The sequence below is a fragment of the Winogradskyella algicola genome (genome assembly GCF_005869935.1).
GTDB classification, from domain to species: domain Bacteria; phylum Bacteroidota; class Bacteroidia; order Flavobacteriales; family Flavobacteriaceae; genus Winogradskyella; species Winogradskyella algicola.
Genome location: NZ_SZQF01000003.1, coordinates 57,672 through 173,014, shown reverse-complemented (window position 1 = coordinate 173,014; position 115,343 = coordinate 57,672). Strand labels below are relative to the sequence as shown.

At 33.7% G+C, this 115,343-nt stretch carries 113 protein-coding genes and 3 tRNA genes (2 of these 116 cut by a window edge); 78 read left to right on the top strand and 38 right to left on the bottom strand.

Going from position 1 to position 115,343, the window contains the following annotated elements:
• The 3 genes from FC091_RS06890 to FC091_RS06880 form a co-directional block, all read left to right on the top strand.
• Window positions 1–715 carry the 3' portion of an LVIVD repeat-containing protein gene (locus FC091_RS06890; protein WP_138433547.1) on the top strand. It extends 566 nt beyond the left edge of the window, so the window shows 715 of its 1,281 coding nt (coding positions 567–1,281); its start codon lies beyond the left edge, outside the window; the stop codon is at window positions 713–715.
• A 228-nt stretch (window positions 716–943) separates the two neighbouring features.
• The gene (locus tag FC091_RS06885; protein WP_246035812.1) at window positions 944–1,387 is read left to right on the top strand and encodes an RNA polymerase sigma factor; all 444 of its coding nucleotides are present in this window, start codon (window positions 944–946) and stop codon (window positions 1,385–1,387) included.
• Window positions 1,384–2,796 (top strand): hypothetical protein, encoded by a 1,413-nt coding sequence (locus tag FC091_RS06880; RefSeq protein WP_138433545.1) that lies wholly within the window; start codon window positions 1,384–1,386, stop codon window positions 2,794–2,796. The genes FC091_RS06885 and FC091_RS06880 overlap by 4 nt, the downstream gene beginning before the upstream one ends.
• Before the next feature lie 16 nt (window positions 2,797–2,812).
• Here FC091_RS06880 and FC091_RS06875 read toward each other — a convergent pair whose 3' ends face one another.
• A complete protein-coding gene (locus tag FC091_RS06875) occupies window positions 2,813–4,984 on the bottom strand; it encodes a tetratricopeptide repeat protein (protein WP_138433544.1) in 2,172 nt (723 codons plus the stop codon).
• Window positions 4,985–5,154: 170 nt separating this feature from the next.
• Here FC091_RS06875 and FC091_RS06870 point away from each other — a divergent pair, with 170 nt between their 5' ends.
• The 8 genes from FC091_RS06870 (at window position 5,155) to FC091_RS06835 (ending at window position 11,985) form a co-directional block, all read left to right on the top strand.
• A complete protein-coding gene (locus FC091_RS06870; RefSeq protein ID WP_138433543.1) occupies window positions 5,155–6,267 on the top strand; it encodes a DUF2891 domain-containing protein in 1,113 nt (370 codons plus the stop codon).
• Window positions 6,267–7,490, top strand: coding sequence for an Nramp family divalent metal transporter (locus tag FC091_RS06865; RefSeq protein ID WP_138433542.1), 1,224 nt, complete (start codon window positions 6,267–6,269; stop codon window positions 7,488–7,490). Before FC091_RS06870 ends, FC091_RS06865 begins: the two co-directional genes overlap by 1 nt.
• Complete coding sequence (gene pxpA, locus FC091_RS06860) at window positions 7,487–8,227, top strand: 5-oxoprolinase subunit PxpA (RefSeq protein ID WP_138433541.1); 741 nt, start codon at window positions 7,487–7,489, stop codon at window positions 8,225–8,227. The genes FC091_RS06865 and pxpA overlap by 4 nt, the downstream gene beginning before the upstream one ends.
• A gap of 6 nt (window positions 8,228–8,233) precedes the next feature.
• Window positions 8,234–8,962 carry a 5-oxoprolinase subunit PxpB gene (gene pxpB / locus FC091_RS06855; protein WP_138433540.1) on the top strand — a complete coding sequence of 243 codons (729 nt, stop codon included), beginning with the start codon at window positions 8,234–8,236 and terminating at the stop codon, window positions 8,960–8,962.
• Window positions 8,955–9,800, top strand: a complete 846-nt coding sequence (locus FC091_RS06850) for a 5-oxoprolinase subunit C family protein (protein ID WP_138433539.1) — start codon at window positions 8,955–8,957, stop codon at window positions 9,798–9,800. Before pxpB ends, FC091_RS06850 begins: the two co-directional genes overlap by 8 nt.
• Window positions 9,801–9,887: 87 nt before the next feature.
• Window positions 9,888–10,385: a hypothetical protein gene (locus FC091_RS06845; protein WP_138433538.1), complete on the top strand. Its 498-nt coding sequence runs from the start codon at window positions 9,888–9,890 to the stop codon at window positions 10,383–10,385.
• Window positions 10,386–10,390: 5 nt separating this feature from the next.
• On the top strand, window positions 10,391–11,107 hold the full coding sequence (locus tag FC091_RS06840; protein ID WP_138433537.1) for a hypothetical protein: 717 nt from the start codon (window positions 10,391–10,393) through the stop codon (window positions 11,105–11,107).
• 26 nt (window positions 11,108–11,133) lie between these two features.
• The gene (locus FC091_RS06835; RefSeq protein ID WP_246035811.1) at window positions 11,134–11,985 is read left to right on the top strand and encodes a sensor histidine kinase; all 852 of its coding nucleotides are present in this window, start codon (window positions 11,134–11,136) and stop codon (window positions 11,983–11,985) included.
• Here the strand turns inward: FC091_RS06835 and FC091_RS06830 are convergent.
• From FC091_RS06830 to panB, 3 genes are read right to left on the bottom strand one after another with little or no spacing between them, the layout of a single operon-like run.
• Window positions 11,982–12,686 carry an RluA family pseudouridine synthase gene (locus FC091_RS06830; protein WP_138433536.1) on the bottom strand — a complete coding sequence of 235 codons (705 nt, stop codon included), beginning with the start codon at window positions 12,684–12,686 and terminating at the stop codon, window positions 11,982–11,984. The two genes, FC091_RS06835 and FC091_RS06830, sit on opposite strands and share 4 nt — an antisense overlap.
• Window position 12,687: 1 nt before the next feature.
• Window positions 12,688–13,044 (bottom strand): four helix bundle protein, encoded by a 357-nt coding sequence (locus FC091_RS06825; protein WP_138433535.1) that lies wholly within the window; start codon window positions 13,042–13,044, stop codon window positions 12,688–12,690.
• A gap of 60 nt (window positions 13,045–13,104) precedes the next feature.
• Entirely contained in the window at window positions 13,105–13,923 is an 819-nt protein-coding gene (panB, locus tag FC091_RS06820; RefSeq protein WP_138433534.1) for a 3-methyl-2-oxobutanoate hydroxymethyltransferase, read from the bottom strand.
• Window positions 13,924–14,030: 107 nt separating this feature from the next.
• Between panB and FC091_RS06815 the strand changes: the two genes are divergently transcribed.
• A complete protein-coding gene (locus FC091_RS06815; RefSeq protein WP_138433533.1) occupies window positions 14,031–14,486 on the top strand; it encodes a nuclear transport factor 2 family protein in 456 nt (151 codons plus the stop codon).
• Between the two features lie 167 nt (window positions 14,487–14,653).
• Here FC091_RS06815 and FC091_RS06810 read toward each other — a convergent pair whose 3' ends face one another.
• A complete protein-coding gene (locus FC091_RS06810; protein WP_138433532.1) occupies window positions 14,654–16,078 on the bottom strand; it encodes an L-serine ammonia-lyase in 1,425 nt (474 codons plus the stop codon).
• A 113-nt stretch (window positions 16,079–16,191) separates the two neighbouring features.
• Window positions 16,192–16,695 carry a hypothetical protein gene (locus tag FC091_RS06805; RefSeq protein ID WP_138433531.1) on the bottom strand — a complete coding sequence of 168 codons (504 nt, stop codon included), beginning with the start codon at window positions 16,693–16,695 and terminating at the stop codon, window positions 16,192–16,194.
• Between the two features lie 176 nt (window positions 16,696–16,871).
• On the opposite strand from FC091_RS06805, the gene dnaK reads away from it, so the two are divergent.
• The 8 genes from dnaK (at window position 16,872) to FC091_RS06765 (ending at window position 26,908) form a co-directional block, all read left to right on the top strand.
• Entirely contained in the window at window positions 16,872–18,779 is a 1,908-nt protein-coding gene (gene dnaK, locus FC091_RS06800) for a molecular chaperone DnaK (protein WP_138433530.1), read from the top strand.
• A gap of 194 nt (window positions 18,780–18,973) precedes the next feature.
• A complete protein-coding gene (locus FC091_RS06795; RefSeq protein WP_171032482.1) occupies window positions 18,974–20,158 on the top strand; it encodes a T9SS type A sorting domain-containing protein in 1,185 nt (394 codons plus the stop codon).
• Between the two features lie 199 nt (window positions 20,159–20,357).
• A complete protein-coding gene (locus FC091_RS06790; protein WP_246035810.1) occupies window positions 20,358–20,906 on the top strand; it encodes an RNA polymerase sigma factor in 549 nt (182 codons plus the stop codon).
• Window positions 20,893–21,648, top strand: a complete 756-nt coding sequence (locus tag FC091_RS06785) for a hypothetical protein (RefSeq protein ID WP_138433527.1) — start codon at window positions 20,893–20,895, stop codon at window positions 21,646–21,648. Before FC091_RS06790 ends, FC091_RS06785 begins: the two co-directional genes overlap by 14 nt.
• A gap of 2 nt (window positions 21,649–21,650) precedes the next feature.
• Window positions 21,651–22,706 carry a hypothetical protein gene (locus tag FC091_RS06780; protein ID WP_138433526.1) on the top strand — a complete coding sequence of 352 codons (1,056 nt, stop codon included), beginning with the start codon at window positions 21,651–21,653 and terminating at the stop codon, window positions 22,704–22,706.
• A 210-nt stretch (window positions 22,707–22,916) separates the two neighbouring features.
• Window positions 22,917–24,221, top strand: a complete 1,305-nt coding sequence (locus FC091_RS06775; RefSeq protein WP_138433525.1) for a phenylacetate--CoA ligase family protein — start codon at window positions 22,917–22,919, stop codon at window positions 24,219–24,221.
• Complete coding sequence (locus FC091_RS06770) at window positions 24,221–25,597, top strand: hypothetical protein (RefSeq protein WP_138433524.1); 1,377 nt, start codon at window positions 24,221–24,223, stop codon at window positions 25,595–25,597. The genes FC091_RS06775 and FC091_RS06770 overlap by 1 nt, the downstream gene beginning before the upstream one ends.
• 27 nt (window positions 25,598–25,624) lie before the next feature.
• The gene (locus FC091_RS06765) at window positions 25,625–26,908 is read left to right on the top strand and encodes a phenylacetate--CoA ligase family protein (RefSeq protein ID WP_138433523.1); all 1,284 of its coding nucleotides are present in this window, start codon (window positions 25,625–25,627) and stop codon (window positions 26,906–26,908) included.
• On the opposite strand, the gene FC091_RS06760 is transcribed toward FC091_RS06765, so the two are convergent.
• Window positions 26,909–27,574 (bottom strand): NeuD/PglB/VioB family sugar acetyltransferase, encoded by a 666-nt coding sequence (locus tag FC091_RS06760; RefSeq protein WP_171032481.1) that lies wholly within the window; start codon window positions 27,572–27,574, stop codon window positions 26,909–26,911. It abuts the gene before it with no gap.
• A gap of 215 nt (window positions 27,575–27,789) precedes the next feature.
• On the opposite strand from FC091_RS06760, the gene FC091_RS06755 reads away from it, so the two are divergent.
• On the top strand, window positions 27,790–29,019 hold the full coding sequence (locus FC091_RS06755) for a class I SAM-dependent rRNA methyltransferase (RefSeq protein WP_138433521.1): 1,230 nt from the start codon (window positions 27,790–27,792) through the stop codon (window positions 29,017–29,019).
• 50 nt (window positions 29,020–29,069) lie between these two features.
• On the top strand, window positions 29,070–30,017 hold the full coding sequence (locus FC091_RS06750) for an NAD(P)H-dependent flavin oxidoreductase (protein WP_138433520.1): 948 nt from the start codon (window positions 29,070–29,072) through the stop codon (window positions 30,015–30,017).
• A gap of 90 nt (window positions 30,018–30,107) precedes the next feature.
• Here the strand turns inward: FC091_RS06750 and FC091_RS06745 are convergent, their stop codons facing one another.
• Window positions 30,108–30,476: a hypothetical protein gene (locus FC091_RS06745; protein WP_138433519.1), complete on the bottom strand. Its 369-nt coding sequence runs from the start codon at window positions 30,474–30,476 to the stop codon at window positions 30,108–30,110.
• A 129-nt stretch (window positions 30,477–30,605) separates the two neighbouring features.
• On the opposite strand from FC091_RS06745, the gene FC091_RS06740 reads away from it, so the two are divergent.
• The 4 genes from FC091_RS06740 to FC091_RS06725 all read left to right on the top strand — a co-directional run bounded on the left by FC091_RS06740 (window position 30,606) and on the right by FC091_RS06725 (window position 33,655).
• The gene (locus FC091_RS06740; RefSeq protein WP_138433518.1) at window positions 30,606–31,241 is read left to right on the top strand and encodes a YiiX/YebB-like N1pC/P60 family cysteine hydrolase; all 636 of its coding nucleotides are present in this window, start codon (window positions 30,606–30,608) and stop codon (window positions 31,239–31,241) included.
• Between the two features lie 170 nt (window positions 31,242–31,411).
• Window positions 31,412–32,584: a hypothetical protein gene (locus FC091_RS06735; protein ID WP_138433517.1), complete on the top strand. Its 1,173-nt coding sequence runs from the start codon at window positions 31,412–31,414 to the stop codon at window positions 32,582–32,584.
• Between the two features lie 120 nt (window positions 32,585–32,704).
• Window positions 32,705–33,223, top strand: coding sequence for a RidA family protein (locus FC091_RS06730; protein ID WP_246035809.1), 519 nt, complete (start codon window positions 32,705–32,707; stop codon window positions 33,221–33,223).
• Between the two features lie 108 nt (window positions 33,224–33,331).
• On the top strand, window positions 33,332–33,655 hold the full coding sequence (locus tag FC091_RS06725) for a YtxH domain-containing protein (RefSeq protein ID WP_138433516.1): 324 nt from the start codon (window positions 33,332–33,334) through the stop codon (window positions 33,653–33,655).
• A gap of 133 nt (window positions 33,656–33,788) precedes the next feature.
• Here the strand turns inward: FC091_RS06725 and FC091_RS06720 are convergent, their stop codons facing one another.
• The gene (locus FC091_RS06720; RefSeq protein WP_138433515.1) at window positions 33,789–34,427 is read right to left on the bottom strand and encodes an alpha/beta hydrolase; all 639 of its coding nucleotides are present in this window, start codon (window positions 34,425–34,427) and stop codon (window positions 33,789–33,791) included.
• Between the two features lie 53 nt (window positions 34,428–34,480).
• Between FC091_RS06720 and FC091_RS06715 the strand changes: the two genes are divergently transcribed.
• The 6 genes from FC091_RS06715 to FC091_RS06690 all read left to right on the top strand — a co-directional run bounded on the left by FC091_RS06715 (window position 34,481) and on the right by FC091_RS06690 (window position 40,148).
• Window positions 34,481–34,906 carry a PaaI family thioesterase gene (locus tag FC091_RS06715; protein ID WP_138433514.1) on the top strand — a complete coding sequence of 142 codons (426 nt, stop codon included), beginning with the start codon at window positions 34,481–34,483 and terminating at the stop codon, window positions 34,904–34,906.
• Window positions 34,907–34,909: 3 nt separating this feature from the next.
• The gene (locus FC091_RS06710; RefSeq protein WP_138433513.1) at window positions 34,910–36,025 is read left to right on the top strand and encodes a chorismate-binding protein; all 1,116 of its coding nucleotides are present in this window, start codon (window positions 34,910–34,912) and stop codon (window positions 36,023–36,025) included.
• A 30-nt stretch (window positions 36,026–36,055) separates the two neighbouring features.
• Window positions 36,056–37,816 (top strand): 2-succinyl-5-enolpyruvyl-6-hydroxy-3-cyclohexene-1-carboxylate synthase, encoded by a 1,761-nt coding sequence (gene menD, locus FC091_RS06705; RefSeq protein ID WP_138433512.1) that lies wholly within the window; start codon window positions 36,056–36,058, stop codon window positions 37,814–37,816.
• Between the two features lie 106 nt (window positions 37,817–37,922).
• The gene (locus FC091_RS06700) at window positions 37,923–38,261 is read left to right on the top strand and encodes a DUF2853 family protein (protein ID WP_138433511.1); all 339 of its coding nucleotides are present in this window, start codon (window positions 37,923–37,925) and stop codon (window positions 38,259–38,261) included.
• 104 nt (window positions 38,262–38,365) lie between these two features.
• A complete protein-coding gene (locus FC091_RS06695; protein ID WP_138433510.1) occupies window positions 38,366–39,196 on the top strand; it encodes a CvfB family protein in 831 nt (276 codons plus the stop codon).
• Between the two features lie 43 nt (window positions 39,197–39,239).
• Window positions 39,240–40,148: a DNRLRE domain-containing protein gene (locus tag FC091_RS06690; RefSeq protein ID WP_138433509.1), complete on the top strand. Its 909-nt coding sequence runs from the start codon at window positions 39,240–39,242 to the stop codon at window positions 40,146–40,148.
• Window positions 40,149–40,222: 74 nt separating this feature from the next.
• Here the strand turns inward: FC091_RS06690 and FC091_RS06685 are convergent, their stop codons facing one another.
• On the bottom strand, window positions 40,223–40,651 hold the full coding sequence (locus FC091_RS06685; RefSeq protein WP_138433508.1) for a hypothetical protein: 429 nt from the start codon (window positions 40,649–40,651) through the stop codon (window positions 40,223–40,225).
• Between the two features lie 132 nt (window positions 40,652–40,783).
• Window positions 40,784–41,194 carry a hypothetical protein gene (locus tag FC091_RS06680; RefSeq protein WP_138433507.1) on the bottom strand — a complete coding sequence of 137 codons (411 nt, stop codon included), beginning with the start codon at window positions 41,192–41,194 and terminating at the stop codon, window positions 40,784–40,786.
• Window positions 41,195–41,307: 113 nt separating this feature from the next.
• Here FC091_RS06680 and FC091_RS06675 point away from each other — a divergent pair, with 113 nt between their 5' ends.
• The 3 genes from FC091_RS06675 to FC091_RS06665 are packed head-to-tail and all read left to right on the top strand — an operon-like array spanning window position 41,308 to window position 43,776.
• Window positions 41,308–42,147 (top strand): 1,4-dihydroxy-2-naphthoyl-CoA synthase, encoded by an 840-nt coding sequence (locus tag FC091_RS06675; RefSeq protein ID WP_138433506.1) that lies wholly within the window; start codon window positions 41,308–41,310, stop codon window positions 42,145–42,147.
• A 12-nt stretch (window positions 42,148–42,159) separates the two neighbouring features.
• Window positions 42,160–43,080, top strand: a complete 921-nt coding sequence (gene menA / locus FC091_RS06670; protein ID WP_138433505.1) for a 1,4-dihydroxy-2-naphthoate octaprenyltransferase — start codon at window positions 42,160–42,162, stop codon at window positions 43,078–43,080.
• Window positions 43,081–43,098: 18 nt separating this feature from the next.
• Window positions 43,099–43,776 (top strand): metal-dependent hydrolase, encoded by a 678-nt coding sequence (locus FC091_RS06665; RefSeq protein ID WP_138433504.1) that lies wholly within the window; start codon window positions 43,099–43,101, stop codon window positions 43,774–43,776.
• Here FC091_RS06665 and FC091_RS06660 read toward each other — a convergent pair whose 3' ends face one another.
• Window positions 43,777–44,613: a winged helix-turn-helix domain-containing protein gene (locus FC091_RS06660; RefSeq protein WP_171032480.1), complete on the bottom strand. Its 837-nt coding sequence runs from the start codon at window positions 44,611–44,613 to the stop codon at window positions 43,777–43,779.
• Between the two features lie 125 nt (window positions 44,614–44,738).
• Between FC091_RS06660 and FC091_RS06655 the strand changes: the two genes are divergently transcribed.
• Window positions 44,739–45,389, top strand: a complete 651-nt coding sequence (locus FC091_RS06655) for a YceI family protein (protein WP_138433502.1) — start codon at window positions 44,739–44,741, stop codon at window positions 45,387–45,389.
• Window positions 45,390–45,408: 19 nt separating this feature from the next.
• On the opposite strand, the gene FC091_RS06650 is transcribed toward FC091_RS06655, so the two are convergent.
• Complete coding sequence (locus tag FC091_RS06650; protein ID WP_138433501.1) at window positions 45,409–46,200, bottom strand: SDR family oxidoreductase; 792 nt, start codon at window positions 46,198–46,200, stop codon at window positions 45,409–45,411.
• The gene (locus FC091_RS06645; RefSeq protein ID WP_138433500.1) at window positions 46,197–47,102 is read right to left on the bottom strand and encodes a sterol desaturase family protein; all 906 of its coding nucleotides are present in this window, start codon (window positions 47,100–47,102) and stop codon (window positions 46,197–46,199) included. Before FC091_RS06645 ends, FC091_RS06650 begins: the two co-directional genes overlap by 4 nt.
• Window positions 47,103–47,236: 134 nt before the next feature.
• On the opposite strand from FC091_RS06645, the gene FC091_RS06640 reads away from it, so the two are divergent.
• The 5 genes from FC091_RS06640 to FC091_RS06620 all read left to right on the top strand — a co-directional run bounded on the left by FC091_RS06640 (window position 47,237) and on the right by FC091_RS06620 (window position 51,913).
• Complete coding sequence (locus FC091_RS06640) at window positions 47,237–47,926, top strand: DUF2490 domain-containing protein (RefSeq protein ID WP_138433499.1); 690 nt, start codon at window positions 47,237–47,239, stop codon at window positions 47,924–47,926.
• A 40-nt stretch (window positions 47,927–47,966) separates the two neighbouring features.
• Window positions 47,967–48,734: a carbonic anhydrase family protein gene (locus FC091_RS06635; protein WP_138433498.1), complete on the top strand. Its 768-nt coding sequence runs from the start codon at window positions 47,967–47,969 to the stop codon at window positions 48,732–48,734.
• Between the two features lie 117 nt (window positions 48,735–48,851).
• Entirely contained in the window at window positions 48,852–49,892 is a 1,041-nt protein-coding gene (locus FC091_RS06630; RefSeq protein ID WP_138433497.1) for an o-succinylbenzoate synthase, read from the top strand.
• Entirely contained in the window at window positions 49,889–50,827 is a 939-nt protein-coding gene (locus tag FC091_RS06625) for a CPBP family intramembrane glutamic endopeptidase (RefSeq protein WP_138433496.1), read from the top strand. The genes FC091_RS06630 and FC091_RS06625 overlap by 4 nt, the downstream gene beginning before the upstream one ends.
• A 3-nt stretch (window positions 50,828–50,830) precedes the next feature.
• The gene (locus FC091_RS06620) at window positions 50,831–51,913 is read left to right on the top strand and encodes an AMP-binding protein (protein ID WP_138433495.1); all 1,083 of its coding nucleotides are present in this window, start codon (window positions 50,831–50,833) and stop codon (window positions 51,911–51,913) included.
• A 96-nt stretch (window positions 51,914–52,009) separates the two neighbouring features.
• Here FC091_RS06620 and FC091_RS06615 read toward each other — a convergent pair whose 3' ends face one another.
• The 3 genes from FC091_RS06615 to FC091_RS06605 form a co-directional block, all read right to left on the bottom strand.
• Window positions 52,010–52,867, bottom strand: a complete 858-nt coding sequence (locus tag FC091_RS06615) for an OmpA/MotB family protein (RefSeq protein WP_138433494.1) — start codon at window positions 52,865–52,867, stop codon at window positions 52,010–52,012.
• A gap of 105 nt (window positions 52,868–52,972) precedes the next feature.
• The gene (locus FC091_RS06610) at window positions 52,973–53,965 is read right to left on the bottom strand and encodes a glycosyltransferase family 2 protein (RefSeq protein WP_138433493.1); all 993 of its coding nucleotides are present in this window, start codon (window positions 53,963–53,965) and stop codon (window positions 52,973–52,975) included.
• The gene (locus FC091_RS06605; RefSeq protein WP_138433492.1) at window positions 53,966–54,415 is read right to left on the bottom strand and encodes a type I restriction enzyme HsdR N-terminal domain-containing protein; all 450 of its coding nucleotides are present in this window, start codon (window positions 54,413–54,415) and stop codon (window positions 53,966–53,968) included. It abuts the gene before it with no gap.
• Between the two features lie 48 nt (window positions 54,416–54,463).
• Between FC091_RS06605 and holA the strand changes: the two genes are divergently transcribed.
• Window positions 54,464–55,471 carry a DNA polymerase III subunit delta gene (holA, locus tag FC091_RS06600; RefSeq protein WP_138433491.1) on the top strand — a complete coding sequence of 336 codons (1,008 nt, stop codon included), beginning with the start codon at window positions 54,464–54,466 and terminating at the stop codon, window positions 55,469–55,471.
• Here the strand turns inward: holA and FC091_RS06595 are convergent, their stop codons facing one another.
• Window positions 55,472–56,563: a T9SS type A sorting domain-containing protein gene (locus FC091_RS06595; protein WP_138433490.1), complete on the bottom strand. Its 1,092-nt coding sequence runs from the start codon at window positions 56,561–56,563 to the stop codon at window positions 55,472–55,474.
• An 84-nt stretch (window positions 56,564–56,647) separates the two neighbouring features.
• Window positions 56,648–57,160 carry a GNAT family N-acetyltransferase gene (locus FC091_RS06590; RefSeq protein WP_138433489.1) on the bottom strand — a complete coding sequence of 171 codons (513 nt, stop codon included), beginning with the start codon at window positions 57,158–57,160 and terminating at the stop codon, window positions 56,648–56,650.
• Between the two features lie 87 nt (window positions 57,161–57,247).
• On the opposite strand from FC091_RS06590, the gene FC091_RS06585 reads away from it, so the two are divergent.
• Both FC091_RS06585 and hutH read left to right on the top strand, forming a co-directional pair.
• A complete protein-coding gene (locus FC091_RS06585) occupies window positions 57,248–58,804 on the top strand; it encodes an NAD(P)H-hydrate dehydratase (protein ID WP_138433488.1) in 1,557 nt (518 codons plus the stop codon).
• 9 nt (window positions 58,805–58,813) lie between these two features.
• Window positions 58,814–60,349, top strand: coding sequence for a histidine ammonia-lyase (gene hutH / locus FC091_RS06580; protein ID WP_138433487.1), 1,536 nt, complete (start codon window positions 58,814–58,816; stop codon window positions 60,347–60,349).
• A 14-nt stretch (window positions 60,350–60,363) separates the two neighbouring features.
• Here hutH and FC091_RS06575 read toward each other — a convergent pair whose 3' ends face one another.
• The gene (locus FC091_RS06575; protein ID WP_138433486.1) at window positions 60,364–60,735 is read right to left on the bottom strand and encodes a hypothetical protein; all 372 of its coding nucleotides are present in this window, start codon (window positions 60,733–60,735) and stop codon (window positions 60,364–60,366) included.
• Between the two features lie 79 nt (window positions 60,736–60,814).
• Window positions 60,815–63,367 carry an ATP-dependent Clp protease ATP-binding subunit gene (locus FC091_RS06570; RefSeq protein ID WP_138433485.1) on the bottom strand — a complete coding sequence of 851 codons (2,553 nt, stop codon included), beginning with the start codon at window positions 63,365–63,367 and terminating at the stop codon, window positions 60,815–60,817.
• 261 nt (window positions 63,368–63,628) lie between these two features.
• Here FC091_RS06570 and gyrA point away from each other — a divergent pair, with 261 nt between their 5' ends.
• On the top strand, window positions 63,629–66,166 hold the full coding sequence (gene gyrA, locus FC091_RS06565) for a DNA gyrase subunit A (protein WP_138433484.1): 2,538 nt from the start codon (window positions 63,629–63,631) through the stop codon (window positions 66,164–66,166).
• 29 nt (window positions 66,167–66,195) lie between these two features.
• Complete coding sequence (locus tag FC091_RS06560; protein WP_138433483.1) at window positions 66,196–67,482, top strand: tetratricopeptide repeat protein; 1,287 nt, start codon at window positions 66,196–66,198, stop codon at window positions 67,480–67,482.
• Between the two features lie 52 nt (window positions 67,483–67,534).
• On the opposite strand, the gene FC091_RS06555 is transcribed toward FC091_RS06560, so the two are convergent.
• Both FC091_RS06555 and FC091_RS06550 read right to left on the bottom strand, forming a co-directional pair.
• A complete protein-coding gene (locus tag FC091_RS06555) occupies window positions 67,535–68,284 on the bottom strand; it encodes a C40 family peptidase (protein ID WP_138433482.1) in 750 nt (249 codons plus the stop codon).
• Between the two features lie 9 nt (window positions 68,285–68,293).
• Entirely contained in the window at window positions 68,294–69,472 is a 1,179-nt protein-coding gene (locus FC091_RS06550) for an acetyl-CoA C-acyltransferase (RefSeq protein ID WP_138433481.1), read from the bottom strand.
• A 114-nt stretch (window positions 69,473–69,586) separates the two neighbouring features.
• Between FC091_RS06550 and FC091_RS06545 the strand changes: the two genes are divergently transcribed.
• Entirely contained in the window at window positions 69,587–71,629 is a 2,043-nt protein-coding gene (locus FC091_RS06545) for an HD family phosphohydrolase (protein WP_138433480.1), read from the top strand.
• Between the two features lie 37 nt (window positions 71,630–71,666).
• On the opposite strand, the gene FC091_RS06540 is transcribed toward FC091_RS06545, so the two are convergent.
• The 3 genes from FC091_RS06540 to FC091_RS06530 form a co-directional block, all read right to left on the bottom strand.
• Window positions 71,667–71,740 (bottom strand) — tRNA-Arg (locus tag FC091_RS06540).
• 12 nt (window positions 71,741–71,752) lie between these two features.
• Window positions 71,753–71,827 (bottom strand) — tRNA-Pro (locus FC091_RS06535).
• A gap of 19 nt (window positions 71,828–71,846) precedes the next feature.
• A tRNA-Ser gene (locus FC091_RS06530) sits at window positions 71,847–71,930 on the bottom strand.
• Window positions 71,931–72,075: 145 nt separating this feature from the next.
• Between FC091_RS06530 and FC091_RS06525 the strand changes: the two genes are divergently transcribed.
• The 8 genes from FC091_RS06525 to FC091_RS06490 all read left to right on the top strand — a co-directional run bounded on the left by FC091_RS06525 (window position 72,076) and on the right by FC091_RS06490 (window position 79,901).
• A complete protein-coding gene (locus FC091_RS06525) occupies window positions 72,076–72,669 on the top strand; it encodes a hypothetical protein (RefSeq protein WP_138433479.1) in 594 nt (197 codons plus the stop codon).
• Window positions 72,670–72,729: 60 nt separating this feature from the next.
• Entirely contained in the window at window positions 72,730–73,764 is a 1,035-nt protein-coding gene (locus FC091_RS06520; RefSeq protein WP_138433478.1) for a ligase-associated DNA damage response exonuclease, read from the top strand.
• Window positions 73,765–73,881: 117 nt separating this feature from the next.
• Window positions 73,882–75,471, top strand: a complete 1,590-nt coding sequence (locus FC091_RS06515; RefSeq protein WP_138433477.1) for an ATP-dependent DNA ligase — start codon at window positions 73,882–73,884, stop codon at window positions 75,469–75,471.
• Between the two features lie 48 nt (window positions 75,472–75,519).
• Window positions 75,520–75,759, top strand: a complete 240-nt coding sequence (locus FC091_RS06510; RefSeq protein WP_138433476.1) for a ribbon-helix-helix domain-containing protein — start codon at window positions 75,520–75,522, stop codon at window positions 75,757–75,759.
• Window positions 75,752–76,039 (top strand): type II toxin-antitoxin system RelE/ParE family toxin, encoded by a 288-nt coding sequence (locus FC091_RS06505; protein WP_138433475.1) that lies wholly within the window; start codon window positions 75,752–75,754, stop codon window positions 76,037–76,039. The genes FC091_RS06510 and FC091_RS06505 overlap by 8 nt, the downstream gene beginning before the upstream one ends.
• Before the next feature lie 100 nt (window positions 76,040–76,139).
• Complete coding sequence (locus FC091_RS06500; protein WP_317128730.1) at window positions 76,140–78,590, top strand: ligase-associated DNA damage response DEXH box helicase; 2,451 nt, start codon at window positions 76,140–76,142, stop codon at window positions 78,588–78,590.
• Window positions 78,591–78,697: 107 nt separating this feature from the next.
• Entirely contained in the window at window positions 78,698–79,366 is a 669-nt protein-coding gene (pdeM, locus tag FC091_RS06495) for a ligase-associated DNA damage response endonuclease PdeM (RefSeq protein ID WP_246035808.1), read from the top strand.
• Between the two features lie 121 nt (window positions 79,367–79,487).
• Window positions 79,488–79,901 (top strand): hypothetical protein, encoded by a 414-nt coding sequence (locus FC091_RS06490; protein ID WP_138433473.1) that lies wholly within the window; start codon window positions 79,488–79,490, stop codon window positions 79,899–79,901.
• Here FC091_RS06490 and FC091_RS06485 read toward each other — a convergent pair.
• The 7 genes from FC091_RS06485 to tsaD form a co-directional block, all read right to left on the bottom strand.
• Window positions 79,891–81,069, bottom strand: a complete 1,179-nt coding sequence (locus FC091_RS06485; protein WP_138433472.1) for a THUMP-like domain-containing protein — start codon at window positions 81,067–81,069, stop codon at window positions 79,891–79,893. The two genes, FC091_RS06490 and FC091_RS06485, sit on opposite strands and share 11 nt — an antisense overlap.
• Window positions 81,070–81,077: 8 nt before the next feature.
• Window positions 81,078–82,172, bottom strand: a complete 1,095-nt coding sequence (locus tag FC091_RS06480; protein WP_138433471.1) for an AI-2E family transporter — start codon at window positions 82,170–82,172, stop codon at window positions 81,078–81,080.
• Window positions 82,173–82,209: 37 nt separating this feature from the next.
• The gene (locus tag FC091_RS06475) at window positions 82,210–82,710 is read right to left on the bottom strand and encodes a TrmH family RNA methyltransferase (RefSeq protein WP_138433470.1); all 501 of its coding nucleotides are present in this window, start codon (window positions 82,708–82,710) and stop codon (window positions 82,210–82,212) included.
• 89 nt (window positions 82,711–82,799) lie between these two features.
• Window positions 82,800–83,444 (bottom strand): DUF4159 domain-containing protein, encoded by a 645-nt coding sequence (locus tag FC091_RS06470; protein ID WP_138433469.1) that lies wholly within the window; start codon window positions 83,442–83,444, stop codon window positions 82,800–82,802.
• A gap of 423 nt (window positions 83,445–83,867) precedes the next feature.
• On the bottom strand, window positions 83,868–84,572 hold the full coding sequence (locus FC091_RS06465; RefSeq protein ID WP_138433468.1) for a 16S rRNA (uracil(1498)-N(3))-methyltransferase: 705 nt from the start codon (window positions 84,570–84,572) through the stop codon (window positions 83,868–83,870).
• Window positions 84,572–85,201 (bottom strand): peptidylprolyl isomerase, encoded by a 630-nt coding sequence (locus FC091_RS06460; RefSeq protein ID WP_138433467.1) that lies wholly within the window; start codon window positions 85,199–85,201, stop codon window positions 84,572–84,574. Before FC091_RS06460 ends, FC091_RS06465 begins: the two co-directional genes overlap by 1 nt.
• A 103-nt stretch (window positions 85,202–85,304) precedes the next feature.
• Window positions 85,305–86,327 (bottom strand): tRNA (adenosine(37)-N6)-threonylcarbamoyltransferase complex transferase subunit TsaD, encoded by a 1,023-nt coding sequence (gene tsaD / locus FC091_RS06455; RefSeq protein ID WP_138433466.1) that lies wholly within the window; start codon window positions 86,325–86,327, stop codon window positions 85,305–85,307.
• Between the two features lie 182 nt (window positions 86,328–86,509).
• On the opposite strand from tsaD, the gene FC091_RS06450 reads away from it, so the two are divergent.
• The 6 genes from FC091_RS06450 to FC091_RS06425 all read left to right on the top strand — a co-directional run bounded on the left by FC091_RS06450 (window position 86,510) and on the right by FC091_RS06425 (window position 94,634).
• Window positions 86,510–90,901 carry a translocation/assembly module TamB domain-containing protein gene (locus tag FC091_RS06450; RefSeq protein ID WP_246035807.1) on the top strand — a complete coding sequence of 1,464 codons (4,392 nt, stop codon included), beginning with the start codon at window positions 86,510–86,512 and terminating at the stop codon, window positions 90,899–90,901.
• A 135-nt stretch (window positions 90,902–91,036) separates the two neighbouring features.
• Window positions 91,037–92,023, top strand: a complete 987-nt coding sequence (gene pfkA / locus FC091_RS06445) for a 6-phosphofructokinase (RefSeq protein WP_138433465.1) — start codon at window positions 91,037–91,039, stop codon at window positions 92,021–92,023.
• A 12-nt stretch (window positions 92,024–92,035) separates the two neighbouring features.
• A complete protein-coding gene (gene gap / locus FC091_RS06440; protein ID WP_138433464.1) occupies window positions 92,036–93,037 on the top strand; it encodes a type I glyceraldehyde-3-phosphate dehydrogenase in 1,002 nt (333 codons plus the stop codon).
• An 84-nt stretch (window positions 93,038–93,121) separates the two neighbouring features.
• Window positions 93,122–93,985, top strand: coding sequence for an N-acetylglucosamine kinase (locus FC091_RS06435; RefSeq protein WP_138433463.1), 864 nt, complete (start codon window positions 93,122–93,124; stop codon window positions 93,983–93,985).
• Complete coding sequence (locus tag FC091_RS06430) at window positions 93,986–94,348, top strand: methylglyoxal synthase (RefSeq protein WP_138433462.1); 363 nt, start codon at window positions 93,986–93,988, stop codon at window positions 94,346–94,348.
• A gap of 103 nt (window positions 94,349–94,451) precedes the next feature.
• Window positions 94,452–94,634, top strand: a complete 183-nt coding sequence (locus FC091_RS06425; RefSeq protein ID WP_138433461.1) for a hypothetical protein — start codon at window positions 94,452–94,454, stop codon at window positions 94,632–94,634.
• Between the two features lie 73 nt (window positions 94,635–94,707).
• Here the strand turns inward: FC091_RS06425 and FC091_RS06420 are convergent, their stop codons facing one another.
• The gene (locus FC091_RS06420) at window positions 94,708–96,351 is read right to left on the bottom strand and encodes an acyl-CoA carboxylase subunit beta (protein ID WP_138433460.1); all 1,644 of its coding nucleotides are present in this window, start codon (window positions 96,349–96,351) and stop codon (window positions 94,708–94,710) included.
• A gap of 186 nt (window positions 96,352–96,537) precedes the next feature.
• Here FC091_RS06420 and FC091_RS06415 point away from each other — a divergent pair, with 186 nt between their 5' ends.
• From FC091_RS06415 to ettA, 6 genes are all read left to right on the top strand, one after another.
• The gene (locus FC091_RS06415) at window positions 96,538–97,068 is read left to right on the top strand and encodes an NADPH-dependent FMN reductase (RefSeq protein ID WP_138433459.1); all 531 of its coding nucleotides are present in this window, start codon (window positions 96,538–96,540) and stop codon (window positions 97,066–97,068) included.
• A gap of 3 nt (window positions 97,069–97,071) precedes the next feature.
• A complete protein-coding gene (locus FC091_RS06410) occupies window positions 97,072–97,353 on the top strand; it encodes a GNAT family N-acetyltransferase (RefSeq protein ID WP_138433458.1) in 282 nt (93 codons plus the stop codon).
• 34 nt (window positions 97,354–97,387) lie between these two features.
• Window positions 97,388–97,825 (top strand): MarR family winged helix-turn-helix transcriptional regulator, encoded by a 438-nt coding sequence (locus tag FC091_RS06405; protein ID WP_138433457.1) that lies wholly within the window; start codon window positions 97,388–97,390, stop codon window positions 97,823–97,825.
• 24 nt (window positions 97,826–97,849) lie between these two features.
• Complete coding sequence (locus FC091_RS06400; RefSeq protein ID WP_138433456.1) at window positions 97,850–98,575, top strand: pirin family protein; 726 nt, start codon at window positions 97,850–97,852, stop codon at window positions 98,573–98,575.
• Window positions 98,576–98,683: 108 nt separating this feature from the next.
• Entirely contained in the window at window positions 98,684–98,860 is a 177-nt protein-coding gene (locus FC091_RS15200; protein WP_171032479.1) for a CAL67264 family membrane protein, read from the top strand.
• Between the two features lie 2 nt (window positions 98,861–98,862).
• Window positions 98,863–100,554, top strand: a complete 1,692-nt coding sequence (gene ettA / locus FC091_RS06395; protein ID WP_138433455.1) for an energy-dependent translational throttle protein EttA — start codon at window positions 98,863–98,865, stop codon at window positions 100,552–100,554.
• A 74-nt stretch (window positions 100,555–100,628) separates the two neighbouring features.
• Here the strand turns inward: ettA and FC091_RS06390 are convergent, their stop codons facing one another.
• A complete protein-coding gene (locus tag FC091_RS06390) occupies window positions 100,629–100,853 on the bottom strand; it encodes a hypothetical protein (protein WP_138433454.1) in 225 nt (74 codons plus the stop codon).
• A 206-nt stretch (window positions 100,854–101,059) separates the two neighbouring features.
• Window positions 101,060–101,830, bottom strand: a complete 771-nt coding sequence (locus tag FC091_RS06385; RefSeq protein WP_138433453.1) for an MBL fold metallo-hydrolase — start codon at window positions 101,828–101,830, stop codon at window positions 101,060–101,062.
• 164 nt (window positions 101,831–101,994) lie between these two features.
• Here FC091_RS06385 and FC091_RS06380 point away from each other — a divergent pair, with 164 nt between their 5' ends.
• From FC091_RS06380 to FC091_RS06330, 11 genes are all read left to right on the top strand, one after another.
• Window positions 101,995–103,335, top strand: a complete 1,341-nt coding sequence (locus FC091_RS06380) for a microtubule-binding protein (RefSeq protein ID WP_138433452.1) — start codon at window positions 101,995–101,997, stop codon at window positions 103,333–103,335.
• A gap of 77 nt (window positions 103,336–103,412) precedes the next feature.
• Window positions 103,413–104,459, top strand: a complete 1,047-nt coding sequence (locus FC091_RS06375) for a hypothetical protein (protein WP_138433451.1) — start codon at window positions 103,413–103,415, stop codon at window positions 104,457–104,459.
• A gap of 62 nt (window positions 104,460–104,521) precedes the next feature.
• A complete protein-coding gene (locus FC091_RS06370; RefSeq protein WP_138433450.1) occupies window positions 104,522–104,884 on the top strand; it encodes a four helix bundle protein in 363 nt (120 codons plus the stop codon).
• Between the two features lie 94 nt (window positions 104,885–104,978).
• Window positions 104,979–106,940 carry an AAA family ATPase gene (locus FC091_RS06365; protein ID WP_138433449.1) on the top strand — a complete coding sequence of 654 codons (1,962 nt, stop codon included), beginning with the start codon at window positions 104,979–104,981 and terminating at the stop codon, window positions 106,938–106,940.
• Between the two features lie 3 nt (window positions 106,941–106,943).
• Complete coding sequence (locus FC091_RS06360) at window positions 106,944–107,588, top strand: hypothetical protein (protein ID WP_138433448.1); 645 nt, start codon at window positions 106,944–106,946, stop codon at window positions 107,586–107,588.
• Complete coding sequence (locus FC091_RS06355; protein WP_138433447.1) at window positions 107,581–108,174, top strand: NUDIX domain-containing protein; 594 nt, start codon at window positions 107,581–107,583, stop codon at window positions 108,172–108,174. The genes FC091_RS06360 and FC091_RS06355 overlap by 8 nt, the downstream gene beginning before the upstream one ends.
• 46 nt (window positions 108,175–108,220) lie before the next feature.
• Complete coding sequence (locus FC091_RS06350; protein ID WP_138433446.1) at window positions 108,221–109,456, top strand: DUF6638 family protein; 1,236 nt, start codon at window positions 108,221–108,223, stop codon at window positions 109,454–109,456.
• Between the two features lie 80 nt (window positions 109,457–109,536).
• Entirely contained in the window at window positions 109,537–109,890 is a 354-nt protein-coding gene (locus FC091_RS06345; protein ID WP_138433445.1) for a four helix bundle protein, read from the top strand.
• A gap of 63 nt (window positions 109,891–109,953) precedes the next feature.
• Window positions 109,954–110,502, top strand: coding sequence for a hypothetical protein (locus FC091_RS06340; protein WP_138433444.1), 549 nt, complete (start codon window positions 109,954–109,956; stop codon window positions 110,500–110,502).
• A 103-nt stretch (window positions 110,503–110,605) separates the two neighbouring features.
• Entirely contained in the window at window positions 110,606–112,300 is a 1,695-nt protein-coding gene (locus FC091_RS06335) for a hypothetical protein (RefSeq protein ID WP_138433443.1), read from the top strand.
• Window positions 112,301–112,327: 27 nt separating this feature from the next.
• On the top strand, window positions 112,328–113,983 hold the full coding sequence (locus tag FC091_RS06330) for a SulP family inorganic anion transporter (protein ID WP_138433442.1): 1,656 nt from the start codon (window positions 112,328–112,330) through the stop codon (window positions 113,981–113,983).
• Here FC091_RS06330 and FC091_RS06325 read toward each other — a convergent pair.
• Complete coding sequence (locus FC091_RS06325) at window positions 113,980–114,444, bottom strand: GNAT family N-acetyltransferase (RefSeq protein WP_138433441.1); 465 nt, start codon at window positions 114,442–114,444, stop codon at window positions 113,980–113,982. The genes FC091_RS06330 and FC091_RS06325 overlap by 4 nt on opposite strands.
• Window positions 114,434–115,343, bottom strand: partial view of a formimidoylglutamase gene (locus tag FC091_RS06320; RefSeq protein WP_138433440.1) — the 3' portion only. 104 nt of this gene lie beyond the right edge of the window; 910 of the gene's 1,014 nt are visible here — the last part of the coding sequence; its start codon lies off the right edge, out of view; its stop codon occupies window positions 114,434–114,436. Before FC091_RS06320 ends, FC091_RS06325 begins: the two co-directional genes overlap by 11 nt.

Genomic DNA, 115,343 nt, shown 5'->3' with positions numbered 1-115,343 from the left:
TGACGATGTTTTCTGGGGATGGGAAAATTTTGACGGAGCTGTTTTAGTAAATGAAGTTGGTGTTGGAGGTTCTTATGCTAAATTTCAAATTTTCAATAATGCGTTATATACTATCAGTGATTATTCATTATTAACTTTTGATATAAGTAATTATAATGCTATAACTCAGGTTTCAGAAACCTGGATGGAAGGTTGGTTTGGAGGAGCTGTGTTAGAGACTACCTTTATAAGAAAAGATTACATGTTTATTGGCGCTACAAACGGAATGCATATCGTTGGGCTTCAAGATGAGTTTAATCCAGCTTATACATCGTCATTTTTACATGCAACAGGTTGTGATCCCGTAGTTGTTGAAGAAAATACAGCTTACATTACTATTAGAGGTGGCAATAGTTGTGGTGCTATAGAAGATCAGGTAAATGTTATCGATGTTTCTGATATTACATCTCCTTTAGAATACTCTAGTTACTTTTTAGCAAGCCCTTACGGTTTAGGAATAAAAGATAATATTCTCTATGTCTGTAATGATGATGGTATTAATGTGTTTAATGCTGAAAATCCAAGTAACATAGTTTTAGAAAACACGTATAATGTAGATTCAAAAGATGTTATACCACTTTCGTCACATCTTATCTCTGTTGGAGACAATGTAATTCACCAATTTAATTATACAGATAACTTCGGGTTAGAGCTAATAGGAACTGTTCAGTTCTAGAACAAAATATGTTTCTTTTATTATAATGCTCTAAATATGAAATGGTTATTGATTGTTTAATAGTAAATATTAATAAATTTATTACGTATAGTAAACATCTAGATTAATACCAACTTGGATAATAAACTTCGTATACTCGTACAAAAATGTATTGAGAAAGATAGGGAAGGGCAGCGCGAATTATACACGCTGCTTTCACCTGTATTGTACGGTATTTGTCTAAAATATATGAAGAATAAAACCGAAGCAGATGATGTTTTTCAGGATGCGTTTATAACGCTTTTTCAAAAGATAGATCAATATAAATTTAAGGGAAGTTTTGAAGGTTGGGCAAAACGCATTTTTGTAAACGAAGCTTTAGAGGTTTTGCGTAAGAAGCAACGTCAATTACATATTGCTGTAAATACTGAAATTCAAATTGAAGATAATTATGATAATACAAGTGAGAATAACAGAATTTCAATAACGCAAAACGAATTAATAAAGCATATAAAGCAGTTGCCAGATAATTATAGAATGATTTTTAATCTATTTGTTTTTGAAGGTTATAGCCATAAGGAAATATCTGAAAAATTAAATATTGCGGAAGGTACGTCAAAGTCATTATTAAGCAGAGCAAAAAATCTGTTGCGATTAAAAATAAATGAGGAAACAAGTAAAAAAGTATCATGAAGAAGGATAATATTGAAGAGATATACAGCGAACTAAAGTCCTTCACTCAGGAACCTCCAAAAGAGCTGTGGGATAATATAGAAGCTAGGTTACACCCTAAAAAGAAACGCAGAGGAGCCTTTTGGCTTTGGGGCTCAGCGGCAGCAATTTTGATGTTAATGTTAGCATATACATTTTATAAGCCAGGAAATGATGGTATTAATATACCGATTAATGAACCTGTTAAAGAAATTTCAAACACAAAGCAACCAAATGATGAAACAGATAATGTAACACATAAACCTGATATAATTAATGATGAAATTGTTACTAGTAAAACCAGTAAAGACTCTATTGAAGAAAAAATAAAAACTACTAATAATACTTTACAACAGCCAAACTATAACCAATTTGCAAATAGTGAGACTTCACAACATGCAAAAAATAAAAATGAAGACAATAAACTGAATAAAACACAACTTAAAGAAAGCGTAAAAAGCAATAGTAAAATAGCTGAAACTATTGATGATAAAAGCAGAGATAATATTAAATCTGTGCAGGATAAAAATAGTGAGCTCATTCCTAATTTATTAAAGAAAAATGAAAGTTTAATAGAAAAAAATAAAGAGACTGCGATTGCTGGAATAGATTCTATTACAACTGATAAAACAGATGTAAAACTAGATTTGTACGAAGAGTTAATGGCAGAGCGTAGTCATGAAAATGATTCTGTAGATACTAATGTTGCGAATAACAATAAATGGTCAGTAGAAATTTTAGGAGGATTATCTAATACTACCTCAGATGCATCTTTTCAGCAAACATCTGTAAACACGAGTCCTCAGAATGATTTTGTATATGCTTTTAAAGTGGGTTATTCAATATCAGATAAGGTGCAGATAAAGACAGGTGTCGGAAGGAATAATTTAGGTCAGCAAGTAAATAATATTGCTTATGCAACAGCTGACGGGTCGCTATCGTCTAATGAAGGTCAGACCATTGTAAGTGATGAGTCTTTAGTGTTCTTTGGTTCAACAGAGTTAGCTAGCAATGATGCATCATTTAATGAATTTAGTGAGAATGGAACGTTGCAGCAACAGCTCGATTATGTACAGGTTCCTTTAGAGGTTTTTTATAAGCTACTTGCTAAGGAAAAATATGATCTATTAATTGGGTTTGGAGGTAATGTTAATTTTATCTCCGACAATAAGGCTTACCTCAATGGTGAAGAAATAGGTGAAAATATAGGTGTTGACCATACTATTTTTGGGGCTACTTTAAGTACCAATTTTTCTTATTATTTAACCAAAAAGACTGTGCTGTTTTTAGAGCCAAGCTATAACTATTTCGAAAAACCTATTGATAATAACGCTCAAAATTTTAAAAACACACAGCTAAGGATTCTATTTGGGCTACAATTCAAACTTTAAAAAAGCATGAATTAGCCTAATCGTTCTTTAGAAAATAATTAGTGACATTGGCATTGTTACCATAGTTGTGAACCCATTCAAACTTTAACTCTTTCCCGATAATAAAGCTGTAGCTCTTTGAAGCCATTTTGCCAGAAGGGTCTTTTTCAAATGCCATAATAGTGCCCAAACGGGTTAGATCCATATAGTGATTTTCTGAAATTGGGAGTAATTCTACTTTGGCCAGTTCAGTTTTGTTGTCTTTTCGTTTGTAATAAAACTTACCATCTTCTATCCAAAATTTCCTTGGGCCATAATCACCAGAAAACGCTTCATTTTGCTTTAAAATGGTAGCTTTATCGTTGTCTTTAATGTACTTTAAATAGGAAATTATATTGGGTATATAACCATGTTTTGGGTTTTCTACTTGTGCTTTTTCGTAAAGTTTTAAAGCATTTTCAAAGTCTCCCTCATCGAATGCTCTGTGTGCATTTCGTATTGACTCATCTTCTTTCCAATACCAATAAGAGTTTGTGTTGTTGTAATTAATTTGATTGTAATCAAGACCAATAGGTTTGCCCGAATCGCTTAGTATGAGGTCGCATTTTTTTACACCATCATTTAAAAACCCTGACACAGCAGAGTTTTCCCCTGCAGGAAAAAATGCTTGCATAGTTTGGTTTTTAACGTACTGTATAAGTCGGTTGTTTTCTATCCAATATATTTGTTCTTGCTCGTTAAAGCTTGCCCTGTAAGTACCTTCAAACTTTTTTAGTCTAGAGATATCATAGCCTTTTTTCTTAAGGTAGGCAATGGCAGTATCGTAAGCCTGAGCTCTGTATTTTGTGTAAGGATAAAGTGCTTTTATGTCCTCTAAAAGTTTTTCTGCTTTTTTGATGTTACCTTTAAAAATTAATGGTTGAAGCCTAAAAATTTTCAGATTCGGGCTTAAAAGTTCATATTTTTTGATCTCTTCAATTAGCATTTCGTCATTACCGTTTACTAGCGCAGCTAAGGCAAGGTTGGTGCCTGTATCAGGATTTTGGTCAATATCAAATAATTTAAAAGAAGATTCGTAAAACTTGTCAGTTTGTTTTGTTTCACCGTAAATGCTAAAAAGTACATCATTGTAAAATTCGTTATGTGGATCAACCTCTAATTGTAATTTTACCTGTTCTGTAGCTTCATCAAAATTTTCATAAGCTAAATTTCGTTGTATGTAAACTTCAAGCTGCTTCTGTAAAGGCAACTGTGTTCTATATTCAAAGGCTTTGTCTGCTAAGTCTTGTACTTCTAGTTTCCCTCTACTGACGCGCAATGAGCGTTTTGCGTATTCTAAATAAGCCAGTGCAAACCTTTTGTCTATAGCTACGGCTTTATTGTAGTTACCTTCAATAAACTCTCTAATAGCTTCTAAAGAGTCGCTCATAAATTCATTGATAGGATAGTCAAGATACCGTAATTCTTTGCTCTCAACAAAGCCAGAATTTTCTATTACAAACAAAGAGACTTCATCAATAAGAGGTAAAAGATCCTTGCCTGTAAAAGTGTTTTTCTTTAATACTTTTCCGTTGTTTGCTTTTCGCTTGTAAGCAGTAATACTGTAGTTTTCTCCTTCTTTTTTAAAGTTACCATCAATATAAAAATCATTAAAAATAGTTGACTCTTCAATTTTTGTAGAAGTATCTGTATAGAAAGAAAAATCTGGACTTAAGCTTTTATTCTGACTTAAGTCTTCTTCTAAGAGCCTTCCAATACCATATTGCATCCAATCTAGAGATTTGTCATTACTTAGATTTTTAAATCCATAAATAGGTACGCCAATTCTAAATTCTTCTTTGGTTATCGTTTTACTTTGTGCCACACCTTGCTCATCAGTGTAATTAATTTCTTTTGTCGTTGCACCTAGATCACTATTGCCAAACCCAAAATAAAGGCCTATGAAGAGTAGAATAAAATTAAGCGGAATAAGAATTTTTTCTCTCAGTTTTACGATTCTTTTACCCAAACGCTCTTGGTGATAAAAATAGATGAGTAACGATGGGCTAATGCCAATAAAAAACCACAATAAAATATCTACCCAATGTGGCGATATGTTGTAACGGTTTAAAACCCAGTCCACAAACTGAAGAAAGGTCCATGCCGCAACCAAATAGGCTGCAAAGAATTTCAGTGTATTAATCCATTTCTTTTTGGCTTCAGGAGTCATATTTTTCTAATAGCTTTTTTTGAAAATACAATGCAAAATTCTTCATTAAAGATAAACAGTATTGTGAGTATATCAAGAGTAATCGGCCAAAAGTTATGTAAAACTACTTTTTAATGTATTTTTACTAAGCTATCAAATACCTTTAAAAGTATTTATACACAGATACTATTATGAAATATTTTAAACTTCTATTAGTGCTTCTTCTGTTAGTCAATTGTCAGAATTCTGAAGACACATCTAAAAAAAATACAATTGAAGAAAAAGTAAAAATCGTTGAGGTTCCTATGTTAAACCTAGAGCAGGCGAATCGCTTAGCAACATTACCAATTCATTGCATCAATACCGAATATCCTAACAAGCTAGGACAGGTTTTAGGAGGTAATGAAGATTTAAAATCTCCACAAGAATTGCATCCTGCTTTTTATGGCTGTTTCGATTGGCATTCGGCTGTACATGGCCATTGGAGTTTGGTAAAACTGTTGAAAGAATTTCCGGAGTTGAATAATCGCGAAGACATTATTCAAAAATTATTAGCTAACATTTCAAAAGAAAATATAACGCAAGAGGTTTTATATTTTAAAGGAAAATACAATACATCTTACGAGCGTACTTATGGTTGGGCTTGGTTGCTAAAGTTGGCTGAAGAATTGCATATTTGGAATCATGCTGAAGCTAAAACCTTAGAAGAAAATCTTCAACCTTTAACCGATTTAATCATTGAGCGTTATCTAGAATTTCTTCCAAAGCTAAATTATCCAATTAGAGTAGGAGAGCATCCTAATACTGCTTTTGGGTTGAGTTTTGCTTACGATTATGCTTTGGTTACTGAGAATGCACAATTACAAACGTTGATTGAAACCAGAGCAAAAGAATTTTATTCAGACGATCAAGATTGTCCGTTAGAATGGGAGCCGAGTGGTTTCGATTTTTTATCACCTTGTCTAGAAGAAGCTGCATTAATGAAGCGCATACTGCCAAAAGAAGAATTTTTATCATGGATTAATGATTTTCTTCCAGAATTAAATAATGAAGATTTTGATATCGACGTTGGTAAAGTGTCAGATAGAACCGATGGTAAATTGGTGCATCTCGATGGAGTGAATTTTTCAAGAGCATGGAGTCTAAATTACATTGCGAAGGATTTACCAGAGTTTAATCATCTTGAAAATTTAGCAAATAAACACATCAACTATTCTTTGCCAAGCATTGTTGGTGATAGTTATGAAGGAGGCCATTGGTTGGGTAGCTTTGCTATTTATGCACTAAACTCAGTAAGTAACTAATGAAAAACTGGTTCAAAAATATTGGGCCAGGACCTTTGGTAGCTGCTGCATTTATTGGTCCAGGAACGGTAACCGTTTGTACTTTAGCAGGTGTTAACTTTGGATATGCCTTACTTTGGGCAATGGTATTGTCGGTTTTTGCAACTATAGTTTTGCAAGAGATGGCAGCACGATTAGGAATTATTGCGCAAAAAGGATTGTCACAAGTCATTAGAGAAGAGGTGAAAAGTCCTGTTTTAAGAGGTTTTAGTGTTGTTTTAGTATTATCTGCTATTGTTGTTGGTAATGCGGCTTACGAAGCAGGAAACATCAGTGGCGGTGCGTTGGGTTTAGAAACACTTTTAGGGCATACAACCTTTAGTGTGTTTAATGTAGAATTGTCTGTTATTCCATGGATATTGGGTTTGCTAGCCTTTATATTATTGTACTTAGGAACTTATAAAGTGCTTGAAAAAGTTTTAGTCAGTCTCGTTATTTTAATGAGTTTAGCTTTTCTTTCAACTGCAATTCTTACCAAGCCAGAGGTTACTAGTATTGTGAAAAATATGCTGATACCGCAATTCCCTAATGAAGGTATATTAACTATTGTAGCGCTTATTGGTACAACTGTAGTGCCTTACAATCTGTTTTTGCATGCGTCTTTGGCAAAAACGAAATGGAACAAGAAATCGGATATTCAATTAGCCAGAAAAGATACTGTTTTGGCTGTGGTCTTAGGAGGTATTGTTTCCATGAGTATTATTATTTCAGCAGCAGCGATTAATATAAAAGATGTAAGTAATGCAGCAGATTTGGCTTTGGCTTTAGAGTCATTATTTGGTGTTAATGCCAAATATTTTTTGTCGGTTGGTTTATTTGCAGCTGGCATTACAAGTGCTATTACAGCGCCCTTGGCTGCAGCTTATGTAGCAAGTGGTTGTTTGGGATGGCAAACAGACTTAAAATCGAAGCGTTTTAGGGCAGTTTGGATGTTTATCTTAGGTCTTGGTGTTATATTTTCTTCGGTAGGCTTTAAATCCATAGAAATTATAAAATTTGCTCAAGTTGCTAATGGTTTGCTATTGCCTGTAATTGCAGGCTTTTTATTGTGGGTTATGAATAAAATATCAGTTTTAGGAGTCTATAAAAACTCAAAATTTCAAAACTTTTTGGGTTTAATTATCTTGGTAATCACTATCTTATTAGGACTAAAAGTAATTCTAAGTATTTTTAATCTTGTATGAGTTTTAAAACTGTAGATATTAATGCCGATGTTGGTGAAGGTTTGGGTAACGAAGCGTTGCTGATGCCTTATTTATCATCGTGTAACATAGCTTGTGGTGGTCATGCAGGTGATGCCAAAATCATGACTGAAGTAGTTCGTTTAGCAAAAAATCATAAGGTGAAGATTGGTGCGCATCCTTCATTTCCTGACGTATTGAACTTTGGAAGAGTAGCTATGGATATCTCAGCTGCAGATTTGTACAGTAGTTTAAAATCGCAAATCCGAAGTTTGCAACAAATTCTGCATAACGAAAATGCACAATTGCATCACATAAAACCCCACGGTGCGCTTTATAATTTAGCAGCTAAGGACGAAAAAACTGCCAGAATAATTATAGAAGTTGTAAAAAGTATTGCTATGCCAATTCAACTTTATGTACCCTATAATTCTGTAATTTCTAAGCTTGCTGAACAGGAAAAAATCAGCGTTACTTTTGAAGCTTTTGCAGACCGAAATTATGAAGAGAATTTAAGCCTTGTTTCGCGTAAAAAAGAGGATGCAATTTTGCATGAAAATTCAAGAATTTTAAACCATGTTTTAGGGATGATTCATCGCGAAAAAGTAACTGCAATTAATGGAGTAGAAGTGCCGATAAAATCATCAACATTTTGTGTGCATGGAGACACTAAAAACGCATTCGAAATTTTGGAATTTTTAATTAAAGAATTACCAAAATATAATGTAAAAATTCAATAGTTTTTTATGGGTTACGAGTTGAAGTTTTCGCGTTATAATGAGTGTTCTATTTTAATAGAATGGCCTGCGGTAATGGATGAAAATATATTGAAAGATATATTGAATTTTAAAAAATCAATTCAAAATTACAACATTAAATTAGTAATTGAAGTAATCAATACATATAATTCATTATTAATAATTTACGATTCAACTATTGATGATGTCTATAGTGAAATTTCACGATTAAAATCGCTTAAAATTGAAGCAGGTACTATTGAGCATACATCATCTAGATTATGGCGAATACCTGTCTGTTATGATGATGATTTTGGCATAGATTTGGAAGCCTTTTCTAAAGAAAAACAGCTTTCAAAAGGAGAAGTTATAAAGCTTCATTCTTCTGCAATATACACTATTTTTTTTATTGGTTTTTTGCCTGGATTTTTATACTTGGGTGGTCTTGATGAGAAGCTTCATTTAGACCGAAAATCCACACCTAATTTAGATATAAAAAAAGGGTCTGTTGGTATCGGTGGAAAACAAACTGGAATCTATCCAAAAAACAGTCCTGGCGGATGGCATATTATTGGTAAAACTCCAGTTGATTTTTTCAATGCAAAAAGTAGTCTTCCATGTGTTTTTAATGCAGGTGACAAGCTTCAGTTTTTTGGAATTTCGAAAACGGAATTTTTAGACTTAGAACAGGATATTAAAAACAATCAATTTCAACTAACACCAGAATTGTATGCTTAGTATTTTGCAATCAGGATTTTTTTCAACCGTTCAAGATCTTGGGAGAGTTGGTTACAGAGATAAGGGTGTGCCTGTTTCTGGTGCTATGGATTTGTATTCGGCGCAGTTTGCAAATGCGTTATTAGGTAATGCTAAAGATGCTGCGCTTATTGAAATGACAATGCTTGGTGGAAAATTTCAGTTTTTAGAACCAACCGTAATTGCTGTTTCAGGTGCTTTTATGAATCCAACACTAAATAGGGACGCTGTGCTTCAGAATAAATTAATTAAGATCCAACCGGATGATGTATTGTATTTTGGAGGTGCAGAGAAGGGCTTTAGGACATATTTGGCTGTAAAAAATGGTTTTAAAACCGAAACTATTTTAGGTAGTAGAAGTATGTATCCATCTGTTACAACCCAGAGTATTATTAACAGAGGTGATTGTCTTCAATATGAACCTTTCAATGTTACGGAATCAGCATTCTCTAAAGTAAAATATGATGATACGCACTTAGAGTCAGGTGTTTTAGATGTTTTTAAAGGTTTAGATTTTGATATGCTTTCAGAAAATCAAAAGCAACAACTGTTTTCAAAAGTTTTTTCGGTTTCAAAGAATAATAGTCGCATGGCATATCAGTTAGAGCCTGTGCTAGATAATAACTTAGAGCCAATACTAAGTTCGCCTGTTTTACCAGGAACAGTGCAATTAACACCTGGTGGAACTTTAATTATTTTAATGCGTGACTGCCAAACAACAGGAGGCTATCCAAGAGTGTTGCAGTTAACTGAAAGCGCCATAAATATTCTAGCTCAAAATTTTTCAGCAAATACAATAAATTTTAGATTAAAAGAGTAAATTTGTAGGAAAATATTTAATAATAGTTTCGTTTGTTTCATAATTTCAATATATTAGGTACAACTATTAATTAAAACCTCAACAATTATGAAAAAACTATTATTGCTATTGGTAGGTCTGGTTTTAGGAATTGCCGCGACTTACTACTATTTATCAACCAGTCAAAATTTAGAAGAAATGGCAAACCCAAAGGGATTAATTACTCCATCTGAAATTGAAGCATTAGACCAGGCTTACAACAGTAGGCACACCATTATTAGTGACTCCTTAATTAAAACACCAGATAATAGATCATCTTGGTATTCTATAGAAGAGATTGAGTCTTATATCGCATATGCAAAAAAACAAGCAGATTCTTTAGGATATACCTTAGATGGCTTAAGACTTTATGCAGGAGCTTATCCAGATACTAAAGAAGGACCAGGATTAATGACTATGTTTTTTGTGCCAACAGGATCAGAAAATGTATCTGAAGGCTCTATGATACCAGCAGCTCAAGGCGGTGGAAGTAATGATCTTAAAGGCGCAGATGGTTTAAATATTGGGCACTCAGGTATACCTCCAGCCGCTAATTATCCACAATAATTTTTATGGATGAATTCTTAAAAGAGAATTATTCCTTACTTACCAAATCTGTTGAGTTAATAGCTCTACTTACTGGTTTAGCGTGTTTTAAAAAATACTCAGCAACACCAGCAAAATATGTGATATACTTTTTATGTTTTGCTTTTTTAGTTGATCTGTTGGGTGACTATCCCAGTATATTAAAGAGAAGCGATTTATTTCATCTCATAGAAGGGACTTTGTTAGAAAGAAATTATTGGTGGTATACAATATTTTGGTGGATAGGGCTTTCTTTTTTTATGTTTTATATTAACCTAAAGAACACGACTAATATAAGGTATAAGAAGATTCTTTCTTATGCATTTTACCTTTATTTGGTTCAGATTTTACTAACGCTGATTTTTAGATTTGAATATATATTTAGACCTGAGGAGCGAATTATTAAAATAGCAAGTCTTTGGATGGTAATATTATCTATTATCGTGTATTTTTTTGAAACACTAACATCGGACAGGATTATTCTGTTCTATAAATCTATCTTTTTCTATTTCAATTCAATAATTTTTGTTTGGGTTTTAATTATGATACCAATGGATTTTTTTGAAGCATATTTTGTGCAAGATGATTGGAGCTACGTACTGTTTAAATGGAAAGTGTTTCTTTTGCTCAATATTTTTCTCTATATCACGCTATCAATTGCTTTAGTGATTTGTGTACCAGAAACAAACCAATCGAAAGAATAATGATATAAAAATTATATACATTTAAAATGCAAAACTTTCTAATTAATAACAATGTTGCCAATGTAAAATGTGCTATTCAGGCTGGTCAGCATGTTATAAGCACAGAAGCAGAACGTAATTTAATTGTATATATGATTATTGTTCTTCTCTTGATTTGCGGCTTGGTAATTTTATTTTTTGTGGTATATCAAAAAAGAAAAAATGCATTAGTTTTAAAAAACATAGAGCAACAAAAACAATTTGATGAAGAGCTTTTAAAAACACAGCAAGAGATACAAGAAGAGACCTTAAAAAATATCGGCAGAGAGTTGCACGACAATGTAGGTCAGTTATTGGCCTTTGCAACTATGCAAATGAATAGTGTTTCTCGTAACGCAACAGAAGACCTTAAGCCTAGATTAGAGAATGCCTCTGATGCTTTAAAAGAAGGCTTAGCAGAGGTAAGGGCATTGTCAAAATCATTAAATAGTGATGTGATTCGTAATTTAGGTTTTAAAGCGATTGTAGAAAATGAGATAAATCGTTTGAATAAATCTGGATTAATAGAAGCGACACTAAATATTAAAGGTGAAAATCATGTCCTTGAGAACAAAAAGGATGAGATTATTTTATTCAGAATAGTACAAGAGTTCCTTTCCAACACCTTGAAATATGCTGAAGCCGATACCTTAAAAGTTTATTTAGAATATGCTACAGATAAACTAAAAATTAAGGTTAAAGATGATGGAATAGGATTTGATGTGGCAAGTGCTGAGCAAGGTTCTGGAATGACAAATATGAAAAAACGTGCTTACCTTTTAGAGGCAGACTTTAAATTAGAGTCAGAACCAGATAATGGTACTGTGCTTACAATTGTCTATCCTTACCGAAGAGTTTAAATCTCACAAGCTTTCCATAACGCATCATCTGGTAAAGGTGCAACAATACTGAGTTTTTCTTTCTTTACAGGATGTGTAAATTCTAGTTTTCTTGCATGTAAACTTATACTAGCATCCTTGTTGCTTCTCGGAAAACCGTATTTTAAATCTCCTTTAATAGGACAACCAATTTTAGCTAGCTGACATCTTATTTGGTGATGTCTTCCCGTTTCTAAATCAATCTCAAGTAAGTAGAAATTGTCTAGTGTTTTAATAACACGATAATTTAAAATAGCTTTTTTACTACCTTCAACTTCTGTATCAAAGGCAGTAGATTTATTGTTTTTTGGATTTTTTTTGAGCCAATTAACAAGCCTGTCTTGAGATTTAGGTGGTTTATTTTTTATCAAAGCCCAATAGGTTTTATTGGTTTTTTTTTCTGCAAATAATTTGTTTAATCTTGGTAAGGCTTTACTGGTTTTAGCAAACAGCACAATACCTGTGGTTGGTCTGTCTAAACGGTGTACGACACCTAAATATACATTTCCAGGTTTATTGTATTTGTCTTTTATGAAGTCCTTTACAACATCGCTTAGAGGTTTGTCTCCTGTTTTATCACCTTGTACTATATCTCCTGCGCGTTTGTTTACCACAATGATGTGGTTGTCTTCATATAGAACTTGTAAGTTAGATTTGTTAGATCTGTTAGATGCTTTAGACATGTTAGATGTGTAGAGAGGATTTAAATTTTGAAATCATTTTTATAATTTCATTTAAGTCATTAATTACTTGCTTTAACTCTTGTTCTGAGATAAATTTTAAATCATAAGCAATCAATAATTGTGTTTCTATTTCGTAAGCAGAACCTATTGATATGGTTAAGAATCTAATAAAATCTTTATTTGAAGATCTTGATGAGCCTTCTGCAATATTTGAAGGAATAGAAACAGAGGCTCTCCTTAATTGATTTACTAAACCAAATTTTTCTGTCTCTGGAAAATCAGATGTTAATTTATAGATTACAGAACAGAAAGCTCTACTTCTTTGCCATATTTGAAGTTCTTTAAACTTATGAGCCATATAAATTAATTTAGTTAAAAAGAGTGATCTAACTAGTCTAACAATCTAATTAATCTAAATTTAATACTGCTCTTTCTCATTAGGAAAATCCTGACGCTTTACATCTTCAACATATTGACCAATAGCATTAGTCATGTCTTCATACAGATTCATATATCGACGCAAAAACCTAGGATTAAATTCGTGAGTCATACCAATCATATCATGCAATACTAAAACTTGTCCATCAACACCATCTCCAGCACCAATACCAATGACCGGAATACTTACGCTCTCAGCAACTTCTTTAGCCAAAGCAGCAGGAATTTTTTCTAATACAATTGCAAAGCAACCTGCTTTTTCAAGCATTTTAGCATCTTCTCTTAAGCGTTCAGCTTCTTGTTCCTCTTTAGCTCTTACTGTGTAAGTCCCGAATTTATATATGGATTGAGGTGTAAGACCTAAATGACCCATAACAGGAATACCAGCATTGAGGATGCGTTTTATAGAATCTTTAATTTCTTTCCCGCCTTCTAATTTTACAGCATGTCCTCCAGATTCTTTCATAATTCTAATAGCCGAACGTAGTGCTTCTTTAGGGTCGCTTTGATAGGTTCCAAAAGGTAAATCTACCACTACTAATGCTCTGTCGATGGCACGTACTACAGAAGATGCATGGTATATCATCTGGTCTAACGTTATTGGAAGCGTAGTTTCATGACCTGCCATAACATTACTAGCCGAATCACCAACTAAAATAACATCTACACCAGCACCATCTACAATTTTTGCCATTGTGTAGTCATAAGCGGTTAGCATTGAAATTTTTTCACCTTTAGACTTCATATCGACTAAGGTTTTCACAGTAATTCTCTTGTATTCTTTTTTGGCTACTGACATATTGATTAAATTAGTAATTGTAAAAGTAATGAGTTTTGTTAAACTTTTGTTTATTAGAACTTAGAAATACAGACGAAATATTTAATTTCAGAAAAAACCATAACAAGATGAAAAAAATATCCATCCTTATTGCTTTATGTTTATCAATTAACATCTATGCACAAAACTCAGATTCTGAAGATGTAAAAGCAGCTGTAAATCACTTTTTTGAAGCTTTTCATAAGCAAGATACTGTAGCTTTAAAAACTATGACAAAGGGAGATATAAAGTTGCAGTCTATTTCGGTAAATAAGGAAGGAAAATCAATATTAACAGAGAGTAAATACAGTCAGTTTTTAAAAAGCATTGCAAGTATTCCAAAGGATAATACATTTAAAGAAAAGTTGCTAGATTTCAATATTAAAGTAGATGGAAACATGGCAAATGCTTGGACACCTTACGAATTTTGGTACAATGGTAATTTCAGTCATTGTGGTGTTAATTCCTTCCAACTAATAAAGGAAGATGACGAGTGGAAAATTATTTATTTGGTAGATACCAGACGGAGAGAAGGGTGTAAATAAAAAAGCCCATCCTAGCCTTCCCAAAGGGAAGGAACTCATATATTAGCGCATAATTATCAGTAACGCATAATTGTCAGTAATTTGTAAAATATGAGTCGTAAATTCATAAGTGTTCAGTTAGAAAAGAAGTCTTTCCTCAGGGAAGATTTAGATGGGCTTAAGGTTTCTTAACAATCACTCAAATGTACACCAACAGCCAAACCACCTTCCGAGGTTTCCTTGTATTTGGTATTCATGTCCTTAGCAGTTTCCCACATGGTGTTGACCACTTTATCTAATGGTACTTTCACGTTGTTAGGGTCTGTTTCTAAGGCTAATTCAGCAGCATTGATAGCTTTTATAGCTCCCATAGAATTACGTTCAATACATGGTATTTGTACCAATCCTCCAATAGGATCGCAGGTAAGGCCTAGGTGATGTTCCATAGCAATTTCAGCAGCCACTAAAACCTGCTCCGGTGTTCCGCCAAGTAATTCACATAATGCACCAGCAGCCATCGCAGATGATACACCAATTTCGGCTTGGCAACCTCCCATTGCAGCACTTATGGTGGCACCTTTTTTAAAGATGCTACCAATTTCACCAGCGACTAGTAAGAATTTTTTAATATGCTCAAAATCGGCATCATGGTTTTCAATTACCATGTAGTACATTAATACAGCAGGTATAACACCAGCACTGCCATTTGTTGGTGCTGTAACCACACGTCCAAGCGATGCATTAACTTCATTAACTGCTAAAGCAAAACAGCTCACCCATTTAAGGATTTGTCTAAACTTTACTTCGGTTTTTCTGATGGTTTTAAGCCATTCTTGAGGACTTTCATAAGTAAAATCACCAATCAAATTTTTATGCATATCATATGCACGTCTACGTACATTAAGTCCACCAGGAAGAGTACCTTCGGTATGGCAACCAACGTACATGCACTCTAGCATGGTATCCCAAATGCGTTGCAATTCAAAATCAATGGTTTCAATATCTCTTATGGACTTTTCATTTTCTAAAACTACACCAGAAATAGGTAAATTAAGCTGGTGACAAAATTTTAATAATTCATCTCCATAAGATGTAGGATAAGGAAACGTACAGTAAAAGACGATTTTGTTAGCTTTTGAAACTTTACGCTCCTCTTGTACCACAAATCCGCCACCAATAGAGTAGTAGGTAGACTTATAATTTCTACCATTGATTAATGCTGAAAATGACATAGCATTAGCATGAAATGGTAAAAAGTTACGATTGAACTTAATGTCTGTATTCACATCAAAAGTAATAGGTCTTTCGTTGTTAAACATTAAGGTGTTAGTGTTTTTAATTGAAGATATAATGATGTCTATAGTATCAACAGGAATACGCTCTGGATCAGCACCAGTTAAACCAAGCAAAACAGCGAGATCTGTAGCATGGCCTTTTCCTGTTAAAGACAAAGAACCATAAAGATCTACGGTGATTTTTTCAACTTTATGAAAACGATTTTTGTCTTTCAGTTCTTTAATCCAACGTTCAGCAGCACGCCAAGGACCTAAAGTGTGAGAACTCGACGGTCCTATACCAATTTTTAGCATATCGAAAACAGAAATACATTCCATAAAATTAAATTAATAATTCTGGCAAAGATACATTTTGTTGGACATGTCATATTAAAAAAGCAGCCTTAATTTAAGTTATTTAGGCTGCTTCAATCTTATAAAAAATCTTGATTTTATCTTCGCTCAAATTCAGTGATTCCGTACATTTCCATTACTGCATCTAAATCTGATAAATCTACTCTACCAGCATTTACAGTAGGTAGAACTACGACTCTAAAAACTTGCGCTTGCGTCCATTCTGGGCCTAAACCATCTAAGTCAGAACCTTCAAGGAAAAACCTAACATCATTTTGGGTAAAATCATAGTTGTAAACCAAATCATTTCCATCCTCAAAAATTACAGTTTGTGGAAGAGGTCTCCATATATCTTGGCCATTCTCAACACTCCAGGAAATATAAACTAGAGTAACACTTGATTGCGCAACTGGAAAACCATAAGGTTCAATAAACTCATAAAAGTTTTCAGCTTCAAAATCTAGAACTATTTCAAAAGCTTCAGCAGCATATTGATCTGCATTCTGCCCAGGTAAGCCAGGAGGTCCAGGAGGTCCAGGATCGCCTTCACAGGCAGTAAATAATAAAGTAAATACGGTAATTAAGGATAAAATACGCTTCATAATAACTAAATTTTTGTCAATAATACATCAAATCGTATTCCAAAGTAAGTGTAATTGTAAAATCTTTTCATAAAAGTAATCTGACATCATGTCACATTTTTTGTCATGGCATAATCATTGACTGTTAGTAAACGAGTTTAAAAATTAAATACACAAAAAATATATACACTAATATTATGAGTAAGATTATTGGAATTGATTTAGGAACAACAAACTCTTGCGTTTCTGTAATGGAAGGTAACGAGCCAGTTGTAATCCCAAACGCTGAAGGTAAGAGAACTACACCTTCGGTTATCGCTTTCGTAGAAGGTGGTGAAATTAAAGTTGGTGATCCGGCAAAAAGACAAGCAGTAACTAACCCTACAAAAACGGTTTATTCTATTAAGCGTTTTATGGGTAATAAATATTCTGAGTCTAAAAACGAAGCAGAACGTGTACCTTATAAAGTCGTAAAAGGTGACAACGATACACCAAGAGTAGACATTGACGGTCGTTTATACACACCTCAGGAATTATCAGCTATGATTCTTCAAAAAATGAAGAAAACCGCTGAAGATTATTTAGGGCAAGATGTGTCTGAAGCTGTTATTACAGTACCTGCTTACTTTAACGATGCGCAAAGACAAGCAACAAAAGAAGCTGGTGAAATTGCAGGTTTGAAAGTTCGTAGAATTATTAACGAGCCTACTGCAGCAGCATTGGCTTATGGTTTAGATAAAAAATCTACAGACCAAAAAATAGTAGTATTCGATTTTGGTGGTGGTACGCACGATGTTTCTATCCTAGAGTTAGGTGATGGAGTATTTGAAGTATTATCTACAGATGGAGATACACACTTAGGTGGTGACGATGTAGATGAAAGAATTATAGATTGGTTAGCAGAAGAGTTTATTGCTGACGAAGATATGGACTTACGTAAAGACCCAATGGCTTTACAACGTCTTAAAGAAGCAGCTGAAAAAGCAAAGATTGAGTTGTCATCTTCTGCACAGACAGAGATTAACTTACCTTACGTAACAGCTACAGCTAGCGGACCAAAGCACTTGGTACGTACATTAACACGTTCTAAATTTGAGCAGTTAATCGACGATTTAATTAAGCGTACTATAGAGCCTTGTGAAACTGCATTAAAAGCAGCAGGTTTATCAAAATCTGATATTGACGAGGTTATTTTAGTAGGTGGTTCTACACGTATACCAGCAGTACAAGAAGCCGTTGAGAAGTTCTTCGGAAAAGCACCAAGTAAAGGTGTTAACCCAGACGAGGTAGTATCACTAGGAGCAGGTATCCAAGGTGGTGTATTAACTGGTGATGTAAAAGACGTTCTTTTATTGGACGTCACTCCATTATCTCTTGGTATCGAAACTATGGGTAATGTAATGACTAAGTTGATTGAGGCTAATACTACGATTCCAACTAAGAAATCGCAAGTATTCTCAACTGCAGCAGACAATCAGCCATCGGTAGAGATTCACGTATTACAAGGTGAGCGTCCAATGGCAGCAGACAACAAAACAATTGGTCGTTTCCACTTAGATGGAATTCCACCAGCAAGAAGAGGAACACCTCAGATTGAAGTAACGTTTGATATTGATGCTAATGGTATCATTAAAGTATCTGCAGAAGATAAAGCTACTGGTAAGAAACAAGATATTAGAATTGAAGCGTCTTCTGGATTAACTGAAGAAGAAATCCAAAAGATGAAAGCTGAAGCTGAAGCTAACGCAGAAGCAGATGCTAAAGCAAAAGAAACTGCAGATAAATTAAATCAGGCAGATGGCATGATTTTCCAAACTGAAAAGCAATTAGAAGAATTTGGCGATAAATTGTCTGATGATAAGAAAAAGCCAATCGAAGATGCTTTAGCGGAATTAAAAACAGCTTACGAGTCTAAAGATATCGCAGTTATAGAACCAGCTTTAGAGAAAATCAATGAAGCTTGGAAAGTTGCAAGTGAAGAAATGTACAAAGCACAAGCTGAAGCACAGCAAGGTGGAGCTGCAGGTCCTGATGCAGGATCGCAAGGTCAGCCAACTGATGAAGCTAGCGATGTAGAAGACGTAGACTTCGAAGAAGTCAAGTAGCCTGTCCTGAGCGCAGTCGAAGGGTAGATTTTGAAGAAGTGAAATAACAACTTGTCATTCTGAACTAGTTTCAGAATCTCATAAAACAAAAACGCAATCATTAATTTGATTGCGTTTTTTGTTATAAAATTTTGACTCAGAGTAGGAAATATATTAATTTAACTGTTCTACAAATAACCATCATGTATTCTATTATGAAAAGAACATTACTCTGTATTTCTATAATCTTTTTCACATCTTTTTTTCTCCATGCACAGCAGGATAAGACCGTATTTATATTCGGTCATAGTTTAGTTGTACACGATCCTCCATTAATACCAACACCTAGTAATGAAACCACTGTACCACACTGGCTTCATTTTTTGGCCGAAGAAGCTAATTTAGATATTGCTGTTAATGGTCAGTACGGTTTTTTACAACAGCATGATGATTTACCTCCAATATCACAATGGGGTTTTGACAGTGTTGCATCGGCTTGGGATTCTGATACTGAACCTTTTTCGGCAGCAAATTTTGATACGGTACTAATTACAGCTGGTAATTTTATACAATATCAATCTTCTAATCAGCCTTATTATAACGACCCTAATACAACACCACTTTCCGCAACATTAACCATAGTGGATTGGGTTAATAACCAAAACCCAGATATGGTGACCTATATTTATGAAAATTGGCCAGATATGGCAGGCTTTTTAAATAATGGTTTTCCTGCATCTGCTTCAGAATTTCAAGCTTATAATGATTATACTGAGGGTGATTTTCATGATTGGTGGATAGAATATCAAGATTTTTTAGTTGCAGAACGACCAAATGAAATCATTAAGATGATTCCTGTTGGGCCAATAATTAGTAAACTTTTGAGTCAGGCACCTTACGATCAAATTCCTATCTCAGAATTATATGAGGATGATGCACCTCATGGAAGGCCTACAATTTATTTTTTGGCAGCAATGATCACTTATGCTGCGATTTTTCAATCACCAGCACCAGATTCTTTTATTGTACCAAATACTGTTCATAGTACTGTTGCTAATAACTATCAAAATATCAATACTTTTATATGGAATGAATTGTTGGATTTTAATTTCTCACCGCTTGCTGAGAGTAGGGTTTTTATAAATAGTCCTTTAAGTGTTGAAGATGAAGAATTATTAAATATTAATATGTATCCCAATCCTACTCAAAACATTCTGTATTTTGATGGTGAATTAGATGGTTTAGATATAGAAGTTTACGATACTTTAGGTAAAAAAATGAATATTGAATATTCAAGTATAACAAACACTTTAGACTTAACTGATATTAATAGTGGTGTTTTATTTGTTAAGTTTAGTAGTGATAGAGGGTCGTTTATTAGAAGAATCGTAAAATTGTAGATAGATTTAGTCAGCTTAAAATTAAAACGCAATCATTCAATTGGTTGCGTTTTTTTATTGTAGTGATATAGCCTATAATTTATTGGGTTTATCATATTTTTAATTCTAAATTAAAAAATATTTACCCACTCATCCAACCTTTTTATTAGCAAAAGCGTTTTTATTAATAGAAAGCGAAAGGATGTCAAAACTAATTTCTATGAATCAAAGTGTAAACGAGCTTATAAGGTTGGCTAAGAAGTCTAACCAAAAGGCGCAACTCGCACTTTATGATTTATACGCACCAAAAATGCTTAGTACTTGCAGACAGTATATAAAAGACTTACAGTTTGCAGAAGATACTATGTTAATTGGATTTCAGAAAACCTTTCAAAATTTAAATAAGTACGAACCTACGGGAAGTTTTGAAGCATGGTTACGAAAAATAATGATTAGGGAATGTATTTCGTATTTACGTATTCGTAAAAACAAATTCGATGTAGTAGAAGTTTATGATCATCATTTTTCTGTTCAAGTCGTTGAAAACTTTGATGAAACTTTGCAAGACGTTCAGAGTGCCATTGATAAATTACCTGTAGGATGTAAAACGGTTTTTAACCTATTTGTTATAGATGGTTATAAGCATAAGGAAATTGCCGAGTTACTCAAAATAAGCGTGGGAACTTCCAAGTCCCAATTAGCACATGCAAAATCTTTATTGAGAGCACAGTTAGCACATTTAAAGCCAAATAATTATGGAATACGATAATACAGAAGAATTAATTAAGGAAATTATTGGCAATCGAGAAATAGCACCTTCTGACCGTGCCAGAGAGCGCCTAATAGAAGCTTTAAATACAAAGCAGAAGAAAAAGAGAATGATTTGGTTGCCGTATGCCGTAGCTGCTTCAATAATTTTGATGTTGTGTTTTGTGGGTGCAAAAATGATGTTCGGAAGTTTTAATGATGAAGCACCTATTCAAAAAATAGTAAATGAAGAGCCACAGCAACCAATTAATGAACAGCTAACAATTATTGAGGACAAATTAACTCAAACTAAAGAGGAAGAATCAAACAAAATTGTTGTGGTAAAAGAATCAGAGGAATTACCGATAACTATTGCTAAAACAAGTATGCCTCAAATAAAAGAAGAACCTTTAATTTCAAGAGAAGAAAAAAATAATAAGCTGGTCGTTGTAGAAGAAAATAGAGATGTTGTAAAAAAGCCAGATACACTAAGTCGTAAATTACCTAAACACTTTATTTATATCACAGCAGAGGATTTGCTAGCATCCACAGCCACTGATAGTAGTTCATTAAAGCTTAATGGTACTCTAAAAAAAACAACAGAAAAATATGTAGAGTCTGATGCGCTTTTAATTGAATTAGAACGCCAATTATTTGATGAAAAGAATAAAGGGATTTTTAATAGAGCCAGTAGGGAAATTAAAAAAGTAAGGGAAGCCTTTGCAAACAGAAATTTTGAAAAACAAGAATTAAAAAATTTGTAATGATGAAATATATAATAATCACATTATTTGCCTTAATATCTTCACAGACTATTTGGTCTCAAAATGAGATATTTGAAAAACAAGCCTCTGACATTGCTTCTAGTATAGACTCTATCTCCAAAGCAGAGAAAAAAGCCTTGAAAAAAGCCATTACCCAAATTGATAAAAAGCTTAAAAAGAAAGAAATAACGGAAGCGGAAGCGGAGGCTAAAAAGAAAGAGCTGGCAGCATACCATGCAGATAGAATAAATAACGCTATTGCTACCCAAGAACAAAGATTGCAGATGCTGGTTAAGAATAGACTTAACGGAACACTAGAGTTGAGTGATAGTGAATCTAGAAATGCTTTTACACGGAGTTTTGAGAATATTAATTATTATAAAGACAGTGTTTCTGGTATTAAAATCGAAAAACGATGGACATCTCAATTTGTTCTCGCCTTAGGAGTCAATACTGTTATTAATGGAAATGATGACTATTATGGTGATGGCTTTGATACCAATCCATTGGGATATGGAGAAGTGGGAGCAACCTTTAAGTACAGATTGAAAGAAGACACAAACTTGTGGAATTTAAAATTTGGTTTTATGAGTATGATGACAGACCTTACTTTTAATAATGATGACGATATTCTAGTTACTAATCAAGATCAAACAACTATTCAAGATTCAGGTCTTAATCTCAGAAATACACGACTTAGCTATTTTAACATAGGTATACCCTTCTTTCTAGAACTAGATTTTTCAAAACCTAAGTACGATAAAAAAACAGATCAAACCTATTTACGCTCTCAAGAAGGTTTTAGGATGGGAATAGGAGGTTTTGCAGCTTACAGAATTTTAACCAGACAATGGATATCATATAAAGAAGACGGAAAACGAATAACAGAAATACAGTGGGATGATTTTAACACAAATAAATTTACGTATGGACTCAGTGCCTATATAGGTTACAAAGACTTTAGTGTGTTTGTTAAGTATGATATCAATCCAATATTTAAGAATAATCCCGTAGATATTAATAATCTTGCAGTAGGATTAAGAGTTGATTTTAATTAAAAACGAGATAGCTTTAAGACGTTAGGGTAGAGTTACTGTCATTCATCTTAAAGCAGTAATTATGTAGTATATATAACGCAATCAGTCATTTGATTGCGTTTTTTATTCACTTTATCTATAATTATCAATGAAAGCCTATCTTTTTAGTATAATTGTTTCATAAGCCTAATAATTAATGCGTTAGGTTTTGTTAGCTATTAATCAACCATAATGAAAAGAGGTATAAACCTTAGGCAAAAGATATTTTGGCTCAGTGACTCTATTAAGGGAAACCCAGTTAAAATAGAGTTGAATAACACTCAGAAACTACTCAATAGTTCTGTGCCAGATTCAAACTCAGCTAAGAGTTCGTTAGACTACTTGTTACAACATGTAACAGCTTCAACACATTTTTACAAAGGGCTTAATCCTTTAGATGGATTAGATAGTTTTCCGGTTATCAATAAAAACATTATTAGAGATCATTTTGATGAATTTAAATCTTCAAAATATGATGTATCAAAATGCAGAAAAGTGTCTACAAGTGGTTCTACAGGTTCGCCTTTTAGTGTATATCACAACAAAGAAAAAATTCAGAAGAATATAGCTGATAATATTTATTTCTCAGCGAAATCTAATTACCAATTAGGTGACTTTTTGGTATATGTGAAAATTTGGTCAGATACATTTAGTTTGAAGAAAAAACTAGATTTTCAGTTAAAAAACATGTATCCTTTGAGTGTTTTTAATCTTTCTGATAATGAAATAAAAACTTTTATCGAAAAGCTAAACAAACAATCCTCAGAGGTTTGTTTTATAGGCTATGCATCTTGTTTCGAAAAAATTTGTAAGTATCTAGACAAGTTAGAGTACACCCCAATTACTTTCAAAACAAAATCAATAATTACAATCTCTGAAGCTTTAAATGATTACACAAGAAACTCGGTAAAACAATATTTTGGTATCCAACCGCTATCCAGATATTCAAACAACGAAAATGGTATTATTGCACAACAAATAGAAGAAGGAGATTTAAAATTTAAGATTAATGACTCTAGTTATGTTGTGGAAATTTTTGATTTGAATTCTGATAAAAAATTAGATTATGGTCAACGCGGTAGAATTGTAATTACTGATTTATACAATTGGGCAACACCACTAATTCGATATGATACAGGAGATGTTGGTATAATGCAATTAGATGAAAATAATAGACCTTATTTTACAGAAATTTCAGGTAGAGTTTTAGATTTACTATACGATACTAAAGGTAATTTGGTGCCATCTCATCTTTCTGCTAAATTATGTAAATATGGACAATACAAACAATTTCAACTAGTTCAAAAAGATAAAAAAGCATACGAAGTTAACCTGAATACTGATAAAAAAGTAGACGAGAAGCAATTAGTAGAAGAATATAAGTCTTATTTTGGTGCAGATGCCGAGATTACAATTAATTACGTAGATGATATTCCGTTATTAAACTCCGGAAAGCGTAGGGAAGTTGTTAACGAGTATTACAATTCAATTAGTTAATGGGTAAGAAAACCGTTTACTTCATCTTAGGATTGCTTGTCTTTGGTTTTAGATTGTTTCAAGAATTTCAATCATCAATCATCACAGGTATTAATGGAGGTTACTATCCTGTACAGGTTAGAAACATTTTAGAGCAAGGTCATTTAGCCATGAATGATATGCCTTTAATATTCTACATCAATGCATTGTTTGTAAAGGTTTTGACCTTATTTCTTCCTTCACAGTCTATAGAATATCTTATTATTTTAGGAATTAAAATATTAGGTGCACTTAGTATTCCTTTATTGGTTATTCCATTATATAAGTTAATCAATAACTATCTTGAATTTGAGTTGCCAAAATCTTTTGAATACATAATCGTTGCATTCGCATTATTCTCGTTTTCGCCACTTTATTTAGGCGCAGAGATGATGAAAAACGCCTATGCAATTGTTGGATTTGCGTACTTTATGTACTTATTTCTGAAGTTTTTTGAGGACAAATCAGCAAAACATGGATTGTTTATACTTTTAGTCCTATTCTTGATTGCGTTTACACATTTTGGTGTATTTGCGATATCTATTATTTTCCTTGTGATATATTTGATTTCGGCATATAAGGTAAAAGCTATTGCTCCGATTCTTATAACAGCATTTTTAGGGTTCGCCATTGTCTGGTGGTTAGATCCGTTTAGAGCATTTAACGCGATTAATATTTTTGAAGAGTGGTTTGGTTTACCATGGCGAATTGCTTTCTATCCTGCTGGTATTGCTAGTTTTATTTTAAGTATTTTAATTGGTTTGGTGTTGTTTTTAGCTATTAGAAATTCAAAAGTAGAAACCAGGCAAAAGCAATTGTTTACAATATTTTTGTGGTTTATTGCTTTGTTGTCAATTCCATTATTGCGTTTTGAACTATGGAGACGCTTTAACCTCATGTTGTTTATACCACAGTTAATTGCCTTGATTTTAGTGTATCCATACCTAAAAGCATCATACAAATCAAAGTTTGTTGTTTTGCTATGTGTATTTATTGGAATATCAATAGCTTATAATCTTATTCTTCCAAAACAGAATAGCATAAGCGTTGAATCTTACAATGATTTAGTTGTAATGAAAGCAAAAATTCAGAATCCATATAAGACGATTGTTATGGTGAGGCATGGTCTTGATTGGTGGGTAGTTTGGCAACTAAAAACTAAAGTTGGACAAGCTCATCTAAAGGTTGATGAATCTATAACTTCTAAATATGATGAGGTTTTATTATTGAGGCAAAACAAAGGTCACAACGATTTGTATCCTGGTCCAGGAAGTCCCTTTTTTAATCCTTCAGTCCCTGAAAATAGTATACTTTTGTACACCTCAGAGTATTTTGATTTGTACAAGTGGTCTGAGTAATTGAGGCTCAAATAAATACATTTTCTATTGAATTTAAGACGAAACATTTTTTGGTTTCTTGATAAAATTAAAGGTCAGCCTTTAAAGCAGTTGTGTACTCAAACTCACGCAATTTTAGAGGCAGAGAATCGAGAATGGTCTAAAGCTGAAAATGCAAAACAATTGAATAAGTTGATTGCACATGCAAAACAGACCACATCATTTTACAAAAATAAAGAGTTTGAAACCCTTCAAGATTTTCCTATAATCAATAAGAATATCATCAGAGAAGACTCCGATGCCTTCTTTTCTTCAAAATTTAAAAAGAAAGCATGTAAAATAGCTTCAACAAGTGGTTCAACAGGTTCACCTTTTAGTCTTTATCAAAATCCTGAAAAGGTTTATAAAGTTCAGGTTGATAATATTTACTTTTCAAAGAAATCGGGTTATGAAGTAGGTGATTTTTTAGCCTTTATCAGAATTTGGCCAAAGCGTATTGATAGCAAATTGCGATTCAATTTTTTATTAAAAAACTTTATGCCATGGAACATTCTCAATCTTTCAGATAAAGGTATAGAGCAGCTGATTTTAAAATTGAATAAACGAAATGAAGAGATTAGTTTTTTGACTTATCCAACAGCTTTAGAAAAGATTTGTAAGTACATAGATAGGTTAGAGCACAACCCAATTCAATTTAAGACCAAGTCCATAATCACCATGTCTGAAGCCTTAAATGATTATACCAGAAATCAGACAAAACACTATTTTGGTGTAACACCTTTGTCGCGTTATTCCAATAACGAAACAGGTATCATGGCACAACAAGTTAGTCCTAACGACCAACGCTTCAGAATTAATGATTCTAGTTACGTTATGGAAGTTTTAGAGTTAGATTCAGACGCTTCGGTGTCAAATGGCCAACCAGGACGAATAGTGCTTACAGATCTATATAATTTTGCAACACCTTTGTTGCGTTACGATACAGGTGATATTGGTATTATGGAAGAAGAAAATGGAATACAATACTTTACTAATATTTCAGGTAGAAAAGTAGATCAGCTTTACGATACTAAAGGCAATTTAATTCCATCACACTTGTCATTGCGGTTAATGGATTATGGTAAGTTTAGACAGTTTCAACTCATTCAAAAAACGAAGACTGAGTATCACATCAATCTCAACACAGATACTAAAGTTGATGAAGCCAAAATCATCACAGATTTTAAAGCTCATTTTGGTGATGCTGCTGTTATAAAGATTAACTATGTAAACGAAATTCCGCTTTTATCATCTGGTAAACGACGCGAAGTAGTAAACGAGTACTACAAGTAATTAGGCAGTATGCATTAAGTCTAAACTTCTATCCTTTTCGGTATGGATAGGCACACCATAAGCTAATTTAAAATCTCCAATAGATTTTAAAACCAAAGAAGCACCACCAATAACTGTATAATCTCCAATTGTAACACCTTGGCTCACTGATGCGCTTAAACATACAGATGAGCAAAATCCAATGTTAACATTCCCAGCAATAGTAACTCCAGAAGATAAGCTAGAAAAATCAGACATTACAGAATCGTGTCCCAATGATGCTTTCGTATTCAAAAGACAGAACTTACCAAGCTTGGCATTAGCATTTACAATTGTACCAGCCATTAAAACAGCACCTTCTGGCACTAATATATCCTCTGCTAAAATTGCACTTGGATGAACAATAGGCACAAACTCAATACTTGGTGCTATTTTTTTGATGCTCTCATAAATATTTAATCTTAAATCATTGTCACCAATTCCTATGACAACACCTTTGATATTAAATTTTTTAACTAATACAGAAAGCGAGTCTAAATTTCCAATGACTTTATGGCCATATACTGTAGAATTTAGGGGTTTATAAGAATCTATAAAACCGATGAGGTTGTAATCATTATTCTTCAGAATAATATCTACAATCATTTTAGCATGGCCAGAAGCACCATAAATTACTATATTTTTCATTTTATTAGGTTTTGACAAATTAATTGGTCTAGGGTCAACAATCGAATTGTCAAAGTAGATTTGGTTACGGTTCGAATATATCCAATCATTGCTAAATACAGCAGTAATCACGCTAAACAGCGTAATTTCATCCATTAAATGTGAAAATCTTGTGCTATTTAGAGCTATTTTTGTGGTAAATTCTTAGAATTCAAAATTTCAGATTTATTCATTTTATGGCGTTTAATAGATCCTTTTCAGTAGAAATAAAACCTAAAAACTTAGCTGTAAAGCTCAATTCAAAAGGTGAACAATCTGTTGTAAAAGGTCATCCTTGGGTATTTTCTAACAGTATTGTTAAGATAAATGACGATGCCAAAACTGGCGATCTTGCCATTGTTTTTAGCAAGAATAAAAATAAGGTTATTGGCATTGGGTTATATGATGCCAAATCGCCAATTCGCATTAAAATGATTCATAACGCGCAGACCAAAGCGGTTATTAATTCTGAATTTTTTCAACAAAAAATAGAAACTGCTTATCACAAGCGTGAAGAACTACTTGAAACCCAAACCAACAGCTATCGGTTGTTGTTTGGTGAAAATGACGGATTTCCAGGTCTAATAGCAGATGTTTACGATACCGTTTTGGTTGTAAAACTGTATTCCGAAATATGGTTGCCATATTTAGAATGGATTTTAGAAAGTCTTCAAAAGGTCTCTAATGCTGAAACCATAGTGTTAAGGCTAAGCAGACAATTAGAAAATAGTAATCATCATAATTTTACAGATGGCGAAGTGGTTTATGGCACCTTAGAAGATGAAGTTGTAAGGTTTGTAGAGCATGGAGTACATTTTTCCGCAAATGTTTTAAAAGGTCATAAAACTGGTTATTTTTTAGATCATAGAGACAATAGAAAGCGCGTTGGTGAGTGGAGTAAAGGCAAAACGATGCTCGATGTCTTTTCTTATGCTGGCGGATTTTCGGTACATGCACTAGCTAATGGCGCTACTGAAGTCACCAGCTTAGATATTAGTAAACAAGCGCTTGATGTTGCTCGAGAAAATGGAAAATTAAACGACTATTCTGGTGTGCATAAAACGATTTCAGGTGATGCATTCGTGGAAATGGAAACCCTCATTAAGCAAAAAAAGACGTTTGATGTGGTTGTTATAGATCCACCAAGTTTTGCCAAGCAACAAAGTGAAATTGAACTGGCAAAGAAGAAATATAAACAGCTGGCAGAATTAGGTGAAAAGCTAACGGCAAAACAAGGTTTGTTGGTGCTGGCTTCGTGCTCATCTAGAGTTACAGCACAATCGTTTTTCGATTTAAATCAAAATGCTTTAAACGCTCAAGGTCGATTGTTTGAAACCATTTTAAAGACAAAGCACGATGTAGATCATCCTGTTACCTTTCCAGAAGGTGCTTACTTAAAATGCGGATACTATCGCTTTTTAGAATAAAAGTGTTATGCATGCATAATATTTTTTATATTTGAATAAATTAAATTAAGATGCAAACTAAACTAACCGAACTACTCAATATAAAATATCCTGTAATACAAGCACCAATGTTTTTGGTGTCTAATGTTGCTATGGTTACAGAAGCCATGAAAGCTGGTATAGCTGGTTGTATACCTGCGCTCAACTACAGAACCTTAGAAGAGTTAAGAGCAGCCATTAAAGCGTTAAAGGCAAATAAAGTAGAAGGCGGTTCGTTTGGTTTTAACCTTATTGTAAACAAGTCTAATATTAAATACAAAGGGCAGCTTGAGGTACTTTGCGAAGAAGGTTGCGATTTTATCATTACCTCATTAGGAAGTCCGGAAGAAACCATAAAACAAGCTCATAAAGCCGGAATTAAAGTGTTTTGTGATGTTACCGATTTAAGGTTTGCTAAAAAAGTAGAAAGTTTAGGGGCTGATGCTGCTATTGCTGTAAACAACGAAGCTGGTGGTCATAGAGGTAATATGTCACCAGAGGAGCTAACGAGTTTATTGAACAAAGAATTATCTATTCCTGTGATCTCTGCTGGTGGAGTAGGTTGCAAAGCAGATATAGACAAAATGTTAAGTTATGGTGCTTCAGGAGTATCGGTTGGTAGTCCGTTTATAGCATCAGAAGAAGCAGGAGTTACCGATGAGTATAAGCAAGCTTGTGTAGATTATGGTGCTGAAGATATTGTAATGACAGAGCGCATCTCAGGTACTCCTTGTACTGTGATTAATACACCTTATGTTCAAAAAATTGGTACTAAAGCTACTTGGATAGAAAACCTGCTTAACAAAAATCGAAAGCTGAAGAAGTGGGTAAAAATGATTCGTTTTTCAATAGGTATGAAAGCTACTGAAAAAGCTGCGAAAAAAGCCACTTATAAAACCGTTTGGGTTGCCGGACCAAGTATTGAGCATACCAAAGAAATATTACCAGTAAAGGCTATTGTAGCTAAGCTTGTCAATTAAGTTTCAGAAGTTAGTCTAATTTTTTCTCAACAGTTCTCGATATAAAATGTGTTTAGAGTTTTACTTGAACTGACATCTGATGAAAATATATTAAGGCTTATAACGTAAAACAGCCAGTTCTTCTTCTCGTTTTTTCTTTTTGCGCTTACCTGTAAAAATATTAAAGGTATAACTCGCCGAAAGTCCACCCAGCATGGTTGAGATCATTTCACTATTGTCAAATTTTCCTGAAATTATATTACCGTCGTAGAATTCTTTTGCAAAACCGGCTAACGACGACAAACCGAAACTAAACCAAAAGGCTTTACTCTTATTTTGGGTTTTAGAATACACATAAGCATACGTTCCGCTAGAGATAGCAGCACCAACTGCAAAATGTAAGCCGTCATCTTCTAAGGTAATCTGTGCTGAACTGACACTAAAACAGAACAACATAAAGCATAAAACGATAGTTTTCATAGGTATAATAGATTGGTTGAGCGTAAAATAGCCGTTTAGCTATGGAATGCTTAAAATTCTCGGCAGGACTTATATTTTTACGATAAAAGCTCTAATTTCGTTGTATTATACACGTAAATTGGCAAAAGTTTGAAGATTAGCATATTATCAAAAACAGCATTACTCATTGTTCTAATTTTAATAATGTCTTGCACAACAGCAACCACTATTAAATCTGGTGATATTGTCTTTAGAGGTGCATCGCAAAGTGATTTGTCTGAAGCCATTAATGAGGTAACACAAACCGAAAAAGCTACAAACTATACGCACATGGGCATTTGTAGTGTAGAGGATGAAAATGTTTTTGTTTACCACTCAGATTTAGGCAAAGGTGTAGTAAAAGAGCCCTTAGAGTTATTTTTAAAACCAGACGATTCTTCAAATTATACAGCAGATATTTACCGAATTAAAGACATTACTCAACAACAAGTTAAAAACGCCATTTCTAAAGCCAAAACATTACTTGGTGAGCCTTATAACGTCACCTACATTTTAGAAGACAAAGGCTATTACTGCTCAGAGTATATCTACGAATTGTTTAAAGAAGATGGTGTGTTTACCCTAGAACCTATGACCTTTAAAAATGCTGAAACCGATAGCTTCCACAACGGTTGGGTAACACACTATAAAGAGTTAGGAATAGAAATACCAGAGGGCAAGTTAGGCTGCAACCCAAATGGCATGGCAGCTTCTAAGACTTTAGAGTTTGTAAAGCGTTTACAATAATGTTTAAAACTACGTAAAGTTACGTATAGACTTGTTGGTTTTTTAGCTTAACTTGCTTACTTGTAATGAATTGTCACACTGAGCGCAGTCGAAGTGTTGTTTTGGGATCAATCGATTTATTTCATTGAAACTGAAGCATATCTTAACGTTGTCATTAATACTTAAACAAAATGATTTTAAAAAATAATAGTCAATCTTTCAAGAAGTTAATTCTTTTCTCTTTAATTTTTTTTAATTCTATTTGCTATTCTCAATACAGAGTAAATGATGATGAATTAAGAGATTACTTTAGTTCCATAGTATATTTAAGTGAAAAATCATCTAAAACTGAAAAGATAAATGGAAAATTATATGAGGTAGTCTACAGAGACCCTTGGACGGGCGAAATATTTGAGAATAAAAAGCCTGCTAATGGCAGTGGCTTTTTTATAATGAGAGGTATTGATGTATACCTTGTAACAGCAGAGCATGTAGCAAGAATATTGAATAGTTCAAGCTCAATTAAATTCCAAGGTTTGGATGGACAAAAAAAAGAGTTTATCATTTCAGATTTAAGAAAAGACAAAACACTTCCTAAGCAATTGAATTGGACTAGACACAAAACTGCTGATATAGCTGTTTTACATTTAGGGACATTTAAAGAGGTTATAGAAGATGTTAACCCAATAGACTATGATTTCCTTGAAAGAAAGTTGATTGCACCAAATAGGTTTAATGAATTAACTATTCTTGGTTTTCCTCTTGGATTAGGCTTAACACCTTCTTCAATTTCACCAATTACTATAAATACACATTCAGCTAGTGATATTGTTTATTTTCCTCGATTTGATAATAGTGTAGTTAACCCTTTTATTATCATGGATGACCCAAGCATTGGTGGTTTCAGTGGAGGTCCTGTAATGGAAATAATGAAAACACCTGATAATATGCCTAAAATTGATGATAAACCTGTCAGACTACAGTCAAAAGTAATAGGGTTAGTTCATGGTACGTTAGGTGGTGGATTTGCTGCAATTGTTCCTTCTTCTCAAATTATAGAAACACTAGAACTCGCACCAAAATTTAATGGAGAATTTATTTTCTATTATGAAAACGGAAAAGAATGGTCTAAACGTATTTACAAAGATGGACTTCCTTGGACAGTTATATCGAATTATGATCCTGATGGAAATTCTCAGGAAAAAGGTACTTTAAAAAATGGTGAGGGAACTCTTTACGTTTGGAATCATGAAGGAACAATGGCAGAGTTATTAATTTTTAAAAACGGAGATTATTCTGGAGGAATTTATTCATTCAAAGACGAAAAAACAATGAAGTCATTAATAAAATCAAATAAGAATTAAGATTACTAATGGCAAAAAAGACTACAAGTAGTTGCTTGTTCCCGTATACTTTTGAAAATCCTCTCCCTAAAAATGCCATAGAACGAAACCAAATTAATTAATCACTAAACCATCAAAATTATGAGACGACTAACCAACCAAAAAATTTTGTTCGTAATGCTTTTTGCATTAGTTCTAGGGCTTCAAAGTTGCAAACAACAACCTCAAGAAGACATTAAAGACGTAGAAAAAGAAGTTACAATCAAAGCCGAAAAGCCTGAGTATTTTATGTTACGACCAGACGTAGAAAAAGCATATGGCTATTCGCATGCTGTAAAAATTGGAAATGAGATTAAAATATCTGGTGCGGTTAGTATGGACGACGAAGGTAACCCAACAGCCGTTGGTGACATAGAACAACAAATGAAAAACTGTTATGCCGACTTAGAAAAAATATTAAAGCACTTTGGCTGTACCTTTGATGATGTCGTTAAAGAAGATATTTTTACAACAGATATGGCATCAATGCTCGAAAACTCTGCTTATAGAGCCGAAGTATACAAAAATGGTTTTCCTACAGGTTCTTGGCTAGAAGTAAAGGGATTGGCACTTCCTGAGTTTATGGTAGAAATAGAATTGGAAGTACATAAATCGGAGTAGCGTTTCAAATTTTTAGCTTTAAACCTTTGGCACTGAATTTGTTTGTAACAAAACATAAGATTTTACTACCAATAATTAAAATGAGGTTTAACTTAAAAAAGAAAAATTATGATTCAGTATAAAGGAGTATTAGTATTAGGAGCATTAATTGGTGCAGCTGCCGGTGTATTGTTAGCACCAGATAAAGGCAGTACCACGAGAGATCATCTTAAAAAAGAAGGCAAGGAGATAAAAGACAAACTAGTAGATGACTTTACAGAAGTAAAAGACGACTTGTCTAAAGCAGCAAAATCTGGTAAAGACAAGTTTAAAGAAGATATGAAAGACTTTGCTTCTAAAGCCAGTTACAAAACAGAAGAAGCCATTACCTTTTTAGAAAAGCAATTGGCTATTCTTAAAGAAAAGAATAAGACCTTACAGCAAACAAGTTAGTAATAGAAGCCACAATGTAGTTGTGGCTTTTTTTATGTCATTGCCAGCGTAGTGTGGCAATCTTATAAAAAGAAGTTTTATTCAAGAGATTACCACGTCATTACGTTCCTCGTAATGACGATTCTTTTTAAATCTAAACCAAATCATTAATATAATCTACATTAACCACATGCTTACCTTCAAAAGGAAGAATCTTCAACCTTTTACTAAAGAGTTCTTCCGCACGTTGCGACTCTTGCGCTATTCGTTCTGCATCTAAATATTCGTCTTCGGTCCCGTAAATCAGTTTTACCTTGGTGTCTTTAGAAAGATACTCAAAGTCTTTAGCGGTGAGTTCCTTAGGAATGCCACCAGAATGTAGCACCAATTGCGAACATTGCAGTTGTCGTTTAACCAAATAACGCATAGCCACACTCACGCCTTGTGAGTAACCCAAAACAATAAGGTTTTTATTCTCGGGAATATTTTCAGCTTCAAAAACAGCATCAAAATAATTAAGAATGTTATGCATGCCGCTTTCGGTATTATCTCTTGTTAACCAATTGGCACCAACATGCATTTTTGGTTGAATGTAATATTTGCTAGGTGCTTGAGGAGCTATAATATAGTTTTCTTCAGCATTTAGGTGTTTAAAATAGCGTAAAAAGTAACGGCTTAGGTAACCCATACCATGACACACAAACCACACATTTTTAGTGTGTTCGGTAAGCCTGTTTAGAGTAGAGTAGGAGTTGCGGGTTGTATATGTGATTTCTTTTTCTTCTGAATTCATTATTCTTGGTAGTTTCAGTATTTTTGTAATCGATTTTAAAAATACATTTTTCTATGCAACTATCTAAAGAGGAAATTCTAGCAAAGGCCAATGCTGTTAGTAAAAACACCTTAATGGAAACGCTAGATATAGAGATGATAGACTATGGTGAAGATTTTTTGGTTGCCAGAATGCCAGTGACTCCAAAAGTACATCAACCAGATGGAGTGTTGCATGGTGGTGCAACCGCTGCTTTGGCAGAGAGCGTTGGGAGTTTTGCATCGCATATATTTATAGATTTAGAAGAGTATTTTGTTAGAGGTTTAGAGATTACTGCTAACCATTTAAAGAGCGTGAGAGAAGGTTATGTGTATGCTAAAGCCACATTTTTACACAAGGGTCGTACCACTCAATTGTTAGATATTAGAGTTACGGACGAGCAGGATAATTTAATCTCCATTTGCCGTTTATCTACCATTTCATTACCACTTAAAAAGTAATAGATGACTCAAGATTCTTTTTTTGAAACTTTAGAGCGTCAATACCAAAACCAACTACCTTTTGTTGTATACAGCAGAGCCATTAATTCTATCATTAAGTGCTGGTTACAAAATGACGATTCCCTGTATACCACATCAGACTTTACAGAAAGCGGTTTTGTGTTTGCACCTTTTGATTTAAGTGACAAAAGCATATTACTTCCTGAAGCAAACTGTGAACATCTTACTTTGGAAATCTCTAATTTAGATTTAGATGAAGATTTTAAAACTACAACTATTGAGAACTATGGTGAGGAACAGCATGTGCAGCTTGTTACAAAAGGGATAGATGCTATAAAGCAAGGAGAGTTGTCTAAGGTTGTGTTGTCTCGTAAGGTTGAAAAAGATATAGAAAGTACAAATCCACTTACCATTTTTAAGCGTCTTTTTAATACCTACAAAAATGCGATGGTATATTGTTGGTATCATCCAAAAGTAGGCTTATGGTTAGGTGCAACACCTGAGTTATTGTTCAAGGTTGAAGGCAAACAACTCACAACAATTTCATTAGCAGGAACACAGCCTTATGTAGAAACAGAAGACGTCTCATGGACAAACAAAGAGTATGAGGAGCAGCAAATTGTAACCGATTATATAGTTCAGCAAATTGAACCTCATACCAAGGATATTAAAGTTTCTGATGTTGAAACGGTAAGAGCAGGAAACCTCTTACATCTTAAAACATACATACATAGTCAGATAAAAAGCGATAGTAACTTAAAATCTGTTATAGAAGCCTTACATCCTACACCAGCCGTTTGTGGTTTTCCGAAGGAAACATCCAGACAGTTTATTCTAAAAAATGAAAATTATAAACGCGAGTATTACACAGGGTTTTTAGGCGAATTGAATTTAAAATCGTCTAAAACCAGAAATACCAACAGACGTAATGTTGAGAATAACGCTTATACCGTAGTAAGAAAGCATTCTAATTTTTATGTCAACCTACGTTGTATGCAATTAAAGGATAAAAAAGCAGTAATTTATGTAGGTGGTGGTATTACTAAGGATTCAGTTCCGCAAAACGAATGGGAAGAAACCGTAAATAAAACTAAAACAATCGTTAACGTTTTAAGTTAAAACTAAGAGAATCCTTATCTTTGTTTTTTGATGAAATACTCTAAAATTCCCTTATCCCAAACGGTTGTTACACTATGCAAAACGCATAATGTTAAGCATATAATTATTTCGCCAGGAAGCCGAAACGCACCATTAACCATAGGTTTTACCCACGACGAATTTTTTAGCTGCTATAGTATTGTAGATGAACGTTGTGCTGCTTTTTTTGCGCTTGGTATTTCGCAGCAAATACAAGAACCTGTAGCTTTGGTTTGTACGTCTGGTAGTGCTTTGCTTAATTATTATCCTGCTATCTCCGAGGCGTATTACAGTAATATTCCATTATTAGTGTTGTCGGCAGATAGACCTAAACACTTAATAGATATAGGTGACGGACAAACCATAAAACAGAAAAATGTTTACGGAGAGCACGTATTATATAGTACCAACCTAAAACTAGATTTAAAAGACAAAGAGCAAAAATCTTCAGATGATGAGCTGCCAATAATGCGAAGTATTGAGAATAAGCTTGAACGCTTTCTGGGTCTTCAAAAAGACATTCAAACCTATAACGAATCTGAAGTACATGATGCCATAACAGTTGCAAGATTAAAGTCAGGTCCAGTACATATTAATATTCCTTTTGATGAACCACTTTATGAAACAGTAGATGAATTAAGCATAAATCCTAAACCATTTAGTATAGCCGACCGAACAGAGAAGATAGACGAGTTTGAAATAAAAAGCTTATTGGATGTCTGGCATTCGGCAAAACGAAAAATGATTCTGGTAGGTGTATTACAGCCAAACTCTATAGAAGAGCAATGGCTACAAGAGTTAGCTGATGATGATAGTGTTTTGGTTTTTACGGAGACCACTTCAAATTTGCATCATCCTGATTTTTTTCCCGGAATTGATAAAATGATAGCTCCACTCGATGAGGAAGCGTTTCAATCATTACAACCAGATATCCTTTTAACATTTGGTAGTATGATTGTGTCTAAAAAGATCAAAGCTTTTTTAAGACAATACAAGCCAGAAGATCATTGGCATGTAGATTTATTTAATGCAAATGATACTTTTTTCTGTTTAGATAAACACATTAAACTAACTCCCAATACATTTTTAAAAACCTTTTTACCACAAGTAACACATCATACCAAAAGTGATTACAAGGTCAATTGGTTAAAAGTGAGACAAAAGCGAAGAAAGCTTCATGATGATTATTTAAAGACTATTCCGTATTCGGATTTTACGGTTTTTAATATGTTGCTAAAAAGTATTCCGAAGCAGAGTCAACTGCAAGTCGGCAATAGTTCTGCGATACGTTACACACAATTATTTCAATTAAGAAAAGATATTACTGTTTTTTGCAATAGAGGTACAAGTGGTATAGATGGTAGCACGAGTACAGCAGTTGGTGCTGCAGTAGTAAATAAACAACGTACAACCTTTGTAACGGGAGATTTAAGTTTCTTCTATGATAGTAATGCACTTTGGAATAATTATATACCAAAGACCTTTAGAATCATTGTTATAAATAATGAAGGTGGTGGTATTTTTAGGATTTTACCAGGTCATAAGAATACTGAAAATTTTGATACTTACTTTGAAACCAAACATCATTTAACCGCCAAGCAACTGTGCGAGATGTATGATTTTGAATATTCTAAAGCAACAGATGAAAACGCTTTAAATGAAGCATTGGATAAGTTTTACAATGTTTCAAAAAAACCAAAACTTTTAGAAATTTTTACTCCATCGACAATTAATGATGAGGTGCTTTTAAATTATTTTAAGTTTATAAAGTAACTTAATCGTTAAATATCAATAAGATGTGACTTCTCAGCTTTTTAGGTGTCTAAAAAATACTTACCTTTAGTGAGATAATTTATTTAACCTAATAACAAATATAAAAATGAGTAAAAGAGACGAATTAATCGCAAAGTACGCAGCAGATTTAAAAGACAAATGTGGTGTTAACCCAGATATGGATTTACTAACTAAAGTTACTGTAGGTTTAGGCCCTTCGATTTACAATGCAGATTCTTCAACAGTTTCTGGTTCTGATGAAAGTGAGTTAAAAACCGTAAAAAACAATTACTTAATTAAAAAATTAGGTCTTAGCGAAAGCGATGATTTAGACGGTGCAATTGCTTCGGTAATGGATAAATACGGTCAGTCTAACAGAAATAAGTATAGAGCTGTTGTGTACTATTTATTATGTACTCATTTTAACAAAGCTTCGGTTTACTAGTAAACCTTGTAATATAAAATATTTAAGCCTTTCTAATGAGAAAGGCTTTTTTTATTTCTGTAACTTTCTACTTTTCACATGCAACTTATTTCTACCTTTGCAGAATGATACATTTAGGAGAATACAATACATTAGAAATACTGAGAGATACTGAACCAGGTCTATTCCTTGGTGATGGTGAAGGTGGTGAAGTCTTATTACCAAACAGATATGTGCCAGATGCATTTGAAATTGGTGATAAACTAGAGGTATTTGTGTATTTGGATAATGAAGAGCGACCTGTAGCCACAACTGATAAACCTTTTATTAAAAAAGGAGATTTTGCTTTATTGCGTTGTAACCAAGTTACTAAGTTTGGTGCTTTTTTAGATTGGGGTTTGGTAAAGGAATTGTTCTGCCCATTCAAAGAACAAGCTTTTAAAATGAAAGCAGGTGGATGGTACTTGGTGTATTGTTACTTAGATGAAGAAACAGAACGTTTAGTAGCATCTAGTAAAACCAATCGTTTTTTAGATAATAAAGAACTTACGGTTAAACAATTTGATGAGGTTGACTTAATTGTATCTCATCCTTCAGAAATCGGTATGAATGTTATCGTTAACAAAAAGCATTTAGGTTTAGTGTTTAAAGATGATATTTATAAAGATATAAGTGTAGGAGACAGGCTTAAGGGCATCGTTAAGAAAGTACGAGACGATAATAAGTTAGATATATCTCTTAGCCAAATAGGTTATAGAAATATAGAGCCTAATGCTGAGTTTATTCTTGATGAATTGAAAGATAATAGCGGTTTTTTACCTCTTCACGACAAATCGAGTCCAGAAGATATAAAAGAGCAATTACAGATGAGTAAAAAGGCTTTTAAAAAAGCTATTGGATCTTTGTATAAAGAGCGACAAATAGAAATAAAGAATGACGGTATTTATTTAAAATAAGCTCTAAATTCTTTTAATTTTTGAAAACACCAAACCAAACTTTATGAAAAAAATTGTACTTTATTTATTAATATTATTTGTTAATTTTTCCTTCAGTCAAACTACAGTAGATCTTACAGCTTCACAAGATAATTCCATTTTTTCAGAATCTAACAATTCAAATGGATTAGGAAGGTTATTCTCTGGTCAAAATTCTATGGGAAATAATAGAAGATGTTTGTTTCAATTCGATTTTTCGGCAATACCTTCAACAGCAATTGTTTCTTCTGTTACGCTTACACTCAATGTAAATCAGGTAAGTTCTAGTACAACTGATACTTTTACATTACACCGATTAACAACCCCTTGGGGTGAAGGTACTTCATTTAGCGGTGGCGGCTCAGGATCTGCTGCTGTGGCACCTGATGCTACTTGGTCTGACGCTATGCTAGGAACATCTAATTGGACGACACCTGGTGGAGACTTTATTGCGGATGCAACACATTCTTTGTCTATGGATAATACCACAGGAAGTAAAGTATTTAGTTCTACGAGTACTTTGGTAGAAGATGTTCAGAATTGGATTGATGGCACCAATAGTAATTATGGTTGGATATTAATTGGAGATGAATCTTCGTCTAATACCACTAGGAGATTTGGAAGTAAAGATCAGAATGTAGCTCCAATGCTTAGTATAACCTATGCAACCTTAAATATCCGTGAGTTTGAAGCTACTGATGTATCGATTTATCCTAATCCTTCAAGTACAGGGAAGTATAAAATAACATCAAAAAATAATTTAAAGGAAATCACGGTTTACGATATCCAAGGAAAACTATTAAAAACAGTAATAACTGACCAAGTATCTACTGAACATGAGTTAGATATTACAGATTTTGCAAATGGGATGTATGTTATAAAGGTTTTTGATACCAATGGAAACTCTGATACAAAGAATATCATAAAATATTAATTTATTAGAAAACAAAATTGATTTTCAAATACTAAAGAGGTTATCGACTTTTAAACTAGAATTTGAAAATTAGTTTAAGCTATGCTATCACTGAAATTATTTTCTATTCGCTGTTGAATGGTATTCAGGCTTTCATAAAGGTTATTAAAACATATGTCTTTCCATTCACAAAAACTACTTTCAATTTCAGCATTCATACGTGTAGCGTCGGTATAACTAACTATACCGTAGGCTGCTAAGTTTGGTAGTCTTTGTCTTGCTTTTTTTAGATCTAATAAAGAGATAGAGTAAGAGTTAACTCTATTTGCAATGATTCCAAATGGTTTAGAAGAACCATAGTGCTTTTTTATGGATTTTAATGTTGGATTTACAGCCTTTAAGTCTATATGTGTACCTCCATTAAACTCTATAACTGCGATATCTTTAAAAAAATGAGTAATTCCAAACTCAGTTGAGGTTTGATTTATAACTCTTGATGCTAAATCTGTGTATTCAATTCCCATAATCTTCAAACTTTAATTATAGCTTAACCTACCTAAGGCTATAATTAGACACATGTTTTTCAATTTAGTCACATAAATAAATGAAAAACATATGGTTATACGTTACAGATCAAAATTTGGATTTTATAAATGCTATTTGTTCAAACTTGATAGTGCTTTTTCTACCCAGTCAATGGCATCGTTAAGATCTCTAAAAGACCTCCTATTGAACTTAAAAAAGCGCTCTTCAATTTCAAACACTTTTTCTGTAATTGGATTATGGGCCACAACCGCGTAAGCTTTAACGTTTGGGAATTTCTGATTAAATTTGTTAGCATCAGAAAGGTTTATAGAATATGAATTTATTCTATTGGAAATAAAACCAAAGGGTCTATCTCTAAATTGTAATTTAATGAGAGTAGTTACTTCATTAAAATTTTTAAAGTTTAGGTCAACCCCTTCGTTAAATTCAGCAATCATATATTTTTCGTTATAGAAAAGCTTGCCTAGGCTAACTTCTTTAAACGTAAAATCCGTATTATCAATCTTTAAGGATGAAATCATTTTATAAAAAATCAGCCGCAAATATAGTATGCACGCATAGTAATTTCAAACAAAATTTAGCCTTTAAGCATTATTATTAATTCCTTATTTTTGCTATCAAAAATTTAAAGAATATGAGCCATATAGATTGGAAAGTTGCCAAATCTTATGAAGATATAACATATCATAAAAGTAATGGTGTTGCAAGAATTGCATTTAACCGACCAGATGTACGAAATGCCTTTCGTCCAAAGACAACTTCAGAGCTTTATGATGCATTTTATGATGCAAATGAGGACGTTAATATTGGTGTCGTTTTATTAAGTGCTGAAGGACCATCGTCAAAAGACGGAGTTTGGAGCTTTTGTTCTGGCGGAGATCAAAAAGCAAGAGGTCATCAAGGTTATGTAGGTGATGATGGTTATCACAGATTAAATATTTTAGAAGTTCAGCGTCTTATACGTTTTATGCCAAAAGCTGTTATTGCTGTTGTGCCAGGTTGGGCAGTCGGTGGCGGTCATAGCTTGCATGTAGTTTGTGATTTAACTTTAGCAAGTAAAGAGCATGCCATTTTTAAACAAACAGATGCCGATGTTACTAGTTTTGATGGTGGATATGGTTCTGCTTATTTAGCTAAAATGGTAGGGCAGAAAAAAGCAAGAGAGATATTTTTCTTGGGGAGAAACTACTCTGCACAAGAAGCTTTTGAAATGGGCATGGTAAATGCCGTTATACCTCACGATGAATTAGAAGCCACAGCCTATGAGTGGGCTCAAGAAATATTAGCAAAATCGCCAACCTCTATTAAAATGTTAAAGTTTGCCATGAATCTAACAGATGATGGTATGGTTGGTCAGCAAGTTTTTGCTGGCGAAGCTACTAGATTAGCTTACATGACAGATGAGGCAAAGGAAGGTCGTGATGCATTCTTGGAAAAGAGAAAACCAAACTTTCCTAAAAAGTGGATTCCATAAAATAACGGCTTAATGAAAAAAATTAGACCTTGGCTTTCTGCCATGAGGCTTAGAACTTTGCCACTATCCGTTTCTGGAATTATTTTAGGAACCTGTTTTGCAGTATATAATGGTCGTTTTAGTTGGTGGGTTTTGGTACTTGCTATTTTAACTACTATAAGTCTTCAGGTACTATCTAATTTAGCCAATGACTACGGTGATGGAGTAAAAGGTACTGATAATGAGGATAGAGTAGGACCACAAAGAGCTATACAAAGTGGGAGTATAACTCCTGAGGAGATGTTAGATGCCATAAAATTTAATATAGTGGTAGTTATTATTCTCACATTATCATTAATAATGGCTGCATTTGGTCCAACCAACTTTTTATTTTTGTTGTTGTTTATTTTTCTTGGTGGTTTATCTGTCTACGCAGCTTTAAATTACACAATGGGTGACTCACCATATGGATATAGAGCCCTTGGTGATGTTTTTGTGTTTATTTTCTTTGGATTTGTAAGTACAATAGGTAGTTATTTACTTTATGCGCACAAGATTGATTATGTTGTTTTTTTACCGGCAATAGCTCTTGGTCTATTAAGTGTTGGTGTTTTAAATCTCAATAATATGAGAGATTTAGAAGCGGATGCCAATGTTGGTAAAATTACACTCGCTGTTAAGTTAGGTATTAAAAGAGCTAAACGATATCATTATTCTCTTATTGTTGGTGCTATGTTAGTTACAGTGCTTTTTTCAATCTTTTATTATGTTTCACCATATAACTTGTTGTATTTAATTGCTTTTATTCCATTATTAATTCACTTAAAAAAAATAAAAGCAGCTAAAGCACCTAATGATTTTGATGGTCAACTAAAAGTATTAGCATTATCTACGTTTCTTTTTGCTCTATTATTGGGTTTTGGTTACATTTCTTTTAATTTTATATTGAATTAACCATAAATTCCATTGAAGATGAAAATTACATTTTACGGTCACGCATGTTTAGGTATTCAAATAAAAGATGTTCATATTCTAGTAGACCCTTTTATTTCTGGTAATGAAAAAGCATCTCATATAGATATTGATAGTATTAAAGCAGATTATATTCTCATAACTCATGCACACCAAGATCACATCTTAGATGTAGAGAGGATAGCTAAACGGACCGATGCAATTATTGTCTCTAATTATGAAATAGTGGTACACTATCAAAATCTAGGTTTTAAAGGACATCCTATGAATCATGGTGGTTCATGGAATTTTGATTTTGGTAAAGTAAAATATGTCAATGCTATACATACATCATCGTTTCCAGATGGAAAATATGGTGGTCAACCAGGTGGGTTTGTAATACAGGCAGACAAAAAAACACTCTACATTGCTGGTGATACAGCATTACATTATGATATGAAAATACTAGGTCAGAGTTATGATTTAGACTTAGCAGTTTTACCAATAGGCGATAATTTTACAATGGGAGTAGAAGATGCTATTATAGCAACACGCTTTTTAAAATGCGATAGAGTTTTAGGATATCATTATGATACTTTCGGTTATATTGAAATAGACAAGGTAAAAGCTAAAGCCAAATTTGATTCTAAACTAAAAACGTTGAAGTTATTAGAGATTGGTAATAGTATGGACGTGTAGTTATTTTATTTCCAGCTTATAACCAACACCATGTACATTAGTTAGTTGTATTTTAGGATCGTCTTGTAATTTCTTTCGAAGCTTTGAGATATAGGTGTCCAGACTTCTTCCAACAACAACACCGTTATCTTCCCATATACGTTTGGTAAGCTCTTCTCTAGAAACAATAGTATTAGGCTTTTCAGAAAAAATTTCAAGAATTTCACACTCTTTTTTAGAGAGGCTTATTTCTATAGCTTGCTTAACTAATTTATGTTGCTCAGGGTAAAAGAGAAAACCACCTAATTTAATTTGGTCATCATTTTCTTTATCTAGCTTTAAAACAGATTTTCTTTTTAAAAGGAAAAGAACACCTAAAATTAAAATTAAAACGATAGGAATCCATGAGTAAAACGTACGCTTGTAATTTTGAAATTTTACAAGTATCATATAACAAGATTTGGGTAAAACTCGACCACCGCAAGGAATAATTTCGCTGTCTTTACTGAGTTTCATTAGATAGCTGTATACAACTTGCTCATCACTACACTCTAAAACTTCAATGATATAGTTAGACGGTAATTCTGCTTTTTTGAAATTTATACTAACGACATCGATTAAGAAGTTAGGTTCTATAGATAAACTGTTTTGAAACTTTAGTTTATAGGATTTTGTGTCAATATCTTCAATAGGTAAGACCAGAGATGTAGAATCATTTTGTGCCAATAATAATTCATGACCAACTGCTCTTACAGCTACTTTAACTTCATCTGAGGTTATTTCTTTCTCATTAGTTGTGCAAGAAACAGAGCAAAAAGCAAAACATAAAAATAAAATAAAGTGATAGTGTTTTTTCATAAGCAATGTAAAGAACAGCATTTTAAACACTTTTTACAAGGCTTCACATTTCTTTTACACTTTTTTGACACTTTCTAAGAGCTGTCAAAGTAGTTTTGGTTGAAAATCAATAAAATAAATCAATTATGAAACGAACAATTATTCTATTAAGCTTTATTACAGCGACTTTTTTTACAAATTGTAAAAACAAATCAGAACCAAGTAATGATACTCTAGTTCTTATAAATGAGGAGAAGACCAAAGAAGTTGATGTTAACTTAGATGGTAACATTAAAATCAATCTAGAAAAAAGTATTATAAACTGGAAAGGTTCTATGCTTTTTAGTTTTGGTGAGCATTACGGAACGGTAAATTTTAAAGAAGGCTCGTTAGAATTTAAAAACAATGAAATCATTGGCGGTACTTTTACAGTTGATATGAACACCATAGTAAACACTGATGGAGAATACAGTGAAGACTTAGTAAACCACCTAAAAAACGAAGACTTTTTTGAGGTTGATAAATTTCCTGAATCTAAACTAGAATTCATAAATTTTGAAAAAGTTGAAGACAATAGGCTTAAAATTGAAGCCAATCTCACGATTAAAAATATCACTAGAGCTGTGACATTGTATAATGTAGATATATTACCAAATGAGAATAAGGTTTATACTAAATTTAAAATCGATAGAACTGATTTTGGAGTAAACTACAGTTCAAAGGGTGTTGCAAAAGTTAAAGATTATGCTATTTCAGATGCTATAGAACTTGAAGTTGAAGTGTATTATGATAATTAAAATTCTTGATAATTTTGAGTTATCTCACTTTACTTCTCAAAATTATTCTATGCAATAACTTAGGAAAAAATCGCTTTAAATAAACACCTTTGGTTTCGCCTTTGCCAATATAAACTTCAAATTTTTCTTGTTTAATGGCTTTTAGCATTCGCTTGGCAAAAACAGAAACTTCTAATCCGTTTTCAGTAGCATGGTCTTGTTTATTTTGTATGGATCCATCACCAGTTAGTGCGTTACGTGCAACGTTGGTATTTACAAAACCAGGACAGATCATGGTTACTTTTATATTATCCTTTTCATGCTCTAATCGTAAGGCGTCAAAAAAACCATGTAAAGCATGTTTTGCGCCACAATAAGCAGAACGGTATGGTGAAGAAAATTTACCCATTAAACTAGTGACTGTAACAAAGTGTCCAGTTTTTTGGGAAATAAAATGCGGAAGCAAGGCTTTAGATAATGCGATTGTTCCCAAGTAATCAATGTCCATTAACTTTTTATCAACCTCAATATCTGTATCAATAATTAAAGAACGTTGACTGATACCGCCATTGTTTATGAGTATATCAACTTTGCCAAAAAAAGAAATAGCTTTTGTTACAACAGTTGTCATGGTTTTATAATCTGCCAAGTCTAGAGTTAAAACTTCAACGTTTTTAGGCAATAAACATTCATTTTTTACATCATTTAAAACAGTGGTTCTACGAGAGGAAAGAATGAGCTTGCAGTTGTACTTAGATAACTCTAAAGCAACAGCTTTACCAATACCACTTGATGCTCCAGTAATCCAAATAACTTTATTAATAAATGTCATGATCGTTTTTTAGAATTTAACCATTCTTTCCGTAAGTCATTACTTAGCTTTCCTTTGCCATCATGCCTCCAGCCTGGTGGTTTAATTAAATACAGAAAACGATCTTTAAAAGACTTTTTTCCGGTAAATGTGTCTTTTAACATATTCCACCATTCAATAAAGGCAATCTTTACTGGGTTGTACGTGTTGATATTACTAACAAGTCCATATTTTACCTTTTCATCATCTAATTCTGGTTGAAATGTTCCGAAGAGCTTATCCCAAATTATTAGTATTCCTGCGTGATTACGATCTAAATAAATTGGATTGCTGCCATGATGAACTCTGTGATGAGATGGTGTATTGAATATAGCCTCAAACCAACGCGGCATTTTTTCTATAGCTTCTGTATGTATCCAAAATTGGTATAATAAACTGATAGACATTTGTAGTAATATCATGGCAGGATGAAAACCTAAAAGCGGAAGCCAAAGCCAAAATACAAAAGAGTAAAAGCCGCCAGACCATGTTTGCCTTAAGGCGGTGCTTAAGTTGTAATGTTGAGATGAGTGATGTACTACGTGTGATGCCCAGAATAAGCGACACTCGTGTGAAATTCTATGAAACCAATAATACGCTAAGTCATCAGCAAAAAATAACAGCACAAATGCCCACCAAGTAATAGGGATTGTGAAGAATCTAAAGTTTTCATACACCCAGGTTAAAGCCAACAATACCAATATTTTACTAGCAAATCCTAAAATTACATTACCTAAACCCATAGCTATAGATGCGAGCGCATCTTTTGTCTCATAGCCTTTTACATGTTTTAATTGCACTTTGGTTGTAGCATAAAGTTCTAATAACATTGCTAAAACAAAGAAAGGTATAGCGTACAGTATAATATTTGGAAAATTAGGCATTCTTGTTTTTGATAAAAATAGAAATTTTTTACGCAAAACTGATTTGTGTATTCAAGTTAATTAAAAGTTAAACATAATTCAAAATCTATAAATCAATAGTAATACTTTTATATTTGCATAATAAATAATCAAATATGAGATTAAAACTTTTTACTATTACAGTATTGCTTTCGTTTTGGGGCGCAAATGCTCAAGTTGAAGAATCACAAACAGGTGCTTGGTTTATGTACTTCTACAACCATCAATTTAAGGATAGCCAATGGGGAATTCAAGGGGATTTCCAATACCGTGACTGGCAAGGTTTTGGTGATATGGAACAACTAATGTTAAGATCAGGATTAACTTTTACACCAAAAGACTCTGGTGTAATGTTTACCCTTGGATATGCCAATATTACAACAGGTCAGTTTGGCGATAGTGATGATACTTTTGTTGAGAACCGTATCTATCAAGAAGCGTTAATTCCTCAGAAGTTGGGTAATCGATTTTATCTCACACACCGTTTTCGGTATGAACAAAGATTTGTAGAAGATCAAGACTTTAGAACACGCTATCGCTATAATCTATTTTTAAATGTACCTATAAATAGCAAAGAATTAAGTCCTAAAGCTTATTACATCGCACTATATAATGAATTATTCATCAATGGTGAGCAAGGGATTGGCGATGGTAGAACTGTAGAACTATTCGATAGAAATCGTACTTATTTAGGACTAGGTTACGTACTCAACTCTAAAATAAGATTTCAGTTAGGCTGGATGAACCAAAAGACTGATACATGGGGAAAAGGGCAGTGGCAAATAAGTATGCACCATAATTTTTAACAGACAATTTTTTTAACACTATCAAATAAATTCAATGACTATGAAAAACATTTTTAAAAATTCAATGATTTTAGCTTTAGTTGTAATGTCTTACAGCTGTAATGAGAAGAACACTGAAACAACCTCTACATCAGAGGTCAAAACTCAAGCAAAAACAATAAAGCAAGACCCTATTAATAGTATCCTAACAGCAGAAGAACAAGCAGATATGAGCCCTGATGAAATAATTGGAAGACTAAAAAAAGGTAATGAAAACTTCGTGAGTAACAATTTAACAATGCGCGATCACTCATCTCAACGTCGTGAAGCAATGATTGGGCAATATCCACAAGCAATCGTTCTATCTTGCGTAGATAGTAGAGTACCAGTAGAAGATGTTTTTGATTTAGGTATTGGTGATATTTTTGTTGCAAGGGTAGCTGGCAATATTGAGAACAAAGATATCGTTGGGTCTATGGAGTTTGCTACTGCAGTTGCTGGTTCTAAAGTAGTAATTGTAATGGGTCATACGGCTTGTGGAGCTGTAAAGAGCGCCATAGATAAAGTTGATGCAGCTTCCATGGAGATGAATGCGCTTCAAAATCTACTAGATGAGATACAGCCATCAATAGATGCTACTACTAAAATGGGTGAAGTATCTTCTAAAAACGAAGAATTTACCAATAATGTTATTGTGACAAATGCACACATTACGGTAGAAGATATTCGTAAGCAATCGCCAAAAATGGCAAGCTTAGAAAAAGAAGGAAAAATAAAAATTGTGCCAGCGGTATACGATATGGCTACAGGGAAAGTAAAATTTATGTGATTGATTACATAAATTAGGTTGATTGGTTAATGGTTCAGGCATCAAGAAATTGGTGCCTGATATTTTTTTAAAATAGATGTTTCTTAACAGTGATATGCTTATTTTTGAACTACTATTATGATAGCAACATACCATAAATACATACTCAGTTTTAAGCAGGCTAGTGGTACGTCTAGAGGCGTTATGACTACTAAGGAAACTTGGTTTATTGTTTTAAACAACTATGATAAAACTGGAATAGGTGAATGCGGCATCTTAAGAGGATTATCTATTGACGACAGACCTGATTATGAAGAAAAATTGAAATGGGTTTGTGCGAACATCAATTTGGGTTTGGAAACTTTGGTCAGCGAGCTTGTCGAACTACCAAGTATTCAGTTTGGTATTGAGATGGCTTTTAAGTCTTTAGAAAGCGAATCTCAATTCAATTTGTTTCCATCTAAATTTACTCAAGGACAAGATACTATTCCTATTAATGGTTTGGTTTGGATGGGAGATGAAACCTTTATGCGTAAGCAAGTAAAAGAGAAAATTGAAGCAGGTTTTGATTGTATTAAACTTAAAATTGGTGCTATTGATTTTCAAACAGAATTGAATATTTTAAAATCGATTCGAAAAGAATTTTCAATTTCAGATATAGAACTTCGCGTAGATGCTAACGGAGCATTCTCACCAAGTGAAGCCCTTGAAAAATTAAAGCGTCTTTCAGAGTATCAGTTACATTCTATAGAACAACCTATAAAGCCTAAACAATTTGAAGACATGGCGAGCCTTTGTGAGGTAACACCTCTGCCAATCGCTTTAGATGAAGAGCTAATTGGAGTTTTTTCAGAAAAAGATAAGTTAAAGCTGCTTCAAATCATAAAACCACAATATATTATACTAAAACCAAGTTTAGTTGGCGGTTTTAAAGGAAGTCAACAATGGATTAATACTGCTGAAGATTTGGGTATAAAATGGTGGATTACGAGTGCTTTGGAGAGCAATGTTGGTCTTAATGCCATTGCACAATGGACCTACACGCTGAATAACCCTATGCCTCAGGGATTGGGAACGGGAAGTTTGTTTACTAATAATTTTGCTTCACCATTGACAGTAAAAAATGGTACTTTGCAATACAATAAAAATAAAGATTGGATTTTTAATTTAAACGTATGAATTATATACAACAAGCATATAAAGGGCAACGAGAATTATGGATGTTTATCCTCACTACCATATTAGTTGCAGGTATCTTTTTATTAAATTTTGTGTTTTATCTTGTAACAGATCCTGCAGATTTAGAAGCAGCATATGAAATGATGAAGGGTATACCTTCTACTCTCAATCTAGCTTTTAATCTCATTCCTTTTGCATTTTTGTTAGGCTTACTTTTTATTTTGGTCAAGTATGTACATCAAAGAAGTATTTTGTCATTAACAACAGCAAGACCTAAGGTAGATTATGGCAGGGTATTCTTTGCTTTTATGATGATTGCAACGTTTACAATTGTTTCTTTTATCATAGGCTATAATATAGATTCATCAGAGATTATTTATCAATTCGATTTTAAGAAGTTTTCTATTTTATTTTTAGTAAGTATTGTTTTATTTCCTTTTCAAATTGGATTGGAAGAATATCTTTTTAGAGGTTATTTAATGCAGCATATAGGTGTTATGGTGAAGAACAAATGGTTTCCTTTAATTCTAACCTCTGTTTTATTTGGTATTGCACATAGTGCTAATCCAGAAGTAGCTAATGTTGGTTTCTGGAAGATGATGATATTCTACATTGGTACAGGTCTGCTTTTAGGTATTATGACCTTAATGGATGATGGATTAGAACTTGCTTTGGGATTTCACTTAGGAAACAACTTGTTGGCATCGCTTTTAGTTACTGCAGATTGGACAGCACTGCAAACAGACGCTATTTTTAAAAGTACAGCCGAGCCATCTATGAGTATTATTGGCGAAATCTTAATACCAGTATTGGTTGTTTATCCAATTATGTTATTAATTTTATCAAAAAGATACGGTTGGAAAAATTGGAAAGAGCGCCTATTTGGTAAAGTAAACGAACCACCAAAAGAAGATTATAAAATCATTGGAGAATAAATAATGACACCAGAATACGATAAAGTTCATAATCGTTTTAAATTAAACGGGTTACACTATAATCACGAGGACCTTAAAGAAGTGGCTTATAGTCTTATTAAAGAAGGAGCACCTTATGAAAAAGCTACAGGGAACTTCTTAATAGATTGGCTTAATGATAAAGATTATATTGAAGTTAGAACCTCTGGTTCTACTGGTAAGCCAAAGCTAATAAAGTTAAAAAAACAGGCTATGGTAAATTCTGCCATCGCCACTGGAGATTTCTTTGGTTTGGAGCCAGGAAATTCTGCTTTAGATTGTTTGCCAAGCCATTATATAGCTGGTAAGATGATGTTGGTTAGAGCTATGATTTTAGGTTTAGAGTTAGATCATGTAGAGCCTAGCGCACACCCAATGTTTGATTATGAAAAGCATTACGATTTTTGTGCAATGATTCCGCTGCAATTAAAGCATACGCTTAAGTACACTTACAACATTAAGACAATTATTGTTGGTGGTTCTAAAGTGACGCTTCCATTACTTGAGCGAATTAAAGACTGTGATTCTAAGTTTTTTGAAACCTATGGTATGACAGAGACAGTAACTCATGTTGCAGTTAGACAATTACCTTCTAAAGCGTCTAAAGCTGAGAAGTATTTTAATGCTATCCCTAATGTGACATTTTCTCAAGATGAGAGGCAGTGTTTGGTAATTAACGCCTATAATTTAGTTGATGAACCTCTTGTAACTAATGATATTGTAGATTTGAAATCTGAAACTAGTTTTCAGTTATTAGGTCGTTATGACAATGTTATCAACTCTGGTGGAGTTAAGTTATTTCCAGAACAGATAGAAGATAAGCTACAGCCTGCTATTGATGAGCGTTTTATTGTTGCAGGTGAAGAAGATGAAACTTTAGGAGAACGACTTGTTTTAATTGTAGAAAACCCAAGAGATTCTGTTGAAAGTATAGCCAATAGGATACGATTTATTAAGGGTTTAACAAAGTTTGAAGTTCCTAAACATATTTACATTACAGATAAATTTGTAGAAACTGTTAATGGAAAAATACAACGTGCTAAAACTATAGAGTCTGTTTTAAGATAGGTTTATTCATTAAATTACAGAAGAAACTAATGATAAAAACAAAAACCCAATGCAATTGCATTGGGTTTTTAATTTTAAATTATTTGAGTTCAAAAATTAATTTTCAGCAGAAAGATTCTTCATTTCTTCTTCAATCATCTCGTAGAATTCATCAATTTTTGGAAGAACAATGATACGAGTTCTTCTGTTTTTAGCTTTGTTTTCAGCAGTATCATTAGCTACTAAAGGTACGTGGTAACTACGACCAGCAGCAATTAATTGTTGAGGGTTTACCTCTAAGCTTTCTAATACACGTACTACAGATGTTGCACGTTTTACACTAAGATCCCAGTTATCTAATAATGGTGGCTTACTGTATGGTACATTATCTGTGTGAGACTCAACCATTGCTTCAAATGTAGGCTTACTTTTAATTACTTTTGCAACTTTACTTAAGATTTCTTTTGCTCTGTCGGTTACGTTATAGCTACCACTTTTAAATAATAATTTATCAGCAATAGAGATAAAAACAACACCTTTCTCTACATTAATTTCAATGTCTGGATCATTGATGCCTACCTCTTTCTTTAAGCTAGTTACCAAAGCTAGTGTTACACTATCTTTTTTGTTTAAAGCATCTTGCAAACGTGATATTTTTAAATCCTTTTCTTTTAAGCTTTCCAGAGATTTTTCAAGGTTTTCTGCGCCTTTTTGAGTTAAGGTTGTCAAATTTCCTTTGGTATCAATTAAATCTTGGTTCGCCTTACGTAAATCAGCCAATTGGTCTTTCATGGTTTCTACTCTGGCACTAGCTGCAGCAGCGTCAGAAAGACACTTATTTAGTTTTACAGTAGCACTGTTTAATAAGTCTTGTGTTTCTTGATGTTTTGCCTCAAGTGCAGCATATTCTTTCTTCGATACGCAAGATGCAAACAACACCATTGAGCAAACACCTAATAACATTAGTTTTTTCATAATTTTCATTATAGTTTAAATTGTTAATTTTAACATATCAAAATTATACAAAAGAAAATAGGCTATAACATAGATTAACAAAAACTTTAACAGTTTTATAAACAGTTAAAACGTTTGTTTTCTCTTTACATAATAAGACCAAACAATTGAAGAGGTTTGGTAATAATTAGGACGTTTTTTGAGTGTTTTGCGTTTCTTTAAAACATTACTCAAATTGAGGTAAAAAGAACCATGAGCTTTTAGGATAGCAATGAAGTGAGCAGGTTTTAATTGCAGTAAAAACATAACACCTGCAACACCATCTAAAAGCATTCTCATTATAGCCTTAGAAAACACATTACTGTCAGTGTTTTTAACTAAAGTTATAAGACTATTTCTAAAGTTGAGGTACGTCTTTTTAGGGTTAGAATTATTTAAGGTTGCGCCACCAACATGATACACTGTGGATGTACCAACATATTGTGTTTTAAAATTACTATTAAAAGCGCGCCAGCACAAATCTATTTCTTCCATGTGCGCAAAATAGCTTTCATCAAAACCGTTTAAGGCTTTAAAAACTTGGTTCTTTATAAAAAAACAAGCACCAGAAGCCCAAAAAATATCTGTGATATCATTGTATTGACCTTTATCTTCCTCGATGCTGTTAAATATGCGACCTCTACAAAAAGGATAACCATATTTGTCTATGAAGCCACCTGCAGCACCAGCATATTCAAATTTAGACTTGTCTTTGTAGTCTAATATTTTTGGTTGAAGGATGTCTGGTTTTACTTCAGAATTGAAAGCTGTTAGAATTTTATCTAGCCAATTCTGTGTAACTTCAATATCACTATTTAGCAGGCAGAGCAGTGGTTCAGAAACATGTTTTAAAGCTTCATTATAGCCTTTTGCATAACCACCATTTTCAGAATTTTGAATAATACTAACCTCGGGAAACGAAGTTTGTAAAAATTCAACAGAATTATCGGTAGAGGCATTATCTGCAACATAAATTTTAGCATCTTCAGAATATTTTAAAACCGACGGTAAAAACTGCTCTAGTAGCGCTTTACCATTCCAGTTTAAAATAACAATTGCTATATCCTTGTCGCTGTACATTTATGCCTTTTTATAGTTAGGAATATCTCTTAAAAACTGATAACGCTCTGCTTTAGTGTCCATTTGGCAATAATAATGATTTATGCCGTTTGTTACCATGAGGAATTCTGCATCTAACGCTAAATTATAACGTGCAATTTGGTCAAAAGTATTTTGATTTATGGTAATGTCGTGCGATTTGCATTCAACAATAAGAAGAATACTACCATCTGGATTAAAAATTACAATATCGTAGCGTTTCTTTAAGCCATTAATGTTTAACTCCTTTTCAACATTGATCAAAGATTTTGGATAATTCTTTTCATTGATGAGGTAATGTACACAATGCTGTCTTACCCATTCTTCTGGTTGAAGAATGATAAATTTTTTCCGAATGACATCAAAAATAGAAATTTTATTTTCTGTACTTTTGAATCGGTATTCAAACTGTGGAAAGTTGAGTTTTTGCACTTCACAAAATTAAAATTATAATATCATTCGAGCAAACGATTTAAGAGATTGGACGAAGTAAAAACATTAGTAGAAGACTTAAAAAAGGGGCAAATTAAACCCATCTATTTTTTAATGGGTGAGGAGGCTTACTACATTGATAAGATTTCAGATTTTATTGAAGATAATCTTTTGGATGAAGTAGAGAAAGGTTTTAATCAAATGATACTTTATGGAAGAGATGTTAGCATTGACGATATCGTAAGTAATGCCAAGCGTTATCCTATGATGGCAGAGCGCCAAGTAGTTATTGTAAAAGAAGCGCAAGACCTTAGTCGTACTATAGAAAAATTAGCAGAATATGCTGCTAATCCGCAACCAACTACTGTTTTAGTGGTTAATTACAAATACAAAAAAATAGACAAGCGTAAAGCACTTTACAAGGCAATTACTAAAAATGGAGGTGTAGTTTACGAAAGCAAAAAACTTTATGATAACCAAGTGCCAGATTGGATAAGACGAGTTTTAAAAGGACAAGGTTATGATATTTCGCCAAAAGCAGCGCAAATGCTGGTTGAGTTTTTAGGAACCGATTTAAGCAAAGTAAATAATGAACTCAATAAGCTAAAAATTGTTTTACCAAAAGGCACACAAATCACACCAGAGCATATTGAAGAAAATATAGGAATAAGTAAAGATTACAATAATTTTGAACTTAGAAAAGCCGTTGGTGCCAGAGATATTGTAAAAGCACAGCGTATTGCAAAGTATTTTGGTGATAATCCTAAGGACAATCCTATGGTAGTGACAGTAGCGTTGTTATTTAATTTCTTTTCGCAGTTGTTGCATCTTCATGGTATGACAGACAAAAACCCAAGAAGTGTAGCTTCGGCATTAAGGGTTAATCCTTATTTTGTGAATGAATATCTTACAGCAGCCCGCAACTACCAAATGAAGAAAGTAAGTGCTACAATAGCATTGCTCAGAGAGTTTGATGTAAAAGGGAAAGGTGTTGGTGCAAATGCAGTACCACAAGGCGACTTGCTAAAAGAACTTTTGGTAAGAATAATGAGTTAATTACTCTATCAGCAAACGTCTTCTTATTGTGTTTTTTTCAAAAGCAGCCTCAATAGTTATAAGATATATTCCAGAAGTTAAATCTGAAACGTCAATGTGCTTTTTGTTTGATGTTTTTACAAGTTGACCAGTTATATTATAGATTTTAGTTTGAAGATTATCCTCGCTCAATGTAATTTGTGTTCTAGCCGGATTTGGGTAAAATGAAATTGGTGTTAATTCAGTTTCATTTAAAGAAAGGGTAGAGGTATTAAAACTATACAAAGCTGGTTGAAGCGCTCCGTTTTCTTCAGCTGTTATATAATATTCGTTGGCGTTTATAGGATATATACCCTCTATTTGAAACGAATAATTCTCGGGTACAGCAATAGATGTTTTTGTAACTGTTCCGTTAGAAAATAACCCAGAGTTAAATCCGGTTAATTCAATTAAAAAAGCGCCGTTACTATCAAAACCAGTGATAATAATTTGATTACTTGTTGTGTTGAATGTTGCACCAGACACCAAACCACCTGCTGTTATACTATCAACCCTAGAAATGCTATGGGAGCCAGGTGTTTTAGGTAATTCGTAAATGTTGGTGTTGCCATCTAGCCAATTTCTGGTGAGCACATAAAGACTGTTATTGTAATGTATTAAACTCTCTGCATCAAAATTGGTAGCAAACGGACTTGTTGTAAAATCTGTTTGGTCTGTATAGCTAAAATTAATCACATCTGCAGTAAGAGACGTGTTATTTAAATAATCTGAAATAGCAATTCTATATACCTTTAAATCGGTTCTGTCTCCTTGGTAATTGCCAAAATCGCCAATATAAATGTAAGTACCATCTTGTGTAAGATCTTCCCAATCTATATTTGTGGCATTGGTAATAGTAACAGTACGAGTTACATTTCCTGTAGAAATGTCTATATCAAAAAGTTGATTGGTATTTGCACTGTCGTTATGCGTAATCAATGTATTATTAATATACAATAATCCTGAGGTTTCATTGACTGTAGCATCTAATGAAGTTTCTAAAGTAAACTGTTGCGCATTGATACCTAAAAAAGATAAAGCCAAAAGCAGAATAAAACAGCGCGAACGTCTCATATTTAATATTTAAAATTTAAATGTACATAACTAAAAGTTTTGTAAGCAAAAAAAACATATGATTCACCTTTATTTGGGTTAAAACTATAGTTTCCTGTAATAATGCAACAATTCTTCATCAGAAGTAGGCAATGTTCCGATGCCTTTTAGTGTAAAGCCTAAACGCTCTAGCAGTTTTCTTGAGGATAGATTTTCTTCTAAAGTATAGGCACTTAGTTCTGCCAGACTATAATTGTCTTTAATTATTTCTACAAGTTTTGATGCTGCTTCGAACGCGTAACCTTTTCCTTCGTTAGATGGTAAAAACGCAAAGCCAATATCTGGTATTTCTATACCTTCTCTATGGTAAACTCCGCAAGTACCGAGTTTTACGTTATCAGATTTTCTAATAATAACATTGTTGCCATAACCGTGAGTAGCTATTTGCGGTAATGCTTTTTCTGTAATATAAGCTTCTGCAGCTTCAATGCTTTTTACATTTCTGTCCCCAATAAATTTTACCCATTTTGGAGTATTCATTAATTCTAAAATGAATGGTGCGTCTTCTGCAGTTATTGGTCTAACGAGAAGTCTTTGGGTTTCGAATGAATTTTTCACAGTAAGATTAATCAATTTTATTCTATTGGCTTGGAAAACCTTATTTTTACTTCCCTAAAAAGATTTTTCAATATACAGAATTTATACATGAAGTTATTTTCAAAAGAACAAATATACGAAGGTGATAAGCTCACGACCGAACGTCAAAATATCTCCTCAACCGATTTAATGGAACGAGCAGGATCACAGATTTTTAACTGGATTCATATGCGTATGCAAGGTGCGCAAGTGCCAATTCACGTCTTTTGTGGTATAGGAAATAATGGTGGTGACGGATTGGTATTAGCAAGACATCTATTAACTCATGGATATAATGTGGTGACCTATATAGTTAACTGTAGTGATAAGCGTTCTAAAGATTTTTTAATTAATTACGATAGAATAAAAACAGTAACAAAAGATTGGCCAAAAATGCTTAGTTGCTCTGGTGATTTTTCAGATGTGGTTATTGATGAAAAAGATATTATAGTGGATGCTGTGTTTGGTATAGGTCTTAACAGACCACCGAACAAATGGGTGCAAGAATTGTTTCAGAACTGGAGAGCATCAAAAGCATTTACTTTATCTGTAGATATACCTTCGGGATTATATACAGATAAACCCGTAGAAGACGAAAATGCCGTGGTTCATGCAAATTATACCCTAAGCTTTCAATCACCAAAATTAGTTTTCTTTTTACCTGAAACCTCAAAGTTTACGGTACAATGGGAAGCATTAGATATAGGTATAGATCGTGATTATCTAATGCAAACCGAAACTGAAGTTGAATTAATTTCAAAATTTGAAGTTTTACCATTATACAAGCCAAGGGAGAAGTTTTCGCACAAAGGAGATTTTGGGCATGCCTTAATAGTTGGTGGAAGTCATGGGAAAATAGGTGCAGTTAATTTAGCAAGTAGAGCAGCTTTAAGTTCTGGCGCAGGTTTGGTTACAGCGTATATTCCTAAATGTGGATATCATAGTATGCAAGCTTCTTTTCCTGAAGCCATGGTCATTACAGATAAAGATGAAGAACGAATCACTGATATTTCTTTTGATATAGAACCTAGTGTCGTTGGTATAGGTGTAGGATTAGGAACGGTTGATAAAACAATTGAAGCTTTAGAGCTATTTTTGAATGCTAATAAAAAACCGCTTGTTATTGATGCAGATGGTTTAAACATCTTATCTAAAAGTAAAGAATTACTAAAGTTGTTACCAGAACAAACTGTGTTAACACCACACCCAAAAGAATTAGAACGATTAGTAGGCGAGTGGTCAGACGATTTTGATAAGCTTAAAAAAACTAAAGAATTTTCTAAGAAGTATAAAGTCATCGTCGTTATTAAAGGCGCAAACACTATAACAGTTTTTGGTGACAAGCTTTATATAAACACAACAGGAAATCCAGGAATGGCAACAGCAGGAACTGGTGATGTTTTAACAGGAATAATAACAGGTTTAATTGCTCAGGGTTATGAACCATTAGCAGCAACTGTTTTTGGTGTGTATTTACATGGAAAATCTGCTGATATTTCTTTGGAAGATTATGGCTATCAAAGCTTAATAGCAAGCCATATTATAGAAACTTTAGGGGAAGCTTATATCGATTTATTCAAACAACCAGAACAAGAACAGCAGCAACAAGAACAACAAGAAGCGTAATAGGTAATTATGGATAACTATCATATTATTTCGTCTGATGCTCTAGACATTGTGACGATATACAACATATTTAAGGATAACAAAAAGTTAAAACTTTCAGAAGATTCTATAGCAAAAATTAAGGCCTGTAAATCTTATTTAGATAACAAATTGGCTAACAACAAAAAACCCATGTATGGTATTAATACAGGTTTTGGGTCACTGTATAATGTCAAAATTTCAGATAAAGATTTAACTAAGTTGCAGGAAAACCTAGTAATGTCTCATGCTTGTGGTACAGGTGATCGCGTACCAGAATCTGTGGTTAAGGTGATGTTGTTGCTTAAAATTCAGTCCTTAAGTTACGGTCATAGTGGAGTGCAACTAAAAACTGTTGAGCGATTAATAGACTTTTTTAATCATGATATTTTTCCATTTGTATTTACGCAAGGCTCTTTAGGAGCTTCTGGTGATTTGGCACCTTTGGCACATTTAGCTTTACCGTTGTTAGGAAAAGGAAGTGTTGTGCATAATGGCGAAAATTATGAAGCTTCAGAATTGTTAGAAAAATTCAATTGGGAACCTATAAAATTAGAAGCTAAAGAAGGTTTAGCTCTATTAAACGGAACACAGTTTATGAGTGCTTATGGTGTGTATTTGCTCTTAATGTCTCATAAAACCTCTTATTTGGCAGATATAATTTCAGCGATATCTTTAGATGCGTTTGATGGTAGATTAGATCCGTTTCATGATTTGGTACACGATGTAAGACCACATCCAGGTCAGCGTAAAGTAGCCAAACGTTTTAATGAACTTTTAGAAGGAAGCGAGTTAATTGCCAGAGAAAAAGAGCATGTGCAAGATCCTTATTCGTTTAGATGTATACCTCAAGTTCATGGTGCTACAAAAGACACTTTAGATTTTGTAGAGAAAGTAATTTTAACAGAAATCAATTCCGTGACAGATAATCCAAATATCTTTTCAGAAGAAGATTTGATTATTTCAGGGGGAAATTTTCATGGGCAGCCTTTGGCTTTAGCTCTAGATTATTTAAAAATTGCTATGGCCGAAATAGGAAATATTTCTGAACGTAGAATTTTTCAATTAGTGTCTGGTTTACGAGGCTTACCAGCATTTTTAGTAGATAATCCTGGATTAAATTCAGGTTTTATGATTCCGCAATATACTGCTGCAAGCATAGTTAGTGCTAATAAGCAATTGGCATCACCTGCAAGTATAGATAGTATAGTTTCTAGTAATGGACAAGAAGACCATGTAAGTATGGGAGCCAATGCTGCTACACAAGCTTATAATCTTATTAGAAATGTAGAGCGTGTTATTGCTATAGAATTGATGAATGCATCACAAGCCCTTGAGTTTAGAAGGCCGATGAAAACGTCTCCATTACTTGAGTCTTTCTTAGAACATTATAGAAAAGTAGTGCCTTTTATAAAAGAAGACGAAGTATTACATGATGATATAGAAGCTTCTATTCAATTTTTAAAAGATGTAGATATTGAAGTAGAAGAATTATTTCTAAACAATTATGGTGTAGAGAAGCATTAAAAAAGTACAGCTAATTATCCTTCAGTAATAATATCATTAGCCCATTTAATAGCATCATCTAGTTTAGTGAATATTTCAAACGGTTTTCCAAAAAACATTTGCTCTATTTGTGCATTAATCTTTGCTTGATATTTATCTGAAACAACAGCAAAACCCTTTAAGTATTCAACCTTTGTAGCCCTAGGATATACGCTCGGATCTACAGAATAAGAATTTACTCTTTGGGTGATGTACACAAAAGGTTTGCTGAAATGATTTTCTATTACTTCAATTAAAGCCTCATTGTGGAGATGGTCTAAGTGTACACCTTCGTTAATTTTAGCAATAACAAATCTATCGTAGAAAGAAAGTGTACAAAACTTTAATTTTACAACAGTTTCTTGCATTTTTAGAACAGTTTTATTTTTTAAGATAAAAAAAACTCCTCAAAAAATGAGGAGTTTTAACTTAAAATATTAAAAAGTCTTAAGATTCTGTAGGTTTACTAGAGCTTTTAACTTTGATTTTTAACTCATCTTTTTTAGTGTCCAAATCCATGGTAATAGTATCACCTTCTTGGATTTTTGAATTGATGATTTCTTCAGCGAGTGCGTCTTCTACATACTTTTGAATTGCTCTGTTTAGTGGTCTTGCACCATATTGTTTGTCAAAACCTTTTTCCGCTATATAATCCTTGGCTTTGTCCGTAAGTACCAAATCGTAACCTAATTCTTTAATACGTTTTACAAGCTTAACTAATTCAATATCAATAATTTTATCAATATCTTCTTTTTCTAGAGCGTTAAATACTATAACATCATCAATTCTATTTAAAAATTCAGGGGCAAATGCCTTTTTAAGAGCGTTTTCTATAACACCTTTGGCATACTCAGTTTCTTGCGATTCTTTTGCCGCAGTACCAAAACCAACACCAGTCCCAAAATCTTTAAGTTTGCGAGCACCTATATTAGATGTCATAATTATGATGGTATTTCTAAAATCAATCTTACGACCTAAGCTATCTGTTAAATAGCCATCATCAAGAACTTGTAAAAGCATGTTGAACACATCAGGATGCGCTTTTTCAATTTCATCTAACAGAACTACAGCATAGGGCTTACGTCTAATTTTTTCAGTAAGCTGTCCACCTTCTTCGTAACCTACATATCCTGGAGGTGCACCAATAAGTCTAGATACAGCGAATTTTTCCATATACTCACTCATATCTATACGGACTAAGGCATCGTTACTGTCAAATAATTCACTAGCTAAAACCTTTGCTAATTGCGTTTTACCAACACCAGTTTGTCCCAAAAATATAAATGAACCTATTGGTTTATTTGGGTCTTTAAGGCCAGCTCTGTTACGTTGAATAGCCTTTACAACCTTTGCAACAGCATTGTCCTGCCCGATAACACGTCCCTTAATGAGATCTGGTAAACTTGCTAATTTATTAAGCTCAGTTTGCGCTATTTTATTAACAGGAATACCTGTCATCATGGATATAACATCGGCAACGTTATCCTCCGTTACAATTTCTCTATGTTGCTTTGTTTCTTCCTCCCATTTTTCTTGAGCGGTTGCTAATTCCTTTTCAAGACGTTTTTCGTCATCTCTTAGTTTAGCAGCTTCTTCGTATTTCTGTTTCTTAACAACACTGTTTTTAGTTTCCTTAACTTCTTCAAGTTTTTTCTCTAGTTCAATGATTTGTTTAGGAACATCAATATTGGTAATGTGCACTCTAGAACCTGCTTCATCCAAAGCATCAATAGCCTTGTCTGGTAAGAAACGCTCTGTCATATATCGATTTGTTAACTTTACACAAGCCTCAATAGCTTCAGGTGTATAGTCAACATTATGATGCTCTTCGTACTTACCTTTTATATTATTTAATATTTCAATTGTTTCCTCAACAGAAGTTGGTTCAACAATTACTTTTTGAAAACGACGTTCTAAAGCACCATCTTTTTCGATATATTGTCTGTACTCATCTAACGTAGTTGCACCTATGCATTGAATTTCGCCTCTTGCTAATGCAGGCTTAAACATGTTAGACGCATCTAAGCTTCCGGTAGCACCTCCAGCACCAACAATAGTGTGAATTTCATCAATAAAAAGAATGATGTCATCATTTTTTTCAAGTTCGTTCATTACGGCTTTCATTCGCTCTTCAAACTGACCTCTGTATTTTGTGCCAGCAACTAAACTTGCAAGGTCTAATGTAACAACACGTTTATTAAAAAGCGTTCTGGATACCTTACGTTTTACGATACGCAGTGCTAAACCTTCAGCAATGGCAGATTTACCAACACCAGGTTCACCAATTAAAAGCGGATTATTTTTTTTACGTCTACTTAATATTTGTGAAACACGCTGTATTTCTTTTTCTCGACCCACTACTGGATCTAATTTGCCTTCTTCGGCAAGTACGGTTAAGTCTCTGCCAAAGTTGTCTAAAACTGGTGTTTTAGACTTTTTATTTGTTTTTCCAGACTGGCTTCCACCGAAAGGATTTTGCTTCGCATCATCCTCTTCGTTTATTTCATCATCAGAATATGATTCGGCTTTAGGTTCGTCTAGGTAATCATCTTCGCTTGTAATCATAGATTTAAATTCGTCTTTTACATTATCATAATCAACTTTAAGTTTGTTTAATAACTTCGTAGTTGGGTCATTTTCATTTCTTAATATGCATAATAATAAATGTGCTGTGTTTATAGATGTACTTTGAAACAACTTAGCTTCTAAAAATGTTGTTTTTAAAGCACGTTCAGCTTGCCTTGTTAAGTGCAAGTTTTTCTTTTCGTTAGATGTTGATATAATATTAGGATTAGCAGGACTTAAAATCTCAACTTTACGTCTTAAGTGATTTAAGTCGACATCTAATGCACTTAGTATATCTATAGCCTTACCATTGCCATCTCTTAAAAGACCCAACATTAAATGTTCTGTGCCAATAAAATCATGACCAAGGCGTAAAGCTTCTTCTTTGCTAAATGCAATAACATCTTTAACTCTCGGGGAAAAATTATCATCCATAGTAAACTCCTTTCTGCATTAAAAATAGTAAAAACATATTATCTAAATGGCAAAAACCATACCTTAAATAAAATGGTTTAACGAATAGACTAAAAAAGCATTTTAAATCAAAGCAAATTTAATGATACTTATTAACTAAAAAGATATCAAAAATTGTTAATAAAAACTCTCAAAATTAGCTTTCGAAATCACTTCAAACACTACTGAAATGCTTATATTAGCACGTTTTGAAAACCTAGAAAAATCTAATAAATTTTATATATGGCAGAAGGAGAAAAACTCATTCCGATTAACATTGAAGATGAAATGAAATCAGCCTACATTGATTATTCAATGTCGGTCATTGTGTCACGTGCGTTACCAGATGTAAGAGATGGCTTAAAACCAGTTCACAGACGTGTACTTTACGGTATGCATGAATTAGGTGTTAGAGCAAATACAGCTCATAAAAAATCAGCAAGAATCGTTGGTGAGGTATTGGGTAAATATCATCCACATGGCGATACTTCGGTTTACGATACAATGGTACGTATGGCTCAGGAATGGAGTTTAAGATATATGTTAATAGACGGCCAAGGTAACTTTGGTTCAGTGGATGGCGATAGTCCTGCAGCAATGCGTTATACTGAGGCTAGAATGCAGAAAATTTCTGAGGAAATGCTTGCTGATATTGATAAGGAAACGGTTGACCATAAGCTTAACTTTGATGATACTTTAGAAGAACCAACAGTTTTACCTACACGTATTCCTGGCTTATTAGTAAATGGTGCTTCTGGTATTGCCGTTGGTATGGCAACAAATATGCCACCTCACAACCTTGCGGAAGTTGTTAATGGAACTATTGCTTATATAGATAATAATGATATCGAGGTAGATGAGTTAATGCAGCACATTAAAGCACCAGATTTCCCAACAGGTGGAACTATTTATGGTTACGATGGGGTAAAGGAGGCATTTCACACTGGCCGTGGTAGAATAGTAATGCGCGGAAAAGCCAATATTGAAGAAGTAAATGGACGTGAGTGTATCATTGTAAATGAAATACCTTACCAAGTTAACAAGGCAGATATGATTAAAAAGACTGCAGACTTGGTTAACGATAAAAAGCTAGAAGGTATCTCTACCATTAGAGATGAGTCTGATAGAAAAGGAATGCGTATTGTTTATGTTTTAAAACGCGATGCCATTCCTAACATTGTACTTAACAAATTATACAAGTACACAGCTTTACAATCTTCTTTTAGTGTAAATAATATTGCTTTAGTAAAAGGTCGTCCTCAACTTTTAAATCTTAAGGATTTAATTCACTATTTCGTAGAACACAGACACGAAGTGGTTGTAAGACGTACAAAATATGAATTACGTAAAGCAGAAGAAAGAGCTCACATATTAGAAGGATTAATCATTGCTTCAGATAATATTGATGAAGTAATTGCATTAATTAGAGCTTCATCTAATGCTGAAGAAGCGAGAGAAAAATTAATAGAACGTTTTAAACTTACTGAAATACAAGCTAAGGCTATCGTAGAAATGCGATTACGTCAGTTAACAGGTCTGGAACAAGACAAGTTAAGAGCAGAGTATGAAGAGTTAATGAAAACTATAGAAGACCTTAAAGATATTTTGGACAAGAAAGAACGTCGTATGAATATCATTAAGGAAGAACTTGAAGTTATCCGTGATAAATACGGTGATGAGCGTCGTTCTGTTATAGAATATGCTGGTGGAGATTTAAGTATTGAAGACATGATTCCAGATGAAAAAGTAGTTATTACTATTTCTCACGCTGGTTATATAAAGCGTACGTCCCTTAATGAATACAAAACTCAGCATAGAGGAGGCGTTGGCCAAAAAGCATCGACAACTCGTAATGAAGATTTCTTGGAACACTTGTTTGTTGGTACAAACCACCAATATATGTTGTTTTTTACCCAAAAAGGTAAGTGTTTCTGGATGCGTGTTTATGAAATTCCAGAAGGCTCCAAAACTTCAAAAGGTAGAGCAATCCAAAACCTTATTAATATAGAGCAAGATGATAAGGTAATGGCATTTATATGTACTCAAGATCTTAAGGACGAAGATTACATAAACAGCCATTATGTCATAATGGCCACGAAAAAAGGTCAGGTTAAGAAAACATCATTAGAACAATATTCTAGACCTCGTACCAACGGTATTAACGCCATCACTATTAAAGAGGGTGATGAATTATTAGAAGCTAAGCTTACAACAGGCGAAAGCCAGGTGATGTTAGCCCTTAGGTCTGGTAAAGCTATTCGTTTTGAAGAAGCCAAAACAAGACCAATGGGTCGTAATGCTTCAGGTGTTAGAGGTATAACTTTAGCAAATGATAACGATGAGGTAATAGGAATGGTTGCTGTTAATGATTTTGAAAGTAATATCTTAGTAGTCTCTGAAAACGGATACGGAAAACGTTCTAGCTTAGATGATTACAGAATTACCAATAGAGGCGGAAAAGGTGTAAAAACCATTTCCATTACTGACAAAACAGGTAATTTAGTAGCAATTAAAAACGTTTCTGACGAAGATGATTTAATGATTATTAATAAGTCTGGTATTGCAATCCGTATGGAAGTAGCAGATTTAAGAGTGATGGGTAGAGCAACACAAGGTGTTAAGCTTATCAACTTAAAAGGGAACGATTCTATTGCTGCTGTAGCTAAAGTAATGAAAGATGACGATGAAGAAAATGTTGACGAACTAGATGCTGAAAACGCTGATGAGCAAACAACAAATGAAGATGGCACGGCTATTGATAATAATGAAACTGAAAACTAAAAATTAACAACATAAATTATTTATTACAAATGAAAAAATTAATGACATTAGTGCTTGTTTTTACAGTGACAGCTATGTCTTTTGCTCAAAAAAATGAGGTGAAAGCTATGGAAAAAGCACTTAAGAATATGAATTTTGCTGATGCAAAGTCTGCTATGTCTGTGGCGGAAGGATTAAAGAGCAATATGGATGACAAAATGAAGGCCAAGTTTTTATTTTTAAAGGCTCAGGCGCTTTATGCAAATGGAGCAGGATCAGATAGTGATGTGGATGCTGCAATTGCTGCTTTAGCAGAATTAAAAAACCATGAGTCTTCAATAGGAAAACTTAGGTATACTGAAGAAGCCAATGAGATGAAGACAGAAATTTATAATTCCTTTTTGAAAAAAGCTAATGAAGCTTTCAATAATAAAGATCTTACTGTAGCTTCTAAAGCTTATGAAAATATTTATAAGATATCTCCTAAAGATACAGTCTATCTTTATAATGCAGCTTTACTTGCAGCTCAGAATAATGATTATGACACTTCACTAAAACATTTTATTAAGCTAAAAAATCTTGGTTTTACAGGAATAAAGATGAATTATGTAGCAACCAATAAAGAAACTGGAGGTGAAGAATTTTTTCCAGAAAAATCGAATAGAGATTTTGCAGTAAAAACACTCAAAACACATATAGATCCGGAGGATAGAAAAGAGGAGTCTAAAAGAGCTAATGTTGTTAAGAACATAGCATTTATTCATGTTTCACAAGGGAATAATGAAAAAGCACTAGCAGCTATTGCAGATGCAAGAAGCGAGTTTCCTGAGGATAATAATTTAATTCTTACAGAAGCAACAATTCAGATAAAAGTTGGAAACAATGAAAAAGCCTTTGAGCTTTTTAAAGAGGCACTTAAGAAAGATCCTAATAATGCAGACTTAAATTATAATGTAGGAATTACCGCAATGGAAGTTGAGCAGTATGATGTGGCCAAAGATGCTTTTGAGCAAACTTTAAAAATAAAGCCAGATTATGCTAATGCAGCATTGAACTTATCATTTTTAGAAGTTAATAAGGGTAATGCTATGAATGATGAAATGAATACATTGGGTAACTCTGCTGCAGATAACAAGCGTTATGACGAACTTAAGGCTAAAAAGAATGATTTGTTTAAAGCTGGTGCTGAAATATTAGAGAAGTTTGTTGTTAACAATCCAGATTTAAAAAACGCAGATGTTTATAATCAATTAGCAAATATATACAGTGCTCTTGGTGAAATGGATAAATTCAGAACAAATAAAGATAAAGCAAAAGCTATTGAAGAAGGAAACTAAGATTTTTTACCTACAATAAAAAAAGCGACTTACTTAGAGTCGCTTTTTTTTATTATATAATTTTCTTTATTACTCTTAGTCTGTGCGTATGGCTATTTTTGTCTATATTGTAAATACCACTATGATCTAAACGATCAATTCTTACCTTACCGTGTGCATGTATAATATAATTATCTTCCATTATTATACCAACATGTACAATGTTTCCTTCTATATTATCAAAAAAAGCTAAATCTCCAGGCTCGCTTTCTTCAATAAAACTTAAAGCTAAACCTTGTGTGGCTTGCTGGGACGCATCGCGTAATAAATGATAGCCATTAAGCTTGTACACCATTTGTGTAAAACCAGAACAATCAATTCCGAAAGGAGATTTACCTCCCCATAAATATGGTGTGTTTAGATACAAAAACGAGGTGTCAATGATTTTAGATTTTTCACTTTTTTTGGTAATCTTATTGCCTTCGAACGTTTGATTTAAAAGACTTAGACAGTTTAGGTCTGAACCTAATGGAATAGGGTAGATATTATTAGCATTATCAGATACAAACTGTATTAAATCTTTTGACAAGGAGATATCAGAATTAGATAATTGGCTATATTGACTTTCTTCAATTTCAAGATATTGCTTGTTGTCTATCCAGCCTTCATATTTGTCGTATGCAAAACGAATGCGACTCCATTTTTTGCGCTGTTCTAACACTTTAAAAAAGTCTCCATACAATGCCTGAGTTACCATCTCACTGGTATCAGTAGGCTCTAATCGTATAGGTACAATGCCTAGATTGCAAACTCCGTATTGCATAGAAAATATTTAAGCGCGTTCTAATACCATTGCAGAAGCACCACCACCACCATTACAAATAGCAGCTGCACCAATTTTTGCATTGTTTTGTTGTAAGACGTTTAATAATGTCACTAAGATTCTAGCTCCAGAACAGCCTAGTGGATGGCCTAAAGAAACCGCACCACCATTTACGTTAACTTTATCGTCGGATAATCCTAAAATTTTCATATTAGCTAAACCAACGACAGAAAAAGCTTCATTAAATTCAAAGAAATCTACATCACTTAATTCTATATTAGCTTTCGCTAATGCTTTTGGTAATGCTTTTGCAGGAGCAGTAGTAAACCACTTTGGTTCTTGAGCAGCATCTGCGTAACTTTTTATAGTCGCTAAAGGTTTTAAACCTAATTCTTCAGCTTTTTCTTTACTCATAAGTACTAAAGCTGCTGCACCATCATTAATGGTAGAAGCGTTTGCTGCAGTTACAGTTCCGTCTTTGGTAAACGCAGGACGCAAGGCTGGAATTTTTTCCATTTTCACGTTAGTATATTCTTCATCTTTGCTAATAACTAAAGCATCACCACGACGTTGAGGGACTTCGACAGGAATAACTTCATCATTAAACTTACCTGCATCCCAAGCAGCTTTAGATCGCTCATAAGATTGTATTGCAAATTTATCTTGGTCCTCTCTGCTAAAGCTGTACTCTACAGCACAAGCGTCAGCACAAACACCCATAGCATTGTTGTCATATGCGTCAACTAATCCATCTTTTTGCATGCCATCTACTAAAGTGGCAGGACCGAACTTTGTAGCACTACGAGCATGATAATAGTGTGGTATAGCACTCATATTTTCCATTCCACCAGCAATCATAATCTCAGCATCACCTAGACTAATAGCTTGTGCTGCTTGCATTACGGCTTTCATACCCGAAGAGCAAACTTTATTAATAGTTGTACAAGGAACAGTATTTGGAATTCCAGCGAATATAGCTGCTTGTCTCGCTGGCGCTTGTCCTGTACCAGCTTGAACTACATTACCCATTAGCACTTCGTCTACCATTTCTGGTTTTAGATTTATCCTTTCTAGAGCTCCTTTAATAGCAGCAGCTCCAAGTTTAGGGGCTGGTACACTAGATAAATTCCCTAAAAAACTTCCTATAGGTGTTCTAACGGCAGATACAATTACTACGTCCTTGTTCATTATTATTTTGTTTATAGTTAATTTCTGCGAAATTAATGATTTTTTAAGATATTTAGGAATGTATTAAAGATTATAGATGTTTTAAATTTTAATATTTGTTACATTTGATTTTATATGAAGGAACTTCTGAATAAATGGTATAGAAATCATGCATTGGTATATAAAATACTTTTGTTCTTATTGACAACTTTGTTTATCGTTTATTTATTTCCAAAGACTGGGAAGTTTAGATATTCTTTTGAGAAAGGTAAACCTTGGCAGTCTGAAAGTTTATTAGCACCATTTAATTTTGCAATTCAAAAGACTCAAGAAGAAATTAATGAAGAACAGCTTGAAATTGAAAATAACGCTTCCGTTTATTTTGATATTGATCTAGAAGTTCCTGAGACCGTAAAGCTTAATTATAATGCAAAATTTAATGAAGTTTTTAATGATTCTATTTCATCTAAAAAAGATTTATTCACTAAAGGTAATGATATAATTAAGACATTGTATGAGAATGGAATTTTAGATACCGATTATCCTTATTCTAATGACAAACCTGTTGTTTTAGTAGCTTCTAATACGGTTGAAAAACGTTTAGAGTATAAAAGCCTAATTGAAATAAACCAACTTCGAGATCGATTGGAGAGTTATTTAGCTAATTCAACTTCTTCTGAGAATAAAAATAGGATGATATCTCTATTTTTTGATATCATTAAACCTAATGTAACTTTAAATGAAACCCTAACAAAGACAACCTTAGAAGAAGAGCTTTCTCAAATATCACTTACGAGGGGTAGTATAGATAAAGACCAATTAATTATTTCTAAAGGTCAAGTAGTAGAAGATGAGGAATATAACATTCTAAAGTCTCTAAAGTCAGAGTATGAGTCCCAGGTTTGGAATACTGCTAATTACAATTGGGTTCTTGTTGCATATACATTATTAGTCGCACTAGCACTTTTAATGTTGCTACTGTTTTTACAGAAATACAGATTTGAAGTGTTTCAAAACAATACCAAAGTAACATTCATATTTTTCAACATTGCGTTGATGATATTGCTAACTACTTTGGTAATTAATTATAATTCACAGTACATATATGTAGTGCCTCTGTGTATTTTACCACTAGTTTTAAAAGCTTTTTTTGATGCGCGACTTGGTTTATTTGCACATGTGTTAACAGTATTACTTTTGGGATTTATTGTACCAAACAGTTATGAGTATATGTTTCTGCAGATTATTGCTGGAATCGTGACCATATTAACAGTTTCTGAACTCTATAAACGTGCCAATCTTTTTATATCAGTTGGTCAGATAACTCTTATTTATATTATTGCTTATTTTGCCTTTTTTGTAATCCACGAAGGGCAAATAACAACCTTAAAATGGGATACATTTGGCTTATTCATCTTATGTGGATTAGCAACACTTTTCGTTCAGCCTCTTATTTACATTTACGAAAAGATTTTTGGACTTGTATCTGATGTTTCTCTTTTGGAATTATCAGATACTAATACAAAGCTTTTAAAAGAATTATCTAACAAAGCACCAGGAACATTTCATCATTCTCTAAACGTGGCTAATCTTGCGGAAGCTTCAGCAAATGAAATAGGTGCAAACGCTATGCTGGTTAGGGTTGGTGCTTTGTATCATGATATAGGTAAAATGAAGAATCCAACCTATTTTACTGAGAATCAAAGTAACGGTATTAATCCTCACGATGAATTGTCAAGCAGTGAAAGTGCAATGATTATAGTAGACCATGTGTTGAATGGTATTGAAATTGCAAAAAAATACAATTTGCCAGACCGTGTTATTGATTTTATTAGAACGCACCATGGTACTAGTCTCGTTTATTATTTCTATATGAAGGAGAAAGCTGAAAATAATACTGCAAAAATTGAAGATTTTTCATACCCTGGACCAAAACCATTTAGCAAAGAAACAGCTATTTTAATGATGTGTGATAGCGTTGAAGCTGCGTCAAAAAGTTTGAAAGAACCAACAACAACGAAGATTAATGATTTTGTTGAGAATATCATTAATAAGCAAATGGAAAGTGGACAATTCTTAAACGCTAATATTACTTTTAAGGAAATTCAATCTATCAAGAAAGTAATAAAGCACAAACTTGCCAATATCTATCATTTAAGGATAGAGTATCCAGAATAAAACAAAAAAGCCACACTAATACTAGTATGGCTTTATGTGATCGCGACAGGATTCGAACCTGTGACCGTCTGCTTAGAAGGCAGATGCTCTATCCAGCTGAGCTACGCGACCGAATCTAAAAAGTCGGGGTGGCAGGATTCGAACCTGCGACCTCCGCGTCCCAAACGCGGCGCGATAACCGGGCTACGCTACACCCCGAAAAACGGTTATCTAAATGCGGAGAGACCGGGATTCGAACCCGGGCAACACTTACGCGTTGACAGATTAGCAATCTGCTCCATTACCACTCTGGCACCTCTCCAATAAATTTTATAAGAACGTTTCTTAAAATTGCGGATGCAAATGTAACTTATCATATTAATTATCGCAACAATTTTTTCGAGTTTTTTAATTCGAATACGCTAATACTTTGAAAGAGCATAGAATATGATTAATTTTATTTTCATATGTCAAAATATTCTAAAGATAGAGCCTTTACTAATTATGTCCACACAAACTTGGCTATTCCTTTAATATATAATCCCTTAGACTGGTCCAAAGTGCAATTAAGAAAGGATTATTCCGAGTTTATAGATATGATGGATGGTATCGATTATGTTTTTCGAAAAGGAAAGACTATAATGAGCGTTCAAGAGCGATTTAGAGAAGAACGATACAAGGATTTCAACGATTTTACAATTAGATACCGTAGAGACTCAAATAAAATCAAAGAGCGACACAAATCAGAGTACTACAAAATGAAGGCGCACTATTTCACCTATGGAATAATTGACAGTGCTAAAAATGAGACTCATAAAGCAACATCGTTCATTAAATATGCAATAATTGATTTAAAAAAAGTTTATCAAAAGTTAGACGAAAAGAAAATCTATATATCTGATAACGGTAAAAATAAATGTGAAATAATTGATGGAAACCGTCTAGAGTGTCCAGTAAAATACAATTTAGATGGATCGTCATCCTTCTTTCCGATAGATATTTCTTTTTTGGTTAAACTCTGGGGCGAAGATATGCTTATAGCACAAAAAGGTTTTTTGTAAATTAAATTTAACGAATTCTTATTAGTGTTTTCGTCACATTTTCAATAGCTTCGTTTTGCTATGTCAACTGAAAAAAAACTCATCAAATTCACCAAAAAAGGGATTTACTGTCCGCAAGGTAAATTTTATTTAGACCCTTGGTATCCAGTCGACTATGCTATCATTTCTCATGGGCACGCCGATCATGCACGTTGGGGCATGAAACGTTACTTATGTACTGATGACTCAAAGGCTATTTTACAACATCGCTTAGGTGCCGACATTAATATTGAAAGTACTTCCTATGGGAAGGAAATAACAATTAATGAAGTTAAGGTGAGCTTTCATCCTGCAGGTCATGTCATAGGTTCAGCACAAATACGTTTAGAGTATAAAGGTTATGTGGTCGTTTTTACTGGAGATTATAAAACCCAACCTGATTTTATTACTAAGCCATTTGAATCCATAAAGTGTAATACCTTCATTACTGAAAGTACCTTCGGGCTACCGATTTATAATTGGAAAACAGAAGAAGATTTACAAAGTCAGTTGCAATCATGGGTAAAAACGAATCAGCAAAACGATAGAACGTCTGTTTTTCTCGGCTATTCCTTAGGTAAGGCGCAACGTCTTATGTCTTTATTGGATGGCTGTGATGATATCTATGTGCACCGTTCTATTCATAGTTTAAATAACGCCATTTCTGGCTCAGGAATTAAATTGCCAGAAACCAAACTTTGGTCCGCAGATTTAGATAAGAAAATACTTCAGAATAAAATCATTATTGCGCCACCAGCAATATTAGGATCTCGAATGCTAAAACGTTTACCAAATCCAGCAACAGCCATTTGTTCAGGATGGATGCAAATTAGAGGAAATAGGCGTTGGCAGGCGGTTGATGCTGGCTTTGCTGTAAGTGATCATGCAGACTGGAATGGATTGATAGATGCCGTTAAAGCATCAGAAGCAGAGCAAGTTTATGTAACTCATGGTTCCCAAGTGGTTTTTTCTAAATACCTGAATGAAATAGGTATTAAGGCAGACGAGTTAATCACTGAATATGGAGATGAAGCGCTTGCTAAAGCTGAAAAAGAAGAAAATAAAGTTGATGTTTAGAATATGTCAGAACATAAATCTTAAAAAGAGAAATTGTCCCCTTGAGGGGACTTTAGGGGTGTTTTTAGAAATTGATTCTACTAACCGGGAAGAGATTCCCACTTTCTTGGGAATAATATGAAACTATTTTCCAATCTCATCAGTGCTATAGAAATCACTAATAAGACCAATGCAAAGATTGAGGCCTTGATGGAGTATTTTAAAATTGCACCAGACAAGGACAAACTTTGGCTCATAGCATTATTTACAGGAAAGCGACCATCACGTCCGGTAAAAACGACCTTAATGCGCGAATGGTGCATGGAGATCACAAAATTACCAGAATGGTTATTCTTAGAAAGTTATAGTACTGTTGGTGATTTAGGAGAAACCATGGCACTTTTATTACCAACACCAACACATAAGCTGGATTTATCCTTACACGAATGGATGAGCGAACTCAAAGCTTTAAAACCAAAATCTGACGAGGATAAAAAAGCCTTTGTTCTGGAAGCTTGGTCTGGTTTAGACCAACAAGAGCGATTGATTTTTAATAAGCTCATTGGTGGAAGTTTTCGGATTGGTGTTTCTAAAAAAACCTTGGTTAATGCCTTGACAAAATTAACGAGTATTGACGCCAACCAATTGATGCACAGTATTATCGGTAATTGGGATATCGATTCAATTTCTTTTGAAGAACTCATTCATGGGAAGCACATCAATTATGACAATTCTAAACCTTATCCTTTTTGTTTGGCTTATGCTTTAGAAAAAGAATTACCAGAATTAGGCGAGCCAGAAGATTGGATCGTAGAACAAAAATGGGATGGTATTCGTGGACAAATTGTGAAGCGAAATAATGAAATTTATATCTGGTCACGCGGTGAGGAATTGGTAACCAAACAATTCCCAGAATTGGTGGAAGCTATGCAGAATTTTAAAGATGACTTTGTTATCGATGGTGAAATTCTGGCGATGAAAGACAATGATGTATTACTATTCAACGATTTACAGAAACGACTTAATCGCAAGAATGTGACCAAGAAACTTTTAGAAGAAGTTCCAGTTGGGTTTAAGGCTTACGATATTTTAGAATACAATGGTGATGACATTCGTGATGTAGCTTTTATTGACCGTCGTAAACGTTTAGAATCTTTATTCAATTCAGTAGCCTTGCCAGAGCATATCAAATTGTCTTTTCTGGTGGATTTTAAAAAATGGAATGAACTTCATACGATCAGAGATAATTCAAGAGCTATCAATAGCGAAGGCTTAATGCTAAAGATGAAGCAATCTCCATATCATACAGGTCGCAAAAAAGGCGATTGGTGGAAATGGAAAGTTGACCCATTAACAATAGATGCTGTGATGATTTATGCCCAAAAGGGTAGTGGTAGACGAAGTTCAAAGTACACAGACTACACGTTCGCCGTTAAAAAAGATGATGCTTTAGTAACTGTGGCAAAAGCCTATTCGGGTTTAACGGATAAAGAAATCACTGAGATCTCTCAATGGGTTAATAAAAACGCTATCGAACGTTTTGGCCCTGTAAGAACGGTTAAGCCAGAGCTTGTTTTTGAGATTGCTTTTGAAGGTATTGCGCTAAGTAACCGTCATAAGTCAGGAGTCGCCTTACGATTCCCACGTATTGCGAGATGGCGAAAGGACAAACCTGTCGATGAAATAGATACCATTGAATCGGTGAAAGCGCTAATAAATACGAATTAACTTGAAAATGGTGTTAAATTGATGTATATTTGCATCAAAAGGATAATTATGGGAAGACAAAGTATATCATTTACAAAGCCGAATGACGAATGGTTAAAAGCTCAGGTTGAAAGCGAAGAATATTCAAGTAAAAGTGAACTGGTCAATGACCTTATTCGTCAAGCGCGACAGCAACAAGCTCGAATAGATTGGATAGCTGAAAAGCTAAAAAAAGCTGAGAAAAGTGGTTTCACTACTAAAAGTAAAGGCGATATTTTAGCCGAATCCAGACAGCGCTATAATGGCTAATTATATATTAAGTGAGCAAGCCAAAGAAGATTTAATTCGCATTCATCATTATGGTATTCAGAAGTTTGGTGTAACCCAAGCAGATGAATATTTCGATGCTTTTTTTGAGTATTTCGAATTAATTGCAAAGAATCCATTTTCATTTGAGTCTGTAGACTATATCCGAAAAGGCTACAGACGTTGCGTTTGTGGTGTAGACAGCATATTTTTCAGGATTAAAAATCATCAGGTTGAAATCATGGCAATTATTGGAAAGCAGGATTTGGGAAATATTTTGTAATTAACCCTGTCAGGTCGAGCGCAGTTGAGACCTATTTGAAAAATAAAATCATTTACCTCTCGACTGCGCTCGAGGTGACAGAAAAGTAACAAAAAATATTTTGAATTTCAAAGAAAGTGAAGGCCTACGTATAATAAACAATTGGATGGCAGAAAAAGGTCAGACACCTTTTCCGTTTCAATTACAGACCTGGCAACGCTATGCTAATGGCTATTCGGGTATGGTCGTCGCGCCAACTGGGTTTGGTAAAACCTTTTCTGTTTTTTTAGGGGTAGTAATTGATTATTTGAATTATCCAGACAAGTATCCTAAAGGCTTAAAATTACTCTGGATTAGTCCATTGCGATCTTTGGCCAAAGACTTAGCTAAGGCCATGACAGAAGCTGTGGATGATATTGGTTTAGACTGGTCTGTACAGGTAAGAAATGGTGACACACCAACAGCAGTAAGGCGTAAGCAAGAACGTTTAATGCCAGATGTGCTATTGACAACACCAGAAACCATGCATCTACTATTCTCTCAGAAAAAGAATTCCAGATGGTTTAAAGGAGTAAAATGTGTTGCTATTGACGAGTGGCACGAACTGATTGGCAATAAACGTGGTGTACTCACAGAATTAGCAATTGCACAATTGAGGCACTATTCACCAAAGCTAAAAATTTGGGGAATCACTGCGACTATCGGTAATCTTGAAGAAGCAAAGCATGTGCTTTTGCCATATTCAGATTTAAAAGTCACTCAGGTTACGGCCAAGCAAAAAAAGAAATTAGACATTATTTCGGTCTTACCAGATGAAATTGAAGTTTTGCCATGGGCTGGTCATTTGGGAGCCAATATGGTAGATAAGATTCTACCGATTATAGCTTCAAATACGACAACTTTAATTTTTACAAATACGCGAGGACAAGCAGAGCTGTGGTATCAACTTTTATTGAATGCACAACCAGACTTAGCAGGACTTTTAGCCATTCACCATGGTTCTATAGATAAAAAACTAAGAAATTGGATTGAAGATAATATAGCTTCCGGCTATTTAAAAGCTGTGGTTTGTACATCGTCTTTGGATTTAGGTGTGGATTTTAAACCTGTGGATTGTGTGATTCAGATTGGTTCTGTTAAAGGTGTAGCACGTTTTATGCAACGTGCAGGACGCAGTGGTCATTCACCATTTGAGCGTTCAAAGATTTATTTTATTCCAACACATTCTTTAGAGTTGGTGGAAGTTTCGGCGTTGAAAGAAGCAGTGAAAGACAAGCAGGTAGAATCTCGAGATCCGATGGTATTGACCTTCGATGTTTTGGTGCAATTCATGGTAACCTTAGCTGTTGGTGAAGGGTTTGATTCAAATGAACTATTTCAACGAATTCAGCAGATCCATGCTTTTCAATATCTCACAGAAGATGACTGGCAATGGTGTTTACACTTTATCACAAAAGGCGGAAAGACTTTAAATTCTTATGAAGAATTTCATAAGGTAATTTTAGATGAAGATGGTTTGCACAAAGTAAAAAGTAGACGTATTAGCATGTTGCATCGTATGAATATTGGTGCTATTGTTAGTGAAGTGAATGTGATGGTGAAATACATGTCGGGTGGCTATATTGGTATGATTGAAGAATTCTTTATTTCGAAATTAAAACCAGGTGACAGCTTTATTTTGGCGGGTCGAATATTGGAATTGGTTCAGATTAAGGACATGACCGTTTTAGTGCGAAGAAGTAAGGCCAAGAAAGCTATTTCACCGAGTTGGTTAGGCGGACGATTGCCCTTGACATCGCATTTGAGTCATTATTTAAGGTTGAAGCTATCAGATGCCTTGCAACCTGGACGATTAGAGAAAGAACTACGATTTTTGAATCCTTTGGTATCTCGACAAGACCAACACTCACACATACCAAAGGCTGATGAGTTTTTAGTGGAGTTAATCGAAACCAAAGACGGTCATCATTTATTTATGTATCCTTTTGAAGGCCGATTGGTACATGAGGTATTTTCGGCATTGATGGCATATCGTATTAGTAAACTGAAACAACTGACGTTTACCATCGCTATGAACGATTATGGCTTTGAATTGCTGAGTGATCAACCTATTCCAGTGAATGCATCAAATATTGAAGCATTGTTAAGTAAAGACAATTTAATGGATGATGTTGTTGCCAGTATTAATGCCTCTGAAATGGCATCTCGAAAGTTTAGAGATATAGCGGTCATCGCAGGTTTAGTAGTACAATCACAACCAGGCACGCGTAAGAATAATAAAAGTTTACAATCCTCTTCTGGACTTATTTTTAGAGTTTTAGAGGATTACGAGCAAGATAATTTGTTGTTGAGACAAGCTTATACAGAGGTGTTTAATCAACAGTTGGAAGAGGCAAGATTACAGCAAGCTTTTGAGCGGATTTCAAAGAGTAAGATTGTTGTAAAACATGCCAAGTCTTTTACACCTTTGAGCTTTCCCTTGAAGGTCGATAGCTTGCGAGGTACTATGAGTAATGAAAGTTTAGATAAACGCATTCAACGTATTAAAGAACAAGCATTTAAAATCGATTAATACGTCAGTTCGAGTGTTCCGAACGTGTTTCGGAATGTATCGAGAACGACGTGAAATTCTATTCTCGATACTATTTTTCTCATTTTGATTTCGAAAAATCACTCGAATTGACGAATTTCACTTTTGTATTGAAAATTGTAACCGAACATATCACGATTAAAAATGAGGAATTAATCCTTACCAATCAACGTGTCTTGTATTGGCATCGCGAGGAGGCTTTGATTTTATCTGACGTTCATATTGGAAAAACAGCACACTTTAGGAAACATGGAATTCCCATGCCAGATGATGTGTTACAAAAGGACTTAGAACGACTCAAACATCTCATTCTACAGTTTGGTGCTAAAACACTTCTAATCGTTGGTGATTTATTCCATGCTGAGCGAAACAGTGATATGACTACTTTTAAGGAATGGCTTGGTCAATTTCCAGATCTAAAGTTGGTATTGATCAAAGGAAATCACGATCGGCAATTAAAGTCTTTAATGGATGATTTAAACATTGAAATCGTAACACATTTAGCCCTAACACCCTTTAAATTTCTTCACGAGCCAAATAAAAATGGTAAGGATGAATTTATGATTTCTGGTCATACGCATCCAGGAGTATTGATAAAGGGTAAGGGCAGACAGAGGATTAAGTTGCCATGCTATCAAATCACTGAAAATCAATTGATTTTACCTGCTTTCAGTTTATTTACTGGATTAAATACTAGAGATATTCCTAATGGTGTAGTTCAATTTGCCTTTACAGATTCTTCAATTTTTAAAATTTAATAAAAATGCATTTCGTCGAATAATTTGTGCGTTTTATCGGTATTTTAAAAATTCTTTTATATGTTTGTCATCCCAAATTGATTGTTAGGGCTTAATGCTTTAGCAACGAAACTATTAACCGATGAAAAACCTACTTAAAAGTACACTTTTAGTGTGCCTGGCATTAACGCTATTTACTTGTACGTCAGACCCAAGCGGAAATAATATTTCTGATGACTTAACGCCTAGTCAGTTTAATGATCCTTGTGTCGATCAAGATCCAATTACACGAGTTATTAATAATGGCACTGTTACTGTTGATTTTAAAGTTATTGACAGCGATGGTGAAGTATTAGTTGATATTCCAAATATACCAGCAAATACAACAACATCTTGGGCTAGCTTTGGCGAAGGAGAAGTGCTTTTTTCAATAGATAGTAACCAAACTCTTGTCAGTGATGATAAGGTTTTGCTTAATATGAATTCTTGTATGGCATACGAGATTGAGATTAATAGCAGTAATGAAATAGTGTCTTATATTCCAACTATACTTTAGTACATAAGATTATAATTTTGGAATTGTTTATATCTGTAGTAAAAAACAGATAAGAAGAACCTCCATCTTTTATTTTTAGTTTTTTTCTGATATTACTTACAGGAATTGGGAAATTACGAGTGGTGACATTTGCCTTGTTGATGTCTAATTTAGCAAATTCTTTTCTGTTGAATGATATGACTTTTTCTATCTTAAATCGTCTTCCTGGAAAATCTATTAGTTGTTTAGAGGTGTATAAATGCGAATGCTTGTGTAGTTTACTAGCATGAAGTGTATTTGAAATAATATTAAACGCACCAGCTTTTAATACTGCCGAATTTGGTTCATACAAATAGGTGAGAGGTTCAGAAAATTCTATTTCAACGGTAGATTCCTCATTGTAGTTAAACTCAAAAATTTCGTCATCAGATTTTGTGAGATTTATGGTTTTAATCTTTAATTCGTCTTCATGATGGCGTTCTAAAACCCAAAGTAGTTCTTTTACTTCATTGTTAACTGCAACGACATGAAGTTCTTTTACGTGTTCTAAATCATTTTTTGTAGCAGAAATATCCAATAAAGGAGATGTTTTTATCATCACGTTTTTAGCATACTTAAAAAACAATCCTTTGAATGTTTTTACATTTGGTGTACAATCTGTGAGTAGGAAAACTTTATTTTTAGAGTCATCTCTTCGTGAAGGGTCAATATAAATCCAATCAAATTGTTTGTTGATAGATTTTAAGGCATCGATACCATTTTCATTAAGGCAGGTTATATTAGTAACATCAAGTACTTTGTAATTATGTTTTACAATTTCAGAAAGATCTGCGTTTATTTCACAATGCGTTACAGCTTCAACTTGTTTTGCAAAATAGTTGGCATCAACACCAAAACCACCTGTGAGATCTATTAGAGACTTTCCAAATACCAAATCGGCTTTATACTTTGCTGTGAGTTCTGATGAAGTTTGCTCAATATTGAGCTTATTTGGATAGTATATATTCTTAGTACTAAACCAAGTCGGTAGCTTTTTTTCGCATCGCTTTTTGGCTTCAATCTGTTCTATTATAAGTTTTTGATCGATAGCTGGAAAGGGTATTCCTTGGAGTAATAAATCAGAAACGTTAGATTTTAAATTAAAATTTATAAATTCTTGTATTTCAGTATTTAATAAATCTGTATTCAAACTAACACCTATAAGCCTTTTGTAAGCTTGTTAACAATCTTGTGGCCAGATAAAAATTCTTTTAAAACTACTTTAATTGCTGTATATGCAGGAACCGCTACGATCATTCCAACAATACCAAATAAAATACCAGCAATAACGATAATCAAAAAGATTTCTAATGGATGAGATTTCACACTTTTGGAGAATATAAAGGGCTGACTAAAGAAATTATCTACCAATTGCGCAATGATAAACCCTATCATTACAAAAGTGGTTTTTGGTAAAATAACATCACTAAAACTTTCTCCCAAATTACTAGACATACTTAGTATTAGCATTAAAAAACCACTTACCAAAGGCCCAACATAAGGCACTAAATTTAATAGTGCACAAAGGAAAGCAATAACAACTGCGTTATCTATGCCAAAAATGAGTAAAACAATAGTGTAGATAACGAAGAGAATTAAAATTTGAAATATAAGCCCAACAAAGTAGCGAGACAAAAGATCTTTTATCTTTATCCAAGAGTTCCTAGAGCGTGTTTCATTTCCTTCTGGAACAAATATCATTATACCTTCTTCAAATAATTTGCTATCTTTTAAAAAGAAGAATGAAATAAATAGTACCGAAAATAAGCCTATACTGAAACTTCCCAATCCGCTAACCAAACTATTAAAGAAGTTAGGAATTAAAGAAAAATCGAGCTTTGATAGTATGTTGGAGTCTTTTATAGACTGCTCAACGTCAATGTTGTTAAACTCAAAATAGGTAACGATTTGTTGGTATAAATTATCAAGATTACGCTCTAGTTGATCAAAATCTAAAAGCGCTAAATTCTTCCCTTGGTCTGTTATCAGAGGAATAAACATACCAATTAATCCACCGAACAAACCAATAAACAAGAGCATGGTTACAACAACTGCAACTGTATTGTTAAACTTTAATTTGCGTCTAAGAAACAGCACAATTGGTCTACCTACTAGCGAAATTACAGCAGCGATGGCAATGTAAACTATTACAGATTGTATTTTGTATAGAAAGAATAAAACCAAAGCTATACCTAAGAGAATTCCTAAGGCTCTTAATATGCCATTTGCAATGATTTTTGAGTTCTCATTCATATCTCAAAGATGCTGAAATAAATTCAGCAGTACAAATTTAAGAATTAAGTTGTTTTGTAAATTCATAAAGTGTAATGCTGGTAGCTTGAGCAACATTCATGCTGCTGTTATTTCCATACATATTAATGTGGACAATAGCATCACATTGATTTAATACAGATTCAGAAACTCCAAAGTTTTCATCTCCAAGAATTAGTGCTATTGGTTTATTGACTTCAAGTTTAAAAGTGCTTAGTTCTGTACTGCTTTCGGTAATTTCTAAAGCAATGATTTGGTGTGTTTCATTTAGCTCAAGAATAACATCATCAATCTTTTTTTCAATTCTATGGGTTACATACTTTTCGGTAGAACGTGATGTTTTGGTCATGCGTTTTCCAATAGGAATATTATCTCCACAAAAAATAAGTTCTTCAATATTAAACGCATCTGCAATACGAAATAAGCTTCCAATATTTGGTGCATTGGCAATGTTATCACAAATTATAGTAATGGGATGTTTTTGCTTTTTAAAGTTTGAAGTGTAGTGGGTGAGTTGCATGGCTAGATTTTAGAAGTTAGACTTGAGATAAGAGAAATTTTGTTTTTCAAAATAAACAAGTCTCATATCTAGAGTCTATTATCTCATTTCTAATTTTCAAAAGCATATTTCAAGATATTAGCTCCCATTTTGAGTGCTTTTTCACGCACATCTTCAGGATCATTATGTACTTCTGGGTCTTCCCAGCCGTCACCTAAATCACTTTCAAAGGTGAAGAGTAAAACTAATCTATCTTCATGAAAAATACCAAAGGCTTGCGATGCTTTACCATCATGCTCATGGATTTTTGGTAAGCCGTTTGGGAATTCAAAAGCAGAACTGAATATTTCATGATTTTTAGGGATTTCCTTTAATTCGTTATTAGGAAAAACTTTTTTTAGTTCTTTGGTAATGTATGGCTCCATACCATAGTTATCATCAATATGAAGAAAACCACCAGAAATGAGATATTTTCTTAAGTTTTCGGCATCATCTTCACTAAAGAACACATTGCCATGACCTGTCATATGTAAAAATGGATACTGAAAAATGTCTGTACTACCAACTTCTACAGTTTGTATGTTTTCATTGATATTAGTGTCAATATTATCGTTACAGAACTTTACCAAATTGGGTAGAGCTGTAGGATTGCTATACCAATCGCCACCACCTTTATACTTTAATACAGCTATATCTTGAGGGAAAGCGCTAATACCTGTGAATAATAAAAATAGAAAGAGAAAAATACCCTTCATTTAATTAATGATTATTATAATTCAAATGTAATAAAGAAATTGTGGAATTTTTATCACTTAACAATAATTGTGATAATCAATTCTCAGATTAAAGTGTTTGTTAATAAAGGTGGATGTGAAAAACTTGAATGAATATTTCTTAAATATTCAAAAGAAGATTTTTAATTTTGTTCAAAAGAAAACCTCTTCAATACAAAAGAAGAGGTTTTATAGAGATAGAAAAAGGCCTTATAATTAACTTGGCTCTAATACAAAAAGAGAAAAGTTGTTTGAGGTCTTTCTCTTTTACAAAGATTTGTTAAAAAATTATATTATCCTATAAATTTGAATTTTCAATTTCAACAAGCCTTCAACAATCTGACTGTTAATAAGTTGAGTTTTTTGTTAATATGATTATTGATAAGTTGGTAATTAATAGATTGATCAAGTGTTCAAAAAATTAACTAAACTGCATGATACTATTGCTGCAGTTTCTGTTCTGAGCCTTGTATTTCCTAGGGTTACAGGAATAAAATCAGCAGCCAAAGCCATTTCGATTTCTTTAACGCTAAAATCACCTTCAGGCCCAATAAGTATTAAAGTATCGTCATTATTTTTTAACTGAGACTTTAAAGATTTTTTATCGGTTTCTTCACAATGCGCAATAAACTTTGTTACGGAAAAAGAAGTGTCTACAAAATCTTTGTAAGATACTGGTTCATTTAGTTTTGGTAAATAGCATTGCAAAGATTGTTTCATGGCAGACTGTAGGATCTTTTCAAATCGTTCTAGCTTTACAACTTTACGCTCGCTGTTATCACAGATGATTGGTGTAATTTCTTCAATACCAATTTCTGTTGCTTTTTCTAAAAACCACTCGTATCTGTCGTTCATTTTAGTTGGTGCAACAGCAAGGTGCAAATTAAAAGGACGTTTCGGTTGTAGACTTTGTGATAAGATATTTACCGAACAATGTTTAGCATCTGACAATGTAAGTTCTGCAGTAAATAACCAACCCTTACCATTGGTTATGTGTAATTGATCTCCAATTTTTTTACGAAGCACTTTTACGATGTGTCGGCTTTCATCTTTGTCAAAATTAAACGTAGTGTCTCCTTCTGAAATATTAGGATTGTAGAATAATTGCATTAATCTGTAGCTTCTGAGTATTGTAAAACAATAATTTCTTCAATGGTTTTAGAGTCGTGCGTTTTAAGAACAACGTAATACCAGTTTCTATCTTCAATGTCTAAAGTAAAAATTTCATTAGTATTATGGTTTTTTACAGCGTCTTCAAACATTTGGTGCATTTGTCCTTCGGGAAACCAACCTAAATCACCACCTCTTTTGGCATTTAAATCCATAGAGTTTAATTGTGCTAACTTATTAAATTTATAACCTTGTTGGTATTGAGAGATAATTTTATCACGCTTTTCGTTGATGTCTTCTAAGCTCATTTTACTACCATCAAAAAATATATAACTAGCTCTATAGTGCAAGGTTTTTTCTTTCTCAATAACTTTGTAGTAGGTCTTTTTGTATTCACCTTTTACAACTTTTTTTCCACCTTTAGAAAGCTTAAAAAGCTCATCTGCCAAGCGTGTTTTATGCTTTTCTTTATTAAATGTAAAGACCTTACTTTTATTAGATTTTTTGTGAGCTTTAGCAAAGGTTTTAGCCTCTTCGATAGAATTAATAGAATCGAGTTCGGTTTCTAAAGCGTCTTGAGAAAAACTTAAAAAGGGAATACAGAAGAGTAGAAAAAATAGTTGTTTCATTGTGTAATTGATTTCGTTTAATTTGGGGTATTTACAAAACAACTAAATTTTAAAATGTATTTAAAGCTCTACACTATCTGTTATCAACAGATGTTTTAACAATTTATATCTTCAATCTAGCAGTAGCCATAACATCAAAATCTGAAAAGTCTTTTTCTAAATACTTTAAATATCCAACAATGGCAATCATAGCAGCATTGTCTGTGGTATATTCAAACTTAGGGATGTAAGTGGTCCAGCCATGTTTCTTTTCAGCATCTTTAAGAGCTTTTCTAATGCCAGAATTTGCTGAAACTCCACCACCAATAGCAATGTGTTTAATGCCAGTTTGCATTACGGCAAGTTTCAGTTTATCCATTAAAATGCCAACAATTGTATATTGAATAGAAGCACAGATGTCATTAAGGTTTTCTTCAACAAAATTGGGATTGGCTTTAGTTTCACGCTGTACAAAGTACAGAATGGCTGTTTTTAAACCAGAGAAACTAAAATTAAGTCCATCTACTTTGGGTTTGGTAAATTTATAAGCTTTAGGGTTTCCTAATTGTGCACGCTTGTCTATTTCTGGACCAGCAGGATAGCCTAGTCCTAAAATTTTACCACTTTTATCGTAGGCCTCACCAACAGCATCATCAATGGTTTCGCCAAGGACTTCCATTTCAAAATACTTAGTAACTTTTACTATTTGTGTATGACCACCAGAGATGGTCATCGCCAAAAATGGAAAAGGTGGTTTATGGTGTCCTTCTTCTTCAATAAAATGCGCTAAAATATGCGCTTGCATGTGGTTAACATCAATGAGAGGGATATTTAAACCAAAAGCCAGAGACTTTGCAAAAGAGGTGCCAACGAGCAAAGAGCCCATTAAACCTGGTCCGCGTGTAAAGGCAATAGCACTTAACTGTTCTTTAGAAATACCAGCGCGCTCAATGGCCTGATTCACTACCGGAACAATGTTTTGCTGGTGTGCTCTAGAGGCTAATTCTGGCACAACTCCACCATATTCGGCATGTATTTTTTGGTCAGCCACAACATTGCTTAAAATAGTATCGTTACATAGTACAGCAGCAGACGTATCATCACATGATGATTCAATACCAAGGATATAAATATTTTCTTTTTTCATTAACTAAAAAGGGCACAATAATTGTTAATTTTACGGAATATAGTCTAAGACTCCACTTGCCAGCGTATTACAGTTGCAAATGTAGTGAAGATTTCATCAACAAGTAATTATTAATCCGTATCAAAAGAGTACTCAAAATAATAGGGAAAATAGCAGGTATTATTCTGCTCTTGTTCCTTATTGTGTTTTTAATTCTGGGTATTCCTGCCGTTCAAACCAAACTCGGTAAATACGCTACGCAAAAAGTTAACGAAGAATTTAAAACCAATATTAATATTGGTAAAGTTGGTCTTCAACTTAATGGAGATATAGAGTTAAAAGAAATTCTAATTAGAGATTATAAAAAAGACACACTTATAAGCATTGGTGAGTTAAATAGCTCTATTATAAGTTTCAAAAACCTATACAATAGTAAATTTAATCTAGGTGATATAGATATTCAAGATTTAGTATTTAATCTAAAAACGTATGAAGGTGAAGAAGATACAAATCTCGATGTTTTTGTAGATAAGTTTGAAGACGATAACCCACGAGAAGGACCAAGTAGTTTCTTGTTTTCGTCAAGCGATTTATCTATAGAAAATGGCATTTTTAAATTAACAGATGAAAATCTTGAAACACCAAGGATTTTTGAATTTACAGAGCTTAATGCCAATACAACCAATTTTTTAATAAATGGTCCCGATGTGAGTTCGCGCATTAATAAATTCAGTTTTAAGGATAGCAGAGGTATTACAGTAGAGAACCTAAAATCTAATTTTGAATACACCTTAGACCACATGAATTTTGCTGATTTGAGTATTGAAACTGAAAAGTCTGAATTAAAAGGTGATTTAAGATTTGATTACAAACGCGAAGACCTAAAAGACTTTACGGATAAGGTAAACGTTACAGCCAGTTTTAAAGATTCTGAAATATCGTTAACAGAATTAAACGTTTTTTTTGATGAATTTGGTGTTAATCAACGCGCAAGTTTCAATGCAGATTTATCAGGTACTTTAAATAATCTTGAAGCCAAAAACTTAAATGTAAGTACCACAAGAAATACCAGAATTATTGGTGACATCACATTTAAAAATTTATTTACCAAAGAAGACGATAGTTTTGCCTTGGACGGCGATTTTAAAAATCTAGCATCAAACTATAACGATTTAACAGCCTTACTGCCAAGAATTCTTGGTAATGCAATCCCAACGGTTTTGTCTAAAGTTGGTAATTTTAAAATTACAGGAACATCACAAATAACAACAAAGCGCATAAATGCAGCCATAGCAATTGATACAGATTTAGGTTTTGTGAAATCTGATTTAGAGCTCACGGAAATTGATGATATTGACAGAGCAAGTTACATAGGAAATATTGTTTTTGATGAGTTTGACATCGGTAAGCTAATTAACGACCCTAAAGCCAAATTTGTGTCAGCAGATCTCGATGTAGATGGTAAAGGTTTTACACTAGATAATTTACGTTCAGATATAACTGGTGATGTCTTTAGTCTAGAATATAATGGTTACAAGTATAATGGTATTAAGGTTTCTGGTGATTTGGGTAATAAGATTTTTAACGGTAATCTCGTTGCTGATGATCCAAACCTTCAACTAGATTTTAATGGATTAGTTGATTTTGTGGACGAAAAAAAGAAGTTTGACTTTAACGCCAATGTCGGTTATGCCAATCTAAGAGTACTTAATTTTATAACAAGAGACAGTATTTCAGAATTTAGAGGTATTGTAAGTATGACGGCAACAGGATCTACTTTTGATGATGTAACAGGTGCAATAAACATCAAAAATACGACATACAAAAATCAGGATAGTAGATACAGATTTGAAGATTTTGATATAGTTTCATCCTTTGAAGGTGATGAACGTACCATAGCTATAAACTCACCAGATATCATAAACGGTAAAATCAAAGGTAAATTTAAGACTGAAGATATTTTTAAATTGGTTGAAAATTCAGTTGGAAGTATTTATACCAATTACGTGCCTTTTGAGGTTGAAGAAGGTCAGTATATCGATTTTAGGTTTAATATTTATTCCAAGATTGCAGCTGTCTTTTTTAGGGACTTATTTTTGGGTAAAAACACCTTTATAGAAGGTAGAATTGAAACAGATGCAAAAGGATTTGAGCTTACTTTTAATTCTCCAGAAATTAAGTTTAAAGATTATTTTGCTAATAATATCAACCTCAATGTAGATAACAGTAACCCACTATATAATACCTTTATTGAAATAGATACACTTAGCGCAGGTGTTTATAATGCATCAGACTTCACATTAATAAATGTTACAAAGCGTGATACACTTTTAGTAAAAACCGAATTTAAAGGCGGCAAAAACAATAAAGATGAATTTAATCTAAATCTTTTTTACACCATAGATGAAGCAAACAAATCGGTTGTTGGTTTTAGAAAATCTGATGTAGTATTTAAAGGTTACGAATGGTTTATAAATTCAGAGAAAAACAATTTCAATAAAGTAAGATTTGATAGAACACTATCTGCTTTTGATATTTTTCCGATTACTATTAATCAAGGTAATGAAATTATCGAGGTTTCAGGAATAATTAGTGATAGTATCAATAAAAATCTAAGGGTTGATTTTAAAGATGTAGAATTGGTAAAAATAACTCCACGGATAGATAGCTTGGATTTAGCAGGCGTTGTAAACGGAAAGCTAGATCTCATTCTGAAAAGTGGTACTTATCTGCCAAAATCTAACTTAGAAATCAGTAACCTGTTTGTTAATGATTATGATTTAGGTAATTTAACCGCAGCTATAGAAGGTAATAACTCTATTACCAATTATGAGGTAGATGTTTCTTTGGTTAATGATAATCTTACATCCTTTTTGGCAAAAGGTAGTATTGATGTCGCAGAGCGAAGATCAACAATAGATCTCGACGTTACTTTCGAAGAATTTTTATTAGATCCGCTTAACCCACTTGGTGAAGGCGTTATTAGTAATATAAGAGGTTTGGTTTCTGGTGAAGCTAGCGTAACAGGAAGCCTTAACAAACCAAGTATTGACGGAGAACTTTTGTTAGATAGAGCGGGTCTGTCTATTCCATATCTCAATGTAGATTACGGGTTTGATTTTGATTCTAAAGTATCCTTGCGTAATCAACAGTTTATTTTTAATAATGTGGCTATGACAGATTCTAAGTACTTCTCACAAGGGTACTTAAACGGTTTTATTCAGCATAATAATTTTTCTGATTGGGAACTCGGTTTAGACTTGAGCACAGACCGTTTGTTGGTTTTAAATACTGAAGAGTCCGAGGACGAATTATATTATGGAACTGCCTTTGTGTCTGGGGAAGCTAGTATTAGTGGACCAACTGACCAGTTGATTATAGATGTGGAGGGGAGTACAGCCTCTGGAACAGTTTTTAATATTCCGTTGAATGATTCTGAGAGTTTTGGCGATAACTCTTTCATTCATTTTTTAAGTCCAGAAGAAAAGAAAGCTAGACTTAACGGCGAAGTCACAGAGGCTATCGAGGTAAAAGGCTTGGAGCTTAATTTCGATTTAGATGTTACTGAAGATGCTACTATAGAAATAGTTATAGATAAAGAAGCAGGCAGTACAATAAAAGGAAAAGGAAGAGGTTTCTTAGGGTTTTTCATCAACACCAACGGAACATTTAATATGTGGGGAGATTTTACGGTTTATGAGGGTGTTTATAACTTTAAGTATGGTGGTTTGGTAGAGAAAAAGTTTGAGGTTGAGCAAGGCGGAACTATAGTTTGGGAGGGTGACCCTATGGGAGCAGAAATAAATTTAAAAGCCATCTATAAGACCAAAGCAAACCCTTCTGTATTGTTAGATAATCCTATTTCTCAAAGAATACCTGTTGAGGTAGATATTTATTTAACAGGTGATTTAGAACAGCCGCAACCAGATTTCGATTTACGCTTTCCTAATGTATCCTCAACCGTAAAGTCAGAGTTAGACTATAGATTATCTTCAAAAGATATAAGAAACAATCAAGCCCTTACATTACTTGGTACAGGTGGTTTTACAACAACAACAGGTGGATTAGATATAACAGGAACTTTATCTGAACGATTAACAGGTATTTTAAATAATATTTTAGGCGATAATAACGATAATTTAGATATAGGGATAGTTGCAGAAATTGGTCAGGACACACCAGATTTGCAAACTAATAATTCTGTTGGAGTAACGTTACAAACAAAGATTTCAGAAAAAGTATTAGTAAATGGTAAAGTTGGTGTGCCTTTCGGCAGTGCGCAACAAACCACTATTACTGGAGATGTTCAAATAGATTGGTTGCTCAATGAAGACGGTACGTTAAGAGCCAAAGTATTCAATAGAGAAAACACTATAAGAAACTTTGGCGAAGAGATTGGTTATACTCAAGGTATCGGTATGTCTTATAGTGTAGAATTCGATACTTTCAAGGAGCTGCTCAATATTATTTTTTCTGGTAAAAATCGTAAAGATAAAGATGGGAATAAGGAAGAAAAAGAAGATAAAAACGATGACGATGACCTTATGCCAGAATACATGTCTATGAAGAAAAAGAAGACAAAATCTAAGTCTTAACTTCACTTTTTTAAAATTTATTAAAATACTTATTAACGAAAACGTTTGAATTGATTTTCGTAACATTTTTTTATGACAATAGTCACATTATTCCATCTATTGTTTATTAATTTTACTGTATTCAATAAGATAGATATGCTACATACTATAAAAAAAGTTGCCGTTTTAACATCTGGTGGAGATTCTCCAGGTATGAATGCTGCCATCAGATCCGTAGTAAGAACTTGTGTTTTTCATGGCTTAGAATGTTACGGCGTTTACAGAGGTTACCAAGGAATGATAGAAGGTGACTTTGAGAAAATGGATGCTCGTAGTGTAAAGGGCATTATTAATAAAGGCGGAACCATATTAAAGTCCGCACGTTCACAAGAGTTTAGAACAAAAGAAGGTAGACAAAAAGCTTACGATGCTTTGAGAAATGCAGGCATTGATGCCTTTGTTGTAATTGGTGGAGATGGTAGTTTTACTGGTGCTATGGTTTTTAATCAAGAATTTGGTTTTCCTGTAATGGGAATTCCAGGTACTATTGATAACGATATTTTTGGCACAACACACACCTTAGGATATGATACAGCTTTAAATACTGTTGTTGAAGCCATAGATAAAATTAGAGATACAGCAAGTTCTCATAACAGGTTATTTTTTGTTGAGGTTATGGGAAGAGATGTTGGTCATATTGCATTAAATGTTGGTGTAGGTGCTGGAGCCGAAGAGATTTTAATACCAGAAGAAGATTTAGGATTAGATAGGTTGTTAGAATCTTTACGACGAAGCAAACAGTCTGGTAAGTCTTCTAGTATAGTTGTGGTTGCTGAAGGTGATAAAATCGGTAAAAACGTATTTGAGCTTGCTGATTATGTTGAAGAAAATATGAGCGAATACGAGGTTAGAGTTTCTGTTTTAGGACATATGCAACGCGGAGGAAGTCCATCGTGTTTTGACCGAGTTTTAGCTAGTAGAATGGGCGTGAAAGCAGTAGAAAGTCTTATTACAGGAAAAAGTAATTATATGGTCGGTCTTAAAAACGATACTATGGATTTAACACCTTTTGACCAAGCAGTAAAAGGAAAATCAAAAATTAATATGGAACTACTTAGAGTTTCAGATATAATGACAATTTAAAAACAAGAGAAAATGTCAAACTTAAAATTAGGAATTAACGGATTCGGAAGAATAGGAAGAATAGTATTTAGAGCAACAGTAAAACGTCCAGATGTTGAAGTAGTTGCAATAAACGATTTATTAGATGTAGAACATCTAGCATATTTATTAAAATATGACTCAGTTCATGGTCGTTTTGATGGTACTGTAGAAGTCAAAGATGGTCATCTTGTAGTAGATGGCAAAACTATTAGAGTAACTGCGGAAAGAGACCCTAAAAACTTAAAATGGGACGAAGTAGGAACAGATGTTGTTGCAGAGTGTACAGGTATTTTTACAACTCTAGAAACAGCGCAATATCATATTGATGCTGGTGCAAAGAAAGTAGCAATTTCTGCGCCTAGTAAAGATGCACCTATGTTTGTAATGGGTGTTAATGATAATGAGTTAACTGCAGATCATAAAATTGTATCTAACGCATCTTGTACCACAAACTGTTTAGCTCCTGTAGCAAAAGTAATAGATGATAACTTCGGTATAGAAGAAGCGTTAATGACTACAATCCATGCATCTACAGCAACACAGTTAACTGTTGATGGTCCTTCTCGTAAAAATTACAGATTAGGTCGTTCAGCTTTAAATAATATTATTCCATCAACAACTGGTGCAGCAAAAGCAGTAGGTAAGGTTATTCCTAAGCTAGACGGAAAGCTTACAGGTATGGCATTTAGAGTGCCAACTGCAGATGTGTCTGTTGTAGACTTAACAGTAAGAACAAAGCAAGAAACATCTTTAGAAGAAATTAAAGCAGCATTTAAGAAAGCTTCAGAAGGTGCTATGAATGGTGTTTTAGGTTACACTGAAGAACCAGTAGTGTCTCAAGATTTTGTAAGTGATACACGTACAAGTATTTTTGATGCTAGTGCTGGTATAGAGTTAAACTCTAAGTTTTTTAAAGTTGTATCTTGGTATGACAATGAGTTTGCATATTCTACCAAATTAGTAGATTTAGCATTAAAGATTAATTCTTTATAATACACCTCATATTATTAATTCAGAAATTCCGTAGGAAGGATTAATTTGAATTAATCACTCTACGGAATTTTTAATTTTACAACTATGATTTTAATAACCGATGGCGGCTCTACCAAATGCGATTGGATAGCTATAGACAAAACAGGAAAAAGACTAGCACAAAAAATTAGGACTAAAGGCTTAAATCCGGCAATATTGACAGAAACCGAATTAAAGCATATAATTAGTAGTTCTGAAGAATTAATGAATTATAAGGATAGAGTAACTCACATTTTCTTTTATGGTGCAGGTTGTGGCACTGAAAAGCCAAGAACTATGCTTTTGCATGTTCTTCAGTTTTTATTCCCGTCAGCAAAAATTGAAGTCGAGGAAGATACCATGGCAGCAGTAAGAGCAGCAATAGAAGATGTTAGCGATAAGGCCGTTGTATGTATTATGGGCACTGGATCTAACTGTAGTTACTACGATGGTGTAAAATTACACCAAAGAGTAAAAAGTTTAGGATATTCCTTAATGGATGATGCTAGCGGTAATTATTATGGTAAGCAACTTATCCGAGATTTTTACTTCAATAAAATGCCAGAGACTATTAGATTGGCATTTGAGCATAAGTATAATCTTGATGCAGACTTCATTAAATTCAATCTTTATAAACAAGCGAATCCAAATGCGTATTTAGCCAATTTTGCAGAATTCATGTTCTTAAACAAAGATTCTGATTATATAAATAACCTTATTAAAAGTGGTTTTAAGCTTTTTACGGAAAACATGATAATGCAATTTAAAAAGGAACTAGAAAATGGTGTTCCTGTGCACTTTGTTGGTTCTATTGCTTATTTTGCCAAAGAAGAAATATACGAAGTTGCAAAGGAATATGGCTTTACAGTCGGTAACTTTATACGAAGACCAATAGATGGTTTGGTAGATTACCATATTAACAATTTATAAATGGAGATAGCAATAATTGCACACGATGGGAAGAAAGCCGAAATGGTTCAGTTTTTAAATGAACATAGAGAAGTTTTAGAACAAAAGAAAATTTCATTAATTTCTACAGGAACAACAGGTGAAAAAGTTAAAAAAGCAGGTTTTGAAGTTAATGCGCTTTTATCTGGTCCTTTAGGTGGTGATGCCCAAATCGCAGCAAGAGTAGCAGAAGGCAAGTGCCACATGGTTTTATTTTTTAGAGACCCTTTAGATAAACATCCGCACGAACCAGATATTCTAATGCTAATGCGTTTGTGTGATGTTCATGATGTGCCTCTAGCTACAAACCCAGCTACAGCAGAATTATTAATTAGAGCAGTGTAGTATTTATTGTTTATTTTCTGTTAATAAATCTAAAGAAGTCTATTGTAAAACTTATATTTTGGTTATATCTTTGTAACATCTTTAAAATAAACGAAACGCAATTATGTTTGAATTTGATCAATATTTAGGATTTTTGGCATTCTTAACCATTTTAACAATAGGATTCTGGTTAATGATTTTCCTTTTAACTTTTGTAATTCCTTACTGGGTGTTTGGTTCAGCTATTGAGCGTTTTAAAGAAATTAGAGAAGAAAAGAAGGCTGAAAGAGAGAGTTTAACTCACTAATCAGTTAAACATATAAATAGAAAAGAGCGCAATTTGCGCTCTTTTTTTTATGAATAATAATTTTAAGAATTGCTTAAACCTGTAAAACACCTAAATTAAAAGGTTTTTCAATAGGTGAGTGGTTGGCAGCTTCAATTCCCATGCTAATCCAAGTCCTAGTATCTAAAGGGTCTATGATAGCATCTGTCCATAATCTTGCGGCAGCGTAATATGGTGATACTTGGTTGTCGTATCTCGATTTTATTTTGTTAAACAGTTCTTCTTCTTTTTCCTTAGTAATAGTTTCACCTTTCTTTTTTAAAGATGCAGTTTCGATTTGAAGTAAAACTTTAGCAGCAGATTTTCCGCTCATTACAGCAAGTTCTGCACTTGGCCAAGCCACAATAAGTCTTGGGTCGTATGCCTTTCCACACATAGCGTAATTACCTGCGCCATAACTGTTACCAATGACAATGGTGAATTTTGGCACAACAGAATTACTAACAGCATTTACCATTTTTGCACCATCTTTAATAATACCACCATGTTCAGATTTACTGCCAACCATAAAGCCAGTAACATCTTGTAAAAAAACTAATGGAATTTTCTTCTGGTTGCAATTGGCAATAAAACGAGTTGCCTTATCTGCAGAATCGTTGTATATAACACCACCAAATTGCATTTCGCTTGGTTTTGTTTTAGCACCTTTAGTTTTTACAATTTGTCTTTGATTAGCAACAATACCAACTGCCCAGCCATCTATGCGAGCATAACCTGTAATTATGGTTTGACCATAACCTGCTTTATATTCTTCAAATTCTGAATTATCAACCAAGCGTTTAATAATCTCGTTCATATCATATTGATCTGATCTACTTTTAGGCAGTATGCCATAGATATCATCTGGGTTTTCAGCAGGTTTGGCAGGTTTGGCTCTATTAAAACCGGCTTTATCAAAATCACCTATTTTATCTACAATATTTTTTATGGTGTCTAGAGCATCTTTATCATCTTTAGCTTTATAATCTGTAACACCAGATATTTCGCAGTGTGTCGTAGCGCCTCCTAAGGTTTCGTTGTCTATTGTTTCACCAATAGCAGCCTTCACCAAGTAGCTTCCGGCTAAAAAAATACTACCTGTTTTATCTACTATCAGAGCTTCATCACTCATTATTGGAAGATACGCTCCACCAGCTACACAGCTTCCCATAACGGCAGCTATCTGAGTAATTCCCATACTACTCATTACAGCATTATTTCTAAAAATGCGACCAAAATGTTCTTTGTCTGGGAATATTTCATCTTGCATAGGTAAGAATACACCAGCACTATCTACAAGATATATAATAGGTAGTTTGTTTTCTATAGCAATTTCTTGCGCTCTAAGATTCTTTTTTCCAGTAATAGGAAACCAAGCACCTGCTTTAACAGTTGCATCATTCGCTACAACTATACATTGTTTTCCTTTTACATAACCAATTTTTACAACTACTCCACCAGATGGGCAACCACCATATTCGGGATACATATCTTCACCAGCAAATGCACCGATTTCTATAGACTTGGATTTCGGATCTAATAAATAATTTATACGTTCTCTAGCTGTCATTTTTCCTTTGCTATGGTGTTTGGTAATACTTTTTTCACCACCACCGAGCTTCACTTTTGCTAGACGTTTTTTTAAATCTGAAAGTAGAAGTTTGTTGTGATCCTCGTTTTTATTAAATTTTATATCCATTTATAGAAATATGTAGTTGTACTTAGTTTAGGTATTCTAATTTTTATGTTACGAATTTACAAAACAATAATGTTTTATATTAAAATTTAAGTTTTCTTAAAGAAAGGTTAATTAAATTTCCTTGGAAATATTTTCCTTGGAAAATAAAATAATTATTTTTAGATTTGTACTATTAAAACAAATAAAATGAAAAAAATATTAGCCTTTGCAGGAAGTAACAGCAGCACATCTATAAATAAGCGGTTGGTAACGTACGCGTCTAGTTTAGTTGAAGACGTACAAGTAAACATTTTAGACCTTAATGATTATGAGATGCCAATTTATAGTTCTGATAGAGAAAGTAAATCTGGTCATCCTCAAAAAGCCATTGACTTTGTTGAGCAAATAAAGAATTCAGATGGGATTATAATTTCATTAGCCGAATATAATGGTGCATACTCTGGAGCATTCAAAAATATTTTTGATTGGGCATCGCGAGTAGAACCAAAAACTTTTTTCGGAAAACCTATGTTATTAATGGCAACCTCTCCAGGTCAAAGAGGCGGACTTTCAGTTTTGGGTATGGCATCTGATCGTTTTCCTAGACATGACGCTAATATTGTTGGGAAATTTTCTTTACCTAGCTTCCATAATAACTTTTCAGATGGAAAAATTATTAATGAAGAAATGAATAATGAACTACTAGAGGAAGTCGAACAATTTAAACAAAGTATATAGGTTGTGACAATTCAGCATAAAGATAACGGTAAAAAAGGTGAGTTCTACCTTGAGATTAATACCAATAAAATGGCGAGTATGACTTATAGTTACGCTGGTGATGATAAAATAATTATTGACCATACAGAAGTTGATCCGTCATTGAAGGGTCAAGGTGTAGGTTATAAATTGGTTGAAGCCTCGGTTAACTATGCCAGAGAGCAAGGTCTTAAGATTATGCCTTTATGTCCATTTGCTAATGCAGTATTTAAGAAAAAGACCGAATACATAGACGTTTTATTTTAAAATAAGATATTGTTAAAACTAAGCGACAATTAACATGGGAGATATAGCAAAAGATGTCAATTCAAAATTTAAGGACAACAAAACCAAGGCCTTAATAAATATTTTATATACAGCCAATTGGATAACAGCAAAACAAAATACATTTTTTGCAGAATTTGGAATTTCTCCTCAACAATACAACATACTTAGAATTCTACGAGGGGCAAATAAACCGTTGTCAATGCAAATTGTAAAGGATAGAATGATAGAACGTGCACCCAATGCTACCAGACTTACCGATAAGTTATGTGCTAAGGAGTTGATAGAACGTATACCTTCAAAAAATGATAGGCGTGTAGTAAATATTCAAATTACTAGAAAAGGATTAGAATTATTAGAAGAAATTTCGGATGGTTTTAATGAAGATTGGATGGGAGCTATCACAGAAGATGAAGCCGCTCAATTGAGTGATTTACTAGATAAATTAAGATAATTAAATTAAGAAAGGAAAAGAAAAATGAAAACAATAATTCACAAAGCAGAAGATAGAGGATTTGCCAATCACGGATGGTTACAAGCTAATCATTCCTTTAGTTTTGCAAGTTGGTACAATCCTGAAAAAGTTCATTTTGGGGCATTAAGAGTTTTAAATGATGACATTATTGCGCCAAAAATGGGTTTTGGTACGCATCCACATGATAATATGGAAATTATAACTATTCCGTTAAAGGGTGTACTAAAACATCGCGATAACATGGGTGATGAATGGATACCAGTAATTCCAGGGGAAGTTCAGGTTATGTCTGCAGGTACAGGCGTGCAGCATTCAGAAATTAATGGTTCTGTTGATGAATATTTAAGCTTGTTTCAAATTTGGATTATTCCAGAAGAGCGAAGCGTAAAACCTCGATACGATCAAAAAACATTTAGTGAAGATGATAGAAAAGGAAAACTTCAAACTTTGGTAACATCTTTTAAAGACGATGACGAGAAGAGTTTAAAAATTCATCAAGATGCAAGATTATCTCGTATCGATTTAAAAGAAGGCAATACATTTACTTATGACTTAAAAAGTGAAAATCATGGTGTCTATGTTATGAATATAAGTGGAGGTGTTTCAATTTCAGATATTAATCTAAGTACAAGAGATGCTTTGGGTATTTCTGAAACTTCAAATTTTCAAATTAATGTAACTGAAGACTCAGAATTATTATTCATAGAAGTGCCAATGATTAGTTTATAAAGTATTTAAGTTATTGAATAAGCACCACAGATTGTGGTGCTTTTTTATTTTAAAATAACGATATTTGTTTTTAACTAACTATCTAAAATTTAGAATAAGATTATGGCGATGAATAAAAACACGGTTTTGGCTTGGGCCACAACTATTATGATTATTGTTGGATTAGGTTTAATTGCACTGGGAGCTTTTAAATATCAGGAAGTTGCAGGCTATGGCTTTGCCTCTGTAGGTGTAGGTTTCTTTGCTATTGCTTGGGTCTTTAATGCATTAAAAGGAAGAGTATAATTATGAGCGACGATAAACAAATAATTTTTTCTATGTCTGGTGTTACAAAGACCTTTCAGTCTGCTAATACACCAGTTTTAAAAAATATATATCTAAGTTTTTTCTATGGTGCCAAAATAGGTATCCTAGGTCTTAACGGCTCTGGTAAATCAACATTGTTAAAAATTATTGCTGGTGTAGATAAAAACTACCAAGGCGATGTGGTTTTTAAACCAGGTTATACCGTTGGTTATCTTGAACAAGAGCCACAACTAGACGACGAAAAAACCGTTATGGAAGTGGTTAAGGAAGGTGCTGCAGAAATAGTAGCAATCCTTGATGAGTATAATAGTATTAACGACCAATTTGGTTTAGAAGAGGTTTACAGCAATCCAGATAAAATGGAAAAGCTTATGAACCGTCAGGCTGAGTTGCAAGATCAAATCGATGCTACAAATGCTTGGGAACTAGATACCAAATTAGAAATAGCAATGGATGCTTTACGCACACCAGAAGGTGATAAGAAAATCGCTGTATTATCTGGTGGTGAGCGTCGTAGAGTTGCGCTTTGTCGCCTTCTTCTTCAAGAACCAGATGTGCTATTGCTAGATGAACCAACTAACCATTTGGATGCAGAATCTGTTCACTGGTTAGAGCATCACTTGGCGCAATATAAAGGAACTGTGATTGCAGTAACGCACGATAGATATTTTTTAGATAATGTTGCTGGCTGGATTTTAGAACTCGATAGAGGAGAAGGTATTCCATGGAAAGGCAATTACTCATCGTGGTTAGACCAAAAATCTAAGCGTTTAGCACAAGAGAGCAAATCGGCCTCTAAACGTCAAAAAACCTTAGAGCGTGAGTTAGAATGGGTAAGGCAAGGGGCTAAAGGACGCCAAACAAAACAAAAAGCACGTCTTAAGAATTACGATAAACTCTTAAGTCAAGATCAAAAACAACTTGATGAAAAGCTAGAAATCTATATACCAAATGGTCCACGTTTAGGTACAAACGTAATTGAAGCTGTTGGAGTAAGTAAAGCATATGGTGATAAATTACTTTATGAAGATTTAAACTTCAATTTACCTCAAGCAGGTATTGTTGGTGTTATAGGGCCAAACGGTGCTGGTAAAACTACCATTTTTAGAATGATAATGGGAGAGGAAACACCTGATAAAGGCGAGTTTAAAGTAGGTGAAACTGCAAAGATTGCATATGTAGATCAAAAGCACTCTAATATTGATCCAGAAAAAACAATTTGGCAAAACTTTAGTGATGAGCAAGAGTTAATTATGATGGGTAACCGTCAGGTTAATTCAAGAGCATATTTAAGTCGTTTTAATTTCTCAGGAAGTGAACAAAATAAAAAGGTAAAATTACTTTCTGGTGGTGAGCGTAACCGCTTACATTTGGCAATGACCCTAAAAGAAGAAGGTAATGTATTGCTTTTAGATGAGCCAACTAACGATCTTGATGTTAATACATTACGAGCCCTAGAAGAAGGTTTAGAGAACTTTGCTGGTTGTGCAGTTGTCATTAGTCACGACAGATGGTTTTTAGACCGTATTTGTACACATATTTTAGCTTTTGAAGGAAATTCTCAAGTTTATTTCTTTGAGGGCGGATTCAGTGATTACGAAGAGAATAAGAAAAAGCGTCTAGGTGGAGATTTAATGCCAAAACGAATTAAATACAAAAAGCTGGTGAGGTAGATACTCACTAATAATTTTTTATACAAAAAAAGCCAGCATTTGCTGGCTTTTTGTTTATCTGTGTCTTAGTGGTTTTAATTATCACCATAAAGGTGCCCACTGGTAAAGTCTTTATAAGATTCATCTACTTCTTTAAATGCATTGGTTTCCATCAATTTTTTATTCTCTGCTTTCAACCTATACATCTTAACTATTGCAATAATGATGAAAACAAGAAATATAGAGGCCACAGCAATAAGTATCATGGTAAGCTGTGTTGTAGTCACTAATAAAGCTTTAGAAAGCAGTGTGTTAAGCATGATTTATAAATTTAGATTTGGGTTCTATGGTGCTAATATAGAAAAAAAACCTTACTCAAATGCTTAATTTTAAATAATTTACGGTCTTATTTTGAACAAAGATATCGTTAAAAAGTTCCAAAAGTACGATGAACAACAGTGTTTTCGGCTTAAATTTACCTGTCAGTAAGTTGTTAACAACTCAAAAATTTAACATTTAAATACTATTAATACCAGTCCAGTAGTTTCACTTCAATCGATTTGTTAGTGTCGTTAACAATTTTCTTGAATAAACTTACGTCACTTAACCCATCAGTTCCTCTGTAATGATATGGATAAACAGTTTTTGGTTTAAAATCTAAAACCGCATCTGCAGCACTTTCAACAGGCATAGTATAGGGTAAGTTCATACAAATAAAAGCCTTGTCAATAGCTTTTAAATTTCGCATTTCAGGAATATCTTCAGTATCGCCAGATATATAAATGCGCTCATCATTAATAGTTAATACATAACCGTTTCCTCTGCCTTTAGGATGAAACTTTAAGGCCTCTTTTCTAAGGTTGTACATTGGTATAGCTGCGATGTTAACATCATTGTGACTTAGTTTTTCATCATTGTTTAATGTAACAATGTTTTTGCTTATTGAGCTAGGTATTTTGTCAGTAACTGCTTTAGGTCCAACAACGGTCGCATTTGCTAAGTCTAATGCTTCTAAAGTAGATATACTTAGATGATCGCCATGTATGTCGGTAATTAGAACTAAGGTTGGAGGTTTTTGCCCGACAAAAGCTTTAGAGCCGCCTGTTGGATCAATATAAATAACTTCATTCTTTAACTCTAGTAAAAATGTTCCATGTATTATTGGAATTACTTTCACGCTTTCTTCAACCACATTTGTTTTGTTGTTGTTTGATAAGTCTGTGTTTTTCTTTTCGTTTTTGCAACCTAAAAATGAAATTAATAAAATCGCAAGTAGTGTATTCTTTAAATGTTTCATAGATGTTTATTTTTTTAAAGATATTCAACAATTAGCAATAACTAAAATTTGTAACATTTTTGTGACATTAACTACCTATTATTTGACGGTAAAGTTTTTATAGTCTTAAAAAATTACCGAAATTGTTATCCTAAAAATTGTTCAACTAAATAACACGATACAAGATGTCTGATGATTTTGATTTATTAGAAACCAACTCACAAGAGAAACCTGAAAAAGTAGATGTAAACTGGGGAAAAGCCATTGACCAAATGAAATCTAAATTGGCACAGGAGGATGACCCAGAAAGTCGTCAGAAAATCTTGAATGCTACGTTAGATAATGTTGTAGATATGGCTGAGAAGGACAGAACAACACTACTCGATGCTATAAAAGATTTAACAGATTATCAAGATGAAGTTGGAATTATGTTCGAAGGATTTTCGGCCTTAAATGCTGCTGAGCAAAAAATCATTGACGATGCCGTAAAACGTTTAGAACGTGCTAAAGTTGAACTTGAAGACGCTAAAGCAAAACCAGATACTTGGTGGAACAACCTTTGGGGACGTAAATCTAAAATTAAAAAAGCTGAAGACGAACTAGCCGCTGCTCAAAAACAACGTGATGGTGCAGACAATAGAGCCAAGGCGATGTTTCAAGAGCGTATCGAAACAGCAGATGTACAAACACTTCTCAATGAGTTGTCATTTAAAAGTCAGGCAGCCATTAAACGATTAAAAGACAGAGAACTTGAAATTAAAGAAGTTGAAGAAAGCTTAAAATCTGCAATTGTAGAAGCTAGTAACAACCATACCAAGGCACTTCAAAAGAAAGAAGAAGTTGAAGCTAAACTTGAAGAACAATATGCTTTACTAAAGCAAGCTAGACAAGCGTTAGAAGAAGTTGCCGACAAACAATCTCCTGAGTATTCCGAAGCTTTAGAAAAAGTCACACAACTAGAACAAAAGGTTGAGGAGCTGGAAGGTCTAAAAAATGCCTATACTACGTTAGCAGCGTCAAAAGACAGTTTTGTGCACAAGCATAACTTAACTATTAAAGTATTAACATCTTTACGCAGTAATCTACAAACGCATCGTGCTAAACTAAAATCAGACACAGATGAGCGTCTTAAATATTACGATGGTTATGTAGTAGCATTAAAGGCTCGTACAGACCAAGAGTTTGCAGCGATTTTAGAGCACTTAGGAGTTAAAACCGATGAGCATATTGGTGAAACTTTAGCGGCAATGCATACAGCAAGTGCAAAAGCGCGTCAGGAAATGATGGATAACATTCCAGTGCACGAAAAAGTAATGCAAGGTATTTATGGTAGTTATGCTGAAGCGCTTAAAGACATTAGATCTAAAGATGCTGAAATTCAGAAAAACTTTGCTGACCGTTATGGTATAGATATGAAAGAAATTTTTGACGAATACTATAGCGCAGATTCTAATGCACCTTCAGGTGATGAACAACCAGCTGGCGAACCTAAGCCAGAAGCTAATGAAGATGATTTACTTGGATAAATCTAGTCATCAGTAACAGTATTCAGTCACAGTTGTTAGTTAACTGAATACTGTTACTGTAAACTGAAAACTAAACCATGATTGTAACACCCTTAGATTCCGCAGTATTAGATTCTAAAGAGCAGTATGTGTTCTATCACAAAATGATAGATTTTACACTCAAAGAACTAATTACAGCTGTACAGGCTAAGCAAATACTTAATCAACAAGAAATATTGCTGTTTAAGCAGTACACAGATTTATTGTTGTATTCTATTGAAGCCATGCGTGTAAAGTACATGTATGACGATGAGGAAAACATGAAGGTAGATCTTACAGATTCTAGTTTTCCAAATTATTTAGAATTTAGATATCTCTTTAATGATTTAGAATTGCGTGAAGAGTTTTTAACCAAACTCACAGATATTGATATTCTAAAAGATGAATTTCTAGATACTTTAATGCGAAAGAAAGAACCGATTTCTAAACGCAAATTATTTCAAGCTGCATCTATTGTTTATTACACATCTGCCAAAAAAGAGTATATATTTAATCGTTTTGTACAAGGTAAGATTATTGCTGCACCACAAGGCTCACCTGCTGAGCATTTGGTAAGCTGGGGTTTTTATGATGTAACGCACAACAGACCTTTTGTTTGCTACATGTATTTTAATTACGATGGGAGAGATGTTAATTCATACAAAGATGAGATTTATTCTGTTTTAAAGAATACATCAGATCGTGAGATGAATTTAGACACCATGGCCTACGCTATAGACAAGCGATTACCAAAGGTATTACCAAAGCTCATAAAGCGTATTGATTTAGGTCCAATTCATAATGTGTTTGCAAAAGATGAAAACGAAATAACTCACGCCATTTTGCAAGGTATTGCTAAGAAAGATATACCCTTAGAATCATTTGTAGTTTCATTTAAAGTAGATGAACTTGTCTCTAAAAGTGAATTTAAGGAAGGTAGTTTTTTTAGCAAGCAAACCTTTCAGAAGTGGGCAAGTCCGTTTAGACAGCGTTATGTTTTTGCACCACATCGCATCATACAATTACTATATAACAAAACACCAGAAATTATGAATAAGTTGGCAATTCCGCCAGTTCAGGTTTCTGATTTAAAAATTAAAAAATAAATAAGTAAATAGTCTACAGTCTGCAGTCTGCAGAAGGCAGTAGGAATAAATGAAGATAAAAAATGTCTTTTAAAACTTTACTAGCATATCAAAAAGGATTTGATTTGGCAATGGAAATTTTCCATTTAGCTAAGAGTTTTCCAAAAATTGAAATGTTTGGATTAACCTCTCAAATAATTAGGTCTAGTAGGTCTGTATGCTCTAATATTTCTGAAGGTTATCGTAAACGTCAATATGAAAAGCATTTTAAAAGTAAAATGTCTGATGCTGATAGTGAAAATTCCGAAACTCAATTATGGCTGGAATTTGCTTTAGCTTGCGCTTACATTGAAAAGAATAAGTATAACGAGCTAATGAACAAAAGTCAAGAAGTTGGAAAACTGATTAATTATATGATGAACAATCCTAGTAAATTTGGATTATAAAAACTAAAAAATAAGTCACGATGTCTAAAACTGCCTACTGAAGACTGTCTACTGAAGACTGCCTACTGAAAATTGCCTACTGAAAACTATAACCATGCAACACAACTCAACTTTTCCTATAAAACAAAATGAACTCAATATGCTTCGAGACGAAGCAACGTCTTACCTAAAGTCTATTCAGTGGGAGCAAAGTCAGCGCGCCAAAAATAGAGATAATGATGGTAAGGACGAATCCATTTTGTTGTATCTATCACGAGCTAATAATGGCAGTAATGTGTCTGTAACCTCAGTTTCTAAAACTATTTTAGCTTTAAAAAAGAAATTATTACCAGAGTCGGTTGCAATTCCGTTGTTTCTTAATCAAACATTATTTGCTGTACAAGAAGGCATTACACTTGGTATTTGGATTAAAGATAGTTACTATGATGCCTCGGGATTATCGACGTTAAGTGAAAACAAATCGGCTTTAGATAACTCCGGAAAGCGTGAGTACGAAAGCAAAATGCTTACAGCAACAGCCTTTATGCTATTTGCTACTGCCTATAAAATTCTAAACGATTTAAAACCACATGCATCCGACGATTTATCGGTAATGAAACAGAAGTTTGCAGGCATCCCTGAAGTGTCGTTTTTATCGCCTTTAAAAGGAATTTCGTGTCAATTATTCTACTATGATAAGTACTTAGGACATCCAGACATTATCAAAACCGACAAAGATGTTATTGATTTTACGGTGGTTTATTTTGAAGCCCTTATTGATGAAATTCAACTCAGAAAAAGCACATTAGAATATACTGATACGATTGAAGACCGTTCGTATAAGCTAGAAAACTCAGACTTTGTAATTGATGGCTGGAACAATGTTTTTGCAGGAACAGCTGTAAGTGTAGAGTTTAATAAAATTCAGTTTGAACAAATTGTAGGCAACAAAGATGCTAAGCACTTTGCCAGAAGATTAACAGAACGATTATTAAGCTACGATTTTGAAGCAAAAAAGAATCCATTTCAAGAGCTAGGTGGTTTTATGCCAGTATTTATGGGTTATGGAATTCCAGGTACAGGAAAAAGTATGCTCATCGCTGCTATTGCAACACGATTAAAAGAGCATAGCGAAAACTTAAATATTCCATTTTTATTTCATCCAATGCCAGATACGTTGATTTCAACATTTCAAGGTGGTTCTGCAGAGAAAATGGTGGAGTGGATGAAACCTTTGCAAGACCCAACACGTCTCATTTTTGCACCAATAGATGATGCAGAGAATAACCTACAAGAGCGTACAACGCAAGGTGTGTCCGCTGGTGTTAAGGAAGTGATTGGTGTATTTTTAAGATATACCGAAGGTGCTTATGCAGTTAATTATGGTAACAGCTCAATAGGTTTATTTACCAACTTACCAGAAATGCTGGATAAGGCTGTGATTTCGCGTGTACAAGGTCGTTTTAAAATTGATGGAGCACGTAATGAAAAGGACTTTGTAGATCAGGATTATCTCTGGTGGAAAAAGCTCGAAGATACCATGCCAGATTTCATAAACATGAGCAATCCTAACGATTATAAGTATCTCGATGCACAAAAAGTAGCTAAAAATTTAGGCGACATCTTAGAAAAAATAGATAAGCCAACCGAAGAGCGTGTGTCGGATACGTTCGATAAAGTATCGAGCAAATACAAAGACAATGAGCATATGTTCTATGCGCATTTATATACAGAAATACAGAAGATATTTCCATTTTTCTCTTCGCGTGATGTGCGAAACATTCAAAAAGCCGTGTCGTTACGTTTAACGGATTTCGATTTAGAAGAGGATTGGTTCAACAATCCTGAAGTGTATTTCAAAAAAGATTACGACACCAAGTTTGGTATGCTTCAAGAACTGATGCGAGCCAATATGAAAGGTCTCGATTTTAGCGACATTAGGCGACAAGAAGTGGTACGTTATTTAGATAATGTAGCAACGATTGCAGATACCGACTTTAAACGTAAAGTTGATGCCAGAATCAATCAGTTAAACATCGAAACGGAAGCTAGAGAGCGTTTTGGAAAACAAGAATAATTTTTGAAAAAAGCTTGGTACATATTTAAAGAATACTATTTGTTTTCATTTGTCTTTTTACTGATTTTAATTTCTATTATTTCAATTTCAGCTAAGACAGAGGAAGAGTATCTATCCATAAAATATATAAGCTTATTCTTCGTATTAGGAGTTTTATTTTTTTCAACTAAAGATTATATTATTGAGGAGTATTATAAACCTTTTTGGATAAAGAAAAAGATTAACTCTAGTCCTTTTAGTAACTTCAGAAGAAAAGGGTTTATTATGAAAGATAGTGAACTGGTAGGTAACATTAGAGGTTATATAATCTGTGTTGGTATAGAGTGGAGTAAATTTGATAAGAGGCCTAATTTTTACTTTAGAGTTTTGTTTAACCCAATGTCTTATGGTAGATTGATTAGAAAAGATGAATATGAAGTATTTAATAACTCTTTGAAGAGAGAAAAAGCTACATTTTTCATTGATTCCATATACAAATTATATGAGAAAAAAATATTTTCAAAGCATAAGTATAATCATATGCGAGATGATATTTTGAAAGCTATTGATTTTTCAAAATCAAGAAAATTATTGCCTATTTCTATGAGTGAATGGAAGGAATATAGCCTTAAGGTGTCAAAACAAGAAGAAACTTTTGTTTATGACTAAAAAACGCATCAAAAACATCAACCGAACCATTCTTTCAGATAAGTTTTTTACCTTATCTCAGGTAAAATTCAATTATCAGTTAAAAGACGGAGATTGGGTTGAAAACAAATGGGAAGTTTTAGAACGTGGTAATGCAGTAGCAGCCTTGCTGTACAATACGGAAAAGCAAACCGTTATTTTGGTTAAGCAATTTCGTTTACCAGCTTATATGAATGGCGTAGAAGGTGGTTTTTTATTAGAAGTACCAGCTGGAATGCTAGAAAAGGATGATTCTTCTACAGAAGAAGCCATAAGAAGAGAGTTGCTTGAAGAAACAGGATATAACATCCCAAAACTAACAGAGATTTATAGTGCGTTTGCCACACCAGGATGTAGTACAGAACGATTTTCGTGTTTTGTTGGTGAATATACTGATAAAATGAAAACCAATGACGGAGGAGGTTTAGATACCGAAAATGAAGACATAGAAATTTTAGAAATACCATTTACAAAAGCCATTGCGATGATGGTAAATGGAGATATAATCGATGCAAAAACGATTTTGTTATTGCAACATGTGCAGATAAAAAAACTATTACAACAATAATCGATTAAAAGTCCTTTTCTCTGGAAAGGATTTAGGATAGGCTTTTATGAACAAACTAAAACAAGCAAACCTATACAGAAGCGAACTTATACCAGTAAGTGGTAAACTGGTAGAGCGCTATAATAAATGTTTAAAAACACTTGGTTTTAAAGAAACCAAACTCACTTCCTTTTCTATAGATGGTGTTGGCTGGAGTCCAGAAGTAGCAGAAGAAAAGAAGGATGTACATTACCTAAATCATGGTGATGCCAATCCGCATGGTATCATTATTTCACCTTTACAAAAAGGAAAACCAGTGTATTTACCGTTTCATTCTTTTGATAGAGATATGATGCAACATATCTTTAGAACACATGGAAGCAAAATAAACGATATCACCAGAGATTCAGCGATTTGCATCGATTTTGATCAGGATATAGATGTATTTTATGAGCCTTTAGACATTTTAAAATACGACGATGTAAGTATTAGCTTTAGACTTATAGATAACCTAGAAGAGCGACAAAAAGAACAACTTCGACTGGTAGACAAGTTTAGAACAGGTAATAACTTTATTGATGAAGACATTCATAACGCATTACTAGAATCTGCAAAAACTTACGGAGATCTACGAAGTAGAGATTTAAACCTTCATGCGTTACATTATACCACAGGTTCATTTTATACACGTGCCTTTGGTGGTGTGTACTTGTTGCGAGATTTTATTCAAACCATTTTGGTTTTCGAAAATGAGGATTCCTATAAAGAAGCTATTAAAGATACCATTCACGATGTGTTGATTTATCATATCAGTCAGCCAGAATTGGTCGATAAGCTGAAAAGTCATATCATCATTGAGTGCGATTTAGAATACATGGTAAAAACACCTAATTACGATCGTATTAAAAAGTTTGAATTATTCAGTAAACTTAAAGACACTGAACATGCAATAAAAGAGATTTTAGATAGTAAAGCGCTTTTTAAAAGCTACTTAAATAAAATCGATATAGCAGCTCGAAAACAAGTGATGGGAGTTGAGTTGTATTTAGAAAAATTAGAACGCAGCAACGCTTATAAAATTGAAGATATGGTAGATCAGTCCATGTATTTTGCACTACATCAGCCACATTCGTCATTGTCGGCAGAGCATCGCGATTTAATTCATAAATTATTGGTAAATATTTCACCAAAAGATATTCTGTTTTTGTACTGGTACGATAAAGAGCAGTTTTACAAAAATTATGAGACTTGGGATGCATCCTTTCAGGATTGGGTGATTGAGACGATTAGTAACAATATATAGATGGAAGTTGGAAGCTTGAAGCAGGAAGTACGGAGTTAAAAGCTTGAAGTAACAATTTTACATATAAATAGACTAATAGCATGAAGTTTAAATTTGAAAGCTTATTAATTTGGCAAAAGGCAATGGACTTAGGTGATAATATGGATAAGCTTACAGAGTTGTTTCCTGAAAAAGAAATTTATAATTTATCATCTCAAATACGAAGAGCTTCAGATTCAGTAGCACTGAATATTTCTGAAGGTTCAATATTGCAATCTGGTGCTGAATTCAGAAAGTTTTTAGGATATTCAATTCGTTCAATTGCAGAAGTCGTAACTTGTTTGCATAAAGCAAAACGAAGAAGTTATATTAGTCAAGAAGTTTTTGACGGTTTTTACAAAGATTGTTTTGATTTAATGAATATGACGATTGCTTTTAGAAATAAAGTGAAATAATATAATATAGCATAAAGATAGAGCTTCAATCTTCTAACTTCTTGCTTCAAACTAAATTATAACATGGGACTAGGAATAGACATCATCATTTTCGTTTCAGCTATTTTATTTGGCATTTTTCTGTATTGGAGAGAGTCTAACGGAAATGGTGCGTACCGTTTTATTAATAAAATAATGAACAGCAAAGAGTTACAAATGAGTGCAGATAATCCAAAAGGATTTATTTACAAGCAACCATTTATTCCAAGATTACTATTTGTAGTCATTACGATGTTAGTGGTAGGATTGATATTACAGTTTTTAACACCAATCGAAATCTTTTCAAATTACTTTGCATTATCTGGTTTTGCAACCTTCGCAACAGGAACCTTAATAGGAACGTACCTTGCTAATTTTGTAATTAAAACCACAGAGGTTGTTGAAGAAAAAAGTGATTCTTTGAGTGATTTTGTTGATGAAGCGGTGGAAAAAGGCAAAGATCTTATTGAAGATTTAAAAAACAAGGATAATAAAGCAGTAGAAGAGGCAAAAAAAGAAATAGCAAAAGTGCCTGAGCCTAAAGCAGAACAAAAATCTGCACGTGACCGACTGAAGGATAAGGGTCTTATGTAAAAAAGGATGTCATCCTGAACTTGTTTCAGGATCCCATTATTAAGAAGATTAAGTAAGAAACAAAAAAGATTCTGAAACAAGTTCAGAATCACAAAAACGTATCATGATAAAAAGCTATTGGAATAAAGGCTCAAAACAAAAGCGAATTACTATATTTTTAGGGTTATTACTGTTAATTCTATTGTTCTTTTTTAGAGACGATTACCAACCCGCTTTATTATTCTTTAGAAAGTACATTTTTGTAATTCTACTGAGTGTCATTATCTTGATTTTGGGATTAAGAAAGTTCAGAAAAACAGCAAGCTCTGGTGGTCGATTAGGAATCTTGGGTATTTTAATTGTGTTTTTTGGGTTACTTTATTTCTTAGGCTGGAATCAAGGTTTGTACGATTATATGAAGACGTACAATGTATTCAACAGTCTTAATAAAGTTGAAATTGACGAGTTGCCATTAACACAAAACGAACGTATTCAACCATTGCGAAACATATTCTCAATGGCCAACGAAAGTGTTGGTGAAACCAAAGATGTTTCACTACCACACTTGGTAAGGATTGGTACAGAGAATAAATGGACCATGGCCATTCAACCTAGTGAAAAGTACATTATGCAACGCATTAGCGATAATACGGAAGAGGTTTTTTCTGTAAGCAGCACAACACCTTTTCCAAGGTTTTCTAACGAAAATAGAATAGATGTTACCTTCTCAATAGGCGAATCTTTAAAATTTAGTAGAAACACTTACAATGCGGTTGTACAGCGTTTTAACCCTTGGATGTTATTCAACTATGAACCAAGCGATACGTTTTACATGAAAAATGATGAAGGTGCTTGGGTGCAAGTAGTCAGTTTAATAAAGTGGAAAGGCTTCTTCTTTCCATATCCAACCTTTGGTGGTGTAATGATTATAGAAAGTGGTGAGCACGATTTTAACGATTATCTAGAGCGTGTAGCCATAGGTAAAGGTACATTTGTGAGTCCGGACGAAATAAAAAATTACAAGTTTTTACAAAAGCAAAATACTTTAGCAGAAAGTGTATCACAGTTACAAGCGGAGTCTTTAAAGTTTTTAGGAGGCTTTAGCGACCCATTACCTTGGAATATGGAAACTGCAGTTAAAATTCCACTAATGCCAAAGGATCAAAACCAACAACCTTATGTAACAGATTTTGATTTTGCAGGAAGTAACTCAGATGCTTATAGTGGCTTATACCATTGGTTTGGTTTAGAACCAGTAGGTGAGGAGCGTACCAGTTTAAGCTATAGTGTGTTTGTGCCAGCAGATGGTACAGACAAATTATATTATTACGACCATGCCACTAAAAAGCAAGGGTATGCTGGTGTTTCTGCAATGCCATTAAAAGTAAAAGAATCACGCAAAGAATACGATTGGAATGCGAGTACACCAGTTGAATTTAGACCATATATAAAAGATATTGCAGGTAGAAAACGCATGTTCTTTTTAGGAACAATTTCATCCATAAGTGATACAAACTCGCAACAATTTGATGGTTCTGCAACACCAGATTTAGTATTGATAGATAGTGAATATCGAGACGTGATTTGGATCGATGTAAAGCATCCTAGTACTTGGGACGAAACAGTATATAATCAATTAAATGAAGCCTGGAGATCTAGCGAAGGTATTGGCTATTTCTATCAAGAGCAACCAAAAGATGAAGATGTAATGCAAATGCAGATAGACTCATTAAAAACCATTCCGCAGGTTAATGAAAATTCTGAAATGATAGATGCCTTACAACGTCAAATAGATTCTTTGAAGGCCTTAGATAATTAAATAAAATTTCACAGATAAAATAAACCTATGAGTTCAAAATTCTACGATTTTAAAAATTTAAAAGGAGATTTAACAGGTGGCTTAGTTGCTGGTGTTGTAGCCTTGCCATTAGCCTTGGCATTTGGTGTGCAATCTGGTTTAGGCGCCATTGCAGGTCTTTATGGTGCTATTGCTGTTGGTATTTTTGCTGCCATTTTTGGCGGTACAGCAACACAAGCCAGTGGGCCAACAGGACCAATGACTGTTGTATCTGCTGCATTGGTTGCAGCAGCTATTGAAATCACAGGAAGTCTTGAAGCTGCCATGCCAATAGTAATATTGACATTTTTATTGGGTGGCATTCTTCAAATTGTATTTGGATTAATAAACATTGCAGGTTATGTAAAGTACTTTCCGTACCCTGTAGTTTCTGGATTTATGAGTGGTGTAGGGCTTATTATTATCATTCTTCAAATTTTCCCATTCGTAGGCTTGGATTCAGAAAAATCAACTTGGTTGGTGATGCAAGATTTACCACGATTATTTTCAGAGTTTAATTGGCAAGCTATGACTTTAGGTATATTTACGGTCGTTGTTTATTTGGTATTTCCATATATAACCAAGGCCATTCCGAGTGCTTTAGTAGCGTTAGTTCTAGCATCTGTTGCAAGCTATTTCTTAAATTGGAATGTTCCAATCATAGGCGACATACCATCAGGTTTACCTTCGCTAAAATTAGATGGTATTTTTTCTGTAGATTCAAGCACTTATATCCTCATAGGTGAATATGCTACAGTATTGGCTGTTTTAGGATCTATTGACTCTTTATTAACTTCAGTAATTGCAGATAATATGACCAAAACCAAACATAATAGTAATAGAGAATTAATTGGTCAAGGAATAGGAAACTCTATTGCAGCAATTTTTGGTGGAATTCCAGGCGCAGGTGCAACAAAAGGAACAGTAATTAATATCAATTCTGGTGGACGCACGAGAGTTTCTGGCGCAATACATGGCTTGTTTTTATTAGCTGTTTTATTAGGTTTGGGTAAGCTGGCAGCTTATATACCACTGTCTGTTCTAGCAGGTTTGTTAATTCCTATAGCCTTTAAGATTATTGATGTTAAAGGTTTAAAGCACTTGTTAGTGGTGCCTCGAGCAGATGCGTTTGTTCTCGTTGTGGTGCTATTAGTAACCACATTTGGAAGCCTTATACAAGCTGTAGGTATGGGACTGCTTTTAGCTTGTTTGCTGTTTATGAAACGAGCAGGTGACATTAGTGAAGAGGGTATGGAAGTTGGTACCATTGCTGGTTTTGATGGTGAAAAACCTTGGCAAGACGAAGTCGAATTCTACGAAGAATACAAAGACAAAGTTTATATAAAGCATCTTTATGGCCCTTTATTTTTTGGATTTACATCTCACTTTCAAGATGAAATAAAGAAAATACCAGAGGAAATAAAAGCATTAATTATACGTATGGATCGTGTACCATACATAGATCAGTCTGGGCTGTATGCTTTGGAAAATGCCGTTTTGGATTTAGAACAAAGAGGTGTACAAGTCTTATTAACCGCTATCCAAGAGCAGCCAAAAGATAAATTAGTCTCTATAGACATAGTACCAGATTTAATTTCAGAAGAACATATTTTTGGAAACATTAGTGGTGCATTCGATTATTTGGAATCGCATTTTAAACTTTAAAATTCTAATAACATCTTTATATCCGAACGTGCATAAGGGCTATTAGATTCTAATTTTAGTTCTTTAAATCCGTATTTTCTATAAAGGTAAATGGCATTTTCTAACTTGGTGTTAGAGTAGAGTAGTAGTGCTTTTAGGTTTTGCTGTTTGGCAAAATCGATACAATGTTGTAAAAGTCTTTGCCCTATTTTATAGCCACGCATTTCTGGTAGCACTGCCATTTTTGTCAATTCTAAAATATTAGATTCATCTGTTGGCATCAATGCTACAGTGCCAACAACAGTTTCGTCTTTTAAAGCAAAGAAAATGTAACCACCCTTATTAATAATATATTGTTCTGGTTTACTAAGGACTTCTTCATCAAAAGGCTCTACATAAAAAAAGGTTTTTAACCATTCAATATTAAGGTCATAAAAGTGATTTGCGTGGTGTGAATTATAATCTACAATTTTAACGTCCATTAGCTCTAATAAAATCAGTAATTAAATACGTAATGAGTTTCCCTACTTTAGTTTCAGTTTTTTTGGTTGGTGCTGCTTCACAAATGTGTAAATAACTTGCGTTGTCATGCTTTGCAAAATAGTTTATAAATTGTCTAGCTTGTTTGGTACTAAATCCGCTTGGAGTAACAGCGCTACTAGGAATATTTTCTATGGCATCACAATCTATTTCAATACCAAAAGGTTTAGAAGCGATGTGATTTAGACCTTTTTCTAATTCAGCATTAAAGTCTAACTCGTTTCTAACTTCTAATGCTTCGTATGTGTTATATTTAATGGTTTTAACCTTTTTAAGTGTTTTAAAAAGCTTGTCAGACGTGTAATTTTCATGCAAACCAAAAATGAAGTAGTTTTTTAAGAAGCCTTCTGCATAGGCATAACTGAACCCATTTCCACTATGTCGTCCTTCTTCTGCTCTAAAATCTGTATGTGCATCAAAGTTGATAACATTTACGCTTTCGTTTTTAGCTAATGATAACCCTTTAATATTTCCGTAAGCGTTATTGTGTCCACCACCTATTATTATTGGTGTCTTTCCTGCTTTTATGATTGTAGAAACTAAATATGTCACATCTTTATCAATCTCTTCAACAAAATCTCTAGCTTTAGCAATATTCTTTTTTGATGGTTTTTCTTGCACCATTTTTCTTGCTTCACCATAATCAAGATGACCTAAAATCAAAACACGTTTAGGGTTTGTAAAGCTGTTATTTTGAATATTTAACAAAACTTTTATTACAGCTTGCCAGGCAGTGTAAGTGCCTGTTTGTCCGTAATTTGCATAAACACCAATATCTTCAGAAACACCAAAAATAACATAGTCAACATCTAAATCGACAATGTCATCGTATATGTTAGTG

What these genes read in the sequence shown, in the direction of transcription:
- FC091_RS06655 (WP_138433502.1), top strand. Translation starts at nt 44,739, where the DNA reads ATGAAACGAACAATTATTCTATTAAGCTTTATTACAGCGACTTTTTTT.
- FC091_RS06645 (WP_138433500.1), bottom strand. Translation starts at nt 47,102, where the DNA reads ATGCCTAATTTTCCAAATATTATACTGTACGCTATACCTTTCTTTGTT.
- FC091_RS06620 (WP_138433495.1), top strand. Translation starts at nt 50,831, where the DNA reads ATGACACCAGAATACGATAAAGTTCATAATCGTTTTAAATTAAACGGG.
- FC091_RS06640 (WP_138433499.1), top strand. Translation starts at nt 47,237, where the DNA reads ATGAGATTAAAACTTTTTACTATTACAGTATTGCTTTCGTTTTGGGGC.
- FC091_RS06390 (WP_138433454.1), bottom strand. Translation starts at nt 100,853, where the DNA reads ATGCTTAACACACTGCTTTCTAAAGCTTTATTAGTGACTACAACACAG.
- FC091_RS06595 (WP_138433490.1), bottom strand. Translation starts at nt 56,563, where the DNA reads ATGAGACGTTCGCGCTGTTTTATTCTGCTTTTGGCTTTATCTTTTTTA.
- FC091_RS06575 (WP_138433486.1), bottom strand. Translation starts at nt 60,735, where the DNA reads ATGCAAGAAACTGTTGTAAAATTAAAGTTTTGTACACTTTCTTTCTAC.
- tsaD (WP_138433466.1), bottom strand. Translation starts at nt 86,327, where the DNA reads ATGAAAAAAGAAAATATTTATATCCTTGGTATTGAATCATCATGTGAT.
- FC091_RS06845 (WP_138433538.1), top strand. Translation starts at nt 9,888, where the DNA reads ATGAAAAAACTATTATTGCTATTGGTAGGTCTGGTTTTAGGAATTGCC.
- FC091_RS06460 (WP_138433467.1), bottom strand. Translation starts at nt 85,201, where the DNA reads ATGAAACAACTATTTTTTCTACTCTTCTGTATTCCCTTTTTAAGTTTT.
- FC091_RS06790 (WP_246035810.1), top strand. Translation starts at nt 20,358, where the DNA reads ATGAATCAAAGTGTAAACGAGCTTATAAGGTTGGCTAAGAAGTCTAAC.
- FC091_RS06780 (WP_138433526.1), top strand. Translation starts at nt 21,651, where the DNA reads ATGAAATATATAATAATCACATTATTTGCCTTAATATCTTCACAGACT.
- FC091_RS06420 (WP_138433460.1), bottom strand. Translation starts at nt 96,351, where the DNA reads ATGGATATAAAATTTAATAAAAACGAGGATCACAACAAACTTCTACTT.
- FC091_RS06750 (WP_138433520.1), top strand. Translation starts at nt 29,070, where the DNA reads ATGCAAACTAAACTAACCGAACTACTCAATATAAAATATCCTGTAATA.
- FC091_RS06760 (WP_171032481.1), bottom strand. Translation starts at nt 27,574, where the DNA reads ATGAAAAATATAGTAATTTATGGTGCTTCTGGCCATGCTAAAATGATT.
- FC091_RS06555 (WP_138433482.1), bottom strand. Translation starts at nt 68,284, where the DNA reads ATGCAATACGGAGTTTGCAATCTAGGCATTGTACCTATACGATTAGAG.
- FC091_RS06490 (WP_138433473.1), top strand. Translation starts at nt 79,488, where the DNA reads ATGAAAAACCTACTTAAAAGTACACTTTTAGTGTGCCTGGCATTAACG.
- FC091_RS06570 (WP_138433485.1), bottom strand. Translation starts at nt 63,367, where the DNA reads ATGGATGATAATTTTTCCCCGAGAGTTAAAGATGTTATTGCATTTAGC.
- FC091_RS06725 (WP_138433516.1), top strand. Translation starts at nt 33,332, where the DNA reads ATGATTCAGTATAAAGGAGTATTAGTATTAGGAGCATTAATTGGTGCA.
- FC091_RS06430 (WP_138433462.1), top strand. Translation starts at nt 93,986, where the DNA reads ATGGAGATAGCAATAATTGCACACGATGGGAAGAAAGCCGAAATGGTT.
- FC091_RS06700 (WP_138433511.1), top strand. Translation starts at nt 37,923, where the DNA reads ATGAGTAAAAGAGACGAATTAATCGCAAAGTACGCAGCAGATTTAAAA.
- FC091_RS06545 (WP_138433480.1), top strand. Translation starts at nt 69,587, where the DNA reads ATGAAGGAACTTCTGAATAAATGGTATAGAAATCATGCATTGGTATAT.
- FC091_RS06385 (WP_138433453.1), bottom strand. Translation starts at nt 101,830, where the DNA reads ATGAAACATTTAAAGAATACACTACTTGCGATTTTATTAATTTCATTT.
- FC091_RS06805 (WP_138433531.1), bottom strand. Translation starts at nt 16,695, where the DNA reads ATGAAGCGTATTTTATCCTTAATTACCGTATTTACTTTATTATTTACT.
- FC091_RS06835 (WP_246035811.1), top strand. Translation starts at nt 11,134, where the DNA reads ATGCAAAACTTTCTAATTAATAACAATGTTGCCAATGTAAAATGTGCT.
- FC091_RS06345 (WP_138433445.1), top strand. Translation starts at nt 109,537, where the DNA reads ATGAAGTTTAAATTTGAAAGCTTATTAATTTGGCAAAAGGCAATGGAC.
- FC091_RS06415 (WP_138433459.1), top strand. Translation starts at nt 96,538, where the DNA reads ATGAAAAAAATATTAGCCTTTGCAGGAAGTAACAGCAGCACATCTATA.
- FC091_RS06875 (WP_138433544.1), bottom strand. Translation starts at nt 4,984, where the DNA reads ATGACTCCTGAAGCCAAAAAGAAATGGATTAATACACTGAAATTCTTT.
- FC091_RS06475 (WP_138433470.1), bottom strand. Translation starts at nt 82,710, where the DNA reads ATGCAACTCACCCACTACACTTCAAACTTTAAAAAGCAAAAACATCCC.
- FC091_RS06465 (WP_138433468.1), bottom strand. Translation starts at nt 84,572, where the DNA reads ATGCAATTATTCTACAATCCTAATATTTCAGAAGGAGACACTACGTTT.
- FC091_RS06850 (WP_138433539.1), top strand. Translation starts at nt 8,955, where the DNA reads ATGCTTAGTATTTTGCAATCAGGATTTTTTTCAACCGTTCAAGATCTT.
- FC091_RS06650 (WP_138433501.1), bottom strand. Translation starts at nt 46,200, where the DNA reads ATGACATTTATTAATAAAGTTATTTGGATTACTGGAGCATCAAGTGGT.
- FC091_RS06370 (WP_138433450.1), top strand. Translation starts at nt 104,522, where the DNA reads ATGTCTTTTAAAACTTTACTAGCATATCAAAAAGGATTTGATTTGGCA.
- FC091_RS06585 (WP_138433488.1), top strand. Translation starts at nt 57,248, where the DNA reads ATGAAGTTATTTTCAAAAGAACAAATATACGAAGGTGATAAGCTCACG.
- FC091_RS06870 (WP_138433543.1), top strand. Translation starts at nt 5,155, where the DNA reads ATGAAATATTTTAAACTTCTATTAGTGCTTCTTCTGTTAGTCAATTGT.
- FC091_RS06610 (WP_138433493.1), bottom strand. Translation starts at nt 53,965, where the DNA reads ATGTACAGCGACAAGGATATAGCAATTGTTATTTTAAACTGGAATGGT.
- FC091_RS06735 (WP_138433517.1), top strand. Translation starts at nt 31,412, where the DNA reads ATGATTTTAAAAAATAATAGTCAATCTTTCAAGAAGTTAATTCTTTTC.
- FC091_RS06675 (WP_138433506.1), top strand. Translation starts at nt 41,308, where the DNA reads ATGAGCCATATAGATTGGAAAGTTGCCAAATCTTATGAAGATATAACA.
- FC091_RS06665 (WP_138433504.1), top strand. Translation starts at nt 43,099, where the DNA reads ATGAAAATTACATTTTACGGTCACGCATGTTTAGGTATTCAAATAAAA.
- FC091_RS06635 (WP_138433498.1), top strand. Translation starts at nt 47,967, where the DNA reads ATGAAAAACATTTTTAAAAATTCAATGATTTTAGCTTTAGTTGTAATG.
- FC091_RS06520 (WP_138433478.1), top strand. Translation starts at nt 72,730, where the DNA reads ATGTCAACTGAAAAAAAACTCATCAAATTCACCAAAAAAGGGATTTAC.
- panB (WP_138433534.1), bottom strand. Translation starts at nt 13,923, where the DNA reads ATGTCAGTAGCCAAAAAAGAATACAAGAGAATTACTGTGAAAACCTTA.
- FC091_RS06690 (WP_138433509.1), top strand. Translation starts at nt 39,240, where the DNA reads ATGAAAAAAATTGTACTTTATTTATTAATATTATTTGTTAATTTTTCC.
- FC091_RS06525 (WP_138433479.1), top strand. Translation starts at nt 72,076, where the DNA reads ATGTCAAAATATTCTAAAGATAGAGCCTTTACTAATTATGTCCACACA.
- pxpA (WP_138433541.1), top strand. Translation starts at nt 7,487, where the DNA reads ATGAGTTTTAAAACTGTAGATATTAATGCCGATGTTGGTGAAGGTTTG.
- FC091_RS06330 (WP_138433442.1), top strand. Translation starts at nt 112,328, where the DNA reads ATGAGTTCAAAATTCTACGATTTTAAAAATTTAAAAGGAGATTTAACA.
- FC091_RS06730 (WP_246035809.1), top strand. Translation starts at nt 32,705, where the DNA reads ATGAGACGACTAACCAACCAAAAAATTTTGTTCGTAATGCTTTTTGCA.
- FC091_RS06355 (WP_138433447.1), top strand. Translation starts at nt 107,581, where the DNA reads ATGACTAAAAAACGCATCAAAAACATCAACCGAACCATTCTTTCAGAT.
- FC091_RS06710 (WP_138433513.1), top strand. Translation starts at nt 34,910, where the DNA reads ATGACTCAAGATTCTTTTTTTGAAACTTTAGAGCGTCAATACCAAAAC.
- FC091_RS06625 (WP_138433496.1), top strand. Translation starts at nt 49,889, where the DNA reads ATGAATTATATACAACAAGCATATAAAGGGCAACGAGAATTATGGATG.
- FC091_RS06685 (WP_138433508.1), bottom strand. Translation starts at nt 40,651, where the DNA reads ATGGGAATTGAATACACAGATTTAGCATCAAGAGTTATAAATCAAACC.
- FC091_RS06720 (WP_138433515.1), bottom strand. Translation starts at nt 34,427, where the DNA reads ATGAATTCAGAAGAAAAAGAAATCACATATACAACCCGCAACTCCTAC.
- FC091_RS06715 (WP_138433514.1), top strand. Translation starts at nt 34,481, where the DNA reads ATGCAACTATCTAAAGAGGAAATTCTAGCAAAGGCCAATGCTGTTAGT.
- FC091_RS06515 (WP_138433477.1), top strand. Translation starts at nt 73,882, where the DNA reads ATGAAACTATTTTCCAATCTCATCAGTGCTATAGAAATCACTAATAAG.
- FC091_RS06785 (WP_138433527.1), top strand. Translation starts at nt 20,893, where the DNA reads ATGGAATACGATAATACAGAAGAATTAATTAAGGAAATTATTGGCAAT.
- menD (WP_138433512.1), top strand. Translation starts at nt 36,056, where the DNA reads ATGAAATACTCTAAAATTCCCTTATCCCAAACGGTTGTTACACTATGC.
- FC091_RS06405 (WP_138433457.1), top strand. Translation starts at nt 97,388, where the DNA reads ATGGGAGATATAGCAAAAGATGTCAATTCAAAATTTAAGGACAACAAA.
- hutH (WP_138433487.1), top strand. Translation starts at nt 58,814, where the DNA reads ATGGATAACTATCATATTATTTCGTCTGATGCTCTAGACATTGTGACG.
- FC091_RS06775 (WP_138433525.1), top strand. Translation starts at nt 22,917, where the DNA reads ATGAAAAGAGGTATAAACCTTAGGCAAAAGATATTTTGGCTCAGTGAC.
- FC091_RS06615 (WP_138433494.1), bottom strand. Translation starts at nt 52,867, where the DNA reads ATGAAAAAACTAATGTTATTAGGTGTTTGCTCAATGGTGTTGTTTGCA.
- FC091_RS06425 (WP_138433461.1), top strand. Translation starts at nt 94,452, where the DNA reads ATGTTTGAATTTGATCAATATTTAGGATTTTTGGCATTCTTAACCATT.
- FC091_RS06335 (WP_138433443.1), top strand. Translation starts at nt 110,606, where the DNA reads ATGATAAAAAGCTATTGGAATAAAGGCTCAAAACAAAAGCGAATTACT.
- FC091_RS06680 (WP_138433507.1), bottom strand. Translation starts at nt 41,194, where the DNA reads ATGATTTCATCCTTAAAGATTGATAATACGGATTTTACGTTTAAAGAA.
- FC091_RS06350 (WP_138433446.1), top strand. Translation starts at nt 108,221, where the DNA reads ATGAACAAACTAAAACAAGCAAACCTATACAGAAGCGAACTTATACCA.
- FC091_RS06885 (WP_246035812.1), top strand. Translation starts at nt 944, where the DNA reads ATGAAGAATAAAACCGAAGCAGATGATGTTTTTCAGGATGCGTTTATA.
- FC091_RS06400 (WP_138433456.1), top strand. Translation starts at nt 97,850, where the DNA reads ATGAAAACAATAATTCACAAAGCAGAAGATAGAGGATTTGCCAATCAC.
- gap (WP_138433464.1), top strand. Translation starts at nt 92,036, where the DNA reads ATGTCAAACTTAAAATTAGGAATTAACGGATTCGGAAGAATAGGAAGA.
- gyrA (WP_138433484.1), top strand. Translation starts at nt 63,629, where the DNA reads ATGGCAGAAGGAGAAAAACTCATTCCGATTAACATTGAAGATGAAATG.
- pfkA (WP_138433465.1), top strand. Translation starts at nt 91,037, where the DNA reads ATGCTACATACTATAAAAAAAGTTGCCGTTTTAACATCTGGTGGAGAT.
- FC091_RS06325 (WP_138433441.1), bottom strand. Translation starts at nt 114,444, where the DNA reads ATGGACGTTAAAATTGTAGATTATAATTCACACCACGCAAATCACTTT.
- FC091_RS15200 (WP_171032479.1), top strand. Translation starts at nt 98,684, where the DNA reads ATGAATAAAAACACGGTTTTGGCTTGGGCCACAACTATTATGATTATT.
- FC091_RS06695 (WP_138433510.1), top strand. Translation starts at nt 38,366, where the DNA reads ATGATACATTTAGGAGAATACAATACATTAGAAATACTGAGAGATACT.
- FC091_RS06630 (WP_138433497.1), top strand. Translation starts at nt 48,852, where the DNA reads ATGATAGCAACATACCATAAATACATACTCAGTTTTAAGCAGGCTAGT.
- menA (WP_138433505.1), top strand. Translation starts at nt 42,160, where the DNA reads ATGAAAAAAATTAGACCTTGGCTTTCTGCCATGAGGCTTAGAACTTTG.
- FC091_RS06505 (WP_138433475.1), top strand. Translation starts at nt 75,752, where the DNA reads ATGGCTAATTATATATTAAGTGAGCAAGCCAAAGAAGATTTAATTCGC.
- FC091_RS06340 (WP_138433444.1), top strand. Translation starts at nt 109,954, where the DNA reads ATGGGACTAGGAATAGACATCATCATTTTCGTTTCAGCTATTTTATTT.
- FC091_RS06755 (WP_138433521.1), top strand. Translation starts at nt 27,790, where the DNA reads ATGGCGTTTAATAGATCCTTTTCAGTAGAAATAAAACCTAAAAACTTA.
- ettA (WP_138433455.1), top strand. Translation starts at nt 98,863, where the DNA reads ATGAGCGACGATAAACAAATAATTTTTTCTATGTCTGGTGTTACAAAG.
- FC091_RS06660 (WP_171032480.1), bottom strand. Translation starts at nt 44,613, where the DNA reads ATGAAAAAACACTATCACTTTATTTTATTTTTATGTTTTGCTTTTTGC.
- FC091_RS06375 (WP_138433451.1), top strand. Translation starts at nt 103,413, where the DNA reads ATGATTGTAACACCCTTAGATTCCGCAGTATTAGATTCTAAAGAGCAG.
- FC091_RS06470 (WP_138433469.1), bottom strand. Translation starts at nt 83,444, where the DNA reads ATGAAGGGTATTTTTCTCTTTCTATTTTTATTATTCACAGGTATTAGC.
- FC091_RS06510 (WP_138433476.1), top strand. Translation starts at nt 75,520, where the DNA reads ATGGGAAGACAAAGTATATCATTTACAAAGCCGAATGACGAATGGTTA.
- dnaK (WP_138433530.1), top strand. Translation starts at nt 16,872, where the DNA reads ATGAGTAAGATTATTGGAATTGATTTAGGAACAACAAACTCTTGCGTT.
- FC091_RS06810 (WP_138433532.1), bottom strand. Translation starts at nt 16,078, where the DNA reads ATGGAATGTATTTCTGTTTTCGATATGCTAAAAATTGGTATAGGACCG.
- FC091_RS06365 (WP_138433449.1), top strand. Translation starts at nt 104,979, where the DNA reads ATGCAACACAACTCAACTTTTCCTATAAAACAAAATGAACTCAATATG.
- FC091_RS06550 (WP_138433481.1), bottom strand. Translation starts at nt 69,472, where the DNA reads ATGAACAAGGACGTAGTAATTGTATCTGCCGTTAGAACACCTATAGGA.
- FC091_RS06865 (WP_138433542.1), top strand. Translation starts at nt 6,267, where the DNA reads ATGAAAAACTGGTTCAAAAATATTGGGCCAGGACCTTTGGTAGCTGCT.
- FC091_RS06815 (WP_138433533.1), top strand. Translation starts at nt 14,031, where the DNA reads ATGAAAAAAATATCCATCCTTATTGCTTTATGTTTATCAATTAACATC.
- FC091_RS06560 (WP_138433483.1), top strand. Translation starts at nt 66,196, where the DNA reads ATGAAAAAATTAATGACATTAGTGCTTGTTTTTACAGTGACAGCTATG.
- FC091_RS06840 (WP_138433537.1), top strand. Translation starts at nt 10,391, where the DNA reads ATGGATGAATTCTTAAAAGAGAATTATTCCTTACTTACCAAATCTGTT.
- FC091_RS06745 (WP_138433519.1), bottom strand. Translation starts at nt 30,476, where the DNA reads ATGAAAACTATCGTTTTATGCTTTATGTTGTTCTGTTTTAGTGTCAGT.
- FC091_RS06770 (WP_138433524.1), top strand. Translation starts at nt 24,221, where the DNA reads ATGGGTAAGAAAACCGTTTACTTCATCTTAGGATTGCTTGTCTTTGGT.
- FC091_RS06435 (WP_138433463.1), top strand. Translation starts at nt 93,122, where the DNA reads ATGATTTTAATAACCGATGGCGGCTCTACCAAATGCGATTGGATAGCT.
- FC091_RS06480 (WP_138433471.1), bottom strand. Translation starts at nt 82,172, where the DNA reads ATGAATGAGAACTCAAAAATCATTGCAAATGGCATATTAAGAGCCTTA.
- pxpB (WP_138433540.1), top strand. Translation starts at nt 8,234, where the DNA reads ATGGGTTACGAGTTGAAGTTTTCGCGTTATAATGAGTGTTCTATTTTA.
- FC091_RS06830 (WP_138433536.1), bottom strand. Translation starts at nt 12,686, where the DNA reads ATGTCTAAAGCATCTAACAGATCTAACAAATCTAACTTACAAGTTCTA.
- FC091_RS06795 (WP_171032482.1), top strand. Translation starts at nt 18,974, where the DNA reads ATGAAAAGAACATTACTCTGTATTTCTATAATCTTTTTCACATCTTTT.
- FC091_RS06880 (WP_138433545.1), top strand. Translation starts at nt 1,384, where the DNA reads ATGAAGAAGGATAATATTGAAGAGATATACAGCGAACTAAAGTCCTTC.
- FC091_RS06380 (WP_138433452.1), top strand. Translation starts at nt 101,995, where the DNA reads ATGTCTGATGATTTTGATTTATTAGAAACCAACTCACAAGAGAAACCT.
- FC091_RS06825 (WP_138433535.1), bottom strand. Translation starts at nt 13,044, where the DNA reads ATGGCTCATAAGTTTAAAGAACTTCAAATATGGCAAAGAAGTAGAGCT.